We start from the raw sequence: 85,546 nt of genomic DNA on the forward strand, positions 1-85,546 counted from the left end.
CGGCGGCGAAGTCAGGAGCGGGAACAATGGTCTTCTGTTTCAGAAAATACGGCACACGTATAGGGCTGGCTGGACAATCCGCGCTCCCTTGCCCAGGGTAGTATTCGTAGATCTCGCGCGCACCGCACGGGCTGGTTTTCTCCAGCAAATTCCCGTGCTTATCGTAGGAGGTGCGGGTGATCTCAGTTCTGACATTATTCAAGTCTTTTGTCGTAAAAAAAGAGTCGCACACCTCGCTCGGTAATTGGAAATCATGCGGCTGCTCGTCAAAAGCTTTGCCAGCCCTGTCGTGATAACGGATGCTTCGCAGTTGTATCGTATTACCGCAGACAGTTCGCTGCGAAATCAGCGAATGAAAGCGGTTGTAGGTACGAATAGTTCGAGTTGTGACTTCTGGACCGTTTACATCTCGGGTCGTCTGGGTCTGAACGCTGTAATACTCGTAGTTCCCCCTTTCCCTATAAAGCACATCACGTTCAGCCGACCAACGAAGCGTCGAACCAGCCCCTAGGAAATTGGTGCCGGAATACACATATCTAGTGGACATCCGCGGCTGCCCGTCGCCGGGATAAATGATCGATTCAGTGACATAGGGTAAATCGGACACCGGCGCCCCGGTTGGTAGCCGGTGCCCCTTAGCCTTATATACAAGGCTCTCCCGAACGCCATTCGGCTGCTGTACTTCACTCATTACCCGGAAACGATCACTGTTTGAATATAGAAAGCGCCACCTCAGCGTCTTTTTCTCCGCGGTAATCAAGTGGAGTTCTTCGAGCTCCCCGTTCCCGATTACAAACTGATATTCGATGGTTTTTGAGGCAATGTCCGGCCATACGATAATTGTCGGCCGCCCCGGTTTATCTAGCGCATAGTCAACCTGCAATACACGGCGATTCTGGTGAAGGACCGCCAGCAGTTGTCGCCGTCCTGACGCCCGATTATATTCATAAAGCGTCTCCCTGCCATCAGGACAATACTCCTTCGTCAGCAGCCACTCATTATCTCCAGCATTCAAGCGCGAAAGAACTTCAATTCTTCCATCGGCATGAACAATGGTCAGATCATTGCCCCTCACAGTGACGCTTAAGTTTTCAATTTTTTTATCATAGAGATAGGCCTCATCGCCGTGGATCCACAGCGGGTAAGTCTCTCCGTTCGTCAATGTCAATTTCTTGCGCGATTGGTCATAGTGGCAGGTGCGCAAGAACCAACCTTTCCCTAAACCAAGACTCTGATCATTGAAGAAATCATAGGAAAGCGTAACCGATATTTTGGGGCGGTCGCCTCCTTCAGCCGGCGCCGCATCCAGCGCCACACTGCAGCTATAACTACCTGTACGGGGATCCACGCCCGAACGGACAAAACTGTCAAACTTGAACGCCGCCGAGGTCAGCCGCCCCAACGCCGAAGATGAGTTATTCATCGTCCGGCCCTCGAGCAAATATGATCGACACATCCGGCGTGCCTGCGGACTCGGTCAGCCGCAAGGTCAGTCGTTGACGATTCCCATAGCTGTCGCGCACGTTCACAACGGTATCGGGAGTAGGGGTCCGGACGTCTACCCTTCCACCTCGCCTCCCATAGACGAGCACAAACACAACACTTGACGGCAGGCTTGCAGACCGCCCCCAAACATCCGGCATATCCCATTGCACTATTCCGCCCGTTCGCATACGTCTACCGTGCTCGTATCCAACAAGGTAATAACCTGAATACTCACGGTTCGAGCTGGTTACTCTAAGATGTGCCGGCATATCAGAACCCGATACGAATCCTATCTGCCGCTGGTCCACTATCAGGTTTAGCTTAAAAACCGTGACCTTACGAATATCGCCAATTTGACTGAAATTATCGTAAGAAGCGGCAGGTAGACTATATTGATCAGCACGATAGACAATGGGATCGACTGGCTGCAGTCGAAGCGTCCTATAGGTGGAATCCCACTCGCCCATTTGAAATGTTTTTCCGTCCGCTCGCGTTATGCGAGGCTGCACCGTAATCCCTGAGCGCGAGCCGGTCCTGATATAGAAATCCTTTGTATAAACATAGGGGCCCGTTGGCATCACGTCCGGGACAGGCCCATCAATAAAGGTAGGCTCCAGGAAACGACTGTCCTTTAGTTCACTGTACTGCCATGTCGTCGCTGGTGCCCAGCTTGCGTCTCGAACCAACTCTACCCCACCTAATGGTTCAATCAAAACAATAGAATCCAGCTCGGCCTGGGTCAGTGCGACACTTGCGTGGGTCACTGGATTCTCGACCTCGACGTATACCCTCACCGGCAGTTGTTGATAGCCGTTTCTATACACTCGATGAGCAGCCGACAGGGCGATGATCTTAAAATTTTTCAAACGATCCCATGCGGGCACAGTAGTTTCAAATGTCATTTTAAACCTCGGAGATTACTTAATTGAATATCGTTATGGCTGCACCTCATATTCGGCCAGCCACCCTGCTTGCGCCATTCAATTAACAATCACAGCAGGCCTGCAATCAAGCTCTAAAATCACACATATTATTTATATAACAATATATAAATCAGACACCAACATAATAGAATCCAAACAATACCTTTAACGTCTACATAATAAAACCCTAACCGCATACACCGCCAGGGTTATATAAACTCAGCACGTCCAGCTTATGCATCAAAGACCCGCGACCCACTCCTTCAATCGCTTGACACCCTGAGGGTCGCCCGATTCGATTAATGCAAGAACCTTCTGCTGTATCGCTGCCAAGGGATCCATTACCTGGGGCAAGTTGAGATGTTCCGGCGATATGTAATTCCCCGTACTCACCAACAACGCAAAATGAATCACGTTTTCCAACTCTCGGGTATTGCCCGGCCAACTGTGCCGTTCAAGTGCCTGTTGCGCCGCTTCGCTGATCAGCGGCACGCAGAGGCCGAGGCGATGGCTATAAATGCCCAGGAAGTACTCGGCCAGAGACAGGATATCGCCCACCCTTTCGCGCAAGGCCGGTAGCTCGAGCCGGCCCTCGCTCAAGTAGTGATAAAGCCGCTCATGGAATTTCCCGGCGGCCACCGCTTGCGCCAGATCGATACTGGTGGCCGCCACCAGGCGCACGTCCACCGGGTTGGGCTGATGAGCACCCACGCGGGTGACCTCATGGTTTTCCAGGGCTGCCAGCAATTTGACCTGGATGGGCAACGGCAGGTCTCCGATCTCATCCAGGTAAAGCGTGCCGCCATTGGCTGAACCGAACCATCCGGCCCGGCTGCTGGCCGAACTGCTGTGATTGCCGACGGCGTAGCCGAACAACTCGGCGTCGGCATAAGTCGGGCTGATGGCGCCGCAATTGACCGAGACGAACAGTCCTGGGCGATTGCTCTCGCGATGGATGTGCCGGGCCAGCAACTCCTTGCCGGTACCGGTTTCGCCCCGAATCAACACCGCGACCGAGCGCGGTGCCAGTTCTTCCAGTTCCTGACGCAATTGCCGCGAACGCGGGTCGACGAACACCAGCGCCTTGGCGCGGATACTCAGGGGGCTTTTTTCCGCATCGGGAAAGGTCAGCAAGGGCTGGCCGACGGTTTCATGCAGGCTCATGGCAGGCTCCCGCCCCAAACCGCCGGGAGACGGGGGGCGCTAAAAAATTCAGGCGCGACGCAGGGCGTGGTGCTCCATGCGGCTTTGCAAGCGATAGAGATAAGCGAAGCCCTGCTCCCAGCGCTGGTGGCCGGACTTCACGTTGATGTGCCCCGCTCCGGCCAGGATACCGGCCTCCGCTCCCCAATTGCGCGCCAGCTCCACAGCACGCGCGGCACTCACCGCTGCGTCATTGTCGGAGCTGACCACTTGGCTGGGAAACGGCAGCGGATCGGTAGGAATCGGCGCAAAATTGCGCAGCGCCGGGGCACAGGATGGCCGCTCCACATCCGCCGGCGCCACCAGCAATGCCCCACGAACCTGCCGCAGAAACTGCACCGGCGCGGTCGCTGCCCAATGGGCCACCGTGATGCAACCCAGGCTGTGGGCTATGAGAATCACCGGCGTGCTGTCGGCGGCGATGGCCTCGGCCAGCGCGGCGACCCAGTCTTCACGCCGAGGCGTCAGCCAGTCGGCCTGCTCGACCCGGGCACTATTGGGCAGGCTGCGCTGCCAATGGGTCTGCCAATGGTTTTCCGGCGATCCTTGCCAGCCCGGCACAATCAGGTAGCGAATCGATTCGTTGCGCATGGGTTGCTCTCCTGCGTGTCTGTTCCCGGACGAGTATAAGGAGGAGATTTATATTGTTTAAGGAATAAGAAGCTATTTATTAATTCGATACAGGAATAACTAACTTCAAGGATGGGAACTCACTCGGTGCGTCCCTTACGCAACAGCACGTCAAGCTGATCCACCACCAACGCCCAGTCGGCGTCTTCAAGAATCTCGTCGCGCAGCAATTGCCGCTGGCCCTCGCTCCAGAAGAAGGCATCAGACAGGTGCAATTCGGGTTTGAGCGGCGAATGGCTGGCGATGAATTGATCGATGCTGACGGCGTCGTCGGGCAGACCGAGTTGTTTGAATAACGCGGGCAGCGTATGGATCGGGGATTCCATGCGGGACTCCTGGTCATGGACGGATGGCTGGGCTCTATTCCTGCAGTCTAGTCCCTGGGAGCCGAGCACACCGTGGCGAGGGAGCTTGCTCCCGCTGGACTGCGCAGCAGTCCCCAATCCTGGCGCCTCGGTGTGTCAGGCAGATCGCATTCAAATTGCTTGGGGTTGCTGCGCAACCCAGCGGGAGCAAGCTCCCTCGCCACAGGTTCTGTGATCGACAGATCATCGCGCGGCCTAATCCACCAACCTCAACACCCCATCGCAATACACCACCTCACGCCCGACCCACCCCACATCCACCTGAGGCAGCACCGCCGACGGTTTGCGCAGTTCACGCAGCAGCGTCGAGCCGTGGGACAGGCGGCCGCCCATGCGCGCGATCACCGCGCGGGCACTTTGGTAGTGGGCGTGGCGGCCAGGGTCCAGAGTGTCTTCCAGCAGGATGTGCTCGCCCAGAATGCCCTGGGCCTGGCCCGGGTAGATCAGGAAGCCGCTCGCCTGTTCGGTGCCTTCACGACCGTCCTGCCAGAAGCTGCCGTCGCGGCTGCGGATGTCCGGGTGCGGTGCAAACCAGCGCGCACGGTCAACGCTCGGCATGGCGTGGTGCAGGCGGAAGAAAATCCGCATCAGGTTGTCGCGATACCACTCGCGCACCTGCAAGTAATAACCGCGCAACCCCGGCAAACCGGCCCCGTGAGCCAGGCGAATCGCTAACGGCCATTGTGGGAATGCCTGCAAGGGCAGCTCGGTTGGCGTCGGGCGTGGCGTGGCCGGATCGGTTTCCCACGGCAGCCGATGAGGGCTGTGTTCAAGATTGTCATAAGCGGTCGGTGGCCGTCCCAGCCAGTCGCCGCCGCTGCTGGCCAAAGCGCTGGCGATGCACAGGTTGCCTTGCACCACAAACACGTAGAAGCGAGTAAACCAGTCGGCCAGTTGCTGGCCGTCGGCGCCTTGTCCGGTCAGTTCGTGCAGCTCTCGGTCAAAACGTCGCAAACCGTTTTCCAGTGTCAGCAAATGCCCACGAGCGATGCGTTGCATGCGCAAGAACAACGGCAGCGACCGCAGCAGGCGCAGTGGTTGCCAAGGCAGGTGCGGGGTCGCGCCGCCAACCTCGCCAGCGTAGCTGCTGGCGCTGATGCCCCAATCGGCCAGCCGGGCAAGAAACAGGTCGTTGTTGATATACGAAGCGCCACCGAACACCGCCGTGAAAGGCTCGTTGTCCTGCAACACCCGTGAATCCCAACGCGCCATGATCGCCGGAATGCTCGACGCCGCGCGGCGCTGGGCGTACTCCACCAGAACGCTGGGTTGCGGCGGCAGGATCTCGGCGATGTTGGCGGCGGTCAGGTGCCGGCGCCAGCCGTAGTCGCTGATGGGTCGGTATTGCAGCAGCCACAATTGGGTGCCGTCCCAAGCCCATTCGACGTCGCCAGGCACGTAGTGAAAGACCCGCAGTACGCCTTGGAGAAACCGCCACAGCGCGTCGGCGGTCAGGCCGTGGACTGGCTTGAACGTGCCGCTGTTCCATGACGCGCCAAGACGGGAGATAACCGCGCGCTCGGGGCTCACCTGGCCGTCGGCCAACGACTCCAGATGCCCTTCGACCCATTCGAGCTCGACTGACAGATGGCGCACGAACGCAATACCGGACAGCCGTGGCGTGATGAAACGCTGCACCACCACTTCTTCGACACCCGCCGCACTCAACTCGGCAATCCGCGCCGGCACGTTGTGCGTCGGTTCGCGAAGGAACGTGGTGCTCAAGCCGGCGTTCGCCGCATCGGCCTGGTCCTCGCCGTAACTGGAGGAACGCACCGCCCAGATAGCGTCCGGCTGGCCCTTCAGGAAGCCCGGCAAGCGCGGATCATCAAAGTCATTGAGCGACAGCGCCGCAGGCACCGGCTGCCCAGCCAGTGCTGCCAGACGCAAGCGGCCGCCCTTGGTGTGCGCGACGAAGCCACGCTCGCCGGACTCCAGCCACGCCGCGTATTCAGCCGGTGAATCGATCCACGGGTAGTGGCCCCAGCCGGTTTTCAGGCTGATGGTCAAATCGGCGCGGGCAAGAATGGCGGACCAGGCTGCCGCTTGCGCGACGCCCAGTACCTTGTCCAGATCGCCCCAGACCAGTTCGACCGGATCGGTGATCCACTCCAGCAACGGCAACGCGGTGTCGGCGCGCACCAGATCCCAGTGCGGCACAAAGGCCCGGCAGCGAGCATAGCCGGCGCCCATGCGCTGGTATTGCGCGGGCGTCCAGGCCTGGCTGGAAAACTTGTGGGCAAACAGCGCCGGCTTGTTCGCCAGCAACCAGTGAATGCTCTTGCGAATCGGCAGCGGCGACATCAACGCCGGCAACCGCCGCTGCCATAAAAACGCACCCACCGGCGCCAGCAACACACTGCGGCAAAAATGCCCCGGTCGTCGTTGCAAAGCGTGCAGCACCAGCAAGGCATTAACCCCGACCGCCATGATCGCGCTGCCCCGGACCGTCGCCGCCAGCAACGCCTGGGCGTAGGCCGCGAGGTCTTCACAAGGGGCTTGGGGGTTGTCGCCGAAGCCGGGCAGTTCCAGCGGCACCACGTCGTGGTGTTGAAAGTGCGGCAATGCGTCGTCCCACCAATCGGCGGCACTGCCGTTGCCGGCCAGCAGGTAAATCCGGGGCTTGCTCATGGACGATCCTCAGGCCAGGTCGCGCAGGGCGGCATCGAGCGTTGGGTAACGGAACGTATAGCCTGCCTCGACCAGACGATTGGGCACCACGCGCTGGCCGTCGAAAAACAATTGGGCCATCTCGCCTGCCAAGGCGCGCACCGGCGCGGCAGGAATGTGGAACCACACCGGACGCTTGAGAATCTTGCCGACGCTTTCAGCGAACAGCGCTTGGGTGACCGTTTCCGGCGCCACCAGGTTGTAGGTTCCGCTCAGGCTTTCGTCGTCGAAGGCTCGGGCGATCACTTGGATCACGTCGTCGCGATGCACCCAACTCATGATCTGCCGACCATCGCCCATCCGCCCGCCGAACCCCAGGCGAAACGGAATCAGCAAAGGCAGCAACGCACCGCCCGGGCCGAACACCACGCCCAGGCGCATCACCACCTGCCGCACACCCAGTTCCGTGGCCGGCCGGGCCGACGCCTCCCAGCGCACACAGAGTTCAGCCATGAAGCCATCGCCTTGGGCGGCACTTTCATCGAGGCTTTCACTGGCATCACGCACACCGTAGAAACCGACGGCCGAGGCCTGGACCCACAACGCCGGTTTGTGCCGGGCGTTTTTCAACCAGGCTATCAAGGCTTCGGTGGTGTTGACCCGGCTGGCGATGAGTTGCGCTTGGCGCTTGGCACTCCAGCGCGGCCCGGCCACCGGCGCGCCCGCCAGGTTGATCACCACATCGAAGGTTTCGTCATGACCCAGTTTGCCCAGCGAACGCAGGCAGCGGGCGCGGCCATCAAACAGATAGGCCGCTTTCAACGGATCACGGGCCAACACGCTGACCGTGTGCCCGGCGTCGAGCAATTGATTGACCAGGGTCTCGCCGATAAACCCGGTGCCCCCCGTGACTAGCACTCGCTTGTAGGTGCCACCGGCAAACGGGTTGGCGGGCGTGCCCGCGCGTTGCATGCGCAGGGCCGCCAAGCCGTCGCGAATCCCCGAAGCCGTGACGCCGATGGCGAACAGGGTCAGCAGCCAGCCGCGCCAGCCGAGGTCGATCCCGCTCAGGCCGGTCGGCAGGCTCGCCCACTGCGCCAGTTGCACGCCGTACAGCGCGAAGAAGGCCCCACCGTTGACCGCCAGCACGGTGTGCATGATGCGCTCGATGGCCGGCAACTTGCGGCTACGGTCCTCGACCACGAAATCCCACAGCGTCAGGCAAATCTCCAGGGCGAACAGCAGCGCAATGACAATCGCCCAGGTGCCTTCGAAGGCCAGATGCGCCATGCCCAGGAACAGGATCCCGTAGAAACACGAGCGCAAGGCGTGGATCGAGAGCTCCAGCCGCGCACTGTGGCGATAGGGCAAGGCGACGGTAAGTTCGTGATGATAGAGGGTGTCCAGCGCACCGAGGATGGCCTGGGCAATCAGCAGGGCGATCGCCCAATCCAGCAGTGAAAAATCAGCCATGGTTGGAATCACTCGGCGCGTTGTCAGTCAGGGAAGTGCGGCGGTCGTGGCGATAGAGCCAGAACAGCGGCGGCAGTAAAACGAGCAGTGCGAAGCTGTCGAACCACAGGTGCGACCAGACTCGGGCTTGGGCGGAGATCAGCATGTCCTGGGGCGCCCACAGCAAGATGCCAACAATCAGCCAGCCCCAGGGCAATGCACTTTTGAATCGATTGCCGATGTGCACGAGGGCAAGCATGTACAGCGCATAGCTCTGCAACGTGGCACCGAACAAGGCCAGCCACCAGACTTGTTGCGCACGGGCCGTGCCGGGTACCGCGTCGCCCCCCCAGAAAGCCAGTTCGATGGTATTCAGGTAGCCGTCGAGCAAGCCAGAGTGACCGGCCCACGTCAGCGTGAGGCCGGCGAGCAGATGCGCCACGGCCGCCGCGTACAACCAAACGACCAAGGCTTTGCGAAGGGTGCTGGGAGAGGTTGGCATTCCATGTCCTGAAGGCTTGCTTGAGGGCGGCCAGTCTAAAGGAAATGGAAGGGGATTTACTGAGCTAACGGGCCGGGCAGCGATAAATAAAATCCACCGTCTGGAGTGCTTGAAACCCAAGCCGAACACAGTTGTGGCGAGGGAGCTTGCTCCCGCTCGGCTGCGCAGCAGTCGCAAAACCAGGCAACGCGGTAGACCTTGGGAAATGCCGGGGGCCTGCTTTGCAGGCCAGCGGGAGCGAGCTCCCTCGCCACGGGGTAGTGTTCAAGCGCGGCTACCGCTGCATCCCCCAACGCTTCACCGTCACCCGCTCCAAACTGTCGAACACCAGATTTTCCACCAGCAGACCGATCAGGATCACCACCGCCAACCCGGCAAAGACCTTGTCGGTGTACAGCTCGTTGCGGTTCTGGAAGATGTACCAGCCCAGGCCGCCCTTGCCGCTGGTGGCGCCGAACACCAGTTCGGCGGCGATCAGGGTGCGCCAGGCGAAGGCCCAGCCGATCTTCAGCCCGGCGAGGATCGACGGCAGCGCCGCCGGGATCAGGATGAACAAGACAAAGCGCAGGCCCTTGAGCCCGTAGTTGCGCCCCGCCATGCGCAGCGTTTCCGACACACCGAGAAACCCCGCATACATGTTCAACGCCAGCGCCCACAGCACCGAATGCACCAACACGAATATCAGGCTGTTCTGTCCCAGGCCAAACCACAGCAGCGCCAACGGCAATAGCGCGATGGCAGGCAAAGGGTTGAACATCGACGTCAGGGTGCTGAGCAGGTCGCGGCCCAACTGGGTCGACACCGCCAAGGTGGTCAAGCCAAACGCCAGGACGATGCCCAGCAAATAGCCCTTGAGCAGCACCACCAGGGAAATCCACACCTTGCCCAGCAGCTCACCGCTGAGCATACCGTCGTACAACGCGCTGGCGGTCTGCAAGAAGCTCGGCAGCAGCAGGTCGTTGTTCTGGTAACGCGCCACGCCCTCCCACACCAGCGCCAGCAGCAACAGGATCATACTTTTGCGCAGCCAACCCTGTTGCCAGAGGCGCTGGCCCAAGGGCAGTTCCCGCTCCAGCGGCACGTGGGTCAGCGGTTGCAGGTCGACTTCGTACTCTTCGCGCGCAGGCGATAACTGGCTCATGGAACGCTCCCCCTCAATACGCGATGCGGATGTCAGTGAAATCCAGCTCACGCTCGGTTTCAGGCGGCTGACCTTCGTTAAACAGCAGCGAATGAATCCGCCGCGCCGTGTGCTGGAACCCCACGCCGCCGAGGCTGTGCAAATCGTATTGATGGCTGTGGATTTCCGCCCTCACCCGCCCCGGATGTGGTGACAGCAGCAAAATACGATTACCCACCACCAGCGCTTCTTCGATGGAATGGGTGACAAACAGCAGGGTGAAACGCACCTCCTCCCAGAGCAGCAGCAATTCTTCCTGCATCTTGCGTCGCGTCAGAGCATCGAGGGCCGCGAAGGGCTCGTCCATCAGCAGGATCTTCGGTTGCATCGCCAGTGCTCGAGCAATGGCAACGCGGGCCTTCATGCCACCGGACAACGTGTGGGGGTAGGCATCGGCAAACGCTGCCAGGCCCACTTTGTCGAGGTAATGCAGCGCCCGCTCCTCGGCCTCGCGACGCTTGAGCGTGCCCGACGCCAGCAGCGCGAACATCACGTTCTGCTTGACGGTTTTCCACGGCGGCAATTGGTCGAACTCCTGGAACACCACGATCCGGTCCGGCCCCGGTACGCGGACGGTTTGACCTTGCAGGCGAATCTCGCCTTCGCACGGCGCGATGAAACCGCCAATGGCCTTGAGCAGCGTGGACTTGCCGCACCCGGAAGGGCCGAGCAAGACAAAACGGTCCGCCGGGTCGACTTCAAAACTCACCTGATGGGTAGCTCGTACCACACGCTGTGGGGTGCGGTATTCCAGGCTGACGTTATCCACCGACAACACTGCTGTGTCGGTGCGGGTAGGGTTGCTGGCCGCGTGGCCTTGCAATGGCGCGTTCATGACAATCAGCTCCCCTGCAACGGTTTGGCGTCTTGGAAGAAATAGTCTTGCCACGACGCGGGCTTGTTCTTGATGGCGCCGACGCGGTAGAGGAATTCCGCCAGCGGGTAGGTGTTTTTCGGGGTGACGGTGAATTCGATCTGCGGGTTGTCGATGATCTTCAGCAAGGTCGCTCGGTCGATCTTGGCCTTGGTCACCCGCAGGTAGGTGTCCGCCGCGGCGCCTTTGTCCTTCTGGGCAAACTCGGCCGCTTCAGTCAGCGCCTCGACGAAGGCCTTGTAGGTCTTGGGGTTTTCATCGCGAAATTTCTCGGTGGCGAACAGCACTGTGGGCGAATTCGGCCCGAGCACGTCATAGGAATTGAGCACCACGTGCACGTTGGGGTTTTGCAGGGCCTGGTCCTGGAACGGCGGGTTGGAAAAGTGCCCGGTCAACTCGGTGCCGCCGGCAATCAACGCCGCCGTGGCGTCTGGGTGCGGAACCGCCAAGGTGTACTTGTCGAGACGATTGAAGTTCTTGTCGCCCCACTGTTTCGCGGCGGCGTATTGCAGCAAACGCGACTGCACCGAAACACCCACCGCCGGCACCGCGATACGGTCTTTCTCGGTGAAGTCGGCGATGGTCTTGACGTTAGGGTTGTTGCTCAGCAGGTAGTAGGGAAAGTTGCCCAACGAGGCCACGGCCTTGACGTTCTGCTTGCCACGGGTGCGGTCCCACACCGTCAACAACGGCCCGACGCCCGCCCCGGCAATGTCGATGGAGCCCGACAGCAACGCATCGTTGACCGCCGCGCCGCCGGACAGCTGAGTCCAATCGACCTTGATGTCGATGCCTTCCTCTTTGCCGTGTTTCTCGATCAGTTGCTGGTCGCGGACCACGTTCAGCAACAGGTAAACGATGCCGAACTGCTCGGCGATGCGAATCTCGCCCTCGGCCTGGGCGCTGGCCGGCGCGACCAGGCTGCCGGCCAGCAAGCTGAAGCCCAGGCCGATGGCGGCGGCCAGCGGTGCAAAAGCGATGCGTTTGGACATGATGAGTCTCCGGGCTCTTTGCGCGCTGCGCAGCCGATCAGTAAGGGGCGTCGCCCTGGATGGTGGTGCGATACAGCTTGCGGCGCAGATGGCTCGGGCAACCGGCGGCCAAATGGATCAGCGAGCGGTTGTCCCAGAACACCAAGTCATGGGGCTGCCATTGATGGCGATAGATGTTTTGAGGCAACACGCTGTGGGTATACAGCTCGGCCAGGATGGCTTGGCTTTCATCCTCCGGCAGCCCAACGATGCGGGTGGTGAAGCCCTCGCTGACGAACAACGCCTTGCGCCCGGTTTCCGGGTGCGTGCGAACGATCGGATGCACGACTTCGGCGACCTGGGCCAGTTGTTCAGGCGTCAACGTCGGGCGCCAGTTGCCTTCGAATTTGGTTTCGCTGTAGCGCGCCGTGTAGGAATGCGCCGCCGAACGGCCCTCGACCGCTTTACGCAGCGTTTCGGGCAAACCGTCCCAGGCCTTGTGCATGTCGGCGAACAGCGTGTCGCCGCCTTCGCTCGGCAGCTCCTGGGCGTGGAGCATCGAGCCGAGGCTGGGCAGTTCTTTATAGGAAAGGTCCGAATGCCAGAATTTTCCGGCGTCCCCAAGGCCGATGGATTGGCCGTTCTCGACGATGTTGGAGACGATGAGAATCTCGGGATGCCCGGCCAGCAGGAACTGCTTGAGCACATGGATTTGCAACACGCCAAACCGGCGGCTGAAAGCGATCTGCTGTTCGGGGGCGATGCGCTGATCGCGGAACACCACGACGTGATAGTCCAGGTGCGCGCGGTGGATACGGCCGAAATCCTGGTCGCTGATCGGCTGGGACAGGTCCAGACCGACGATCTCGGCACCGACCGCATCGCTGAATGGACGGACTTCGAACGACTGCGGCGCGATGTTCGCGGCATTTGAATCTGGAGAAAAAGAGACGGCTGGCATACATCACTCCCACGCACGGCGCGCTCAAATGGCGCGCGGTCGATCAAAACTCACGGCGTTACCGTGTTGGTTTGTGTCGTGCGGCGCGCCGATTGGTCGGCAGGTACGCAGGAGAATGACTTTAAAGGTATAAGAACGTTAGTTTAAATATTAAAAACGCATAACCATATGGCAGAAGCCGTGGGAGCAACTCTGATCCTGTGGGATTTCAAGAACACCACGGTCCTGTGGCGAGGGAGCTTGCTCCCGCTGGGGCGCGCAGCGGCCCCAAAAATAGCGATGAGCGCTGCGCACTCAAGCGGGAGCAAGCTCCCTCGCCACAAAAGCTACCAAGCTACAGAATAATCAACTGCTCGGCATTAGCGCTCGTGCAACGCCTCGGACCGGGCCTTGATGATTGGCTTGAGTAGATAGCTCAGCACGGTCTTCTTGCCGGTGATGATGTCCACCGACGCCACCATCCCCGGGATGATCAGCAAGGGCTTTTCAGGCGTGCCCAGATGGCTGCGTTCGGTGCGCAGCTTGATGATGTAGTACGTGGTTTTCTTGTCTTCATCGGTGATGGTGTCGGCGCCGATCTGTTCCAGCTTGGCTTTCATTCCACCGTAGATGGTGTAGTCGTAGGCGGTGAATTTCACCGTGGCGTCCTGGCCGGGGTGCAGGAAGGCGATGTCTTGGGGACGGATTTTCGCTTCCACCAGAATCGTGTCATCCAGCGGCACGATTTCCACCAGGTCGCTGCCCGGCTGGATGACGCCGCCAATGGTGTTCACCAGCAACTTGTTGACAATGCCGCGCACCGGCGATGTCACCAACGTACGGCTCACACGGTCTTCCAAGGCTTTGCCGGTGGCTTGGGCCTTGTTCAGGTCGGTGCGTGCTTCGTTGAGTTGGGTCAGGGCTTCGCTGCGGAACTTGCCGCGGGTCTCGTCGATCTTGCGCTGCACTTCCTTGATCGCCGACTCGGCACGGGGAATCGCCAGCGTCGTCGCGTCCAGTTGCCCACGGGTCTCGACTTCGGCGCGCTTGAGCCGCAGCACTTCCACCGGCGATACCGCGCCTTGGGCCACCAGCGGCTCGGACATGTTAATTTCCTGGCGTTGCAGCGCCAGGCCGGAACGATACTGCGCCTGCTTGGACGCGAACTCGCGCAGTTCCTGCTGGCGCTGGATCAATTGCTCCTGCAAGCCGCCAATTTCATCGTGCAACTGCTGGCGACGGCTGATGTACAACGACTCTTCACTCGCCGCCTGGCCCGGAACGGCCTTGAGCACATCGGCCGGGAATTTCAGCGGCCGGTCATCGACTTCGGCGCTCAGGCGCTCGACCCGCAACAGCATGGACAGGCGATCCGCCTCGGTTTCGCCGACGTTGGAGACAAACCGCGTATCGTCCAAGCGAATCAACGGCGCGCCGGCTTCGACGATCTGCCCTTCCTTGACGAACAGCTCAGCAACGATGCCGCCTTCAAGGTTTTGGATTTTCTGGATCTTCGACGATGGAATCGCCTTGCCGTCGCCCTTGGTCACTTCATCGACCACGGCGAAGTTGGCCCACAGCACCAGGAACACAAAGAAGCCGATGATGCCCCAGATCGTCAATCGCACCACGCGCGGGGCGTCCTCGATCAGTGCCTTGTTGACCTCGGGCAGCGGTTGGCCATGCAACGAGTCGGAACCTTTGAAATACCGGCCGACAGCACCCCGGAAACCTGATTTAAGCAACACTGATCTGCCCCTTCTTCAACGCTTCCATCACGGCGGCTTTCGGGCCATCAGCGAGAATCTGCCCGCGGTCGATCACCAGCAGGCGGTCCACCAGCGACAGCAACGACGCCCGGTGCGTCACCAGCAGCACGGTCTTGTTTTCCACCACGGCGGCCAGCCGCTGTTTCAAGCGCTCTTCACCGGTGTTGTCCATGGCGCTGGTGGGCTCGTCCAGGAGCAGGATCGGCGGATTGAGCAGCAGCGCCCGAGCCAGGGCGACGTTCTGGCGCTGACCGCCGGACAGGTTTTGCCCGCGTTCGCCGACTTGCAGCTCATAGCCCTGCGGATGCAGGCGGGCGAACTCATGCACACCCGCGAGTTCGGCGGCCTGGAGCACCAGCTCGTCTTCGACGTAACGAGCGCCGGAGGTCAGGTTGTCCCGCAGGGTGCCGGCCAGCAGTTGGATGTCCTGAGGCACGTAGCCGATGTTGTAGCGCAGTTCGCTGACGTCGATCTGGCGGATGTCCACGCCATCCACCAGCAACGCGCCGTCGTCCGGCTGATACAGGCCCACCAGCAATTTCGCCAGAGAGCTCTTGCCCGAGCCGCTGCGGCCGATGATGCCAATCTTCTCGCCCGGCTTGATCACCAGGTTGATGTTCTTCAACGCGGCGTTCTGCTGGTTCGGGTAAGTGAAGTTCAACTGGCGGCATTCGATGGCGCCCTGCAGGACCTTGCGACTCAGCGGGCGCTCTTCGAAATTGCGTTCCTGGGGCAGCTCCATCATCTGGTCGACCGAGGTCATCGTCACCCGTGCCTGCTGATAACGAGTCAGCAGGCCCGACAGCGAGGCCAATGGGCTCAGGGCGCGACCACTGAGCATGTAGCAGGCGATCAGCCCGCCCATGCTCAGGTTACCGGCGATGATCTGGTAGACGCCAAAGACGATCATGATCACTCCGGCCAGTTGCTGGATCAGCAAGGTGATGTTCATCGCCAGGCCGGACAGCATTTTCACCCGCAGTTCGAGGCGGCTGAGGGTGCCGATGGTCTGTTCCCATTGGTATTGGCGTTCGCTCTCGGCGTTGTTGACCTTCACCGCATCCAGGCCGGCCAGGGTTTCGATCAGGCTGGATTGGCGCTCGGCACCCAGGGCCATGGTGCGTTCCATGGTTGCAACCAGGGGCTTCTGCAATGCGTAGCCGATCAACAGGGCGAGCGGAAAGGCCACCACCGGAATCCACACCAGGTGTCCGCCGAGGATTGCGATGACCATCAGGATCAACAGCGTGAACGGCAAGTCGATCAGGCTGGTCAGGGTCAGCGACGCGAGAAAGTCCCGCAGGCTCTGGAACTCATGGATGTTCTGGGCAAAGCTGCCGACCCGCGCCGGGCGATATTTCATCGCCATGCCGACGATGCGCTCGAACAGCGTCGCGGAAATGATCAAGTCGGTTTTCTTGCCCGCCAGGTCCAGGCAAAGGCTGCGCAGCATCTTCAGGATCAGGTCGAACACGTAGGCGCCGGTGATGCCGATCGCCAGCACCCACAGGGTCGATTCCGCCTGGTTGGGCACCACGCGGTCATACACGTTCATCACGAACAATGGCGCGGCCATGGCAATGATGTTGATCAGCAGGCTGGCTGCGATGGCGTCGGCGTAAAGCCAGCGGGAACGCTTGAGGGTGTCACGAAACCACGAACGTGCCCGGGGAATGAGCGTGCCGTGGTTAACGTCAAATTTATGCTGCGGTTGGGCGAAGAAAACCTTGCCGCTGTAGTCGTCGGCCAGCAGTTCGCGACTGATGGTGACTTCGCCGCCATCACTTTCGCTGAGCAGCAGCCGCGCCTGATCGTCGCCCACCCAGCCCAACAGCACCGCGCTGCGGCCATCTTTAAGCAGCAACAACGCCGGCATGGCGATGGTCGGAATCTGTTCCAGCTTGCGTTGCAGCACCCGACCTTGCAAACCGGCACGGGCCGCAGCACGTGACAATAAGTCGACGCTCAGCCGTTGCTTGGGCAACGGCAGGCCGGTGGTGAGCATCGCCGCGCTAGCAGGCTTTTGATGCAACATGCAGAGCGCCAGCAAACCATCCAACAGCGGGTCATCGTGCAGCGTGCGCGGGTCATGAACTAGTTCGACTGGACTGACTTCTGATTCCACGCTCGGCACTCTTTCGCTGAAAAACGGATGGATGACTCAATTCATCCCAGGCAATTGAACCTTGGGCTTCACGTCGTTCTGCACAACCGATGCCAACGGTGCGACCACACCCTGGCTTTTCAGCAACTGGCCCATGGTTGCCTTGATCCGGTACTGGGTAAACAACTGCACATTCTTGATTTCTGCCAGGCGGCGGGATGCGCTGAACAGCTCGTTTTCGCTGTCGAGCAGGTCGAGCAAGGTCCGCTCGCCGAGGCTGAACTGCTTCTGGTAGGCGGTGCGCACGTTGGCGCTGCGGTCGACGTATTGCTGGGCGATCGGCACTTGGGCGTTGGCGTTGTTCAGCGCGTTCCAAGCCAGGCCCAGCTCTTCATTCAACTGGCGCAGCGCGTTGTTGCGGATATCCAGCGCCTGGTTGGACAGGTAGGACTTGGACTCCAGGTCGGCCTTGTTGCTGCCACCGGCGTACAGGTTGAAGCGCATGCGCAACATGGCCTGCCATTCATTGTTGTGGCCGTTCTGACCGTCCAGGTCGTTGTCGGCGGTGCGGCCCAGTTCAGCGTCGAAGCGTGGATAGAAGCTCGACTTGGCGGCCTCGTACTGCTGCTCCGCAGCGGCGATGTCGGCTTCGGCCGAACGCAATACCGGACTGTTTTCCAGCATCTGGGCGCGGGCTTCCGTCAAGTTGGCCGGTAGCAACGCCAGAAAGTCGGCGGGACGCTCCAATTGGTCGGGCAATTGGCCGACGGCGCTGAGGTAGTTGGTCTCGGCGTCGGCCAGGTTCGTCTGTTCGGTGATCAGGTTGTTGCGAGCCTGGGCCATGCGCGCTTCAGCCTGGTCCAAGTCGGCGCCGCTACCAACGCCACGGGAGGTGCGCAGTTTGATCTGATCGAAAATGCGCTCGTGGCTCTTGAGGTTTTCCTCCGCCAATCGTACGAACTCGCGGCGGGTCAGCACATCCAGGTAGACCTGGGCGACCGTCAGCCCGGTGCGCTCGGAGGCATCCAGCAGGGAATAGGCGCGGGCACTGACGTTGGCTTGTTGACGCCCTACTTCGCTGGACGTCGCAAAACCGTCAAAAACCATCTGCGACAACCGCAGGCTCGACTCGCTGCGGTTCAAGGTTTCCCAGTGATTGTTGCTGCCCGAACGGGTGGTGACACTGTCGGTGCCTTCCCGGCCGTACCCGGCTGCAAGGTCCACTCTAGGCAAGTAGCCGCCCTTGGCCGCCTTGAGCTGATAGTCAGCGGCCAGGCGACTGTTTACGCCTGCCTGGATTTCCGGATGGACATCCAGCGCCTGTTGCATGGCCTGCGGCAAGGTTTGTGCTTGTACGAAAGTGGCGGCGAGGGCGAAGGGTAAAGCCTTGAACAGAAGCGAACGCATGGTTGGTTTTATTCCCGAAAACTCTTGTCTTGAATCACAGCGAAACGTGGCGCTGCATCGGATGATGGCAACCGGAATGACCGTATGTCGGAAAGTTCAAAACAGGGGCTGGAACACGCACCGAAAGAACAAGTCGCCGCTTAAATATCAATGTGACATTACAGGGGCGATTGTTTAGGATGGCCAGCATAAGGTCAATAGTTTGGCAGTAACAAAATCGGCCGAAATGACGGTCAAGAAATTGTCATTTGCAGGCGTCAAAAACTTTTCCCAATCGTAAATATGAACGTCCAGACCGCTTGGCCCTGAAGGCTATCGGGTCCATGGAAGTCTACTGAATGTGGCACCCGGAGAGTCTTCAATGAGCAGTGTTATTGCCGTTGTCAAAAGCATTGTTGGTCAGGTTTTCGCCGTATCCCCCGAGGGTATTCGGCGCGTACTCATTGAAGGCGATCGCCTGAACGTTGGCGATCAGTTGGACACCGGGCTTGCTGGCGCCGTCACATTGGAGCTGGCCGATGGCCGCACCCTGGACCTGGGCCGCGATACCCAGTGGAGCGCCAGCGCCCCGGACTCTTCCACTGACCTTGAACAGGCCGCCGCCCAAGCCGCGCCGTCTGTAGAAGAATTGCAACAAGCCATCGCCGCAGGCGTCGACCCGACGACGGCGCTGGAAGCCACCGCCGCTGGCCCAACCGCTGCCGGAACGGGCGGTGCCGCTGGTGGTGGCCACAGCTTCGTCGTGCTGGATGCCACGGCCGGCAGCGTCGATCCGACGATCGGCTTTCCGACCGAAGGTCTCGCTGCGGCTGCCGCCACCGATGACAACATCCTGGGCGGCGATACCACGGCCGACACGACCGCCAACGCCGTGCTCAATGCAACGATGACCCTGAGCGCCACACCGACCCTGACCGAGGCCGGCGGCGTGCTGGTCTACACCGCGACCGTCACCCAGGCGCCGTTAACCAACCTGACCGTGACCTTGTCCAACGGTGCCGTCATCGTGATCCCGGCCGGGCAACTGACCGGCAGCGTCAACGTGCCGCTCGCACCGAACGACACCGTCTACAACGACCCAAGCCAGATCAGCGTCACCGTCACCGGCACCACTAGCGGCAGCGGCATCGCCGTGACCGTGCCGACTACACCAGCCGTGACCCAGATCACCGACACCGTCGACAGCACGACCGTCACCTTGAGCGCGGCCAATACCATTACCGAAGGCGGGCAAATCACTTACACCGCGACGCTGACCAATCCAGCTCAAACTCCAGTGACTGTGACGTTGAGCAACGGCTCGATCATCACCATCGCGGCTGGCCAGACCACCGGCACCGTGGCTGTCGATACCCCGGCCAACGACGTCTACAACAATGGCAGCACTGTCAGCACCACGATTACTGGCGCAACTGGCGGCAATTTCGAAAATTTGGTGCCGAGCACCACGCCTGCGGTCACCACGATTACTGATTCGGCGGATAACACTGACCTGACCCTGACGGCCAGCGACACCATTACCGAAGGCGGTCAGATCACCTACACCGCCACGCTGACCAATCCGGCCCAGACGCCGGTGACGGTTACTCTGAGCAACGGCTCGGTCATCACCATCGCCGCCGGCCAGACCACCGGCACCGTCGCTGTCGATACCCCGGCCAACGACGTCTACAACAATGGCAGCACCGTTAGCACCACGATTACTGGCGCAACTGGCGGCAATTTCGAAAATTTGGTGCCGAGCACCACGCCTGCGGTCACCACGATTACTGATTCGGCGGATAACACTGACCTGACCCTGACGGCCAGCGACACCATTACCGAAGGCGGTCAGATCACTTACACCGCCACGCTAACCAACGCTGCTGGCTCGCCTGTCACCGTCACCCTGAGCAACGGCGCAGTCATCAACATCGCGGCTGGCCAGACCACCGGCACCGTGGCTGTCGATACCCCGGCCAACGACGTCTACAACAATGGCAGCACCGTCAGTACCACCATCACTGGCGCAACCGGCGGCAACTTTGAAAACCTGGTGCCGAGCACCACGCCTGCGGTCACCACGATTACTGATTCGGCGGATAACACTGGCCTGACCCTGAGCGCCAGCGACACCATTACCGAAGGCGGGCAAATCACCTATACCGCGACCCTGACCAATCCAGCTCAAACTCCAGTGACTGTGACGTTGAGCAACGGCTCGGTCATCACCATCGCCGCCGGCCAGACCACCGGCACCGTGGCTGTCGATACCCCGGCTAACGATGTCTACAACAATGGCAGCACCGTTAGCACCACGATTACTGGCGCAACTGGCGGCAATTTCGAGAATTTGGTGCCGAGCACTACGCCTGCGGTCACCACGATTACTGATTCGGCGGATAACACTGGCCTGACCCTGAGCGCCAGCGACACCATTACCGAAGGCGGTCAGATCACCTACACCGCGACGCTGACCAATCCAGCTCAAACTCCAGTGACTGTGACCTTGAGCAACGGCTCGGTCATCACCATCGCCGCCGGCCAGACCACCGGCACCGTCGCTGCCGATACCTCGGCCAACGACGTCTACAACAATGGCAGCACCGTCAGCACCACCATCACCGGCGCAACCGGCGGCAGTTTCGAGAACCTGGTGCCGAGCACTACGCCTGCGGTCACCACGATTACTGATTCGGCGGATAACACTGGCCTGACCCTGAGCGCCAGCGACACCATTACCGAAGGCGGGCAAATCACCTACACCGCGACGCTGACCAATCCAGCTCAGACGCCAGTGACTGTGACGTTGAGCAACGGCTCGGTCATCACCATCGCGGCTGGCCAGACCACCGGCACCGTGGCTGTCGATACCCCGGCCAACGACGTCTACAACAATGGCAGCACCGTTAGCACCACGATTACTGGCGCAACTGGCGGCAATTTCGAGAATTTGGTGCCGAGCACCACGCCTGCGGTCACCACGATTACTGATTCGGCGGATAACACTGACCTGACCCTGACGGCCAGCGACACCATTACCGAAGGCGGTCAGATCACTTACACCGCGACGCTGACCAACGCTGCTGGCGCTCCTGTCACCGTCACCCTGAGCAACGGCGCAGTCATCAACATCGCTGCAGGCGCTACCACTGGCACCGTGGCTGTCGATACCCCGGCTAACGACGTCTACAACAATGGCAGCACTGTCAGCACCACGATTACCGGCGCAACCGGCGGCAACTTTGAAAACCTGGTGCCGAGCACCACGCCTGCGGTCACCACGATTACTGATTCGGTGGATAACACTGGCCTGACCCTGAGCGCCAGCGACACCATCACCGAAGGCGGTCAGATCACCTATACCGCGACCCTGACCAATCCAGCTCAGACTCCAGTGACGGTTACCCTGAGCAACGGCTCGGTCATCACCATCGCCGCCGGCCAGACCACCGGCACCGTGGCTGTCGATACCCCGGCTAACGACGTCTACAACAATGGCAGCACCGTTAGCACCACGATTACTGGCGCAACTGGCGGCAACTTCGAAAACCTGGTGCCGAGCACTACGCCTGCCGTTACCACCATTACGGACTCAACTGACACGACCGAACTCACCCTCTCGGCAACTGACACAGTTACCGAAGGTGGTTCGATTGTTTATACCGCGACGTTGACCAATGCCGCTGGGGCGCCGGTAACTGTGACCCTGAGCAACGGTGCGGTGATCAACATCGCCGCCGGCGCCACCACTGGCACCGTCACCGTCGATGCACCGAAAGACGATGTCTACAAAGACGCCGGCAAAGTCGAAGTCAGCATCGACAAAGCTACCGGCGGCAACTTCGAAAACCTGGTGCCAAACACTGCGCCAGCCGTTACTGACGTGACCGACACGCTCGACACCAGCACCGTTTCGCTCTCCGCGACTTCGACGGTTGGTGAAGGCGGCACCGTGGTTTACACCGCGTCCGTAAACGCCCCGGTAACCGGCGCTCCGCTGATCGTCACTCTGTCGAATGGTCAAAGCATCACCATTCCGGTTGGTTCCAGCTCCGGCTCGGTGAATTTCACCGCGCCAAACGATGCGTTGGCGGGCGGCAGCAACCTCAGCGTCAAGATCGACGACGCGAAAGGCGGCAACTACGAAAACCTGGAAATCGACGACAAGCCTGCGGACACCGAAGTCACCGATACCCAAGAAACTACCGGACTCACGCTGTCCGCGACCGACACGGTTACCGAAGGCGGTTCGATCGTTTACACCGCGACCCTGACCAACGCTGCCGGTTCACCGGTGACCATCACCCTGAGCAACGGTGCGGTCATCAACATCGCCGCCGGCGCCACCACTGGCACCGTCACCGTCGATGCACCGAAAGACGATGTCTACAAAGACGCCGGAAAGGTCGAAGTCAGCATCGACAAAGCCACTGGTGGCAACTTCGAAAACCTGGTGCCAAGTACTGCACCTGCCGTTACTGACGTCACCGACACGCTCGACACCAGCACCGTTTCGCTCTCCGCGACTTCGACTGTTGGTGAAGGTGGTGTTGTGGTTTACACCGCTTCGGTGAACGCTCCAGTCACCGGCGCTCCGCTCGTAGTGACCTTGAGCAACGGCCAGTCCATCACCATCCCAGTCGGCGCAAGCTCCGGCTCGGTGAATTTCACCGCACCAAACGATGCCCTCGCTGGCGGCAGCAACCTCAGCGTCAAGATCGACGACGCGAAAGGCGGCAACTACGAAAACCTGGAAATCGACGACAAGCCTGCGGACACCGAAGTCACCGATACCCAAGAAACTACCGGACTCACGCTGTCCGCGACCGACACGGTTACCGAAGGCGGTTCGATCGTTTACACCGCGACCCTGACCAACGCTGCCGGTTCACCGGTGACCATCACCCTGAGCAACGGTGCGGTCATCAACATCGCCGCCGGCGCCACCACTGGCACCGTCACCGTCGATGCACCGAAAGACGATGTCTACAAAGACGCCGGAAAGGTCGAAGTCAGCATCGACAAAGCTACCGGCGGCAACTTCGAAAACCTGGTGCCAAGCACTGCGCCAGCCGTCACCGATGTGACCGACACGCTCGACACCAGCACCGTTTCGCTCTCCGCGACTTCGACTGTTGGTGAAGGTGGTGTTGTGGTTTACACCGCATCCGTAAACGCCCCGGTAACCGGCGCTCCGCTGATCGTCACTCTGTCGAATGGTCAAAGCATCACCATTCCGGTTGGTTCCAGCTCCGGCTCGGTGAATTTCACCGCGCCAAACGATGCGTTGGCGGGCGGCAGCAACCTCAGCGTCAAGATCGACGACGCGAAAGGCGGCAACTACGAAAACCTGGAAATCGACGACAAGCCTGCGGACACCGAAGTCACCGATACCCAAGAAACTACCGGACTCACGCTGTCCGCGACCGACACGGTTACCGAAGGCGGTTCGATCGTTTACACCGCGACCCTGACCAACGCTGCCGGTTCACCGGTGACCATCACCCTGAGCAACGGTGCGGTCATCAACATCGCCGCCGGCGCCACCACTGGCACCGTCACCGTCGATGCACCGAAAGACGATGTCTACAAAGACGCCGGAAAGGTCGAAGTCAGCATCGACAAAGCCACTGGTGGCAACTTCGAAAACCTGGTGCCAAGTACTGCACCTGCCGTTACTGACGTCACCGACACGCTCGACACCAGCACCGTTTCGCTCTCCGCGACTTCGACTGTTGGTGAAGGTGGTGTTGTGGTTTACACCGCTTCGGTGAACGCTCCAGTCACCAGCGCCCCGCTCGTAGTGACCTTGAGCAACGGCCAAAGCATCACCATTCCGGTTGGTTCCAGCTCCGGCTCGGTGAACTTCACCGCGCCAAACGATGCGTTGGCGGGCGGCAGCAACCTCAGCGTCAAGATCGACGACGCGAAAGGCGGCAACTACGAAAACCTGGAAATCGACGACAAGCCTGCGGACACCGCAGTCACCGATACCCAGGAAACTACCGGTCTGACCTTGTCTGCGACTGACACCGTTACCGAAGGCGGTTCGATCGTTTACACCGCGACCCTGACCAACGCTGCCGGTTCACCGGTGACCATCACCCTGAGCAACGGCGCGGTGATCAACATCGCCGCCGGCGCCACCACTGGCACCGTCACCGTCGATGCACCGAAAGACGATGTCTACAAAGACGCCGGAAAGGTCGAAGTCAGCATCGACAAAGCCACTGGTGGCAACTTCGAAAGCCTCGTGCCAAGTACTGCACCTGCCGTTACTGAGATCACCGACACGCTCGATACCAGTACCGTTTCACTCTCCGCGACTTCGACGGTTGGCGAAGGCGGCACCGTGGTCTACACCGCTTCGGTGAACGCTCCAGTCACCGGCGCTCCGCTCGTAGTGACCTTGAGCAACGGCCAGTCCATCACCATCCCAGTCGGCGCAAGCTCCGGCTCGGTGAATTTCACCGCACCAAACGATGCCCTCGCTGGTGGCAGCAACCTCAGCGTCAAGATCGACGACGCGAAAGGCGGCAACTACGAAAACCTGGACATCAACGGCAAGCCGGCCGACACCGCTGTCACCGATGTGCAAGACAGCACCGGCCTGAGCCTGAGCGCCACCGGCTCGGTCGCCGAAGGCGGCCAGATTACCTATACCGCGACCCTGACCAACGCCGCCGGTTCGCCTGTCACCATCACTTTGAGCAACGGCGCGGTGATCAACATCGCCGCCGGCGCCAAGACTGGCACCGTCACCGTCGACGCGCCGAAAGATGACGTCTACAAAGACGCCGGCAATGTCGAGGCAACGATCAAGACGGCAACGGGCGGCAACTTCGAGCAACTGGTGCCGAGCACCACGCCAGCGGTGACCACCGTTACCGACACGCCAGACAACACTACGGTCAGCATCAGCGGCAGCACATCGGTCACCGAAGGCCAGGCCGCTACGTACATCGTCAGCCTGACGAACCCGGCACAAACCGAGGTGACGCTCAAGATCGTCTACAGCGGCACCGCCGCCGATGGCACGGACTTCACCGGTGTGTACACCGTGAAAGTTCCTGCCAACGCCACCAGCGCGACCTTCAACGTGGCAACGCTGGATGACAAGATCACCGAAGGCACGGAAAACTTCGTGGTCAAGATTGACTCGGCTACCGGTGGCAACTTCGAGCACTTGGCGGTCAGCGGCACCAACGGCAGCGTCAGCACCTCGATCATCGACAACGATGCGCCGCCGGTACTCGACCTGGACGCCAACAACTCCAGCGGCAAGACCGGCGCCGATTATCAAGTGACGTTCACTGAAGGCACCACCGGCCCGGGCGTATCGATTGCCGACACCGACCTGAAAATCACCGACCCGGACAGCACCATGCTGACCGGCGCCACCATCGTGCTGACCAACCGTCAGCCTGGCGATCATCTGAACCTGGGCAATAGCGTCAACGGCATCAGCATCAACGCCAACAGCACCGACGGCAAAGTCGTCCTGACGCTGACAGGCAATGCAACGCTGGCCGACTACATGCAGCAGATCAAGAACATCAGCTTCATCAACAACAGCGAAGATCCGAGCACCGTACCGCGCGTCATCACCGTGACAGTGACCGACGGCGCAAGCTACTCCAACACCGCCACCACCACCGTGAACGTGGTCGGGGTCAACGACGCACCCGTAGCCACCGGTGGCGCGGTGACCGGTACCGAAGACACTTCACTGGTCCTCGGCTGGTCGACGTTCGGCATCAGCGACGTGGACAGCGCCGCCACCAGCCAGGGCGTGAAAATCACCGGGCTGCCGGGTGACGGCAAATTGCAGTACCTGGACGGCGCAACCTGGAAGGATGTGGCCAACAACCAGACCTTCAGCAAGGCGGACATCGACGCTGGCAAGCTGCGCTTCACCCCCGATGCCAACGAATCCGGTGCCAACGGCAACCCGGCCGGCGTGGGTAATCAAAAGGCCGACTACGCGCAAATCAGCTTCCAGCCAACCGACGGCCAGACGCTAGGCAATACCGGCACTGTGAAGATCGACATCACCCCGGTCGCCGACGCACCGAGCCTCAACGTGGCCGGCAACAACGTGACCTCCACCGGTTTGATCAAGGAAGTCTGGACCGGCCTGTCCGGCCTGGGCACCGACGGCAGCGGCGCGCCGTCCGGCACGCTCAAGTCGGTGATCGATGCCGCCGGCACGCCGAACACCAGCACCAATGTGAGCAACGTTCAGAACGACAGCAACGTCAACGCAGGCACCGCGTCGAAAACCTCGGGCCTGATTTTCCTGGAGGCCGGCAAGACCTACACCTTCAGCGGCACGGGCGATGACAGTCTGCTGGTCACCATCGGTGGCAAGACCGCCGCGGCAACCACCTGGGGGGCGGGCGGTCAGTTGAACGGCTCGTTCACGCCGACCACCAGCGGCTACTACACCCTGGACATCTACCACCACAACCAGACCGGCCCTGGCAGCTACGACGTGAACCTGTCGGTCAACGGCAGCACGCCCGTAGACCTCAGCAGTGCCGGCGTACCGCTCTATACCGGCGTGACCGACCTGGTGAATGCCGGCGTGTCGGTGTCCGACCTGCACGGCAGCAATGGCGAAGGCTACTACGACGGCTACAAGCTCAACGAAGGCGGCGAAGGCGGCAGTGTGAACCTGTCGAAAATCACCACCGCCCTGACCGACACCGACGGCTCCGAAAGCCTGAGTGTGAAAATCGGCGGCATGCCGGCAGGCAGCGTGCTCAGCGACGGCGCAGGCCACACCGCGACCGTGGGCGCCAACGGCGAAGCCTCGGTCTCTGGCTGGAACCTGGGCAGCCTCAACCTGACGCCACCGACCTACTTCAACGGCCAGATCAACCTGACCGTGACGTCGACCTCCACCGAAGCCCTCGGCGGATCGGCCGTGACCACCGCGCAAATCCCGGTGACGGTGCATCCGGCGACCTACAACGCCACCACCGCCACTTCCGGCAGCGACAACGTCACCGGTACCGACGGCAACGACATCATCGTCGCCGACATCGGCGGGCTGACCGTGGTGCCGGGCGTCAACTACAACATCGCCTTCATGGTCGACAGCTCCGGCAGCATGAGCGAATCGTCCCTGACCGCGGCCAAGAACTCGCTGACGTCGGTATTCAATACACTCAAGCAGAGCATGGGCAGCAACTCGGGCACGGTGAATATCTTCCTGGCGGACTTCGACAAGCAGGTGAATAAGACCGTTTCGGTGAATCTCAAGGACCCAAATGCACTGGCGTTACTCAAGAGCGTTCTGGACTCGATGGTGTCCGGCGGCGGCACCAACTATGAGGACGTATTCAAGACCACCGCCAACTGGTTCAAGAGCAGCGAGGCCTTGAGCAACTCCGGTGCGAAAAACCTGACCTACTTCATCACCGACGGCCAACCGACTTACTACCAGAGCGGTGAAGCCACAAACCCGAATATCTACAACGGCGTAACGCTCGACAGCTTGATCACTACCAGCAATTACAAGTTGGGCCAGACCTTCAGCGCCACGCTGGACAGTACCCACCGCGTACAGGTCGACGGGGCCGGCAACGTGACCCTGCAGACCTGGAAAAAATCCTGGGGTGGCTACTGGAGCGACGAAGACCTGGGCACGCTGCACGCCCAGGGCGACGGCACCTACGAGCTGTCGTACCGCGACGGTACCGGCAATAGCACCGACGCGGCTACCACTAGCAACTCCGCGAGCGCCTTCGCGTTGCTGAGTTCGGTGTCGGGTGTGGAAGCTATAGGCCTGAACAAAGACGTGACCCTGTCCGACCTCAAGCCCTACGACTCGGACGGCAAACCGCAGACCAACATCGACCCCAAGGACCTGGCCAACTCGATCATCGGCCACACCGAAGCGACGATGCCAGGTGCCGACACCGTTAACGGTGCCGACGGCAACGACATCCTGTTCGGCGACCTGGTGAGCTTCAACGGCATTGCCGGCGAGGGCTACCAAGCCATCCAGTCGTTCGTGGCCCAGCAAAGCGGTGTGGACGTCAGCAAGGTCACCACCAGCAACGTGCACCAGTACATCACCGAGCACTACACCGCGTTCGATGTGTCCGGCGCACATGACGGCAACGACACCCTGCTGGGCGGCGCCGGTAACGACATCATTTTCGGCCAGGGCGGCAACGACCTGCTGGACGGCGGTAAGGGCAATGACATCCTCTTGGGTGGCACGGGTAACGACACTCTGATCGGCGGCAAGGGCAACGACACCCTGTTCGGTGGCCTGGGCGGCGATACCTTCGTCTGGAAGTCCGGTGACACCGGCACCGACGTGATCAAGGATTTCAAGGCCAGCGACGGTGATCGGATCGACCTGCGTGACCTGTTGCAGGGCGAGACCGGCAGCACCATCGACCACTTCCTGAAAATCAGCACGGTCGATGGCGTGTCTTCCCTGCAAGTCAGCACCACCGGCCAGTTCAACGCGGCCAACGGTGCGGCAGCGACGCCAGACGTGACGATCAAGCTGGAAGGCAACAACTGGTCGAACATCAACCTGAACTCACTCATCGCCGGCAGTGATCCAACCATCAAGATCGATCACAACAACAGCTGAACCTGACAGAGTCCCATGCGAGAGAGCCAACTCCCTCGCACGGGATAGGTGTTCATAATCCCCCCAGTTGGCCTATGCTGCCCAGCATGACGCCGCTTCATACATGAGGGATGCCCGATGTTTTATGTGCAACGCGATGCACAAGGCCTGTTGGTGCGCGTCGAAGCCACCGGTTATGCCGAGGCCACCGAGACCTTGCCGGCCGACAACCACGAGATTCAGGACTGGTTCGCCAACCAGGCCGTAGAAAACAGCCTCAAGCAACTCAAGCAAAGCGACCTGGAAATGATCCGGGTACTCGATGACTTGATCCAGGTCCTGACCGCCAAAGGCGTCATCCGCGTCACCGACCTGCCAGCAGCGGCCCAGGCCAAGCTGATGGACCGCAACCAGGCGCGGGAAGCGCTCGGTGGGTTGAGCCGGTTGATCGATGATGATGAGAAAGGGTTGATCTAGCCTGTCTCCCAGGCTGACACCCGCCTGAGCAGTACACAAAACCCTGTGGCGAGGGAGCTTGCTCCCGCTGGCCTGCGAAGCAGGCCCCTGCATTTCTCCAGGTGGACCACATTGCCCGGTTCTGCGACTGCTGCGCAGCCGAGCGGGAGCAAGCTCCCTCGCCACAGGTTCTGGGTCAGCCCGACGCTTGAACCTCCAGCCGATCCATCGCCCGCTCCACCAACAGGTGCACCCCGTCGGCCATTCGACTGATCGCCAGGATCACGCTGCGGCGTGAGCCGTCGACGTCATCCGCCAGGTCGGCCGCGATGGCGCTGATGGACAACAAGTCTTCGGAGGCATTGGCCAGGAGGGTTTCGGTGTCGATGTCTGGAGAGACCATGAAAAGCTGGGCGGTTTGGGGTTTCCCCGAGGCTTTATCGGTTGGTTTGGGATTGAGGTAGTAGTCGAGGGCGCGTTCGGCGGCTTCGTCGAGTTTTTTGGACTTCGCTGATTTGCTAGAGGTTTTGCCAGGGTTTCCTGGCGGATTGGAGTTACTTTGAACATGGTTTTGGCTTCCTATTCAATCAAGGCCGCCCTGGCTCGCTTGCACGCGATATAAAAGGGTGGCAGCTATGTGAGGGTGTGCAAGACCGAGTAGAAAACGCCAAAAAACCTCGGCAGACCCGAAGGTCTCCCCACACACAGCCGCCATAAAACATAGACACGAATGCTCATTAAATGGCTGGTGGCATTATTTGGCGCTCTTTTACCCGGACTTGCACGTCCGTGTCACCGTTTTTTCAGTGACAAACCCAGACTAGCCACGAGGCAGGCGCCGGACAAGTTCACCAAGTTCGCCACAACTCGAAGGAAATCTCCTAGGACGTGACTTTTAGAAGGGTTGTATATCCGTTTCTGCGGTAACGGCTGCTTAGGGTTCCGCCCTGACGGCGGGTCACTTTCAAAAGCGCGAAAGTAACCAAAGCGCTCATGCCCCACCACTTGGCACCTCGCCTAGGCTCGGTGTGCCCTCACTCCGGCATTGCTCCGTGGGCCGCCGCGAAGGGCCATCCATGGCCCAGCGCGGCTACCTCGGCATCCATGCCGAGGTGCCCACTGCGCAATGCCTGCGTTCGGCCATCGTGGTTAACGGGGCGCCGAGATCAACGTCCACCACGAGGCGGCCTGAGAGCCGACCTGATTCTTGGAGGGACCGCGTTTTCCCTGTGGGAGCGGGCTTGCTCGCGAAGAGTCCGGCAAACCCAGCATCCATTTGACTGCCCCACCGCCACCGCCGTCGCGAGCAAGCTCGCTTCCACAGTGTTTCCCGTTGATCAATCTGTGGCGTGATGGCTGGGAAGCTTTTGTGGCGAGGGAGCTTGCTCCCGCTTGAGTGCGCAGCGCTCATCGCTTTTTTGGGGCCGCTGCGCGACCCAGCGGCAGCAAGCTCCCTCGCCACAGGACCGTGCCGTTCCCAAAAACCTTGTAGGTATCCAACATCACCGCAAACTGCCCCTTCGCTTTCGCGAGCAGGCTCGCACAATGGGATCGGGGTACGGCCGGAGAGACGGGTCGACTGTAAGGGCGCCTTCGCGAGCAAGCCCGCTCCCACAGGGAAAACGCGCTCCCTCCAAGAACTAGGTCGGCTATCAGGCCGCCTCGCTTTTGCTTTTGATCCGGGAGCCCCGTTAACCACGATGGCCGAACGCAGGCATTGCGCAGTGGGCATCCCGGCATGGATGCCGGGATAGCCGCGCTGGGCCATGGATGGCCCTTCGCGGCGGGCCCACGGAGCAATGCCGGAGTGAGGGCATGCCGAGCCCTAGCGAGGCACCGAGTGGTGGGGCAAGCCTTTTTTGCTTACTTTTTTTGGCGTCTGAAAAAAAGTGAGTCGCCGTCAGGGCGAAACCCTAAGTCGCCGTTACCGCAGCAATGGATATGTACTCAGTCAGAAGGATAAAAGACCGCCTCACCCCCAACGCTTAGGCTCCCCAACCAGCTGCCCCTGCACCCCAAACAACCCCATCTCACGAATCACCGCCAACTCCCCCGCCGTCTCAACCCGCTCAGCAATCAACGGCAGGTCAATACTGTGAGCAGCCCGCTGAATCGCCTCGATGAACAGACGCTTGTCACTTTCCTGATCAATCGCGCGAATGTAGCTGCCATCAATCTTCAGGTAAGCCAACCCCAGCCGCGACAAGTTACCAATCATGCTGAACCGCCCACCAAAACGCTGCAAACTCAAGGAGAAACCGAGCTCGCGCAACCGCCGGGTCAATTGCTCCAGCACCGCTTGCTCCGGCAGTTGCTCTTCACCAATCTCCAACGTCAAGCGCGACCCAAGATTGGAATGAGCCCGCAGGATTTCAAAAACCTTGTTCAGCGCCTGCGGATCAGCCAGGGTAGCGGAAGACAGGTTGAGCGCCAGGGACTGCTCATGCCCGGCCATTTGCTTGAGCACCTGTTCGAGCATCAGACGGTCCAGGCGCGCGGTCCAGCCGAAGCGCTCCAGCCACGGCAGGAAACGTCCGGCGGGAATGGTCTGGCCCTGATCGTCGAGCAACCGCGACAGCACTTTGTAATGCAACACCACATCGGTGTCCCGGGCGGCCACTACCGGCTGGAAATACAGCTCGAAACGCTGATTGCTCAGCGCCTGGTCAAGCAGGTTGTGCCAGGCATGGTGATCATCGCCGACACTCGCCGAGGCGCTGTGATCCAGGCAAGCCCAGCCCGGTTCGCCCTGGCTTTCGGCCTGGGCCAGGGCCTGGTCGCCGAGCTGGAGCACCGCTTGCGGCGCGTCGCCATGAACGAACGGCGCCAGACCGATGGAAGCCACCGAGGCCACGTCGGTCGCGCCGGTGGCGTGCAGGCTCGCCAACGCGCTTTCCAGGCTCTGCGCCAGTTGCAGCGCCTCCTCGCGCACCAGCCCCGGCGCCAACACCGCGAACTCACCGCCGCGGATGCGTGTCACTAGGTTATGGGTTTCCGGATACCGGGCGCATTCACGCAACAGCTGCTCGCCCACGGCCTTGAGCAATTGGTCAGTGCGCTGCCCGCCCAGCCGCTGGTTCAAACCGGCCAGGTCCTTGACCCGTAGCAACAGCAGGTAACCGGAACTGGCCTGCTCCGGGTTGCTCACCCGGGCATGCAATTGCATTTCGAAATACCGTCGATTGGCCAGCCCAGTGAGGTTGTCCTGGTAGGACTCGACCCGCAACTTCTCGCTGCGCTCAGCCTGTTCCTGGAACAGCGCCTTGAGCTTCTCGACCATCTGGTTCATTGCTTGCACGACCCGACGCAGCTCTGGGGTGCGCGGCAGCTCCGGCAGGCTGAGGAATTCACGACGGGCGATGGCGTGGGACTGGTGCACCATGTAATCCAACGGCTTGAGCTGACGACGCAGCAGCAAGGCGCCGAGCACCGCGCTCACGGCGCCGCACAGCAGCAACCAACCCAGACTGCCCAGCGCACTCTGCCACAGCTTGGCAAGGGCGAACATCGGATGGCTGACCACCTCGACCCGCGCCGCCTGTTCCCAACCACGGCTGACGATCGCATCGCCGCCAGCCGGCTCAAGGCCAATAAGCCTGATGAACCATTGCGGGACGCTGCCGGCGTCAGGCGTGCCAGTGCGCTCCACCAAGGCCTTGTCGGTCGCCACGTCGACCACGCGGATGCTGGCGTAGTAACCGCTGTCGAAGATCGAGCTGACCATCAGCTCGACCATCGCCGGGTCGTCGATGTTCGGCGTCAGCGACAGCGCCAGCGCCGTGGCCGCGTCCTGGGCGTGGGAGCGCAACTGGTTGACGTACTGGGTCCGCGAGCTTTCCAGGCTGACCATGAAGCTGCCGCTGAAGGCAACCACCAGGAACAGACAGATAGCGATCAACAGCTGTTTGAACAAGGACATCTGAGCGCGTGCTCCTAGTTAGTCGTCTCGACCGGGAAACCTTCGGCCTGCATTTTTTTCAACACATCCTGCCACCGGGACAGGCGCTTGGTGTCGCCCACTTTTTTGTTGCCCTTGCCCGACAGCCACAAGCCTTCAGCATTGAAAGAGTAGACCGGGAGCAAGTCGGTTCGCTGGTTGGCGGGCAGGATGCCGTCGATCAGGCTGTCGAGCACCAGCGGCATGGCGTCGGGGGTGGCGTAGTACGTGAGCACCATGTGCGCACGGTTCTGCCGCAGGGCCTTGACGTAGGTGATGCGTAGCTTGTCACTGGACACCCCGAGATGGCGCAGGCTGAAATACTTGGCGATGGCGTAGTCCTCACAATCGCCCGCGCCCTTCCACAAGGACTGGATGGGGGTTTCCCAATAATCGACCTCACGCCACAGATCGATGTCTTCCACGTAGCGCACCTGCTTGTTGAAAAACAGGTTCACCACCTTGAGCTGTTCCAGCTCCGGGATCTGTTTCTGGGTCGTCAGCAATTGCTGCCACGCATCGATCCGCTGCTGCCCTTCGCCCAACGGTCCATATAACGCTTGCGCCCGCCGGCTGATCTGCGCAAAGTCCCAGTCGGCTCGCAGGCCGCCCAGCATCAGGCCGGCCAGCAGCAATGCCGTACACAGCCAGCGCAAGGACCTGAGGACCGGGAAAGGTGCAGCCAAGGGAAATAAGTCCGAAAAGGGCCATTGGAAATTCGTTGGATGGTGAAGCCTGGCCCGGCAAAAGACAATGGCAGGTTGCAATCACCGTAGGGAGACTAAACTTTAGTTCAGGAACCGGGGCCGCGAGATTTTGACGGCTTGGCAATCTGTAACTAATGTTGGCTTGGATCCAATTTCGTTACTACCAGTCAGGTGTTGTCGTGACGCAGAAGCCCAAACCGTTAAGCACAATCCAGGTCAACGGACCTATCCCCGCTGCCCAGGCCCGCGCAGTCATCGAAAGCTCCCTACGCGAAGCCATTCTCGACGGCCGCCTGCCCAGCGGCACCGCGTTGCGCCAACAGGAGCTGGCCGACCTGTTCGGGGTCAGCCGCATGCCGGTGCGCGAGGCATTGCGTCAGCTCGAGGCGCAATCATTGCTCAACGTGGTCCAGCACAAGGGCGCGGTGGTGGCTCCGCTGATCACCAGCAATGCGGTCGAGACCTACGCCTTGCGTTCGGTCCTGGAAAGCTTCGCCCTGCGCCTGTCCGTTCCGCTGCTCGACGACAACGACCTGGCCATGGCCGCCCACTACATCGAGCAGTTGGAAACCCAGACCGATCATGCCGAGATCGCCAGGCTCAATCGGCTGTTCCACATGTCGCTTTACCACCGGGCGCCCAACGCCAAGCTGCTTGACCTGGTCGAGCACGAGCTCAATGAAGAAGAGCGCTTTCTGCGCTTTCATCTGTCGTCCATGGGACTGGGCAAGCTGACCCAGAACGACCATCGCGCAATGCTCGCCGCTGCGGCAGCCAAAGACATCGCTCAAGCGGTTTACCTGCTGGAACAGCATCTGGAAAAAGCGTCCATCACGATGCGCCAATACCTGAACCAGTAAGCGAACCGCTCCCCTGCGCGCCGGCCTCCAAGCCGGCGTAGCACTTTCTTACACATCCTCCCTACAGCCCAGATTGCCCGCCCGGCACGGTCTCACCGAGGCTGCGATCCGTGGCGACATCAGTTCAATGGAACTGCTATCGATTTGGGCTCACTCTTGCGTTTATCGATTCAAAAAAAAACAGACCTGAAGAAGTCAGCGCCCGGCGCTAGGCCAGGCGAATCGAACCCCTTACGCAAGGAGCGTCGCCCACTGGCGGAAAGACCCGGAAGTCCGACCGGTCTCCCGCCTATAAAACACCAATTTCTTTATTCCCCCGATCCCTGAAGTGCTCCGAACGAGGCATTCGTTCGAACCATTCGATTCTGATAGTTATAAATCGGAAGGAGCAACTTCGCCCCAATAAAACTTATAGCAAAAGTTTTAATTAGCCTCTTCGCGCCCAATAAATACCCAACTTCAAATAACTAAAAAATAACTTGCGGAGTATTTGATACATGTACTAATTTTTTACTCGTCGAGTTGCTATCTGCCTCTCCAGCGCTTGGCAAGCCAAGCCAGACAAAGGCGCAACAGAGCAAATCGCGCGCCCCCAAGCATTATTAAGAAAACATGGATTCCGGTTCAGGCCCCTGCTCACCCTGATAAACAAGGCGAGCAACTTCCGGACGAACATCATTGACGAGGACGTTTCAATGCAGCCAACCAAAGAGCAACTTTCCCTGAAAAAGCACGAACTTGGTCAACACCCGGTCTTTTCTGAAATAACATCAATCGACCTGTTGCGGCGCTTCATGGAAAGTCATGTTTTCGCCGTGTGGGATTTCATGTCGCTGACCAAGCGCCTGCAACGGGAACTGACCTGCACTCATCTGCCGTGGCTGCCGCCGGCCGACCCGCATGCGGCGCGCCTGATCAATGAAATCGTCTTGGGTGAAGAGTCCGACGACCGTCCCGGTGCGGGCTACTGCAGCCATTTCGAACTGTACTTGGACGCCATGCGCGAAGTCGGCGCGGACACCCGGGCGATTGAGCAATTTATCGCCCTACAACAAGAAGGCGTCAGCCCAGAGACGGCGCTGGACAGCGTCGAGGTCGAACCGGCCGCGGCGCGCTTCGTGCGCCAGACCCTGCACACCGCGCTTCATGCTCCGGCCCACAGCGTGGCCGCCGCGTTCGTGCATGGTCGCGAAAGTGTCATCCCGCAGATGTTCCAGCGGATGCTGGACGCTTGGGGCATTGGCCTGGATCAGGCACCGACGTTTCGTTATTACTTGCAACGGCATATCGAGGTGGACTCCGAAGACCACGGCCCGGCGGCGGAAAAGTTGCTGGCCCGGCTGATCGATGGCGACCCGCAGCGCGAGCACGAAGTCCTGACCGCCGCCCTCGCCGCCGTCCACAGTCGCACGGCGCTGTGGGATGGCCTGCGCCAGAGCATGACCCTGGCCGTTGCGCAGGTGACGCCATGAACGCCATTCAATATCAGTCCTTCGCCGACGCCTGGGAAAGCCGCGCCACGATCCGCACTCGCCCACGGCGCCGGGTCGAAGACGACGACAAGCTGATCTTTCCCATGAGCCGCCAACCCATGGTGCACAGCCAGACCTTCCTGAGCCATTGCCCGCAGCTGCGTGATTTTGTCCTGGTGCAAAGCCTCTACAAATTCATCAACGACGTGGTGATTTTTGAAACGGAGCTGGTGGACCACACCGCCCGACGCATCGCCAAGAACCGCTTCGGTATCGAGTTTCCGTTTGCCTGTCGCTACGACGCAATGACCGTGGTGGTGGATGAGGACTACCACGCACTGGTGGCGATGGACTTCATGCAGCAGACCATCGACATGACCGGTATCGCGCCGATCCCGCTGCCCCAGCAGATCGAACTCAGCCGGGCGATTCCCGCCACGCTGGCGCGGGCGCCGGGGCACCTGCTCAGCGCTGTGGAACTGATTTGCATCGCCATCGCCGAGAACACCGTGACCAACGACGTGGCGGCGTTTGCCCGCGACGACTCGGTCAAGGCCTCGATCAAGGGATTGATGGCCGACCACTTACTGGACGAGGGCCGGCACTCGGGCTTCTGGACGCGGCTGGTGCAGATCTACTGGCGCACCGCGCCCGAAGAGGACCGCGAGGCAATTGCTCGGTTGATGCCCGGTTTCATCGCCGAGTATTTGGCCAGCGATCTGCAACAGGCGTTCGATTTCGAGTTGATCACGCACCTGCCCATCGACGAATCAGCGCGCCAGTCGCTGCGTGAAGACGCTGCCGCATTGGCGTATCCCATCAATCGTTTTCATCCGCTGGTGGGCAACATCACGCGTTTCTTTCGCGGCAGCTCGATGCTGGCGTCACCGTGCGTGCGCGATGCCCTGGCCGATTATTTGACCCCATGAGGACCTTCCAATGAGACGCCTCGAAATTGCTGTGTCTGGCAAGAGCCAGGCCATGGCTGAACTGGCCAGGGAACTGGAACTGCACGGCCACGGTGTCGTGGATGTGCAAGCACTGACCGGCCACGGCGCGATCGACGTGTTGATCGACGACGGTACGGTGACGTGCGCACTTGAGGCCCGTGTTTGTCTTCAAGTGCACGTGGTGCTCCAGACCGTGCCCGGCCAGGCCTTGCCGCAGCCGGTGGTGCTGTTTCGCGACGGTGCGCGACGGCTGTTGGCCCAGGAACGAATCACAGCGCATTGCGACGGCAACGGCCAATCTTTGCGTCTGCGCGCCACGGCAGCGGTGGTGGAGCATGGCGCGCGGCTGGTCAGCCAGTTATCCCGGGAAGAAGACGGCTTCGATCAATGGCCGACGGAACCGAGCGACGTGATCGGCCAACCGCTTCACGGGCTCGACGCGCTGGAGCCACTGGCCTTCGAACACCGCCTCAATCGGCCTGCGGTGCCTTGGCTGCTGGCGGCCGCGGACGTGCCGGTGATGCACAACATCGAGCAGCGCATGCTCGATGACGCGAAGCACACTGCGTTGTGGGTCGACGGCCACGACATCGACTACAAATCCTTGCGCAATACCGTGCTGCGGTTGCAGCAATCGATAATCGCCAGCCTGTCGAAAACAACCGGCCGTCCCCAGGTGATCGGCGTGTGCCTGCCCAAGTCTGCGCAGCTGTATGCCGCAATCCTGGCGGTGCTGGGTTGCGGGGCGGTGTACCTGCCGTTGGACCCGCAGCACCCAGTGCAACGTCGGCGCTTCATCCTGGAAAACGCCAAGGCCGACCTGTTGTTGCACGACGGTGACGACGAGCCGGGCGAGTCTGCATTACCGACGCTGAATGTCCGCCGACTGCCTTCGGCCAAGCCACGCTTGCCGGCCTCGACAATTCGCCGCGTGGTGAATCCCGACGAACCGGCTGTGGCGATCTACACCTCCGGCACCACCGGCCAGCCCAAGGGCGTGCTGCTCAGCCACCGCAACCTCAGCCATTTCTGCGCCTGGTACGCCGACCATGTCGGGTTGCAGCGCGACAGCCGTGCGTTGCAGTTTTCCACCATCAACTTCGACGCCTCGTTGCTGGACATCCTCCCGACTTTCATTGTCGGCGGATTGTTGGTGGTGCCCAGCGAAGACCAGCGTCGCGACCCGCAGCAACTGGTGGCGTTGATTCGTGAGCAGCGCATCAGCCATGCCTTCCTGCCGCCCGCGCTGCTGAGCGTCATGCCCCTGGGCGCACCGTTGGGGCTGACACACCTGGTCACCGGCGGCGATGTCTGCGAACCCTTCGTCATCGAGCAGTTGGCGCCGCAGTGCCGGTTCCACAACATCTACGGCCCGACCGAAACCACCGTGCTGGCGACCACTCGGCAATTCGCCGTGGGGGATAACAACCGCAACCTGGGCGCACCCATCACCAACGCGCGGATGCTGATTCTGGATGAACATCTGCAACCGGTCGCACAAGGCACGCCCGGCGAACTGTATATCGCCGGGCCGGGGGTCGGCCTGGGGTACCTGAACGATCCGACGCTGACCGCCACCCGCTACCTCGACCTGACGCTGCCCACCGGACACACGTTGCGGGTCTATCGCACCGGCGACATCGGCCAGTGGACCAACGATGGGATCGAGCTGTGCGGTCGCCGCGACAACCAAGTGAAGATCCGCGGCTTTCGGGTCGAGCCCGAGGAGATCGAGCATTGCTTGCGCGACAGTCAGTTGTTCCGTCAGGTGGCGGTGGGGGTCGATGAGCGCCGGCGGGTCCTGGCGTTCCTGGTAAACCCAGTGGACACAGCGCCCGGCGCGGCGCTCCAGGCCCTGCGCGAGCATGTGCAGGACGCGCTGCCCAGCTACATGCACCCGGCGACTTACATCGAGCTGCCCAGCCTGCCCTACACCAGCAATGGCAAGGTCGACCGTCGGGCGCTGCTAGCAACGGCGGGCTCCGTCCAGGTTGGCAGCCAAGGGCGCCAGCCGCAAAATGCAGTGCAAACCCAGCTACAGCAGCTGTGGGCCGAGCTGTTGGAATTGCCGGCCGAGGACATCGCCATTGACGAGAGCTTTTTCAACCTTGGCGGGCATTCAATCCTGCTGTCGCAATTGCTGCTGAGCATTCGCCAATCGTTCGGCCGCAGCCTGTCGATCAATCGCTTCATCGAAGCGCCGACGCTGATCACCCTGGCGAAGTTGCTCGACGGCCCGGAGCAAAGCGGCACCTCGACCCTCAGCCCTCAGGCGTTCATCGATGCCGAGGCCGAACTCAACCTCGACCCGCTGCCCATCAGTCAATGCGGTGACGTGCACAAAGTGGTGGTGACGGGCGCCAACAGTTTTCTCGGCGTGCACATCGTCGAAGCCTTGCTGGCGTGGGGCGCCACCGAGGTGGCGTGCCTGGTGCGCGAGTCCGGCGGGCAGAGCGCCGCCGAACGTTTCGCCCAATCCCTGCGGGAAAACCAGTTAGAGCACCTGGACCTGAGCCGGGTCAGCGTCTATGCCGCCGACATCACCCAACCGCAACTGGGCTTGCCGGACGACATCTACCTGCGCATCGACAGTACATTCGGCGCGTTGGTGCACAACGCCGCCCACGTCAACCATGTGCTCGACTACGAGTCGCTGGCGCGAGACAACGTCGAGCCGATCTTCGAGTGCCTGCGCCTGTGCGAAGGGCGCAGCAAGAAAATCTTCAACTTCGTCTCGACGCTGTCGGCTTGCAGCGCACTGGATGCCGATGGCCAGGTCTTGGAGCAGCCGGCGGCCAAGACCCCACCGATCTACATCAAGAATGGCTACAACCTGTCCAAATGGGTCGGTGAACGGATCCTGCAACGGGCGCGGGACGTCGGGGTCCGGGTCAATCTGTTCCGGCCTGGCAACATCAGTTTCAACAGCCAGACCGGGGTCTGCCAGCCCCACAAGAATCGCTTGATGCTGATGCTCAAGGGCTCGATCCAGCTCGGCCAGGTGCCGGACCTGTCGCTCAATTTCGACTTGATGCCGGTGGACTTCCTGGCTCGCTTCATCGCCTTCCACGCCAGCCGCTACCAGCCAACGCAAGCGGTGTTCAACCTGCACAACCCCGAGCCCCTGGGCTGGGACGCGTATGTGGCGTCGTTCCGTGACAGTGGCCGGGAGTTTTCCCTGGTGAGCGTCGCTGACTGGCAACAGCAGCTGGCGCGGGTCGATGCCGACAACGCCCTATTCGGCGTGCTGGGTTTTTACCTCAACGGTTTCGAGGAAGACATCGGCGATATCTCGCTCATTCGCCACGACAACGCCCGCTCCGGCGTGCGGCAGATGGGCGCGCGCTACCCGGAAAAATCCCAGGCCCTTCTACGCCGTGGCGCTGATTACCTCAAGGCCATCGATTTCATCTGAAGCAACCCAACCCAACGCAAGGAGCAAGACCATGAGTGCATTCCAACCCGACACCCTGATCAAGAACCCTCGAGCCTGCCAGGTCGAAACCTCGGTGGAAGTGTCCGCCGAGGCGGCGCGCGTCTGGGAAGTGGTCGGGGACTTTGGTGGCTTCACCCACTTTATCCCAGCGCTTGAACGCATCGAAATGACCGGGGAAGGCGTGAGATCCCTGCGCAAGAAGTTTTTCGTCGACGGACAGAACCTGGTCGTCGAACAACTCAACAGCCGCGACGACCAGGCCATGCACATGACCTGGACGCTGATCTACAACACCCTGGGCATCGACAACCTCTGGGCGGCGATGCGCGTCGACCCCCTGAACAACAACCGCTGCCGCGCCACCTGGACCATCATCGCCGACCACACCGATGCTCATACTGCGTCGGGCTTCAGGGATTTCCTGCAAGGGTTCGCCGATGAGGCGATGGGGAATGTGAAGAGAATGTTCAGCTAATCCCTGTGGGGCTTACTCACAGCCCGTGGCGAGGGAGCTTGCTCCCGCTCGACTGCGCAGCAGTCGCAAAACCGGCCAATGCGGTCCGCCTGCAAGAATGCAGGGAGGCCTGCTGCGCAGGCCAGCGGGAGCAAGCTCCCTCGCCACAGGGAACCGGGTTTGCTCAAGTAAGCACTGGTTCGCCTGGATCAGATCTTGAAGCTGTCCACCAATTGCTTCAACCGATTGGCCTGTTGTGACAAGGCGTCGCAATCCTTCAGGGTTTCGTTGAGGTTGGCGACGCTCTGCTGGTTCAGCAGGTTGATGTGGCTGACGTCCATGTTGAGGGTTTCCACCACGGCGGTCTGTTCTTCGGTCGCGGCGGCCACGGATTGGTTCATGCCGTCGATTTCGCCAATGCGCTGGGTCACGCTGACCAGGCGCAGGCCGGCCTGGTTGGCGACTTCCACGCTTTCTTCGCTGGAGACCTGGCTGGCGTTCATGGTGGTCACGGCTTCGCGAGAACCGACCTGCAGCGAGGTGATCATCTTGTGAATCTCTTCGGCGGATTCCTGGGTGCGGTGCGCCAGGTTGCGCACCTCATCGGCCACCACCGCAAACCCACGCCCGGCTTCACCGGCACGGGCCGCTTCGATGGCGGCGTTCAGGGCCAGCAGGTTGGTTTGCTGGGAGATGCCCTTGATCACGTCCAAGATGTGGCCGATGTTGTCGGTGCTGGCGTTCAGGGTTTCGATCTGGGTGCACGACAAGCTGATTTTCTGCGACAGCTCGGTCATGGCCTGGATGGTTTTTTCCACCACCTGGCGACCGTCATCCGCCTGCTCGCTGGCGCCGCTGGCCTGTTGCGAGGCATCGGCGGCGTTGCGGGCGATTTCCTGGGTCGCGGCGCCGAGCTGGTTGATCGCCGCAGCCACGCTGTTGGTCCGGGCGCTTTGCTCATCCGAGCCGACAAGCGAGGCGTTGGACGAAGTCATCACCCGTTGCGACAGATCATGCACTTGGCGGGTAGCGGAAGACACTTCGGCAATCGAGGCGTGGATACGCTCCACGAACTGATTGAACGAACTGCCCAACACGGCGAACTCATCCTTGCCCTGCACGACCAGGCGCCGGGTCAGGTCGCCTTCGCCCTGGGCGATGTCCTGCATGGCGCGGCCCATGGTGGTCAGCGGACGCATCAACACCTGGATCAACAAGCTCAGCAGCAACGCAATCGCCGCCACCGCGACAAACATCGCGATCAGTGCCGAAGTGCGGAAGTGGCTCAGCGGCGCGTAGGCCTTGGCCTTATCGATCGACAGGCCGATGTACCACTCGGCGTTCGGCAAACCGGCGACCGGGGTGAACGACAGGATCCGGTCCTGCCCGTTCAGCTCGACTTCCTGGACGCCCTTGCCGATGCGCACTGGCGTGCCGGGGTAGATGTCCTTGAGGTTTTTCATCACCTGGTCTTTGTCCGGGCTGACGATGACTTGGCCATCGCCGCTGACCAGGAAGGCGTGACCGATGCCGCCGAAATCCACGGAGTTGATGATCTTCACCAAGGTTTCCAGGCTCAGGTCGCCACCCACCACGCCGAGCAGTTCGCCGTTGTGCTTGACCGGCAGGGCGATGGTCACCACAAGGCCACCCACTGCGGCCATGTAGGGTGGGGTCAGCATGGTTTTATCGGCGGCCACCGCCTGTTTGTACCAAGGACGCTGACGCGGATCGTAACCGTCAGGCATCTTGGCATCCGGCCGCTGGGTGAAGACGCCGGTGTTCTGGCCCACGTAAGTGAATTGGAAATTCGAGGTCAACGCCGGCTGGTCGACGAGCCCTGGCAAATCGGCGGCAGCGCCTTGATGGGCAATGTTCTGCGCCAGGTTTTCCAACACCAGTACCCGGCCAGTCATCCAGTTCTGGACGCTGCTGGCGGTCAGGTCACCGGACTGCTCGATAGAAGATTCGAGGCTGCGACCGATGGTGCTGCGCTGCAGGTAATCGTTGTAGAGCGTGAACAGGGCAAAAGCCAGAACCACCACACCAGAGGCGGCCAGGAGGATTTTGTGGCTGAACTTTAGATTCATGGACGGGGCTTCTTATGCAAAAAGTGAGGGTGCATTCCGTTGTGCAACTTCCCTGTAAATGATGGGCAGGATATTGGATCCGCTCCATTTTGGTGCACGCATACCACTCTGTCGGCAAGGGGCTGGAAAAAATTAGGCCCCTTGTTCAATTGTCCGACGAGATGGCACTCCGCGATGCTTGGGCCCTACAGGCGAACGGTGGTTGCAAATTTGACGAACGCTGATGACAATGCGACCTATTATCATTCGTAGCTTTAGGCCGTCGCGTTCATGTCATCTCCCCAGCTTGCAGTACAGGCGCTCTACAGCAGCCATCACGGCTGGCTCCACACATGGCTGCGCAATCGACTGGGCAACGCCGCCGACGCGGCGGATTTGGCCCAAGATACGTTCGTGCGCCTGCTGCAACGTAGCGAACGGCTGGAACTCAAGACCCCTCGCGCCTTTCTGCGCACCATCGCCCAAGGCCTGGTGATCGACCATTGGCGTCGGGAAGAAATCGAACGTGCCTACCTGGAAACCATCGTGCATTTGCCGCAAGCACAAACGCCCAGCGCCGAAGCCCAGGCGCTGATCCTGGAACTGCTGGAAGCGATTGCCAGGATGCTCGAAGGGCTCAAGCCCAAAGTGCGCAGGGCGTTCCTGCTCGCCCAGTGTGATGGCCTGACCTACAAGCAGATTGCGGAACAAATGGGCGTCTCGCTGCGGTCGGTTGAACGTTACGTCGCCGATGCGCTGTACCACTGCTACGTGCTGCGCTATGAAGACTGAGCCAGTGCAGACTCCGCTGGGCCGAGGTCGCGGCCCCTCGCAGCAAGTGGTCAAGCAAGCGATCCATTGGCTGCTGCGCCTGCGCAACCATGCCGCCAACCCTGTCGTGCGCCAACAGTGCGAGGCTTGGCGCATCGCTCATCACGATCACGAATTGGCCTGGCAACGGGTGCAATCGCTGCACAATGAATTGACCGCCAACCTGCGAGCCGTGCCCGGCGCCCACGTCGCCCTCGAAACGCTGGAAACCAGCGCCCAGCGCCTCGGCCGGCGCCAGGCCCTGAAGCTGCTGTCTGGCGTGGCCGTGCTGGGCTGCGCCGCCTGGCTGGGCAAAGACCAGGGATGGCAGCCATGGAGCGCCGACTTCGCCACCGCCACGGGAGAGCGACGCGGCTTCCAACTGCCGGACGGCACACGGCTTGAACTCAATACCAACAGCGCCGCCGACCTCGACTACACCGCCACGCAACGCCTGATCACGTTGGCGCGCGGCGAAATAATGGTCACCTGCGGTCGCGATCCCGCGCGCCCATTGTTGGTGAAAAGCCGACATGGCGAGTTCGAGGGGCTGGAAGGACGCTTCGTCGTGCGCCAAGACAACGACTGCACACGCCTGAGCGTCGCCAGTGGCCACGTCGCCATCCGCTCGCACCGGGGCAGCGATGGCGCGCCGATCCAAGTCGATGCGGGCCAAAGCTATTTGATCAGCGCATCGGCAGCGACCCTGGCGCCGCCATTGGACATGGACGCCGGCGCTTGGGCGGACGGATTGATCGTGACGCGAAACATGCGCCTGGAAGATTTTCTCAACGAGGTCAACCGCTACCGTCGCGGCTACCTGAAATGCGCCGCAGCGGTGGCGGACCTGCGCCTGTCCGGCGTCTTCCGCCTGGAAGGCACCGACAAAATGCTCTCCGTGCTGCCACGCACATTGCCCGTTCAACTGCGTTATCGAACCCGCTGGTGGGTCACGGTGGAACGTGCGGCCTGATTTTTTTTTGGCGGGTTTTTCCAAGGCGTCCGGCTAGGACAGTAAGCAACGCTTATCTGCCTTCAGCGACTCCAACGGAAATCCATAATGACTGAGCGCGTAATCCCCAAGACTCCCTTTGGCTGTTCCTCGCAAACAGGCCTGCTGCGCCACGCCATCCGTGCCGCGCTGTTGAGCACCGCGCTGGGCGTCGGCGCCGTGCCGATGCTCGCCATCGCGTCACAGGATGGCGTCAGCGCCAGTCGCCAGAGCTACAACATCCCCGCCGGCCCCTTGAGCGATGTGCTCAACCAGTTCGCCCGCCAGGCCGGCATTACCCTGGCGAGCACGCCGGAGCAAACGGCTGGCCTCCAGTCCCCGGGCCTTAAAGGCGAATACTCGGCGGACCAGGCCCTGAACCGACTGCTCAGCGGTTCAGGGTTGGTGGCGCTCGGCCAAGAGGGCAGCGGCTACGTGCTGCAAGCCGAGGCCCCGGACAGCACCCTCGCGCTGCCGGCTACCGACGTCAAAGGATTTGCCTTGGGCAACGCCCTGGGCAGCATGCAAGGCTACAACGCCACCCACAGCCAGGTCGCGACCAAAACCAGTACCGCGCTGCGCGAAACCTCGCAAAGCGTGTCCGTGGTGACCCGCGAGCAAATGGACGACCAGGGTGCGCAAACCGTCTCCCAGGCGATGCGCTACACCCCCGGCGTGCTGACCAACCCCTACGGCGCGACCCACCGCTACGACTACGTGGCGATGCGCGGCTTCAACGACGGTTCGGTGGACAACATCTACCTCGACGGCCTCAAGTCCATGGGCGATAGCGGCACCTACAGCTCCATGCAGGTCGATCCGTACTTCCTCGAGCGGGTGGACATTCTCAAGGGCCCGTCCTCGGTGCTCTATGGCCGCAGCTCTCCGGGTGGTCTGGTGGCGCTGACCAGCAAGAAACCGCTGTACGAGGCCTATCACCAGGTCCAGGCGACCGTCGGCACTCAGGGCCAGCGCGGCGTGGGCTTCGATTTCAGCGGGCCGGTGGACGATGACAAACGCATCGCCTATCGGCTGATCGGCCTGGCGGACACCTCCGACACCCAATTCGACCACACCAAGGAAAAGCGTTTCGCCCTCGCGCCCACGGTGAGCATCGACTTCACCGAGGACACCTCGCTGACCCTGCAAGCCTATCTGCAACACGACCCCGACGGTGGCTACCATGGCGGCATGCCGGCCGACGGCACGCTGCACCAGCGCAACGGCCGGCGGATCTCCGAACACTTCTTCGAAGGCGAACCGGGCGTCGATGGCTACGACCGCGACCAGCAGTCGTTCGGTTATCAGTTCGAGCACCGCTTCAACGATGTCTTCACCGCGCGGCAGAACTTCCGCTACCTGGACTCAGAGGTCACCAACGGTCAGGTCTACGCCTATGGCTGGACCAGCCCTACCAGCAACGAGCTGAACCGCTACTACACCGGCGCCGAAGAAAAGCTGCATTCGTTCATCATCGACAACATGCTGCAGGCTGAATTTTTCACTGGCGCGACCAAGCACACCGTGTTGATGGGTGCCGATTATCAGCGGCGCAAAACCGTGGTGGACTGGACCAGCGGCAGCCTCGCGCCGATCAACGCTTTCGACCCGGCCTATGGCAACTCGGCAATCAGTGATCGCTATGACACCAGCTATCTGCGGCGCCTGGAACAGACCGGCGTCTACCTGCAAGACTTGATCGAAATGGACAAGTGGCGCTTCTCCCTGGGACTGCGCCAGGACTGGGTAGAAACCTCGGACGAAAACCGCATCGCTGAATTCAACCGCCCGGCCGGCACGGAAATCAACGACAAGCGCACCAAGCTCACCGGCCGTGTCGGAGCGCTGTACCTGTTCGATAACGGCCTGGCGCCGTACATCAGCTATTCCGAGTCGTTCAACCCTAACTCCTACGCCGACAGTGCGGGCAACCCGCTGCCGCCCACCGATGGCAAGCAATGGGAACTGGGCCTGAAATACCAGCCGCCGGGCACCGACGACTTGTACACCGCCTCGCTGTTCCGCATCGACCAGGAGAACCTGGCGACCAAGCTGCCCCAGGACAATTTCTACCGCGCCGTCGGTGCTGTTCGCTCCCAGGGACTGGAACTGGAGGCGCACCTGCAATTGACCGAGCAGTTCAAGGTGCTGGGCAGCTACACGTTCACCGATGTCGAATATTCGAAGTCGATGGTCAGCACCTTGAGCACGCCCACCGACATCATCGAAAACAAAGGCAACTCACCGACCCAGGCCCCGCGCCACATGGCCTCGGTGTGGGCCGACTACAAATTTGACAGCGGCACGCTTGATGGCCTGCGCCTGGGCGGCGGCGTGCGGTATGTCGGCTACAGCTGGGCCGATGCGGAGAACACCATGAAGGTGCCGTCGTATACGCTGTTCGATGCCTCGGTTGGGTATGACTTGGGCAAGGTCGGCTTGAAAGGCGTGGATGTACGCCTGAACGCCAACAACCTGACCAATGAAACCTACGTCGCCTCGTGTGCCAGCCTGAGCTATTGCTACCTGGGCGAAGAGCGCAACGTGGCGGCTACGGTGAGTTATCAGTTCTGATCGGTTTTCTGCCCTGATTCATTCTTTGTGGCGGGGGAGCTTGCTCCCTCGCCACAAGAGCTTGTCTTTGCCTTAGGCCTGAACCGCCTTCGCCTTCTCCCTCGCAACGCCTTCCTTGCCCACAAACCGATTCGCCCTCCCAAACGTGCCGAAATCATTGAACCGCACGCCCATCTCGCGCATCACCTCATGCGCCACCGGCACCGTCATCTGGCGGATGTAAAACGGCTCCTTCACCACAAAATGATGGACGCCATGGCTGCTGCCGAAGTTGAAGCAGAACGCCTGCAACGGCCACAACCACCAGGGGTTGAGCACCTGGGTTTGCTGGATGACATTGCCCGCCTCGATGTCGCCGTAGTAGTGCATGTTCGAGCTGATGAAGTGCAGGCAAAAGGTGCGCAGCACGTTTGGCCCGATGATCACCACCGCCGCGATATCGATCACGTGCATCACCGCCAAGGTGTTCGCCGACCAGTCGATGGAGGTGCCCAGCAATCCGGCAACTGCGTTGGCGCCATGGAAACCGAGAAACACATACCAGGCGCCCCAGTGCAGCAACGCCAGCGGAAAATAAACCTTCAGCGTGCGCTTGAGGATGCTGCGCTTGTGCGCCCAGGTCTTGGCTCGCAACAGGCGAATGAACGCCGACATCACGTTGTCGCCGACCATCAGCAAGCGTGCCAGCCCCCACGGCTCGCCATTGGTAATGGCGCGCTCTTCCAAGTCCGCTTCGCTGCCGGAGACCTTGTGATGGTTGAGGTGCAGGTGGCGGCGAATCCATGGATTGATCGTGCTCGGCCGCGCGAGCCACACCAGGCCCATCATCAGGTTGTGAGGCGCGCGCTGCTTGCGAAAATACATGCTGTGGATCAGGTCATGTTCCAGCTCATGGGTCAGGGAGGCGAAAAATGCGTTGAACAGCAGGCAGGCCCAACCGGCCAGGTAGCCGTTGATGTACAGCAGTGCCGATCCGATCATCCCCGCCAGGGCGAACGCCAGGATGCCCGCGCCAAGGGCGTCCTGGTGCCGCAGGATCGGGTAGCGCTGGCGCAACGCTTCGCCTCGGGCCAGGACCACTTGGCGAATATGGGCGGATCGTTGTTGTGCATTCAATCGGTCGGGGCTTGCGCATGTGCCGTGCATGGCTTACATCCTCTGTCATCGATGTGCTCATCCTGCCGGGCGTTGTCTCACGGGGTGGTAGCCGTAAACGCCAACCCGTTGACCGCAAGCGCCAATCGCCATGACGGAACCGACCTCTCTCGCCAGCTGGACCCGCGCCCTGCGCAAGCAGCTCGATGCACTGGGCCTGGACAGCCATGCCCTGTGCCTGCAGGCGGGCCTTGATCCGCAATTGATGGACGACCCCAATGCCCGTTATCCGCTCTCGGGCACTACCCGCTTGTGGGCGCTGGCCGTGCAAGCGAGCGGGGACCCGGCGATCGGCCTGCGGGTGTCGCGCTTCGTCAGCCCCACCACCTTTCACGCCCTGGGTTATGCCCTGGTGGCCAGCGGCAGCCTGCGGGAAGTGTTCGAGCGCATTGTCAAGTATCACGCGGTGGTCAGCGACGCGCTGATCTTGCGCCTGAGCCGCGGCGAAGACCGCTACCGCTTCAGCCTCGATGTGCCGCCGCAAGGCCCGGCGCCGGCCTTCGAGGCCATCGATGCGTTCGCGGCGATCTACGTGCGCACCTGCCGCAACCGCCTCGGCCGCGATTACGCACCGCTGGCGGTGTATCTGCGGCGCCCGGAACCGGTGGACCCGGCCCCCTGGCATAAAGTCTTCCGCTCACCGGTGCATTTCGACGCTGCGCAGGATTGCCTGGAATTCAGCTTCATCGACTTCGACAGTCACCTGGACGACGCCAACCCGGAGCTGGCCGAACACAACGAAACCGTGCTCAAGCGCACCCTCGCCCAACTTCAGCCGCTGACCTGGGAGCGCAAGGTCCGCGCCGCCATCGAAGCTCAATTGCCCGAAGGCGAACCCAGTGCCGAACGCATCGCCCAAGCCATGCACCTGAGCCTGCGCAGCCTGCAGCGACACCTGGCGGACGAAGGCTGCCGCTTCGACGCCCTGCTCAACGAATGCCGGGAAAACCTCGCTCTGCTACACCTGCGGGATCCGCAATGCTCGTTGAGCGAAGTCAGTTACCTACTGGGCTTTGCTGATACCAGCAGCTTCAGCCGCGCGTTCAAGCGCTGGACAGGGATGACGCCGGGGCAGTTTCGGGATGGGTTGCGGTAGGCGCTTGCCTTGCCTTGCAAGCTCGCGATTGCGCCGGGTCAATCGGCGCTGGATTTCAGGCTACGTGCAAGCCCGGCTGTCCAAGCCATGATCATCGCTTCCCCCGTCGCTCTGAACGGCTGATGACTGTTCATGTAGCGGCGCAGTTCGACCGAGGCGACATCCATTCCATGGACAACCTGTTCCAATAATTCCTTGCAGCGCTTCTCGGTCAGATTGCAGGCGGTGCGGCCAAACCCCATGAGCATTTTATATTTCGGCCAAGCTTTGGAACCACCTAACAACAGCGCCATGTTGTCGTTACGAATATAAACCGCAGTACTGACGAGGTCGTAAGCCGGCGCGAGCCTGACAGATGCATCAGCGCCACAATGATCGTAAAGCACCCCAAAATTTTTCAGGTGCGCGTCGCCATTTTTCAAACCAGCCGAGAGCGCGACTATCTTGAACAAGGACTCCAGCGCCTGATGAAGCATATGAGGTGATACAAACGCCTTGATCTGCCGGGCCGCGCCTTCATATGAACCATCATATTTGGCTTTCGACGGCGAGCCGTTGAGCACGCAAAAATCCTCAAAACCCAGATACTCTCCAGGACCTGGCAAATCAAAGCGCTTAACGATCAGGAATTTACCGCGTTCGCTCAGCTCGAACTCCGGCACATCAAGGCCCGCATGCAACGCGGCGCGCATGCAGAAAAATTCGTTGGCGGCCAACTCGGGAAATTCGTCCGAGCGAAATGCCTTGATCAGATGTGTGGCACCTCGATGGGTCAAGCGATCGATCGTCGCAGCGCTGTCGCGTACCAGTACCTTGGGCTGTACTCCGGAAACACCCGAATACTGCCCATAGGTATGTAGAAGATCATCGAACAATCCCTCAGCCCCGTCGTGCACCAATAAGTCCGCCAGGCTGGTTTCCGGCGGCTCGGTCTCGATCTGCAAATGACCAATACCCACCCTGCCCAACTGGTGAGGTCCCACGATGGCAAGCAGGGTGAAGTCGTCGAAGCCCCGTACCGCTTTACTGAAGCGACGAACCAACTCTTCACGCAAGGCACCTTCCGGCAGGTTCATTTCAAAGATCGGGGGTACGCCGGATTCCCAGGTATAACTTTCTAGACGCACCGGCATGGTCAGCGATACAGACTGCTCGACCTGCGCCCCTGTGGCATAAGCGAATACAGAGTCACCGCGTTGCTGACCGCGCCCAAGAACGCCGACCGCCGTTTCGCTGACGGTGACTTGCAACCTGTCCTGGCTTTGTCGATCACTCATGGAAAGAGTCCGTTTTCAGTGAATCGAGCGTAGGGCGCTTGGCTGGGCGGGCAGTAGCTGTCAGCTCATAGCCAAAACCGTTGAGGATCGCTTCTACCTTACGAATTCCGACTTCAGGAATCGTATTGTTTTCGATGCCCGAAATTGTGGCGCGGCTCATGCCGTACTGTGCGGCCAATGCCTGCTGGGAGAGACGGCGTTCTTTACGTAGCCGTCTGATCAATTCGCCGAGCGTTTTCATGTCGAGGATCCGCATCGTATACAGTGCACAAGCGTACTTATCGTTACAATGCACTGCATTTAATTCAAATTTAACCGAGTGTAGCGTATCGCGCGCGCAAACGCGTCAGACCGAAGTCAACGCCCGCAACCGCTCGATGTCCAAAATCTCGATCTCGCCATACCCCAGATTAAGAATGCCCTGCCCCTGCAAATCCTTGAGGATCTGGTTGGTGGTCTGGCGCGACAGTGACAGCATCAACGCCAGCTGCTCCTGGGGCAGTTGCAGCACCCGGCGCGCCGGTTCGATTTCGCCGTAGCCTTCGGCGATCAGCAGCAGGCGATGGGCAAGTCGCGCCGAGGCGGGCATCACGCTCAAATGTTCGAGATTGATAAACGTCAGGCGCAGCTTGTGGCTCATCAGTAGCGCCAGGTGCCGCCAATGGACGGGTTGCTCTTGCAGGAAAGCCAACAGGGCCGCCTGCGGCAAATGCACCAGCGTGCATTGCCCCACGCCCACCGCGTCATGGGTGCGCGGCTGGCCATCGAACAGGCAGATTTCCCCGAACCAGTGCGGCGACTCCACCACGCTCAGCAACGCTTCCTTGCCCTGCTCGCTGACCGCGCCGATCCGTACCGCGCCCTCGAGCACGGCGTACAGGCCGCACGGTGGATCGCCGCGCTGGAACAATCGCTGCCCTGGCGACAGGTGACGCACCTGCGCCATGCCCAGCAGGCTATTCTGTAACTCAACGGGCAGGTGGCTATACCAGTGGCCGGCCAACAGGTGCGAGTGCCAGGGGTGCGAATTCATGGAAACTCCGGGACAAGTGTCGGCTAGTTGACAGAGCGCCTTGTGAAACCTGGGCATCATGCAGGCATCACCTCAGGAGGAACAACAATGAAAAGCCTCGTCGATCATCTCAGTCAATACGCGGCGTACCACCGCGATCCGCGCAACATCGCCACTCACTTCATCGGTATCCCGCTGATTTTAGTCGCCGTCGCGGTGCTGTTGTCACGGCCGGGATGGCCGATTGGCGCGGTCCTGGTCTCTCCCGCGCTGCTCGTGGCGGTGGCAAGTGCCTGGTTTTATCTGCGCCTGGAGTTGCGCCTGGGCGTGCTGATGACGGTGCTGCTGGGGCTTTCCGTCTGGCTGGGCCAAGTGCTCGCGGCGCAAAGCACCGTCGTATGGCTGGGCAGCGGCCTGGGGATGTTCGTGGTGGGCTGGATCATCCAGTTCGTCGGCCACCATTACGAGGGCCGCAAACCGGCGTTCGTCGATGACCTGACCGGGCTGATTGTCGGGCCATTGTTTGTCGTGGTCGAAGCAGGTTTCCTGATGGGCATGCGCCACGATCTCAAACAGCAGATCGAGACGCAGGCCGGGCCGGTAAGAGTCAATCCGAAGCGGGCTGCTGCCTGAGGACGCTATCGCGAGCTCGCTCGCGATGGCTTTTGCTGTTAAAGATTGGCGACTTTCTGCCAGACCTTCGGCTTGAAGAACAGTGTCTCGCCCTTCGCCAGGCCCACGAGGCTGTCGTGGTCCTTCACCACTTCGGCCTCGATCAGTTCGCTCTGGCCTTCAACCTTCAACGTCACCCGAGTGGTGGCGCCGAGCGGGCGAATGTCGCGCACTTCGGCGGCGTGGTGGTCTTCCAGCTCCGAGCGCGACAGCGACACTTCATGCGGACGGAACAGCACATGCCGGTCCTCCCCTAGATGCAGACGGTTCGAGTCGCCCAGGAAGTGATAGACAAAATCGCTGGCCGGATTCTCGTACACATCGCCCGGTGAGCCGATCTGCTCGATCACGCCCTTGTTCATCACTACGATCCGGTCGGCGACCTCCATGGCCTCTTCCTGGTCGTGGGTCACGAACACCGAGGTCAGGTTGATGTCCTCGTGCAGCCGCGCCAGCCAGCGGCGCAGTTCCTTGCGGACCTTGGCGTCGAGGGCGCCGAACGGTTCATCCAGCAGCAACACCTTGGGCTCCACCGCCAAGGCGCGGGCCAGGGCGATGCGCTGGCGCTGGCCGCCGGACAGCTGCTCCGGGTAACGGTCGGCGAGCCAATCCAATTGCACCATATTCAATAGCTCGTGGACCTTGGTCGCGATTTCGCTTTCGTTCGGACGCTGGTTCTTGGGCTTCATGCGCAAGCCAAAGGCGACGTTGTCGAACACGGTCATGTGGCGGAACAAAGCGTAGTGCTGGAACACGAAACCAACGTTGCGATCACGCACGTCATGACCGGACACGTCCTCGCCGTGGAAGACAATGTTGCCTTGGTCGGGCGTTTCGAGGCCGGCGATGATTCGCAACAGCGTGGTCTTGCCACAGCCCGACGGGCCGAGCAGCGCCACCAGCTCGCCGCTCTGGATGTCCAGGCTGATATCGTCCAGAGCCTTGAAGGCGTTGAAATTCTTGCTGACGTTACGGACTTCGATCGACATGACTTATTCCTCCGCGGCGCTGGCGCGCAGGCGGTTGATTCGGTTTTCGCTCCACTGCTTGAGCAGCAGGATGAAGAGCGCCAGGATCAGCAACAGGCTCGCCACGGCGAACGCGGCCACGTGGTTGTATTCGTTGTAGAGGATCTCGACGTGCAGCGGCAGGGTGTTGGTCACCCCGCGAATGTGCCCGGAAACCACCGACACCGCGCCGAATTCGCCCATGGCGCGGGCGGTACACAGCACCACGCCATAGATCAGGCCCCACTTGATGTTCGGCACGGTGACATGCCAGAACATCTGCCAGCCATTGGCGCCCAGCAGGCGCGCGGCTTCTTCTTCCTGGGTGCCTTGCTCCTGCATCAGCGGGATCAGCTCACGGGCCACGAACGGCACCGTGACGAAAATCGTCGCCAGAACGATGCCCGGCAGCGCAAACACGATCTGGATGTCGTGATCCGACAACCACGGTCCGAACAGGCCCTGGGCACCGAACATCAGCACATAGACCAGGCCGGCGATCACCGGCGACACCGAGAACGGAAGGTCGATCAGCGTGACCAGCATGCTCTTGCCACGGAACGAGTATTTGCTCACGCACCACGCCGCGCTGACCCCGAACACCAGGTTCAACGGCACCGAGATCAATACCGCGAACACCGTGAGCTTGAGCGCCGACAACGCATCGGGTTCAAAGATCGCTGCGAAGAAAGTCCCCAGGCCCGACTTCAAGCCCTGGGACACGACGATGAACAGCGGCAACAACAGAAACAGCGCAAAAATCAGCCAGCCGAGGCCGATCAGGATGCGCCGCGAAACCGCGCTGCCGCGACGGGCAGCGTTGGTGGAGGCGGCGGAAATAGACGATTGGGACATGGTTCGCGCCTCCTTATGGGGTTTCGATGCGCCGCTGCAGCAAGTTGATCAGCAGCAACAGGACGAAGGAAACCACCAGCATCAGCACGCCAATGGAGGTGGCGCCGGTGTAGTCATATTGGTCGAGCTTGACCATGATCAGCAGTGGCAGGATTTCGGTTTTCATCGGCATATTGCCGGCGATGAAAATCACCGAGCCGTACTCACCCACGCCCCGGGCAAAGGCCAGGGCGAAGCCGGTCAACCAGGCCGGCAACAACGCCGGTACGAGGATGTGACGGAACACCTGCCACGGCTTGGCACCCAGGCACGCGGCGGCTTCTTCGACTTCACGGGGAATATCGGCCAACACCGGCTGCACCGTGCGCACCACGAACGGCAGCGTCACGAACGTCAGCGCCAGGGTAATGCCCAGCGGGGTGTAGGCGATCTTGAAACCCAGGTCCGTGGCGAACTGTCCGACCAGGCCGGTCGGCGCGTACAGCGCGGTCAGGGCAATACCGGCCACCGCGGTGGGCAGGGCAAACGGCAGGTCGATCATCGCATCGATGATCTTGCGACCCGGGAAGGTGTAGCGCACCAGCACCCAGGCCAGCAACGTGCCAATCATGCCATTGATAATGGCGGCGTAGAGCGCTGTGCCGAAACTGAGTTTCAGGGCCGCCAGCACCCGCGGCGCCGAAATGATTGCCCAGAACTGATCCCAAGTGAGTTGGGCGGCATGCACGAACATCGCCGCCAGCGGTATGAGCACAATCAGACTGAGGTACACCAGGGTGTAGCCCAGCGTCAGCCCGAAGCCGGGTATGACGGGGGATATGCGACGCGACATAAAGGTCCTTGGTTGTGTGGCGAGGGAGCTTGCTCCCGCTGGGGTGCGCAGCAGCCCCCCCTTCTGTGAGCGCTTCGCACTCAAGCGGGAGCAAGCTCCCTCGCCACAATGAGTCCGGGGTCTATCCAGCTTACTGCGCCTGATAGATCTGGTCGAACACGCCGCCATCGTTGAAGAATTTCGGCTGGGCGGATTTCCAGCCGCCGAAGTCCTTGTCGATGGTCACCAGGTCCAGTTTTGGGAATTGCCGTGAGTACTTGGCGGCCACGTCCTCGTCACGTGGGCGATAAAAGTTCTTCGCGGCGATTTCCTGGCCGGCCGGGCTGTACAGATGCTTGAGGTACGCCTCGGCGATTTCGGCATTACCCTTCTTCTCGGCGTTCTTGTCCACCACCGCCACCGGCGGTTCGGCGAGGATCGACAGCGACGGCACGACGATGTCGAACTTGTCGGCGCCGCCATCTTCTTTCAACGCCAGGAACGCTTCGTTTTCCCACGCGAGCAACACGTCGCCCTGACCGTTGTTCACGAACGTGATGGTCGAGCCACGGGCGCCGGTGTCGAGGATCGGCACGTGCTTGAACAGTGCCTGCACGTATTCCTTGGCCTTGGCCTCGTCGCCACCGTTGGCTTTCAAGCCATAGGCCCACGCGGCAAGGAAGTTCCAGCGTGCGCCGCCGGAGGTCTTCGGGTTCGGCGTGATGACCGACACGTCATCCTTGATCAGGTCGCCCCAGTCCTTGATGCCTTTGGGATTGCCCTTGCGTACCAGGAACACGATGGTCGATGTGTAAGGTGTGCTGGCATCCGGCAGGCGGTTTTGCCAATCCACCGGCAGGGATTTGCCCAGCTTGGCGATTTCATCGATATCACCGGCCAGGGCCAGGGTAACCACGTCGGCGCGCAGGCCATCGATCACCGCCCGGCCTTGCTTGCCCGAGCCACCGTGGGACTGCTGGATCTTCACGGTGTCGTCCGGGTGGGCTTTTTTCCAGAAGCTGGCGAATTCGGCGTTGTAGTCCTGGTACAGCTCGCGGGTCGGGTCGTAGGACACGTTGAGCAGCTCGTAATCCTTGGCAACCGCGGAACCTGCAAAAACAGCACTGGCCAGGGCGGCCAAGGCATAACGGCGAATCGACGACATGGTGAAAGCTCCTGGAATTCTGGTTGTTATGGCTCTGGAAATTGGTTGACCCGTAGAAAAAATTCGCAACCTGCGGCAGCTCCTACACCAAGCCCCCGGTAGCGAGGGCCGCAGGCTGCGATCCTTCAGCTCGGTTTATGACTCGGCTGCTGCAAGCGGAATTTTTCCTTGCGCTCGATCTGCACCACCTGCGCGTTGTGCACGGTGATCTCCACCGCGCCAAAGCGCAGGTCACGCAGGGCACTCTGGATCTCGCGCAAGATGGTTGCTTCGTCCTGGCCGTCAACGCTACGTAGGGATGCGCTCATGCTGCTGCTCCTTGAATGAATGCCTGGCAGTGGGCGGCACTGCTTGCGGCGTGGAGCAATAGTAGATAAACGCAGATATTCTTAAAAAGACTATTTAAGAATTTTTATATAACCAAACTGACAATTCGAATTTGGCGTCCTACGGCATTTTTGATTGCCGGCCTTTCCCCTGCCATGTCGTCGGAAATTTCCCTCAAAACGCGGCGCTTTGCGTGAACTAGGCAGCCCGGTCATGCACCGCTAACCTCTGTTCGTCATCGCAAAAAACGGTGACACGGACGTGCAAGTCCGGTACATATCGGCGCGCAACTGCCAAGCCAAACAGCCCACGCTCGTATTGGCATGTTTATGGCGGCTGCGCGCGGGAGACTCTCGCAGTCTGCCGGGTCCGATATGCCCGGTCTTGCACACCCGCGCACAGCTGCCACCTTCTTCGGTGCAACGAGAGGTGCCAGTTTTCCAATCAATTACATATCGGGTAATTAATCATGTTCAAAGTCACTCCAAATCCACCAGAAAACGGCCATAAATCCCGCGTCGAAAAACTCGAAGAAAAACGCCTCGAAGACGCCACCAACCGCGCCCTCGACTATTACCTAAAGCCCCAGCCCGCCCCGCCGCCGGAACCCGACAAAGACCAGCTCTTCATCGTCTCCCCGCACATCGACACCGAAACCCTGCTCGCCAACGCCTCCGAAGACCTGCTGTCCATCAGCGCCATCGCCGCCGACCTGGCCGACGACATCGACGAATCACGCCGCTGCGTAGCGCTGGCAATCAGCCGCATGGCCGATGGGGTTCAGTTGCTGGTTGAGCGAGCGCTGGATCATTTGGAAACGAAGGAGATGGCGGCGCACAGCGCCAAGGGATAACGCTTACATTGAGGCAAGCTAAGCCGGCGCCATCGCGAGCAAACCCGCTCCCACAGGAGAAACGCGGTCCCATTAAGAACCAGGTCGGCTCTCAGGCCGCCTCGCAGCGGACGTTGATCTCGGCGCCCCGTTAGCTGCTCCAATGCACGGTGCAGTTCGGAGGCGATCTCCGTTGCTGGGCATGGGCGGTGAGCTCTTCGGTGTACAAGGCATAACCGTCACGTCCGCTGCTCTTGGCCTTGAACAGGGCCGAATCGGCGTTGCGCAGCAACTGCCCGGCGCTGACTAGCACCCAGGCATAACCGTTGATCAGTTGCCAGCGAAGCCGGTCGGCGGAATGATCGAATAAACTGCTCAATAAATAGCCAACCAGCTGCAGCCAGGCGACGGATAGCAGGAGGTAAAGCAGTGCCCCACGCATGGCAATGCGATGAGAGATGGTCATGCGCTCATCCATGTCCCTGTAATTTGAGGGGATTATAGAGGAAGAAACATTCTGCCACTCTTATCTGAAAGGCCGACTGGTTTTATCGCTGGGGGTGGTGATAATGCAACGGCTGTTTCTATCTTTATCGAGGGCCCTACAGCCTATGTGGTACGAAGGTTTTCTTGGCTTGTCGGCCTGGTCGCTGGTGACAGTCACCCTGCTGATGACTCATGTCACGATCATCAGCGTCACGGTCTACCTGCACCGTTATTCGGCTCACCGTTCCCTGGAACTCAACGCCGGCCTTAAACATTTTTTCCGCTTCTGGCTGTGGCTGACCACGGCGCAGAATACCCGCGAGTGGACCGCGATCCACCGCAAGCATCACGCAAAATGCGAAACCGAGGATGACCCTCACAGCCCGGTTATCAAGGGCTTGTCGACCGTGCTGCGCAAAGGCGCCGAGTTGTATCGCGCCGAGGCGGAAAATCCGGAAACCCTGCGCATCTATGGCAAGAACTGCCCCGAAGACTGGATCGAGCGCAACCTCTACAGTCGCTATCCGCTGCTGGGCGTCGCCATCATGGGCGTCATCGACCTCCTGCTGTTCGGCACCATCGGCATCACCATCTGGGCCATCCAGATGATGTGGATCCCGGTCTGGGCCGCCGGCGTGGTCAATGGCCTGGGTCATGCCGTGGGCTATCGCAACTTCGAATGCCGCGACGCGGCGACCAACCTCGTGCCTTGGGGCATCCTGATCGGTGGCGAAGAACTGCACAACAACCATCACACCTACCCCAACTCGGCCAAGCTCTCGGTGCGCAAATGGGAGTTCGACATGGGCTGGGCCTGGATCAAGGTCTTCAGTTTCCTGCGCCTGGCCAAAGTCCAGCGGGTAGCGCCGATCGCCCACCGGGTCGAAGGCAAGGGCCACCTGGACATGGACACTGCCATGGCGATCCTCAACAACCGTTTCCAGATCATGGCCCAGTATCGCCGGCTGGTCATCGCGCCCCTGGTCAAGCAGGAGCTGGAAAAAGTCGATCACTCGGTTCGTCACCAGTTCCATCGGGCCAAACGCCTGCTGTCGCGGGAAACCAGCTTGCTGGACGACCGTCACCACGTGCGTATCCAGAATATGCTGGAGCACAGCCAGGCACTGAAAGTGATCTACGAAAAGCGCCTGGCCTTGCAGCAGATCTGGGTCAAGACCAGCAGCAACGGCCACGACATGCTCGCCGCGATCAAGGAGTGGGTCCACGAAGCCGAGGCCAGCGGCATCCAGTCCCTGCGCGACTTCGCCGACCAGCTCAAGACTTATTCCTTGCGGCCGGCCACCGCCTGACTCCCGTGGCGAGGGAGCTTGCTCCCGCTGGGCCGCGAAGCGGCCCCAGAACCTGCCGAATGCGGACCATCAGGCACCCTGCACCCGCCGGTTCACGGCTGCTTCGCAGCCGAGCGGGAGCAAGCTCCCTCGCCACAAATTCATCCCACATGTTCGAACGAAAGCTCCCGCCCTTCGTCGCCTGAAAAGGAACTTCGCCCGTAATCCCCTATCTCAAGAGCACTTCGCCATCCTGGCGGGCTTTGGAGCAAGCGCGTGCAAATCCATAGCAATGCACGTTCTTTGAGATTGGTACCGATGGTCGACAAGAACCTACAGGATTCATCCCAACCGCATTGGCCCGAAGCGGCCCAGACACTCATGGCGCTGATGCACGCCCAAGGCGAAGTGGCGCGCTTGAGCGAGCGCGAGCAGCTGTTCAGTTCCTTGCTGGTCAGCGTCAACGCGGTGTTGTGGGCGTTCAATTGGGAAACCCGACAGGTGCTCTACGTCAGCCCCGCCTACGAGCGGATTTTCGGCCGCCCCGCTGGCCTGGTATTGGCCGACTACAACGAATGGCGTGACGCAATCTACCCGGATGACCTGGATTACGCCGAGCGCAGCCTCACTGAAGTATTGGTCAAGGGTGCCGTGGAAGACCGCGAGTATCGCATCATCGCCGCCGATGGCCAGATCCGCTGGCTCAGCGACAAGTGTTTCATCAATCGTCAGGCTGACCCGGGGCAACCGGTGATTGTGGTGGGCATCGCCGAGGACATCACCGAAAAGAAGTTGCTCGAAAGCGAGCTGCAGCGGCTGGCGACCACCGATGTGCTGACCCAGAGCAGCAACCGTCGGCACTTCTTCGAATGTGCCCACCGCGAATTCGAGCAAGCACGGTTGCAAGGCACGCCAATGGCGTTCCTGCTGCTGGACATCGATGATTTCAAATTGATCAACGACACTTACGGTCACCAGGAAGGCGATACGGTGTTGCAGAAAATTGCCGAAAGCGGACGGAACGTGCTTAGACGCGGAGACTTGTTCGGACGGATCGGCGGCGAAGAGTTTGCCGCCGTGTTTCCAGGTTGCGCTCCGGACATGGCCTTGCAGGTCGCCGAACGCTTGCAACGGGAAATCCAGCGCCTGGCGTTCCGCTGCGGCGACCAAAACTTCGGCATCACCGTCAGCCAGGGCATCACCAGCATCGCCGCCGAGGACCAGACCCTCGACAACCTGTTCGCCCGCGCCGACGCCGCCATGTACGAAGCCAAGCGCCAGGGTAAGAACCGCATAATCGCGGCTTGAGTGAACGCCGCGCCGCGTCGGGTTAAGCGGGGATACTACTTGCGACGCAACCGCATCAACTCCGGCAACCCGATTTTCAGCAGACGCGCCGTGCGTCCACGGGCCAACTCTTCAAGGCCTTCGTACGCGGGCAGATGAGCCATTTGCGCGGCCATGTTCATCACCAGCGCTTCGCGGGAATAAACCCCACCACCGAGGCTGTAGGCCGCCGCGATCAACTCACGCAACTCCAGCGGCAAGCGCCAACGAGTGCGCAGCGCCGAGCCGAAGCCGGCGCCGTATTGATCGAGGACGTTCCCGACTTCCTCCAACTCATCCAGTTCGCCACCCGCCTGCGCCCATTCTTCCAGGCAACGCAGCAGCGCCAGGTCGCCCAGGCGATGCAACAGCCCCGCGCAGTAACAACGCTCTGGTTCCAGATCCAGCAGCCGCGCCAGGATCCGGGCGTACTCGGCGGTGTGCAGCGACAATTCCCAATAGCGCTCGGCATAGTCGGCCAGGCAAGGGACACTCAGCCGGGCACAGCGCTTGAGTGTCAGCCCAAGAATCAGGTTCATGCTTTGCCCGGTGCCGAGCTGGTGCAGCGCCTGGGCCACGGTCTGCACCGGGCCACCGCCCTGATGCTGGGCAGCGCTGTTGGCCGCCGCAATCAGCACCCCAGTGATTTGCGGGTCGGTGCGGATCTGTTCTTCCAGCAGTTTCAGGTCCAGGCCAGTGGGGTTGAGGCAGCGCTTGACCGCCACCTGCACATCGGTCATCAGCGGCGCGCCTTCGGACAGATCACGCCGTCGTTCCAAAAAGGCGATCAAGGTCAGCCCCGGCCCTGGGACCGGCACGTCGCCGGAGGTTTCGTCAGTGGCACCCAACAGCAGCCCTTGCAAACGCAAGGTCAGGCTTTCCCGGTTCAACGGCTTGGTCAAATACGCCGTCGGCGCCAGTGGAACGACCTCACGCACACTGGCGCTGTCGTTACGCCGGCTCATCAGAATGAACGGTAACGGCGTGGCTCGATGCTGTTGACGAAGGCCGCGCAGGAGAGTCAGACCATCGATACCCGGCAGTTCCCAATCGGCGATGATCAGGTCGTACGCGTGATGCGCCAGCAAATCCAGGGCCTGTTGCCCCTCTGCGCAGGTATCCACGCGGGCATCGCAGCGCACGCCCGAAAGCACTTGCTCAAGCATCTCCCGGGACGCCGGGTCGGCCTCGGCGATCAACACACGCGGTACAGCAGGTAAAACCACAGCAGTCATGCAGCATCGCTCCCTTGCCATACCATGCACCTTAGACAATGACGGCCGTTCCAGACAGCTCAAACCTGCGGGATATGCCTGCGGACATGAAAAAACCCGCCGAAGCGGGTTTTTTGTGAATCAGTACACAGTCAGAGCAGATCAGAGCAGATCAGAGCTCGGAGAAGCACTCTTCAATGATTGCCAAGCCTTTGTCCAACTGCTCATCCGGTGAGGTCAGCGGCACCAGCACCCGCAAGACGTTGCCGTAAGTACCGCACGACAGCAGGATCAGGCCTTTGTCGCGAGCCTTGGCCACCACCTGGGCGACTGCCGCGGCGTTCGGCTTGTGGGTGTCGCCGTCTTCGAACAGCTCCACGGCGATCATTGCGCCCAGCGCACGCACTTCGCCAATGACCGGGTATTTCTTCTGGATAGCCTTGAGGCGGGTCACCAGGCGTTCGCCCACGGCTTTGCAGCGATCCAGCAAGTGTTCTTCTTCGAACACTTGCATCACCGCCAGCGCCGCCGCGCAAGCAATCGGGCTACCGGCATAAGTGCCGCCCAGGCCACCTGGCGCAATGGCATCCATGTATTCAGCCTTGCCGCACACGCCGGCGAGCGGGAAGCCGCCTGCGATGGACTTGGCGAAGGTCGTCAGGTCGGCGGCAACGCCCATCTGCTCCATGGCGAAGAAGGTACCGGTACGCCCGGCGCCGGTCTGCACTTCGTCAGCGATCAAGAGGATGCCGTGCTGGTCGCAAAGGGCGCGCAGGCGCTGCATGAATGCCTTCGGCGCCACATAGAAACCACCCTCGCCCTGGACCGGCTCGATAATGATCGCAGCGATGTCACGCGGCTCGGCGTCGTTCTTGAAGATGCGCTCGATGCTGGCGATGGAATCGTCGATGCTCACGCCATGCAGTTCATTGGGGTACAGCGCGCGGAAGATGCCACCGGGCATCAGGCCCATGCCGGCCGAATACGGTACGACTTTACCGGTCAGGCCCAAGGTCATCATGGTGCGACCGTGGTAAGCGCCGGTGAACGCGATCACGCCGGCACGGCCAGTGGCGGCACGGGCGATCTTCACGGCGTTTTCCACTGCTTCGGAACCGGTGGTCACCAGCAGGGTTTTCTTGGCGAAATCACCCGGGACCTTTGCGTTGATTTTTTCGCACAGTTCCACGTACGGCTCGTAGGCCAGAACCTGGAAACAGGTGTGGGTCAGCTTGTTCAGCTGTTCGGTCACGGCAGCGATGATTTTCGGGTGCAGGTGGCCGGTGTTCAGCACGGCGATACCACCGGCGAAATCGATGAATTCACGACCTTCAACGTCGGTCACCGTGGCGTTTTTTGCCGATTCGGCGAAGATCGGGTGAATCTGGCCGACACCGCGGGGAACAGCGGCGGTACGGCGGGCCATCAGGTCAGCGTTAGTCTTGCTCATCAAAGTCCTCATTCGCAGCTCAGGGCGGCGTAGTTCAAGGAATACAGGGCGGGGAGGCGACTGCGACAGCATGCGATGATCGACTGCCGCAGCGTTCCGGCCACAAGAAACAGAACGGGTGAAACGCGCAAAGGGACAGCGCTCTCGTGCCCCTTGCGCTTGAAGCAGATCAGATACCCAGGCAGAGGTATTTGATTTCCAGGTAATCCTCGATGCCGTACTTGGAGCCTTCACGGCCCAGGCCCGACGCCTTGATGCCGCCGAACGGCGCGACTTCGTTGGAAATCAACCCGGTGTTGACGCCGACCATGCCGTATTCGAGGGCTTCGGCCACACGGAACACACGGCCCAGGTCACGGGCATAGAAATACGAGGCCAGGCCGAATTCGGTGTCGTTGGACATCGCGATCACTTCGGCTTCGTCTTTGAAGCGGAACAGCGGCGCCAGCGGGCCGAAGGTTTCTTCCTTCGCCACGGCGGCGCTCGATGGGACGTTGGTGAGAATGGTCGGCTCGAAGAAATTGCCCTCCATCGCCTTGCCACCCGCCAGCACGGTCGCGCCTTTGCTGACCGCGTCGGCGATGTGCTCTTGCACCTTGGCAACAGCTTTTTCGTCGATCAACGGACCGGTGGTGGTGCCGTCTTCCAGACCGTTACCGATCTTGAGCTTGGCCACCGCCACTTTGAGTTTTTCGGCGAACGCGTCGTACACCGAATCCTGGATGTACAGGCGATTGGCGCAGACGCAGGTCTGGCCGTTGTTACGATATTTGGAGATGATCGCGCCCTCGACAGCCTTATCCAGGTCCGCGTCGTCGAACACAATGAATGGCGCGTTGCCGCCCAGTTCCAGGGATACTTTCTTGATGTCCTTGGCGCATTCGGCCATCAACTGGCGACCGATCTCGGTCGAGCCGGTGAAGGACAGCTTGCGCACGATCGGATTGCTGGTCAGCTCGCCCCCGATGTCGCCGGCGCTGCCAGTGACTACGCTCAGTACGCCTTGCGGGATGCCGGCACGGTGCGCCAGTTCCACCAACGCAAGGGCCGAGAACGGGGTTTGCGAAGCGGGCTTGATGACCATCGTGCAACCGGCAGCCAGCGCTGGGCCAGCCTTACGGGTGATCATCGCAGCTGGGAAGTTCCACGGCGTAATGGCGGCGGTAACGCCGATTGGCTGCTTGATCACGATCAGGCGCTTGTCGGGCTGATGGCCCGGAATCACGTCGCCGTAGATACGCTTGGCTTCTTCGGCGAACCACTCGATGAACGAGGCGGCGTAGACGATTTCGCCCTTGGACTCGGCCAGCGGCTTGCCCTGCTCCAAGGTCATCAGGCGACCCAGGTCGTCCTGGTTTTCGATCAGCAATTCGTACCAGCGGCGCAGCTTGTTGGCGCGCTCCTTGGCGGTCAGCGCACGCCAGGCCGGCAGTGCCTTGTCAGCGGCTTCAATCGCCCGGCGGGTTTCGGCAGCGCCCATTTTTGGCACGGTGCCCAGCACCTCGCCCGTCGCCGGGTTGGTGACTTTGATCGTCTGACCGTTGTCCGCATCGACCCAAGCGCCATCGATAAAAGCTTGCTGGCGGAACAACTGGGTGTCTTTAAGCTGCATGTCGGCTTTCCTTAACAGCACCGCGCGCACGCGGAGCGAATTAGAGTTGTAGAAAGGCGCCTCGGGGGCTGCCGTCAGGGAAATCATCCACCGGGCTGAAGCACAGAAATATCGCACATAAGCACAGACGTGCGGTTCAGCACCCAGACAAGAGCGTTTGAAATCTCAAACGAATCCTAGGGCCGATGGGGGTGAAGGACAATAGGCTGTTCGAAAAAAAGAACGAAAAAGCTGAATTTGCCTATTTTTTCTGATCAGCGTAGTCAATGGCCGCCGAGCGGCACGAAAACGCAGGCGATTCAGTAGCATGGACGCCCGCCATGCTTATGAGTATCATGGCGCCCGCGTTGCACCAGTAGCTCAGCTGGATAGAGTACTGCCCTCCGAAGGCAGGGGTCGTGGGTTCGAATCCCGCCTGGTGCACCAAACATTGAAAATCAAAAGCCTCAGTTCTCATGGACTGGGGCTTTTTTATGGGATTTATCTCCCATAGGTGCCTGTATGTAAGAAATTCAGATAATAAAAACCCCTGAGCGGTATCAGCGCTGCAGCGCATCAACCGACAGGGGCCGTGTTAAAAATGACTATAGGGCTGGGGTCTCCATCACCAACCGCCTCGGGCAGACGCTCAGTGGTCGAGATCGGCCTCAAGTTGCTCAGGAGCCGGCTCGATATCTCCTAAAGACTTCACCACAAGTCCGCATTTCTGAGCTTTGGAATAAAGACCTGCATCATGAGTCCAGACTTCATCAGCGTTGGTTGCGAGAGCAGTAGCAATTATCTGGCGATCAAAACGTAACTTGGCTTTCGTTGCTGCCGGGTCAAGCACCTTCAGCTCATTGTCATCGACCATACGAGCACACTCGACCGCAGCGATCTGATCGAAAGATATGATTTCAAAACACGAAAAGCCGTTTATGACATCCAGGTGGCTCTGGTGAAAATCCCGATCAATGCCCACCAGATACTCAGCCAATGCAGGAGTTGGTATCAGTACCGTTCCACCTCTTGCGTCGACCATTTCGATTAAGGCCTCAGCTCTAGCCTCCGCCCTATCAACGTTATGTCCAGTGGCGGGATCAACCAAAACGATACCGTCCTTTGCGTTTCCCAAGGCTTGGACGAGAACGCTGGTATCGAGAACTATGCGCACCTCATCCCCTTAGGTTCTGAATCGTTCCATGGGGATCGTCCATCTCGCTCCAGGTGATACCACCCAGTTCCTTGAGCTGGGTAACCGCACTACGCAAAGAGGTTTTTTCGAGCCTCTCGTAGGACTGAATGAACATTTTTCGCAGCCGCCAGCCGCCATGTGGTCGACTTTCCCACTCTCCCTTTCCATGGACGCGAACATACTTGAACAAGAGTTTGCCCAGTTGTTCAGCCAATACCGTATCGGCTTCACAAAGAAGAGTTTCGCCACCAGCCCCCTCAAGCCGAACAGGAACCGTCTCGTCCTTTCCACCAACGACATACAGGCGCCCTTGAACGCTACCCTGCTTGATGACGACCATGGGAGGGGGAGCGGTCTTTGCTTTGGGGAATTGGAGGATGTTCGCATCTGCGGCTTGCAAGACACCATCCACTCGATCTTGCTCCATCAATGCAGAGAGTTGCAGATACGCCTTTCTTGCACGCTTGGGCCCAACTCCCTGAGCGGCCTCACGCACCCTATTCAGGACGTGGGGGTACTTATCGTCTTCCACCCAAGTATTCAGGCAAACACAACCTTCGGTGACAGAGTCGAAATGAACATTATCTTGCGAGCCGAAAAGCTCTGCGAGCTCGCACAGATAATCCGTCAAGCGAGCCATAGAGAGCTTGCTTGGGTCGGTTCCGTCGAGTTCGAGCATCAGCTTTTTCATGCTGGCGAGTATAGTTCCGCTCATGTGATCCTGCTATGCCTGCATTTGTAACGATGTGCCCAGCTCGACCGCCTACAACGCTACCCTGCCAGCACCATCGACATTACGGGAGCAAGCTCGCCACGGACGTTGTGCCAGCCTTTGGTACTCGCCGACTTCAACGCGTCTGCAACGCCTCCAACCGCGCCGGCAAGTCTTCCTTGGGAAAACGCTTGTGCAACGCCAGCAGCTTCTCATCAGCGGCCCTGGTGTCCCCCGCCTGGCGCAAGCGCAGGATTTCCAGCAAGCCTTGCTCAAGCGATGGCAGTGCAGCAGGCGCCGGTTTGCTGATTTTTTTTGCCGTCGTATCCGCCAAGGATTGCATCGGGACGGCCGGGGCTCGCGCCAGCTCGCCTTGCGGCGCCATGCGGGTGATCGGCGCGGGGGCGGGCATGGCGGGCGGTGGTGCAGCGACAACGGCGCGCGCTTGCCGATCGGCGGAAAATTCCATCGAGGCAGGCGCGGACAGAGGCTCCTCGGGCATCGGGGAACGCAGCACCAAACCGATCATCAGCGCCACGCCGGCGACCGTGGCGAAGGCCATTTGCCCACGCGGCCGCTGACAGGCCTGTAGCCAGCGCTTCCACAAGCTCGGTGCGGGCGTCGGGGCTTCACGGCGGGCGGCGGCCAGGATGAAATTGTCGAGCGAGGCCGGCGGTTCACCGCTGGCGTGTTCGCGAAAATGCTTGATCAACATCTCGTCATCGGAATTCGGCGCGTGTTTGCGGTCGATCATGCGGGTACCTCCTCGGCCAACAGTCGATGCAATTTCTGCTGGGCGTAACGCAAGCGGCTCTTGACCGTTTCCAGCGGGACGCCGGTCAGGGCCGCAATTTGTGGCAGTTCCAAATCGCCGTGCAGGCGCAGCAGGAAAACTTCCCGCTGGTCCTCGGGCAATGCCTGCAGCGCCGCGTCAAGGCGCGCCTGATCGCGACTCAGGCTCAACTGTTGCTCGGGGCCGCTGCTGTCGTCGGGTTGGACGTGAAGTTGTTCGTCATAACTGTCATGCAGTGGATTATGAACGCCGTGCCTGCGCCAGTGATCGATCAAGCGGTTGCGGGCGATCTGGAACAACCATGTACGAAAACTCGCGCGGCCTTGTGGCTGGGTGGTGCTGCGGATCAGGCTGAGCCAAGTATCCTGGAAGATTTCTTCAGCCAGTTCGGCTTTGTTGCTCAAGGACACGAGGAAACGATAAAGCCCGAGGCGATGACGCGCATACAGGACTTCGAAAGAAGCCCCGTCGCCATCGCGGTAACGGGCCAGCAGCGATTCGTCGCTGGGAGAATCAAGCACAACGGCCATGTCGCTGATGAACTCCTTTCGCTGATCAGGGTGCAGGCTTGAGGCTCTGCGCAAGCTCCACCAACTGCACAAACTCCGCTCGCAGCCCGAACGGGTCTTCGCCGCGGGCCGAACGCGCCAATTGCGCGGTGTCCTTCAGGCTCATCGTGCCAGTGTAGCGCCCATCACCCTTGAGCTGCTGGGCGAAGGCAGCCACGGCAGCGGCGAAACGCAAGTCATCGCTGGGCTTGTCATTCTGCTGAGCGGCAGCGATGGGGTGCTCGATCAAGCGGCTGTTACCGCCTTCAGCCGGTTTGTAGCGTACGCGCAACATCGCCAGTTCGCCTGGCGTGCCGTCCGACTTGGGCACGCTGGCATAGCGCAGCGGTTCCAGCCAGCCCTTCTCACCCTTCGGGACAATTTCATACAGCGCCGTGACTGTATGCCCGGCACCGATCTCACCTGCATCAACCTTGTCATTATTGAAATCCTCACGCTTGAGCGCGCGGTTTTCGTAGCCCAGCAGGCGATATTCGCTGACTTGGGCGGGGTTGAACTCCACTTGTAACTTCACATCCCGCGCCACCACCGCCAGGGTGGAGCTGAGCTGGTCAACAAGGACTTTGCGCGCTTCGAGCAGGTTGTCGATGTAGGCGTAGTTGCCGTCGCCAGCGTCGGCCAGTTGCTCCATCAGATGCTCGTTGTAGTTATCCACACCGAAGCCCAGTGTGGTGAGGGATACGCCGCTTTTGCGCTGGTCCGTTGCCATCTGCTTGAGGCTGTCGAAGTCGCTGACGCCGACATTGAAATCGCCATCGGTGGCCAGCAGGATGCGGTTGATGCCTTTATCGATAAAGCTCTCCCGCGCCATCTGGTAGGCCAATTCGATGCCCGAGGCGCCAGCAGTGGAACCGCCTGCGCTCAGTTGATCGATGGCGTTGCGGATCTTCGTCTTTTCGCGGCCCGAGGTTGGCTTGAGCACTACATGCGATTCGCCGGCATAGACCACCAGAGACACTCGGTCCTGGTCGCGCAATTGGTCCACCAGCAATTTCAGGGTGCTTTTGACCAGCGGCAGGCCTTCGCGACGATCCATGGAGCCGGAAACGTCCACCAAAAAAACCAGGTTGGCAGGGGCCAGGTCCGCCACGGCGCGGTCGGACGCCTTGATGCCGATGCGCAGCAAACGGGTGTGGGGATTCCATGGCGAAGGGGCGATTTCGGTGGTCACGCCAAAAGGCGAACCATCGGCAGGAAGCGCGTAGTGGTAAGGGAAGTAATTGACCATTTCCTCAAGTCGTACGGCGCCGTCGGGCGGCAGGCTGCCTTGATTGAGAAAACGTCGCACATTGGCGTAGCTGCCGGTATCGACATCAACGCTGAAGGTCGAGACCGGTGTTTCGGCGACGCTGTGGATCGGGTTGTCCGGCAGTTTTTCGTATTGTTCGCGCGACTCGGCGCGGTAACCCGCGGTGATGGCATCATTCGCCACGCTGGGAGCGGGCATCGATGCCGGCTTCATGAGCGTGCGCTTGACGGTTGACTGGTGCAGTTCGCCTTGCGGTACGACGCTAGGCGCCACGGGCACCGGCTCGGACGGCTTGGCCGGCTCACGGGATGAAGACAACCCACAACCGGCCAACGCCACCAGCAGGGTGACAGCAAAGCCCTGGGCAGCAGGGCGTATATAGGAAAGCGGACGGGACATGGGCTGAGCCTCTGAGTGAATGATCCGTTCACAGGGTCAGACGCAAGCCTTTGGTGGTTCGGGTTAACGACCCGAATTTTTTTGATCAATCTCGCAAAGGAGCTGGGCTATTGACGTCAGGACGGCTCGCCTTGTCGCAAATTCGCCCGCCTGTGCAAGCCTACGACTCACACGCCAGCGAAGGCTGCACAGCCTTGGCATGCCGCCCAGGAAAATACGCCGCCGCCCCCACGCCCACCGCGCCCATCACCGCGCAATACCCCACGCACACCCAAGGGCTCCACGGCACCAGCGCGATCAATACCAACGGCGTCATGCTCGCCCACAGCGCGTAGGCGATGTTGTAGGTGAACGAAATGCCGGACACGCGGATCTTCGGCGGAAACAGGCTGACCATCACTGAAGGCACCGCGCCGACCACGCCGCAACTGAGCCCGGCCACGGCGTAGGCCAGGCCCAGCCAGGCGCTGCCGTTGATCAGGCTGGCATAGAGCAAGGCGATGCCCAGGGGCAGCAGCAGGCTGTAGAGCATGACCGTGCGCCAGGCGCCGATGCGGTCGACGATGAGCCCAGCCAGGACACAGCCGATGTTCAGGAACACGATACCCAGGCTACTGAGGGCAAAGGTGTGGCCAGGTGTCAGGCCGAAGCTTTTCTGCATCACGGTCGGGGTGATGACCACGAACACCACCACGGCGGAGGTCAGCACGCAGGTGAGAATCGCGGCGGGTAGCAAGGCGTGGCGATGGTCACGCAGGACGGTGCGCAGCGGCAATTCAGGCGCGCCTTCGCGATTGGCCTGCAGGGCCATGAAGATCGGCGTTTCGCTCAGCCAGCGGCGCAACCAGACGCCGATTACGCCAAAGACCCCGCCCAACAGGAACGGCAGGCGCCAGGCGTAATCGAGGATCTCGGCCGGCGTGTAGATCCGCGCCAGCGCCGTGGCCGTCAGGGCGCCCAGCAAGTAGCCGAAGGTCAGGCCGGCCTGGAGGAACCCCAAGGCGTAGCCGCGATGCTGCAGCGGCGCATGCTCGGCGACGAACACCCAGGCGCTGGGCACTTCGCCGCCCACCGCGGCGCCTTGCAGGATGCGCAGCGCCAGCAACAGCAACGGGGCGAAATAACCGATTTGTGCATAGGTAGGCATCAGCCCGATGAGCAGGCAAGGCAACGCCATCATCAGGATGCTGAGGCTGAAGACGCGCTTGCGGCCCAGGCGATCGGCGAAGTGCGCCATGAGAATCCCGCCCAAGGGACGCGCCAGGTAGCCGGTGGCGAAAATCCCGAAGCTTTGCAGCAAGCGCAACCACTCGGGCATTTCCGGCGGGAAAAACAGTTGGCTCAAGGTCAGGGCGAAAAAAACGAAAATGATGAAGTCGTAGATTTCCAGCGCACCGCCGAGGGCGGCCAGGCCCAAGGTCTTGTAGTCGGATCGGCTGAATCGCGCGCCTGGTAAATGAGTGGTGGCAGTCATGGGCATCGTTGAAAAAGTTGAAGACAGTGGTTCAGGCAGCGGGATTCGTGTCCACGGGCTGAGCCAGCGGTTGGCCTGGCTCGGCGTCTGCGGCCTCGTCATCAGGCAGGAAATCCTTGCGGCTGCGGGCAATCGCCTGGCGTATCTCGTCGCCCTTGGTGGGGCAGTTCAGGAGGCGGGCGATGCCGTCCGGTTTCTGCGTCATCGCCATCCTCCGGCAAGAGTGAACAGGGGCTCGATAGTGCTCGCTTTTGGCCCGTGATGCCAACTTGCGTGACGATTGGGGCTGCTGCGCAGCCCGGCGCAAGCAAGCGCCCTCGCCACGGGTCGGGTGGTCTGGTCAGCGGTGATAGCGGCGCACCACGCTGCTGTTGCGCAGTACGTGGCCGTTGAGTTTTTCCATTAGCTGGGTACGGGTGAGGCCGGCGGGCAGTGCATCGGGCGGCAGATCCAGGGCGAAAATCTGGATCAGGTAATGGTGCGCGCTGTCGCCCACAGGCGGGCACGGGCCGATATAGCCATGGGTGTTCTTGCTGTTTATCCCGCTCATGCCTTCCAGCGTGGATTTGGTGCCCGCACCCGTTGGAATCTGCCGCGTGGTGGCCTTGATCCCGTAATGGACCCAATGGTCCACACCCTGCCCTCGTTGGCCGTCGGGGTCGAGCATGACGATCGCATAGCTGAGGGTGCCAGGCGGGCCGGCGTTCCAGCTCAGGGCCGGGGAAATATTCTTGCCGCCGCAGGTGTTGGCGTCACTGGCGGCCGCGGCGGTGAAGAGGCGATCGTCCGACACACCGGGAATGCTCAGGGTGAAACGCTCTTCGGCCTGGACAGCCCCTTGTGCGCACAGCGCGAGGATGACGGCCGCGAGCCAGGAGGAAAGGGAGGTCAATCGGGTCATACCGGGCACCTTAAATGCGATTCAGGCCATGGACGGCCTGCCAACTATAGCCGCAGGGCCAGCCCGGTTGCAGTGACAATTATGCTGAACCTCATTCCAATCACCCGACTCCAACGGGAAATGCCTGTCGGAGAACGACCATGCCCATGCATCAAGTCGCCCGCCTCGCTGATGTGCGAGAAGACCGCGGCCTCGAAGTCACCCTCAACGACGCACCTATCCTGCTGCTGCGAGCTGGCGGACAGGTGCGGGCGTTCCAAGGCAAGTGCCCGCATGCCGGGGCGCCGCTGGCCAAGGGTGCCGTGTGCCATGGACGGGTGATCTGCCCGTGGCACAAAGCGGCGTTCCGCGCCGAAGACGGCGCCCTGTGTGAACCGCCGGCCCTCGACAGCCTGGAGCGTTATCACGTCGAGGTGCGAGGCGATGACGTTTGGGTCGATGACCAACCACTGCCTGCGGAAAAGATCCCCCCGGCCGACGACCCGCGCACGTTCGTCATCATTGGCGCCGGAGCGGCCGGCACCGCCTGCGCGGCGGCGTTGCGGGAAAAAGGTTTCGGTGGCCAAATCCTGATGATCGACCGCGAAGCCGAGGCCGGCTATGACCGCACGGTGTTGAGCAAATACGTCCTGGCCGGTGACATGGCAGCGCAAGAAACCCCGTCCCTGCGCGATGAAAGTTATTTCACCCAGCAGCGCATCGAACGACGCCATGGCGAAGTCGTCGGTCTTGATGTTGCGGCGCGCCAAGTCCGCCTCGCCGACGGTACGTTGCTGGGCTATGACGCGGTGCTGGTTGCAACCGGAGGGGAGCCCAGGAAACTGGATCTGCCCGGCAGCGATTTGCCCCAAGTCCTGGTGTTGCGCTCGTTGGCCGACAGCCGGCAGATCCTCGAGCAAGCCAAGCCAGGACAACGGGCAGTCATTATCGGCGACAGCTTTATCGCCATGGAAGTCGCCTCGTCATTGTGCAAGCGTGAGCTGAGCGTCACCGTCCTGGCCCGTCATCCAGTGCCGTTCGCGGCGCAGTTCGGCGACAGCATCGGCAAGGCGATCCTGGCTCGCCATCGGGCCAATGGCGTGGTCTATCACAGCGACGGCGAGGCGGCACGAATCGAAGGCGCGGGCAAGGTTGAAGCCGTGCTGCTGGATAATGGCCAACGCCTCGCGGCGGACCTGGTCATCATCGGCGTCGGCATACGCCCCGCGACGGAGCCGTTCGCTAAGCTGCCACGGGCGGATGATCGCTCATTGATGGTCGACGACAGCATGCGCGCGGCCGATGGCGTATGGGCCGTCGGCGACATCGCTACCTTTGCGCTAAACGGCCAGCCTAGGCGTATCGAGCATTGGCGCCTGGCCCAGCAACAGGCACGCATCGCCGCGACGAACATGCTCGGCGGCGAGGAGCATTACCTGGATGTGCCGTTCTTCTGGACTTACCACTTCGGCAAACGCTACGACTACCTCGGCCACGCCGAAGAATGGGACGAGGTGCAGTTCAAAGGCACGCCCGAGCATCCGCCTTTTATCGCATTGCTCGGCAAGGACGGCCTCGTTGCTGCTGCCGTGGCCTGCGATGAAGGCCGGGCGATGGCGGCGCTGGCCCAGCGGATGAAACAACCGCTGCCCGTGGATGAGGCTTGGCGGCTGGTTCGGGATTTTTCGGCGTAGTCCCTATGCAAAGTAGTGCCTATGCAGAATGATCGGCCGGCAGATGGATGACCGGCGGCCGTTCCAGCGGCGCCAAGGGCGCAGGTTGCATGTCCGGACTCAACAGGTGGAAATGCGGCACCACGTGGCTGATGTCGCCCTCCTGATTGTTGTGGATAATCTTGGAACCCGGCTGGCGCAAAGTGTCCAGACGCTCGTCGGTCAACTTGAAGCTGGCGCTCAAGCCCAAATCGTCCACCACTGGCGCCGGCAGTCGGCGCTGGGCGAAGCTGCGGCTCTTGCGCTGCTGATAACGCGCCCAGGTGATCAGGATGATCGCGTTGACCAACGCAATCCAACCGTAGATCTGCAAGGTTCCAAGGGTTTCCAACAGCGAACCGCCCAGCCGCGGGCCGGCATGGCTGTCGAACAGAGGCCAGAGCCCGTTCACCAGCAAATACACCAATCCGACCCACGCCAGGACCGTGAAAAACACATCGATGACCACCAGAAAAGGCCGTTGCCGGGTCCTGATAATTTTCATCGGATCACTTCCTCTTCTTCGTCATCGATCGGTTTGATCCCGCGATCCGGGCTGACCCAGCGCGCGCGTTTCTGATGCTGACCGAACAGCACCTTGGGAAAACTCACCAACGTGGTGAACAGACTGATCAACCAGAACACCAACGGGTACCAGACGACCCAGAACATGATGTGCCACAGGCCTTTCTCGTAGCGGCGGTCGATCAGGATGCTCACCGCGAACTGCATCAGGCACACCACCGCCAGCAACAGGCCGGTGAAGGCCGGCGGCATCAGATGATCCACAGCAATGGCGGCGGGCATCTCGATGAATTTCCCGACGCCCCAGAAGATCACCGACAGCAGGAAGGTGAACGCCCAACCGGTGGACAGGCAATATTCGAACAGCAACGGCCACAGGTAGCGGTGACGGTATTGCCAGATGCCACGGATGTTCTTGAACAGCACTTCGGCACCGCCCTGTGCCCAGCGCAAGCGCTGGCGCCACAGGCCACGCAGGGTCTCAGGCATGAGGATCCAGCACAGCGCGCGCGGCTCGTAGAAAATGCTCCAGTGATCCAGTTGCAGCTTCCAACTGATGTCGATGTCTTCGGTGATCATGTCCGGGCTCCAGTAGCCGACCCGGTGCAGGGCCGTGCGACGGAACGCGACGATCACACCGGACACGGTGAAGATCCGCCCGAAAACCCGCTGGGTGCGCTTGATCAGGCCGATGATCGAGGAGAACTCGCCGACTTGGACCCGGCCTATCAGGGTCGAGCGGGTGCGGATACGCGGGTTGCCGGTTACCGCGCCGAGGCGGGCGTTGTCCAGCATCGGCGCCACCAGGTAAGCGCAGGTGTTCGGCGCCAGCAGTGCGTCACCGTCGATGCACACCAGGTATTCGCTGCGCGCGGCGATGGCGCCCATGCGCAGGGCCACCGCCTTGCCTTGGTTTTCCGCCAGGTGCAGCACCCGCAGGCGTGGGTCTTCAGCCGCCAATTGATCCAACACTTGAGCGGTGTTGTCCTTGGAGCCGTCGTTGATGGCGATGACTTCGATGTTCGGGTAATGCTGGCCCAGCGCCGCGTGAATAGTGTCGGCGACGTTATCGCCTTCGTTGAAGCACGGGATCAGGATGCTGATCAGCGGCTCGCCCGCCAAGGGCGGCGGCAAGGTGTCGTCCTTCCAAGGCCAGTGACGCTCCCAGTGCAGCCAGAAATACAGGCCGCCGGCGATCCATAGCCCGGACATGAACAGTGGGTAGAAGAACACGAAGTCCATCAGGAATTGCCCGGTGACCAGGAAGATCAGGCCCAGGGGCACCCCAAGGACGATCGCCAGCACCAGGACGGCGAGCAGTCTGTCGAGCATGTCAAGGATTCCACTTGTTGGAGAGCGCGGGCCGTACGGCTTTCACGGCGGGCTGGTCTTCGATGAAGTTGTCCGGGTAGTAGCCGAAACTGGTCACGCCCTGGCGCTTGAGGCGCCCCATCCAGTCGGCCAATTGTTCGCCGTCGATGTCGGCCACCGGTTTGCTGTGCCAGTCGCGGGCCTGCAGTTCGAACACCGTGCGCTTGAGCGCGCCGGGACGAGCCTTGACGGTTTCCACCAGCCGCTCGAGCCAAGGACCGGATTGCTCGCGGGTCTGTTTTTCCATCAACGGCATGGCCATCGGTGCCGTCCAGTCGTAGGCGGCGAGGAAATCGTCGAGGTTCTGCGCAAACCAGGCTTCGCTTTGCGGGTTGAGCATCGGCTCGGCAAAGATGTTGCGCGCCGTGCGAACCTGCGGGCCGCGAATTGCCCGGACCTTGGCGGTCAGCTCTGCGGTGAAGTCGATCAGGTAGCGACTCTTGAAACGGGTCCAGCGCTGCATCGCCGCCGGGTCATCGCGCAGGGCGGCGACGGAGGTCGGCAAGCCGTTGGCAGCATAGACTTTCATCGCGGCGGGGCCGGCGTCCTCGAAGTCGGAGAACACCGCGTCGTCATGGTACAGAACGCCGTCCACCGAGCTCATCCGCGCCATGTCTTCGTAGATCTCTGCGATGACCTTGCGCACGTTCGGGTCGAACGGCGACAGGCGCACGTATTGGTCCGGGGCGACGCCCGTCTTGCCGGTTTCGGGATCCCAGCGCTGCACTCGGGGAAATTTCGGGTCGAGGGCAAAGCTCAGCACCGGCATCCAGGCATACACCTTGACGTTGGCCCGAGTACGCAGTTGCCAGGCAACCCGGTCGAACAAGTCGGCGCGTACTGGCAAGTGACGGTTGGAAAAGTACAGCGAGTGGACCAAACCGTCGCCTTTCGGGTCGGCGAACGCTTGCAAGAACACGGTGTTGGCGCCCAAGTCGTAAACGCGCTGGACCAATTTGCCAACGTTGGCTTCCTGCTGCACGGGGTCCGGATCATAGACATAATCCAAGTCAACATGGACCACCCGCATCGGGTCGATCGTTTGTACGGAAGCGATGCTCTCGGCGAAGTGCGCGCCATCGGGGTCGGAGGCCACCAGAAAACGTGGGCCGCTCATCAAGTTATCGAGGCTGTCGAGGCCGTCTTCCAGGGTCAGGGCCATTTGATAGCCCTGGTCGCCGATCACTTGCAACGCAGTGCCATCGGCCTCCCCATAAGGCCAGACCCAGACGCGCGGGCTGTAACCGGTGACTTTGCGGATTTTCTCGGAAATGGCCGCCACGTCCTTGCGCAGGCGAGCCTGAAAATCGGCTTCGGTCTCGTAACCACCGGTGGCCGGGTCGTAGCGCCGGGTGGTCGCGGCGGGTTGCTGGTTGCCTTGCGGGTTGGCAAGGATACCTTTGTGGTTGGCATCGGTGTGGGCTGCGATTTCCACCAAGCCCGATTTGGACACCTCGCGAATCTGCTCCCAGGTCAAGAACTCTGAACGCTTGCGCGGCACCCCGGCAAAGTCCACCGGCTGGTTCATCGGCGTATCGATCCAGCCCCCAACCGGGGCCAGGATAGCCGGCCAGTTATAGGCGCGCAGAATGGGCATGACGCGGGTGTAGAAGCTTGAGTAGCCATCGTCGAAGCTCAGCAGCACCGCTCGCGACGGTAGCTGCGGACCACCGTTGCGGGCGGCGATGATCTGGTCCACCGTCACCGGCTGATAGTTGTTCTCCCGCAGCCACGCCAATTGCTCGATCAGGCGCTCGGTGCGCACGGCCACCAAGGCTTGGTCGGGGTCGAGGTCTTCGACATCGTGATAGGCAATGCCGAGCACGTGGTTTTTTGGCCACGGAGCATCGTTGGCGGCTACCGGTCGTTGCGAAGGCGGAGCGAATGCCGGGGCCTGCTGGGCACAAGCGCTGATCAGCAAAGCTCCCAGCAGAAGGATGAATCGCGAAATGACGGGCATTTTCAAACTCTTCTAAAAGCGGTAGGTGAGATCGACAAGCAGGCGCAGATCGCTTTCACGATCGCCGTCGTAGGGGCGGTTGAGCCAGCTCAGTGCAGCGCCGGCCTCAAGCACGTCGTTCCAGATCACGCGCTGGCCGTAGCTGAGCAAACCCATGGCTGCGGTGCTGTAGTCGCGCTGGCTGTAGGTACCGGCACCGGCCTGGAATTGCTGGCTCCAGGTGGTTTCGTAACGGCGGTGCAACACGTGGTTGGCGCTGACAGTCGGCATGACGCTGAAGTCCGACTTCGGATTGAAGTACGGCACTTCATCGGAGCCGCTGTTGCGACTGGCACCGACCTCCAGGCCCAGCTCTACTTGCAACCTCGGGGCGCTATAGATGCCTTCGCGGCCCGTCAGCAATGTCTCGAGGCGGTTGTTGCCATCGCTGAAGTGGGACGGGCTGACATCCAGTCGCCATTCACGGCTTTCATTGGCTCGCCAGCGAACGAAGCCGCTCCCACCGTTGGCCCTAATGCCGCTGTTGAGCGCTCGAAGCGGAGTGTTGGCCGAGAGGTAATCCAGGCTGCCGCCGTACTGCCAATGGTCGTTGATGTCCCGGGCCACGGCCACGCGCGCGCCTTGTTTGTCACCGAAGCCATACGAGTGGTTGGACACTTCGGCTTCGAGGGTCATGTCACGGGTGCGCCGCTCCACTCCCAGGCGCTGCCAGCGATGATGGCCTGTGCCCTCTTCGAAATCGCCGGTGGCGTAGCCGGCACCGCCGAACAGGCGCCAGTCCTCGTCAATGGGCGGGCTGTACAGCAAGGTCTCGATACCAAAGTCCCGGCTGCCGGTGACTGCGCCGGCATCGCCATTACCGCCGCCGTAACTCTTGCCGGTATAGGCTTCGATGCGCAGTTCGGCCATGTCGTGGACTTCGCGCTGGCGTTGCAGGCGTTTGACGTGAGCGTTCTCCGGATAGCGGGCAACCACGTCATCGGTCAGCACCTCCATCTGCCGCCATTCTTGCAAGTCCATGGCGGCACGGGCCTGGGCGACTTCCAGATCGCGACTGCGCGGCGTCGTGGCCTCGACTTCCTTGAGCAGCATCTCCGAACGACGCGGCCATTCACGGGCCTGGTACAGATCGGCCTGGGCCAGGCGCAAACCGATGTTGCCGGGGCCTTGATAGACAAGATTGTTCAGGCGCGCTTCGGCCGAAGGCAGATCAGCGCCGTAAGTGCCCGCCTGGGCGGCCAATTGCTGGGCATCCATCCATTCGTCGTTAGGGTTGCCGATGGGCAGGCCTTTGAGTTCGACGCGTGGGGGCTGGGACTTGGCCTGGTCTTCGGCGAGCGCGCGGGCTTCTTCGGATTTTTCGCTTTCCAACAATGCGTAGTAAAGCGCGGTGCTGTCCTCGAAACGATCCGCAGGGTCGGCATCGGGCGCGGTGAGCACGCGACGGTACAGGTCAACGGCGATTTCTGGCTCACGCTGCTCTAGATAAGAAGAGGCAACCCAGCGCAAGGCGTACGTGGGAATACTGACCCCTTCAGCGACCAGCTTCTGGTATTCGGTGATCACTTCCGCCCGGCGAGCCCGGGCGTTGAGGGCGCCCATGCGATCGATCCGCCAGCGCAGCACGTCGTCATGAGCCTCGGCCACCGGGGTCCAGGTGGCCAGCAGCTTGTCATAATCGGCCAGGGCGCGATCTGCGATGACAAAACGCTCCTTTTCGCTGCGACTGGCCATGTCCGCCAGGCGCACCCGCTCGGCCGCGACATCGCCTTCGAGCCTGCGCTGCACGCCACGGTCGATCAACCCAGGTTGAAGACGGGCCAGGCGCAGGGCCGGCTCGGGCAACCGGGCGCGCTGCAAGGCATGGATATATTCGCGCGCGACCTCGCGCTTGTTGCCACCGGCGCGAGTGAAGGCCTGGTCGTATTCAAACAACGCTCCGTGGGGGTTGTCGGCGCGGGTCAGGGCGTAGCCAAGGGCCAATCGGCGCATCGGGTCTTCAGGCTTCGCGGCAACAAGCGCCCTGGCACGGCTGACGGCTTCGTCAGGCTTGCCGGCGTCGGCCTGGGTCAAGGCCAGGCCGAGTTGCAGGTCAGGATTCTGCGGATCGATCGCCAGTGCCCGACGATACAATTCAGCCGCCGAGTCCCAACGCTTGAGGTTGCGGTAAGCCCGGGCCGTAGAGGCCAGCGCTTGGACCGGCAAGTCGCGAGATCGCCCCTGGGTTTCGTAGACGTTGACCACCTCGGCATCGAGACCGGCCCAGCTGGCGATCTGCAGATGATCACTGACCTGCGCAGTGCTGACTTGACCGGACGGCACCTGGCGCAAAACGGTCAACGCGGGTGCGTGATTGCCCGCCCTGGCGTCGAGCACCATCTGGTCATAAGCGGAGTCGGCAAACGCCACTACCGGCCAGCACAATTGGCTGCACAGCGCGACGCGAAACAACGGGCGCAAACCGAATTGAATAAGAGGACCCACAGTACGCGGCATTCGTCAGCATCCTTACATGGCCAGCCGGGTCGCAGTGCCCCCTTGCCCATCAAACAGGAGGCCGGATCAAAGGAATCCAGCCAAGCTCTAACGTGCCTAGTTTTGCATCCTGTGAAGGGTCATCTTCCGGAACGCCATAATTCTTCAGAATCCATGCAGATTTCAGCGCTGGCTTTTTTCGATGAGCAAAAAAACGGCCCGTGCGCAAGGCACGGGCCGGTCTTGGTGTTACTGAGGCAAATTACTGAACGGCGACGCCGCCGCCCAGCTTGCTCATGACGAATGCCGTAAATTGTTCAACTGTCATTTTCTGGCCATTGAAATCAACCTGATTGTTGGCGTAGTGCAGGTTGGTGACAACGTCGTTGCCTTCAAGCTTCGCCAGCTCGGTACCTATCGCCATGGCGCTGAACATATCGCTGGTGGCAGTGGCCTGGTCAGCAATCAGTTTGGCGTCGGTCTGACCTTCCATCTGCGCCTGCACGGTCAGGAGATCCACCAGCATTGGCTTGGATACTTTCACTTTGAAATCCAGCAGGGCGAGCAACTGACGGCCAAGCTCATCAGGCGGAAGGTCCATGGATTGCGGCTTGGCCAAGTCAACGATCAGGCTCGCGCGGCTTTCACCGTTGGCGGTATTGAACGACAGATTTTCCAGCGCGACTTGCGGGCCACCCGCTAGGAGTTTCTCCAGATCCGCCTTGACCTGTGCTTCTTCAGCCTCGGTCAGGTTCAGTTCCGGAGCCGGTTCGCCAGCTGCAGCCGCCTCGGCAGCTGCTCTCTCATAAGGCTGCAGTTTGGACTGGTAAACCTGCATCAGCGACATGGTGGCAGGGATATCCAGGTTCTTCAGGCTGACCGCCATCTGCGCAGACCCGATAACCTTGTCGTTGAAAGACAATTCGCCGACCTTGTAGTCGGCACGCCCCGAAGCGCTGGTACCGTTCTCGCTGCTGTGGTTCTTCATTTCGAAGTTCTTCAAGCCCAGCACCGATTTCGGTTCGCCAAAACTGGTTTTGCTACTGCTCAACAGCAGGGTGTTGTCACCCATGTAGTAGCCGTATGTGCTCTTGGTCAGATTGCTGGCTATCGTCAGGCCACTGAATTCGACTTGCACCGGGGTCTGATCTTCGGCGACGGTGGTCAGCTTGAAGCTGTCCATATAGCCGTCGGCCTTGATCTTTTGCGCTTGGGCACTGGCGGCCACATCGATCTTCAGACCAGAAAAAGTGAGCTGTGTTTGCTCATCCAGCTTGGTGTCCAGGGGCAGCAGCTCAACTGTACCGTTGCTGGACTGGTCGTATCCCAGGTTAACAACACCTTTGAGAGGAGACTTGTCCTTCGCAGCCACGAACCATTTTTCAGTCAGCGGGGTGCGCTCAAGTTCGGTGTGACTGGTAGCCATGACGGGCAACCATTTGAGCGTAATCAGGCGTGAGAACGGCAGTGGCCCGTGTTCGATATTGTCCACGAACAGCAACTCGACCGGCTCACCACCAAACATCTCGCCTTCGCCCTTCAGGCGGTAATGCGCGGTACTGCTGAATGTGCCACGATCCAGGGAAACCAGTTCGATAGAAGCGGTGCCATTAGAGCCGGCCAGTGCGGTTTGCATTTGCTTATTGCTGTCGGCAATAGCGGTTTTCAGCACTCCCTCGAGTTTCGTGCCGGTATACCAGGCGCCACCTGCGCTGACCGCACCGATAACCACAACGATTCCCAGAAGTACGCTTGCTGATTTATTCATGAGTGACCCGATCGTATTTCCATGGTTGAAAAAGTCGTCGTCTTCCTTGACCCGCAAGGGCTGTGGCTCGACGCGGTAAAAGTGGTGGGGAGATTAGCATCAGGCAGGCCGGCAAGCCCAATGTTTAAAGGGGAAAAAGCGCGATCTTGCGAAATGGTCTACGAATATTGGACTTCGATCTCGTCGAGTTGGTGATCGAAGGTCTTTAGCCGCGCCGTCCAGGTGTAGACCAGCACTTCAAAATCACGGTTGATCACTGCCGCGCCCGATGAATCGGCACGCCCATCGCAAAAATCCAATTGATAGCGCTCCCGAGCCATGGCGTTGGCAACATCGCACAGTTCGCGGGCATTGTTGAGCCAATGCCAGTCATCTTGAGCAACTTGCTTGTCCAAGGCGACGCATTGGATTTTCAGGGCCTCGAGGCTTTTCTCCAGCGGGGTACCGGTGAGTTCTCCCATGACCTCTTGGAACGTGCGCCCCGGCTGCCAGTAACTGCCCCAGAAATAGCGATCGAACACCGTTTCGACCCGCCGTAGAGCAACCTTGGTATCCCAGATCAGCACCAAGGTCTTGCCTTGCTCAAGTTGTTTTTTCTTGATGCGCTGGCCTTGAAGTGAAGCCCAGGCAACGATGGCGATGGATATGACACCGATCAGCGCGGACGCGCTATCGAGGAAAATGAGCGCTTTGTCGATCTGGTGAGTCAGCATCACACCATAAAAATAGGTGGCCGAAAGCAGCACCAAGGCCGCGATAGCGCACCAGAAGCCAGGAGCATAAGGGTTTTTCATTATTGGAATCCCCATGACCAGTCATGTCGCGGGCGCTTGTTGCCAACGCCCAACAATCAAAGCATAGCAACGGCTTCGGGGATTGCCGGACAGGGAGAGCAATCAGGGACCGAATCCGATTATCGGCCTCAAAACGACAAAACCCCTGGCTGCGTTGGCAGACAGGGGTTCTGGGAATTCAATCTTGACGATGACCTACTCTCACATGGGGAAACCCCACACTACCATCGGCGATGCATCGTTTCACTGCTGAGTTCGGGATGGGATCAGGTGGTTCCAATGCTCTATGGTCGTCAAGAAATTCGGTGACCGACCCGTTTAAAAACGTGTTGGTGAAAATCGTGGACTTCTACAAAAACAAAACCCCTACCTGCATCAGCAGATAGGGGTTTCGGAATTTAATCTTGACGATGACCTACTCTCACATGGGGAAACCCCACACTACCATCGGCGATGCATCGTTTCACTGCTGAGTTCGGGATGGGATCAGGTGGTTCCAATGCTCTATGGTCGTCAAGAAATTCGGGTACTGAGTCGTGGCCGGCTGGCCTCGCTTCAGCAAATTGGGTATGTGATAGCTTCGGTGTTTTGTGAGATTCGAACTTTCGGTTCGTTTCGTCTTCACACACCGCAATCTGGCGCCCTGCGAGCAGGATCAGCAAATTGCTTGGGTGTTATATGGTCAAGCCTCACGGGCAATTAGTACAGGTTAGCTCAACGCCTCACAGCGCTTACACACCCTGCCTATCAACGTCGTAGTCTTCGACGGCCCTTCAGGGGACTCAAGGTCCCAGTGAGATCTCATCTTGAGGCAAGTTTCCCGCTTAGATGCTTTCAGCGGTTATCTTTCCCGAACATAGCTACCCGGCAATGCCACTGGCGTGACAACCGGAACACCAGAGGTTCGTCCACTCCGGTCCTCTCGTACTAGGAGCAGCCCCTCTCAAATCTCAAACGTCCACGGCAGATAGGGACCGAACTGTCTCACGACGTTCTAAACCCAGCTCGCGTACCACTTTAAATGGCGAACAGCCATACCCTTGGGACCGGCTTCAGCCCCAGGATGTGATGAGCCGACATCGAGGTGCCAAACACCGCCGTCGATATGAACTCTTGGGCGGTATCAGCCTGTTATCCCCGGAGTACCTTTTATCCGTTGAGCGATGGCCCTTCCATACAGAACCACCGGATCACTAAGACCTACTTTCGTACCTGCTCGACGTGTCTGTCTCGCAGTCAAGCGCGCTTTTGCCTTTATACTCTACGACCGATTTCCGACCGGTCTGAGCGCACCTTCGTACTCCTCCGTTACTCTTTAGGAGGAGACCGCCCCAGTCAAACTACCCACCATACACTGTCCTCGATCCGGATAACGGACCTGAGTTAGAACCTCAAAGTTGCCAGGGTGGTATTTCAAGGTTGGCTCCACGCGAACTGGCGTCCACGCTTCAAAGCCTCCCACCTATCCTACACAAGCAAATTCAAAGTCCAGTGCAAAGCTATAGTAAAGGTTCACGGGGTCTTTCCGTCTAGCCGCGGATACACTGCATCTTCACAGCGATTTCAATTTCACTGAGTCTCGGGTGGAGACAGCGCCGCCATCGTTACGCCATTCGTGCAGGTCGGAACTTACCCGACAAGGAATTTCGCTACCTTAGGACCGTTATAGTTACGGCCGCCGTTTACCGGGGCTTCGATCAAGAGCTTCGCGTTAGCTAACCCCATCAATTAACCTTCCGGCACCGGGCAGGCGTCACACCCTATACGTCCACTTTCGTGTTTGCAGAGTGCTGTGTTTTTAATAAACAGTCGCAGCGGCCTGGTATCTTCGACCGGCGTGGGCTTACGCAGCAAGTGCTTGACCCTCACCGGCGCACCTTCTCCCGAAGTTACGGTGCCATTTTGCCTAGTTCCTTCACCCGAGTTCTCTCAAGCGCCTTGGTATTCTCTACCCAACCACCTGTGTCGGTTTGGGGTACGGTTCCTGGTTACCTGAAGCTTAGAAGCTTTTCTTGGAAGCATGGCATCAACCACTTCGTCACCCAAAGGGTAACTCGTCATCAGCTCTCGGCCTTAAGATCCCGGATTTACCTAAGATCTCAGCCTACCACCTTAAACTTGGACAACCAACGCCAAGCTGGCCTAGCCTTCTCCGTCCCTCCATCGCAATAACCAGAAGTACAGGAATATTAACCTGTTTTCCATCGACTACGCTTTTCAGCCTCGCCTTAGGGACCGACTAACCCTGCGTCGATTAACGTTGCGCAGGAAACCTTGGTCTTTCGGCGTGGGTGTTTTTCACACCCATTGTCGTTACTCATGTCAGCATTCGCACTTCTGATACCTCCAGCAAGCTTCTCAACTCACCTTCACAGGCTTACAGAACGCTCCTCTA

The 85,546-nt window shown here is 60.6% G+C and carries 61 protein-coding genes, 1 tRNA gene, 3 rRNA genes and 1 pseudogene (2 of these 66 cut by a window edge); 17 read left to right on the top strand and 49 right to left on the bottom strand.

Going from position 1 to position 85,546, the window contains the following annotated elements; all coding sequences use genetic code 11:
- From J3P82_RS24855 to J3P82_RS24925, 15 genes and pseudogenes are all read right to left on the bottom strand, one after another.
- On the bottom strand, positions 1–1,423 hold the beginning of the coding sequence (locus J3P82_RS24855) for an RHS repeat domain-containing protein (RefSeq protein WP_434559384.1). The gene continues 3,311 nt to the left of window position 1, outside the view; the window shows 1,423 of its 4,734 coding nt (coding positions 1–1,423); it begins with the start codon at positions 1,421–1,423; its stop codon lies beyond the left edge, outside the window.
- A complete protein-coding gene (locus J3P82_RS24860; protein ID WP_434559386.1) occupies positions 1,416–2,387 on the bottom strand; it encodes a hypothetical protein in 972 nt (323 codons plus the stop codon). The genes J3P82_RS24855 and J3P82_RS24860 overlap by 8 nt, the downstream gene beginning before the upstream one ends.
- A 261-nt stretch (positions 2,388–2,648) precedes the next feature.
- Positions 2,649–3,572, bottom strand: coding sequence for a sigma 54-interacting transcriptional regulator (locus tag J3P82_RS24865; RefSeq protein WP_434559388.1), 924 nt, complete (start codon positions 3,570–3,572; stop codon positions 2,649–2,651).
- A gap of 48 nt (positions 3,573–3,620) precedes the next feature.
- On the bottom strand, positions 3,621–4,202 hold the full coding sequence (locus J3P82_RS24870) for an alpha/beta hydrolase (RefSeq protein WP_434559390.1): 582 nt from the start codon (positions 4,200–4,202) through the stop codon (positions 3,621–3,623).
- Positions 4,203–4,321: 119 nt separating this feature from the next.
- On the bottom strand, positions 4,322–4,567 hold the full coding sequence (locus tag J3P82_RS24875; RefSeq protein ID WP_434559392.1) for a DUF2789 domain-containing protein: 246 nt from the start codon (positions 4,565–4,567) through the stop codon (positions 4,322–4,324).
- 234 nt (positions 4,568–4,801) lie between these two features.
- Positions 4,802–7,237 (bottom strand): alpha/beta hydrolase, encoded by a 2,436-nt coding sequence (locus J3P82_RS24880; protein WP_434559394.1) that lies wholly within the window; start codon positions 7,235–7,237, stop codon positions 4,802–4,804.
- A 9-nt stretch (positions 7,238–7,246) separates the two neighbouring features.
- Positions 7,247–8,689, bottom strand: a complete 1,443-nt coding sequence (locus J3P82_RS24885; protein WP_434559396.1) for a TIGR01777 family oxidoreductase — start codon at positions 8,687–8,689, stop codon at positions 7,247–7,249.
- A complete protein-coding gene (locus J3P82_RS24890) occupies positions 8,682–9,170 on the bottom strand; it encodes a cell division protein (RefSeq protein ID WP_434559398.1) in 489 nt (162 codons plus the stop codon). Before J3P82_RS24890 ends, J3P82_RS24885 begins: the two co-directional genes overlap by 8 nt.
- A gap of 274 nt (positions 9,171–9,444) precedes the next feature.
- The gene (locus J3P82_RS24895; RefSeq protein WP_434559400.1) at positions 9,445–10,311 is read right to left on the bottom strand and encodes an ABC transporter permease; all 867 of its coding nucleotides are present in this window, start codon (positions 10,309–10,311) and stop codon (positions 9,445–9,447) included.
- 13 nt (positions 10,312–10,324) lie between these two features.
- Positions 10,325–11,157 (bottom strand): annotated as a pseudogene (locus J3P82_RS24900) (ABC transporter ATP-binding protein); the annotation flags it as partial.
- Between the two features lie 33 nt (positions 11,158–11,190).
- A complete protein-coding gene (locus J3P82_RS24905) occupies positions 11,191–12,216 on the bottom strand; it encodes an ABC transporter substrate-binding protein (protein ID WP_434559402.1) in 1,026 nt (341 codons plus the stop codon).
- Between the two features lie 37 nt (positions 12,217–12,253).
- Positions 12,254–13,156, bottom strand: coding sequence for a TauD/TfdA dioxygenase family protein (locus tag J3P82_RS24910; protein ID WP_434559404.1), 903 nt, complete (start codon positions 13,154–13,156; stop codon positions 12,254–12,256).
- Positions 13,157–13,515: 359 nt separating this feature from the next.
- Positions 13,516–14,883 carry an HlyD family type I secretion periplasmic adaptor subunit gene (locus tag J3P82_RS24915; protein ID WP_434559406.1) on the bottom strand — a complete coding sequence of 456 codons (1,368 nt, stop codon included), beginning with the start codon at positions 14,881–14,883 and terminating at the stop codon, positions 13,516–13,518.
- Positions 14,873–17,029: a type I secretion system permease/ATPase gene (locus tag J3P82_RS24920; RefSeq protein ID WP_434559408.1), complete on the bottom strand. Its 2,157-nt coding sequence runs from the start codon at positions 17,027–17,029 to the stop codon at positions 14,873–14,875. The genes J3P82_RS24915 and J3P82_RS24920 overlap by 11 nt, the downstream gene beginning before the upstream one ends.
- Positions 17,030–17,065: 36 nt before the next feature.
- The gene (locus J3P82_RS24925) at positions 17,066–18,415 is read right to left on the bottom strand and encodes a TolC family outer membrane protein (RefSeq protein ID WP_434559410.1); all 1,350 of its coding nucleotides are present in this window, start codon (positions 18,413–18,415) and stop codon (positions 17,066–17,068) included.
- Between the two features lie 361 nt (positions 18,416–18,776).
- On the opposite strand from J3P82_RS24925, the gene J3P82_RS24930 reads away from it, so the two are divergent.
- Together J3P82_RS24930 and J3P82_RS24935 are read left to right on the top strand one after the other, a co-directional pair.
- Entirely contained in the window at positions 18,777–29,015 is a 10,239-nt protein-coding gene (locus J3P82_RS24930; RefSeq protein ID WP_434559412.1) for a retention module-containing protein, read from the top strand.
- Between the two features lie 117 nt (positions 29,016–29,132).
- Positions 29,133–29,471, top strand: a complete 339-nt coding sequence (locus tag J3P82_RS24935; protein WP_434559414.1) for a tryptophan synthase subunit beta — start codon at positions 29,133–29,135, stop codon at positions 29,469–29,471.
- Positions 29,472–29,646: 175 nt separating this feature from the next.
- Here the strand turns inward: J3P82_RS24935 and J3P82_RS24940 are convergent, their stop codons facing one another.
- The 3 genes from J3P82_RS24940 to lapG form a co-directional block, all read right to left on the bottom strand.
- The gene (locus tag J3P82_RS24940; protein WP_434563953.1) at positions 29,647–30,033 is read right to left on the bottom strand and encodes a DUF6124 family protein; all 387 of its coding nucleotides are present in this window, start codon (positions 30,031–30,033) and stop codon (positions 29,647–29,649) included.
- Positions 30,034–31,422: 1,389 nt separating this feature from the next.
- Positions 31,423–33,369 (bottom strand): cyclic di-GMP receptor LapD, encoded by a 1,947-nt coding sequence (gene lapD, locus J3P82_RS24945; RefSeq protein WP_434559416.1) that lies wholly within the window; start codon positions 33,367–33,369, stop codon positions 31,423–31,425.
- Between the two features lie 14 nt (positions 33,370–33,383).
- Positions 33,384–34,004 carry a cysteine protease LapG gene (gene lapG / locus J3P82_RS24950; protein ID WP_434563955.1) on the bottom strand — a complete coding sequence of 207 codons (621 nt, stop codon included), beginning with the start codon at positions 34,002–34,004 and terminating at the stop codon, positions 33,384–33,386.
- Positions 34,005–34,273: 269 nt separating this feature from the next.
- Between lapG and J3P82_RS24955 the strand changes: the two genes are divergently transcribed.
- The 5 genes from J3P82_RS24955 (at position 34,274) to J3P82_RS24975 (ending at position 41,287) form a co-directional block, all read left to right on the top strand.
- Positions 34,274–34,954: a GntR family transcriptional regulator gene (locus J3P82_RS24955; protein WP_434559418.1), complete on the top strand. Its 681-nt coding sequence runs from the start codon at positions 34,274–34,276 to the stop codon at positions 34,952–34,954.
- 695 nt (positions 34,955–35,649) lie between these two features.
- Positions 35,650–36,426 (top strand): DUF3050 domain-containing protein, encoded by a 777-nt coding sequence (locus tag J3P82_RS24960; protein WP_434559420.1) that lies wholly within the window; start codon positions 35,650–35,652, stop codon positions 36,424–36,426.
- The gene (locus J3P82_RS24965; RefSeq protein WP_434559422.1) at positions 36,423–37,355 is read left to right on the top strand and encodes a diiron oxygenase; all 933 of its coding nucleotides are present in this window, start codon (positions 36,423–36,425) and stop codon (positions 37,353–37,355) included. Before J3P82_RS24960 ends, J3P82_RS24965 begins: the two co-directional genes overlap by 4 nt.
- 10 nt (positions 37,356–37,365) lie before the next feature.
- Entirely contained in the window at positions 37,366–40,791 is a 3,426-nt protein-coding gene (locus J3P82_RS24970; RefSeq protein ID WP_434559424.1) for an amino acid adenylation domain-containing protein, read from the top strand.
- Between the two features lie 31 nt (positions 40,792–40,822).
- On the top strand, positions 40,823–41,287 hold the full coding sequence (locus J3P82_RS24975; protein WP_434559426.1) for an SRPBCC family protein: 465 nt from the start codon (positions 40,823–40,825) through the stop codon (positions 41,285–41,287).
- Between the two features lie 188 nt (positions 41,288–41,475).
- On the opposite strand, the gene J3P82_RS24980 is transcribed toward J3P82_RS24975, so the two are convergent.
- Positions 41,476–43,356 carry a methyl-accepting chemotaxis protein gene (locus J3P82_RS24980; RefSeq protein WP_434559428.1) on the bottom strand — a complete coding sequence of 627 codons (1,881 nt, stop codon included), beginning with the start codon at positions 43,354–43,356 and terminating at the stop codon, positions 41,476–41,478.
- A 270-nt stretch (positions 43,357–43,626) separates the two neighbouring features.
- Between J3P82_RS24980 and J3P82_RS24985 the strand changes: the two genes are divergently transcribed.
- From J3P82_RS24985 to J3P82_RS24995, 3 genes are all read left to right on the top strand, one after another.
- The gene (locus J3P82_RS24985; protein WP_434559430.1) at positions 43,627–44,127 is read left to right on the top strand and encodes a sigma-70 family RNA polymerase sigma factor; all 501 of its coding nucleotides are present in this window, start codon (positions 43,627–43,629) and stop codon (positions 44,125–44,127) included.
- On the top strand, positions 44,117–45,118 hold the full coding sequence (locus J3P82_RS24990; RefSeq protein WP_434559432.1) for a FecR domain-containing protein: 1,002 nt from the start codon (positions 44,117–44,119) through the stop codon (positions 45,116–45,118). Before J3P82_RS24985 ends, J3P82_RS24990 begins: the two co-directional genes overlap by 11 nt.
- A gap of 87 nt (positions 45,119–45,205) precedes the next feature.
- Positions 45,206–47,710 (top strand): TonB-dependent siderophore receptor, encoded by a 2,505-nt coding sequence (locus J3P82_RS24995; RefSeq protein WP_434559434.1) that lies wholly within the window; start codon positions 45,206–45,208, stop codon positions 47,708–47,710.
- 72 nt (positions 47,711–47,782) lie between these two features.
- Here the strand turns inward: J3P82_RS24995 and J3P82_RS25000 are convergent, their stop codons facing one another.
- Positions 47,783–48,856 (bottom strand): fatty acid desaturase, encoded by a 1,074-nt coding sequence (locus J3P82_RS25000; protein ID WP_434559436.1) that lies wholly within the window; start codon positions 48,854–48,856, stop codon positions 47,783–47,785.
- Positions 48,857–48,956: 100 nt separating this feature from the next.
- Between J3P82_RS25000 and J3P82_RS25005 the strand changes: the two genes are divergently transcribed.
- Complete coding sequence (locus J3P82_RS25005; protein ID WP_434559438.1) at positions 48,957–49,961, top strand: AraC family transcriptional regulator; 1,005 nt, start codon at positions 48,957–48,959, stop codon at positions 49,959–49,961.
- A 38-nt stretch (positions 49,962–49,999) separates the two neighbouring features.
- Here J3P82_RS25005 and J3P82_RS25010 read toward each other — a convergent pair whose 3' ends face one another.
- The 3 genes from J3P82_RS25010 to J3P82_RS25020 form a co-directional block, all read right to left on the bottom strand.
- Complete coding sequence (locus J3P82_RS25010; protein WP_434559440.1) at positions 50,000–51,238, bottom strand: type II toxin-antitoxin system HipA family toxin; 1,239 nt, start codon at positions 51,236–51,238, stop codon at positions 50,000–50,002.
- Positions 51,231–51,479, bottom strand: a complete 249-nt coding sequence (locus tag J3P82_RS25015) for a helix-turn-helix domain-containing protein (protein ID WP_434559442.1) — start codon at positions 51,477–51,479, stop codon at positions 51,231–51,233. Before J3P82_RS25015 ends, J3P82_RS25010 begins: the two co-directional genes overlap by 8 nt.
- 105 nt (positions 51,480–51,584) lie before the next feature.
- A complete protein-coding gene (locus J3P82_RS25020; RefSeq protein ID WP_434559444.1) occupies positions 51,585–52,271 on the bottom strand; it encodes a Crp/Fnr family transcriptional regulator in 687 nt (228 codons plus the stop codon).
- An 87-nt stretch (positions 52,272–52,358) separates the two neighbouring features.
- Here J3P82_RS25020 and J3P82_RS25025 point away from each other — a divergent pair, with 87 nt between their 5' ends.
- Positions 52,359–52,883, top strand: coding sequence for a DUF962 domain-containing protein (locus J3P82_RS25025; protein ID WP_434559446.1), 525 nt, complete (start codon positions 52,359–52,361; stop codon positions 52,881–52,883).
- 38 nt (positions 52,884–52,921) lie between these two features.
- On the opposite strand, the gene J3P82_RS25030 is transcribed toward J3P82_RS25025, so the two are convergent.
- From J3P82_RS25030 to oscA, 5 genes are all read right to left on the bottom strand, one after another.
- Positions 52,922–53,911, bottom strand: a complete 990-nt coding sequence (locus tag J3P82_RS25030; protein ID WP_186641358.1) for a sulfate/molybdate ABC transporter ATP-binding protein — start codon at positions 53,909–53,911, stop codon at positions 52,922–52,924.
- Positions 53,912–53,914: 3 nt separating this feature from the next.
- The gene (gene cysW / locus J3P82_RS25035) at positions 53,915–54,784 is read right to left on the bottom strand and encodes a sulfate ABC transporter permease subunit CysW (RefSeq protein ID WP_186613959.1); all 870 of its coding nucleotides are present in this window, start codon (positions 54,782–54,784) and stop codon (positions 53,915–53,917) included.
- Positions 54,785–54,797: 13 nt separating this feature from the next.
- A complete protein-coding gene (gene cysT, locus J3P82_RS25040; RefSeq protein ID WP_434559448.1) occupies positions 54,798–55,616 on the bottom strand; it encodes a sulfate ABC transporter permease subunit CysT in 819 nt (272 codons plus the stop codon).
- 130 nt (positions 55,617–55,746) lie between these two features.
- Positions 55,747–56,760 (bottom strand): sulfate ABC transporter substrate-binding protein, encoded by a 1,014-nt coding sequence (locus tag J3P82_RS25045; protein WP_434559450.1) that lies wholly within the window; start codon positions 56,758–56,760, stop codon positions 55,747–55,749.
- 125 nt (positions 56,761–56,885) lie between these two features.
- Positions 56,886–57,068: a sulfur starvation response protein OscA gene (gene oscA / locus J3P82_RS25050; protein ID WP_003186967.1), complete on the bottom strand. Its 183-nt coding sequence runs from the start codon at positions 57,066–57,068 to the stop codon at positions 56,886–56,888.
- A gap of 488 nt (positions 57,069–57,556) precedes the next feature.
- Here oscA and J3P82_RS25055 point away from each other — a divergent pair, with 488 nt between their 5' ends.
- Complete coding sequence (locus J3P82_RS25055; RefSeq protein ID WP_434559452.1) at positions 57,557–57,940, top strand: DUF6124 family protein; 384 nt, start codon at positions 57,557–57,559, stop codon at positions 57,938–57,940.
- Positions 57,941–58,070: 130 nt separating this feature from the next.
- Here the strand turns inward: J3P82_RS25055 and J3P82_RS25060 are convergent, their stop codons facing one another.
- Positions 58,071–58,385, bottom strand: a complete 315-nt coding sequence (locus J3P82_RS25060; protein ID WP_434563983.1) for a hypothetical protein — start codon at positions 58,383–58,385, stop codon at positions 58,071–58,073.
- Positions 58,386–58,530: 145 nt separating this feature from the next.
- Here J3P82_RS25060 and desA point away from each other — a divergent pair, with 145 nt between their 5' ends.
- Together desA and J3P82_RS25070 are read left to right on the top strand one after the other, a co-directional pair.
- The gene (desA, locus tag J3P82_RS25065) at positions 58,531–59,715 is read left to right on the top strand and encodes a delta-9 fatty acid desaturase DesA (protein ID WP_434559454.1); all 1,185 of its coding nucleotides are present in this window, start codon (positions 58,531–58,533) and stop codon (positions 59,713–59,715) included.
- Between the two features lie 297 nt (positions 59,716–60,012).
- On the top strand, positions 60,013–61,002 hold the full coding sequence (locus J3P82_RS25070) for a GGDEF domain-containing protein (RefSeq protein WP_434563957.1): 990 nt from the start codon (positions 60,013–60,015) through the stop codon (positions 61,000–61,002).
- Positions 61,003–61,037: 35 nt separating this feature from the next.
- Here the strand turns inward: J3P82_RS25070 and J3P82_RS25075 are convergent, their stop codons facing one another.
- From J3P82_RS25075 to gabD, 3 genes are all read right to left on the bottom strand, one after another.
- Positions 61,038–62,255 carry an HDOD domain-containing protein gene (locus J3P82_RS25075; RefSeq protein ID WP_434559456.1) on the bottom strand — a complete coding sequence of 406 codons (1,218 nt, stop codon included), beginning with the start codon at positions 62,253–62,255 and terminating at the stop codon, positions 61,038–61,040.
- 151 nt (positions 62,256–62,406) lie between these two features.
- On the bottom strand, positions 62,407–63,684 hold the full coding sequence (gabT, locus tag J3P82_RS25080; protein WP_434559458.1) for a 4-aminobutyrate--2-oxoglutarate transaminase: 1,278 nt from the start codon (positions 63,682–63,684) through the stop codon (positions 62,407–62,409).
- 169 nt (positions 63,685–63,853) lie between these two features.
- Complete coding sequence (gene gabD, locus J3P82_RS25085) at positions 63,854–65,296, bottom strand: NADP-dependent succinate-semialdehyde dehydrogenase (protein WP_186641367.1); 1,443 nt, start codon at positions 65,294–65,296, stop codon at positions 63,854–63,856.
- Between the two features lie 349 nt (positions 65,297–65,645).
- Between gabD and J3P82_RS25090 the strand changes: the two genes are divergently transcribed.
- A tRNA-Arg gene (locus J3P82_RS25090) sits at positions 65,646–65,722 on the top strand.
- A gap of 202 nt (positions 65,723–65,924) precedes the next feature.
- Here the strand turns inward: J3P82_RS25090 and J3P82_RS25095 are convergent.
- The 8 genes from J3P82_RS25095 to J3P82_RS25130 all read right to left on the bottom strand — a co-directional run bounded on the left by J3P82_RS25095 (position 65,925) and on the right by J3P82_RS25130 (position 72,567).
- Positions 65,925–66,449 carry a type II toxin-antitoxin system VapC family toxin gene (locus J3P82_RS25095; protein WP_434559460.1) on the bottom strand — a complete coding sequence of 175 codons (525 nt, stop codon included), beginning with the start codon at positions 66,447–66,449 and terminating at the stop codon, positions 65,925–65,927.
- A 1-nt stretch (position 66,450) separates the two neighbouring features.
- A complete protein-coding gene (locus J3P82_RS25100; RefSeq protein ID WP_232916959.1) occupies positions 66,451–67,161 on the bottom strand; it encodes a hypothetical protein in 711 nt (236 codons plus the stop codon).
- Between the two features lie 157 nt (positions 67,162–67,318).
- Entirely contained in the window at positions 67,319–67,936 is a 618-nt protein-coding gene (locus J3P82_RS25105) for a hypothetical protein (RefSeq protein WP_434559462.1), read from the bottom strand.
- Positions 67,933–68,505: an RNA polymerase sigma factor gene (locus J3P82_RS25110; protein ID WP_434559464.1), complete on the bottom strand. Its 573-nt coding sequence runs from the start codon at positions 68,503–68,505 to the stop codon at positions 67,933–67,935. The genes J3P82_RS25105 and J3P82_RS25110 overlap by 4 nt, the downstream gene beginning before the upstream one ends.
- 25 nt (positions 68,506–68,530) lie before the next feature.
- A complete protein-coding gene (locus tag J3P82_RS25115) occupies positions 68,531–70,192 on the bottom strand; it encodes a vWA domain-containing protein (protein ID WP_434559466.1) in 1,662 nt (553 codons plus the stop codon).
- Between the two features lie 160 nt (positions 70,193–70,352).
- A complete protein-coding gene (locus tag J3P82_RS25120) occupies positions 70,353–71,666 on the bottom strand; it encodes an MFS transporter (protein ID WP_434559468.1) in 1,314 nt (437 codons plus the stop codon).
- 31 nt (positions 71,667–71,697) lie between these two features.
- Positions 71,698–71,871, bottom strand: coding sequence for a hypothetical protein (locus tag J3P82_RS25125; RefSeq protein ID WP_434559470.1), 174 nt, complete (start codon positions 71,869–71,871; stop codon positions 71,698–71,700).
- A gap of 135 nt (positions 71,872–72,006) precedes the next feature.
- Positions 72,007–72,567: a YbhB/YbcL family Raf kinase inhibitor-like protein gene (locus J3P82_RS25130; protein ID WP_434559472.1), complete on the bottom strand. Its 561-nt coding sequence runs from the start codon at positions 72,565–72,567 to the stop codon at positions 72,007–72,009.
- 140 nt (positions 72,568–72,707) lie between these two features.
- On the opposite strand from J3P82_RS25130, the gene J3P82_RS25135 reads away from it, so the two are divergent.
- On the top strand, positions 72,708–74,240 hold the full coding sequence (locus tag J3P82_RS25135) for an FAD-dependent oxidoreductase (RefSeq protein WP_434559474.1): 1,533 nt from the start codon (positions 72,708–72,710) through the stop codon (positions 74,238–74,240).
- A 19-nt stretch (positions 74,241–74,259) separates the two neighbouring features.
- On the opposite strand, the gene pgaD is transcribed toward J3P82_RS25135, so the two are convergent.
- The 9 genes from pgaD to J3P82_RS25180 all read right to left on the bottom strand — a co-directional run.
- Positions 74,260–74,763 (bottom strand): poly-beta-1,6-N-acetyl-D-glucosamine biosynthesis protein PgaD, encoded by a 504-nt coding sequence (pgaD, locus tag J3P82_RS25140; RefSeq protein ID WP_434559476.1) that lies wholly within the window; start codon positions 74,761–74,763, stop codon positions 74,260–74,262.
- Positions 74,760–76,115 carry a poly-beta-1,6-N-acetyl-D-glucosamine synthase gene (gene pgaC / locus J3P82_RS25145; protein ID WP_434559478.1) on the bottom strand — a complete coding sequence of 452 codons (1,356 nt, stop codon included), beginning with the start codon at positions 76,113–76,115 and terminating at the stop codon, positions 74,760–74,762. Before pgaC ends, pgaD begins: the two co-directional genes overlap by 4 nt.
- 1 nt (position 76,116) lies before the next feature.
- Positions 76,117–78,114 (bottom strand): poly-beta-1,6-N-acetyl-D-glucosamine N-deacetylase PgaB, encoded by a 1,998-nt coding sequence (pgaB, locus tag J3P82_RS25150; RefSeq protein WP_434559480.1) that lies wholly within the window; start codon positions 78,112–78,114, stop codon positions 76,117–76,119.
- Between the two features lie 12 nt (positions 78,115–78,126).
- Complete coding sequence (pgaA, locus tag J3P82_RS25155; protein WP_434559482.1) at positions 78,127–80,610, bottom strand: poly-beta-1,6 N-acetyl-D-glucosamine export porin PgaA; 2,484 nt, start codon at positions 80,608–80,610, stop codon at positions 78,127–78,129.
- 241 nt (positions 80,611–80,851) lie between these two features.
- Positions 80,852–82,357 (bottom strand): YdgA family protein, encoded by a 1,506-nt coding sequence (locus J3P82_RS25160; protein WP_434563959.1) that lies wholly within the window; start codon positions 82,355–82,357, stop codon positions 80,852–80,854.
- Positions 82,358–82,515: 158 nt separating this feature from the next.
- A complete protein-coding gene (locus J3P82_RS25165; protein WP_434559484.1) occupies positions 82,516–83,151 on the bottom strand; it encodes an NADH:ubiquinone oxidoreductase subunit N in 636 nt (211 codons plus the stop codon).
- 182 nt (positions 83,152–83,333) lie between these two features.
- Positions 83,334–83,449: ribosomal RNA gene (rrf, locus tag J3P82_RS25170) — 5S ribosomal RNA — on the bottom strand.
- 104 nt (positions 83,450–83,553) lie between these two features.
- Positions 83,554–83,669 (bottom strand): 5S ribosomal RNA (gene rrf, locus J3P82_RS25175).
- Positions 83,670–83,829: 160 nt separating this feature from the next.
- A 23S ribosomal RNA gene (locus tag J3P82_RS25180) occupies positions 83,830–85,546 on the bottom strand (it continues 1,175 nt past the right edge of the window).

The sequence above is a fragment of the Pseudomonas sp. Z4-20 genome (genome assembly GCF_051131955.1).
GTDB classification, from domain to species: domain Bacteria; phylum Pseudomonadota; class Gammaproteobacteria; order Pseudomonadales; family Pseudomonadaceae; genus Aquipseudomonas; species Aquipseudomonas marvdashtae.

What these genes read in the sequence shown, in the direction of transcription:
- J3P82_RS24865 (WP_434559388.1), bottom strand. Translation starts at nt 3,572, where the DNA reads ATGAGCCTGCATGAAACCGTCGGCCAGCCCTTGCTGACCTTTCCCGAT.
- J3P82_RS24875 (WP_434559392.1), bottom strand. Translation starts at nt 4,567, where the DNA reads ATGGAATCCCCGATCCATACGCTGCCCGCGTTATTCAAACAACTCGGT.
- J3P82_RS25000 (WP_434559436.1), bottom strand. Translation starts at nt 48,856, where the DNA reads ATGCACGGCACATGCGCAAGCCCCGACCGATTGAATGCACAACAACGA.
- J3P82_RS25130 (WP_434559472.1), bottom strand. Translation starts at nt 72,567, where the DNA reads ATGACCCGATTGACCTCCCTTTCCTCCTGGCTCGCGGCCGTCATCCTC.
- J3P82_RS24860 (WP_434559386.1), bottom strand. Translation starts at nt 2,387, where the DNA reads ATGACATTTGAAACTACTGTGCCCGCATGGGATCGTTTGAAAAATTTT.
- gabD (WP_186641367.1), bottom strand. Translation starts at nt 65,296, where the DNA reads ATGCAGCTTAAAGACACCCAGTTGTTCCGCCAGCAAGCTTTTATCGAT.
- pgaD (WP_434559476.1), bottom strand. Translation starts at nt 74,763, where the DNA reads ATGAAAATTATCAGGACCCGGCAACGGCCTTTTCTGGTGGTCATCGAT.
- J3P82_RS25060 (WP_434563983.1), bottom strand. Translation starts at nt 58,385, where the DNA reads ATGACCATCTCTCATCGCATTGCCATGCGTGGGGCACTGCTTTACCTC.
- J3P82_RS24975 (WP_434559426.1), top strand. Translation starts at nt 40,823, where the DNA reads ATGAGTGCATTCCAACCCGACACCCTGATCAAGAACCCTCGAGCCTGC.
- J3P82_RS24925 (WP_434559410.1), bottom strand. Translation starts at nt 18,415, where the DNA reads ATGCGTTCGCTTCTGTTCAAGGCTTTACCCTTCGCCCTCGCCGCCACT.
- J3P82_RS24930 (WP_434559412.1), top strand. Translation starts at nt 18,777, where the DNA reads ATGAGCAGTGTTATTGCCGTTGTCAAAAGCATTGTTGGTCAGGTTTTC.
- J3P82_RS24970 (WP_434559424.1), top strand. Translation starts at nt 37,366, where the DNA reads ATGAGACGCCTCGAAATTGCTGTGTCTGGCAAGAGCCAGGCCATGGCT.
- J3P82_RS25100 (WP_232916959.1), bottom strand. Translation starts at nt 67,161, where the DNA reads ATGAAAAAGCTGATGCTCGAACTCGACGGAACCGACCCAAGCAAGCTC.
- J3P82_RS25030 (WP_186641358.1), bottom strand. Translation starts at nt 53,911, where the DNA reads ATGTCGATCGAAGTCCGTAACGTCAGCAAGAATTTCAACGCCTTCAAG.
- J3P82_RS24965 (WP_434559422.1), top strand. Translation starts at nt 36,423, where the DNA reads ATGAACGCCATTCAATATCAGTCCTTCGCCGACGCCTGGGAAAGCCGC.
- J3P82_RS24990 (WP_434559432.1), top strand. Translation starts at nt 44,117, where the DNA reads ATGAAGACTGAGCCAGTGCAGACTCCGCTGGGCCGAGGTCGCGGCCCC.
- J3P82_RS24935 (WP_434559414.1), top strand. Translation starts at nt 29,133, where the DNA reads ATGTTTTATGTGCAACGCGATGCACAAGGCCTGTTGGTGCGCGTCGAA.
- J3P82_RS25010 (WP_434559440.1), bottom strand. Translation starts at nt 51,238, where the DNA reads ATGAGTGATCGACAAAGCCAGGACAGGTTGCAAGTCACCGTCAGCGAA.
- J3P82_RS24985 (WP_434559430.1), top strand. Translation starts at nt 43,627, where the DNA reads ATGTCATCTCCCCAGCTTGCAGTACAGGCGCTCTACAGCAGCCATCAC.
- J3P82_RS25120 (WP_434559468.1), bottom strand. Translation starts at nt 71,666, where the DNA reads ATGACTGCCACCACTCATTTACCAGGCGCGCGATTCAGCCGATCCGAC.
- J3P82_RS25025 (WP_434559446.1), top strand. Translation starts at nt 52,359, where the DNA reads ATGAAAAGCCTCGTCGATCATCTCAGTCAATACGCGGCGTACCACCGC.
- pgaA (WP_434559482.1), bottom strand. Translation starts at nt 80,610, where the DNA reads ATGCCGCGTACTGTGGGTCCTCTTATTCAATTCGGTTTGCGCCCGTTG.
- J3P82_RS24995 (WP_434559434.1), top strand. Translation starts at nt 45,206, where the DNA reads ATGACTGAGCGCGTAATCCCCAAGACTCCCTTTGGCTGTTCCTCGCAA.
- cysT (WP_434559448.1), bottom strand. Translation starts at nt 55,616, where the DNA reads ATGTCGCGTCGCATATCCCCCGTCATACCCGGCTTCGGGCTGACGCTG.
- J3P82_RS24885 (WP_434559396.1), bottom strand. Translation starts at nt 8,689, where the DNA reads ATGGCTGATTTTTCACTGCTGGATTGGGCGATCGCCCTGCTGATTGCC.
- J3P82_RS24880 (WP_434559394.1), bottom strand. Translation starts at nt 7,237, where the DNA reads ATGAGCAAGCCCCGGATTTACCTGCTGGCCGGCAACGGCAGTGCCGCC.
- J3P82_RS24870 (WP_434559390.1), bottom strand. Translation starts at nt 4,202, where the DNA reads ATGCGCAACGAATCGATTCGCTACCTGATTGTGCCGGGCTGGCAAGGA.
- oscA (WP_003186967.1), bottom strand. Translation starts at nt 57,068, where the DNA reads ATGAGCGCATCCCTACGTAGCGTTGACGGCCAGGACGAAGCAACCATC.
- desA (WP_434559454.1), top strand. Translation starts at nt 58,531, where the DNA reads ATGTGGTACGAAGGTTTTCTTGGCTTGTCGGCCTGGTCGCTGGTGACA.
- J3P82_RS25115 (WP_434559466.1), bottom strand. Translation starts at nt 70,192, where the DNA reads ATGTCCCGTCCGCTTTCCTATATACGCCCTGCTGCCCAGGGCTTTGCT.
- J3P82_RS25070 (WP_434563957.1), top strand. Translation starts at nt 60,013, where the DNA reads ATGGTCGACAAGAACCTACAGGATTCATCCCAACCGCATTGGCCCGAA.
- J3P82_RS25105 (WP_434559462.1), bottom strand. Translation starts at nt 67,936, where the DNA reads ATGATCGACCGCAAACACGCGCCGAATTCCGATGACGAGATGTTGATC.
- J3P82_RS25045 (WP_434559450.1), bottom strand. Translation starts at nt 56,760, where the DNA reads ATGTCGTCGATTCGCCGTTATGCCTTGGCCGCCCTGGCCAGTGCTGTT.
- J3P82_RS24890 (WP_434559398.1), bottom strand. Translation starts at nt 9,170, where the DNA reads ATGCCAACCTCTCCCAGCACCCTTCGCAAAGCCTTGGTCGTTTGGTTG.
- cysW (WP_186613959.1), bottom strand. Translation starts at nt 54,784, where the DNA reads ATGTCCCAATCGTCTATTTCCGCCGCCTCCACCAACGCTGCCCGTCGC.
- J3P82_RS24895 (WP_434559400.1), bottom strand. Translation starts at nt 10,311, where the DNA reads ATGAGCCAGTTATCGCCTGCGCGCGAAGAGTACGAAGTCGACCTGCAA.
- gabT (WP_434559458.1), bottom strand. Translation starts at nt 63,684, where the DNA reads ATGAGCAAGACTAACGCTGACCTGATGGCCCGCCGTACCGCCGCTGTT.
- J3P82_RS25125 (WP_434559470.1), bottom strand. Translation starts at nt 71,871, where the DNA reads ATGACGCAGAAACCGGACGGCATCGCCCGCCTCCTGAACTGCCCCACC.
- pgaC (WP_434559478.1), bottom strand. Translation starts at nt 76,115, where the DNA reads ATGCTCGACAGACTGCTCGCCGTCCTGGTGCTGGCGATCGTCCTTGGG.
- J3P82_RS25135 (WP_434559474.1), top strand. Translation starts at nt 72,708, where the DNA reads ATGCCCATGCATCAAGTCGCCCGCCTCGCTGATGTGCGAGAAGACCGC.
- J3P82_RS25160 (WP_434563959.1), bottom strand. Translation starts at nt 82,357, where the DNA reads ATGAATAAATCAGCAAGCGTACTTCTGGGAATCGTTGTGGTTATCGGT.
- J3P82_RS24905 (WP_434559402.1), bottom strand. Translation starts at nt 12,216, where the DNA reads ATGTCCAAACGCATCGCTTTTGCACCGCTGGCCGCCGCCATCGGCCTG.
- lapG (WP_434563955.1), bottom strand. Translation starts at nt 34,004, where the DNA reads ATGCTGGGCGGCCTGCGAGCCGACTGGGACTTTGCGCAGATCAGCCGG.
- lapD (WP_434559416.1), bottom strand. Translation starts at nt 33,369, where the DNA reads ATGTCCTTGTTCAAACAGCTGTTGATCGCTATCTGTCTGTTCCTGGTG.
- J3P82_RS25165 (WP_434559484.1), bottom strand. Translation starts at nt 83,151, where the DNA reads ATGAAAAACCCTTATGCTCCTGGCTTCTGGTGCGCTATCGCGGCCTTG.
- J3P82_RS25005 (WP_434559438.1), top strand. Translation starts at nt 48,957, where the DNA reads ATGACGGAACCGACCTCTCTCGCCAGCTGGACCCGCGCCCTGCGCAAG.
- J3P82_RS24960 (WP_434559420.1), top strand. Translation starts at nt 35,650, where the DNA reads ATGCAGCCAACCAAAGAGCAACTTTCCCTGAAAAAGCACGAACTTGGT.
- J3P82_RS25020 (WP_434559444.1), bottom strand. Translation starts at nt 52,271, where the DNA reads ATGAATTCGCACCCCTGGCACTCGCACCTGTTGGCCGGCCACTGGTAT.
- J3P82_RS25015 (WP_434559442.1), bottom strand. Translation starts at nt 51,479, where the DNA reads ATGAAAACGCTCGGCGAATTGATCAGACGGCTACGTAAAGAACGCCGT.
- J3P82_RS25110 (WP_434559464.1), bottom strand. Translation starts at nt 68,505, where the DNA reads ATGGCCGTTGTGCTTGATTCTCCCAGCGACGAATCGCTGCTGGCCCGT.
- J3P82_RS25075 (WP_434559456.1), bottom strand. Translation starts at nt 62,255, where the DNA reads ATGACTGCTGTGGTTTTACCTGCTGTACCGCGTGTGTTGATCGCCGAG.
- J3P82_RS24980 (WP_434559428.1), bottom strand. Translation starts at nt 43,356, where the DNA reads ATGAATCTAAAGTTCAGCCACAAAATCCTCCTGGCCGCCTCTGGTGTG.
- J3P82_RS25055 (WP_434559452.1), top strand. Translation starts at nt 57,557, where the DNA reads ATGTTCAAAGTCACTCCAAATCCACCAGAAAACGGCCATAAATCCCGC.
- J3P82_RS24910 (WP_434559404.1), bottom strand. Translation starts at nt 13,156, where the DNA reads ATGCCAGCCGTCTCTTTTTCTCCAGATTCAAATGCCGCGAACATCGCG.
- pgaB (WP_434559480.1), bottom strand. Translation starts at nt 78,114, where the DNA reads ATGCCCGTCATTTCGCGATTCATCCTTCTGCTGGGAGCTTTGCTGATC.